The organism is Arthrobacter sp. Cza30 (assembly GCF_059090765.1).
Genome location: NZ_JBNHGA010000003.1, coordinates 57,281 through 168,776, shown reverse-complemented (window position 1 = coordinate 168,776; position 111,496 = coordinate 57,281). Strand labels below are relative to the sequence as shown.

At 70.3% G+C, this 111,496-nt stretch carries 107 protein-coding genes, 1 tRNA gene and 1 pseudogene (2 of these 109 cut by a window edge); 65 read left to right on the top strand and 44 right to left on the bottom strand.

Features of this window, described 5'->3' with window-relative positions; genetic code table 11:
• On the top strand, positions 1–2,573 hold the 3' portion of the coding sequence (locus tag AC5RVZ_RS10410; RefSeq protein WP_494065679.1) for a LamG-like jellyroll fold domain-containing protein. It extends 937 nt beyond the left edge of the window; 2,573 of the gene's 3,510 nt are visible here — the last part of the coding sequence; its start codon lies off the left edge, out of view; the stop codon is at positions 2,571–2,573.
• Between the two features lie 92 nt (positions 2,574–2,665).
• Here AC5RVZ_RS10410 and AC5RVZ_RS10405 read toward each other — a convergent pair whose 3' ends face one another.
• On the bottom strand, positions 2,666–3,061 hold the full coding sequence (locus AC5RVZ_RS10405) for a ChaB family protein (protein WP_494065678.1): 396 nt from the start codon (positions 3,059–3,061) through the stop codon (positions 2,666–2,668).
• A 140-nt stretch (positions 3,062–3,201) separates the two neighbouring features.
• Here AC5RVZ_RS10405 and AC5RVZ_RS10400 point away from each other — a divergent pair, with 140 nt between their 5' ends.
• The 3 genes from AC5RVZ_RS10400 (at position 3,202) to AC5RVZ_RS10390 (ending at position 5,073) form a co-directional block, all read left to right on the top strand.
• Entirely contained in the window at positions 3,202–3,699 is a 498-nt protein-coding gene (locus AC5RVZ_RS10400; RefSeq protein WP_494065677.1) for a GNAT family N-acetyltransferase, read from the top strand.
• 160 nt (positions 3,700–3,859) lie between these two features.
• Positions 3,860–4,651 (top strand): alpha/beta fold hydrolase, encoded by a 792-nt coding sequence (locus AC5RVZ_RS10395; protein WP_494065676.1) that lies wholly within the window; start codon positions 3,860–3,862, stop codon positions 4,649–4,651.
• A gap of 128 nt (positions 4,652–4,779) precedes the next feature.
• Positions 4,780–5,073, top strand: a complete 294-nt coding sequence (locus AC5RVZ_RS10390; RefSeq protein WP_494065675.1) for a hypothetical protein — start codon at positions 4,780–4,782, stop codon at positions 5,071–5,073.
• Between the two features lie 77 nt (positions 5,074–5,150).
• Here AC5RVZ_RS10390 and AC5RVZ_RS10385 read toward each other — a convergent pair whose 3' ends face one another.
• From AC5RVZ_RS10385 to AC5RVZ_RS10375, 3 genes are all read right to left on the bottom strand, one after another.
• Positions 5,151–6,356: a serine hydrolase domain-containing protein gene (locus AC5RVZ_RS10385; RefSeq protein WP_494065674.1), complete on the bottom strand. Its 1,206-nt coding sequence runs from the start codon at positions 6,354–6,356 to the stop codon at positions 5,151–5,153.
• A gap of 95 nt (positions 6,357–6,451) precedes the next feature.
• Positions 6,452–6,976 (bottom strand): hypothetical protein, encoded by a 525-nt coding sequence (locus AC5RVZ_RS10380; protein WP_494065673.1) that lies wholly within the window; start codon positions 6,974–6,976, stop codon positions 6,452–6,454.
• Positions 6,977–7,048: 72 nt separating this feature from the next.
• On the bottom strand, positions 7,049–7,516 hold the full coding sequence (locus AC5RVZ_RS10375; protein WP_494065672.1) for a P-loop nucleotide/nucleoside kinase family protein: 468 nt from the start codon (positions 7,514–7,516) through the stop codon (positions 7,049–7,051).
• A 441-nt stretch (positions 7,517–7,957) separates the two neighbouring features.
• Between AC5RVZ_RS10375 and AC5RVZ_RS10370 the strand changes: the two genes are divergently transcribed.
• The 13 genes from AC5RVZ_RS10370 to AC5RVZ_RS10310 all read left to right on the top strand — a co-directional run bounded on the left by AC5RVZ_RS10370 (position 7,958) and on the right by AC5RVZ_RS10310 (position 24,326).
• A complete protein-coding gene (locus tag AC5RVZ_RS10370) occupies positions 7,958–8,587 on the top strand; it encodes a hypothetical protein (RefSeq protein WP_494065671.1) in 630 nt (209 codons plus the stop codon).
• Positions 8,588–8,657: 70 nt separating this feature from the next.
• Positions 8,658–9,719: a hypothetical protein gene (locus tag AC5RVZ_RS10365; RefSeq protein WP_494065670.1), complete on the top strand. Its 1,062-nt coding sequence runs from the start codon at positions 8,658–8,660 to the stop codon at positions 9,717–9,719.
• On the top strand, positions 9,716–10,258 hold the full coding sequence (locus tag AC5RVZ_RS10360; RefSeq protein WP_494065669.1) for a hypothetical protein: 543 nt from the start codon (positions 9,716–9,718) through the stop codon (positions 10,256–10,258). The genes AC5RVZ_RS10365 and AC5RVZ_RS10360 overlap by 4 nt, the downstream gene beginning before the upstream one ends.
• A gap of 6 nt (positions 10,259–10,264) precedes the next feature.
• Entirely contained in the window at positions 10,265–11,287 is a 1,023-nt protein-coding gene (locus AC5RVZ_RS10355; protein WP_494065668.1) for a LacI family DNA-binding transcriptional regulator, read from the top strand.
• 203 nt (positions 11,288–11,490) lie between these two features.
• Entirely contained in the window at positions 11,491–12,492 is a 1,002-nt protein-coding gene (locus tag AC5RVZ_RS10350; RefSeq protein WP_494065667.1) for an ABC transporter substrate-binding protein, read from the top strand.
• Positions 12,493–12,623: 131 nt separating this feature from the next.
• A complete protein-coding gene (locus AC5RVZ_RS10345; RefSeq protein WP_494065666.1) occupies positions 12,624–14,243 on the top strand; it encodes a sugar ABC transporter ATP-binding protein in 1,620 nt (539 codons plus the stop codon).
• Positions 14,240–15,352, top strand: a complete 1,113-nt coding sequence (locus AC5RVZ_RS10340; protein WP_494065665.1) for an ABC transporter permease — start codon at positions 14,240–14,242, stop codon at positions 15,350–15,352. The genes AC5RVZ_RS10345 and AC5RVZ_RS10340 overlap by 4 nt, the downstream gene beginning before the upstream one ends.
• A complete protein-coding gene (locus tag AC5RVZ_RS10335; protein WP_494065664.1) occupies positions 15,349–16,401 on the top strand; it encodes an ABC transporter permease in 1,053 nt (350 codons plus the stop codon). Before AC5RVZ_RS10340 ends, AC5RVZ_RS10335 begins: the two co-directional genes overlap by 4 nt.
• A gap of 2 nt (positions 16,402–16,403) precedes the next feature.
• On the top strand, positions 16,404–17,117 hold the full coding sequence (locus AC5RVZ_RS10330) for an L-ribulose-5-phosphate 4-epimerase (RefSeq protein ID WP_494065663.1): 714 nt from the start codon (positions 16,404–16,406) through the stop codon (positions 17,115–17,117).
• Positions 17,114–18,727 (top strand): xylulokinase, encoded by a 1,614-nt coding sequence (locus AC5RVZ_RS10325; protein ID WP_494065662.1) that lies wholly within the window; start codon positions 17,114–17,116, stop codon positions 18,725–18,727. Before AC5RVZ_RS10330 ends, AC5RVZ_RS10325 begins: the two co-directional genes overlap by 4 nt.
• Before the next feature lie 38 nt (positions 18,728–18,765).
• Complete coding sequence (gene araA, locus AC5RVZ_RS10320; protein WP_494065661.1) at positions 18,766–20,277, top strand: L-arabinose isomerase; 1,512 nt, start codon at positions 18,766–18,768, stop codon at positions 20,275–20,277.
• A gap of 34 nt (positions 20,278–20,311) precedes the next feature.
• Complete coding sequence (locus tag AC5RVZ_RS10315; RefSeq protein ID WP_494065660.1) at positions 20,312–23,284, top strand: immunoglobulin-like domain-containing protein; 2,973 nt, start codon at positions 20,312–20,314, stop codon at positions 23,282–23,284.
• 97 nt (positions 23,285–23,381) lie between these two features.
• Complete coding sequence (locus AC5RVZ_RS10310) at positions 23,382–24,326, top strand: aldose 1-epimerase family protein (RefSeq protein ID WP_494065659.1); 945 nt, start codon at positions 23,382–23,384, stop codon at positions 24,324–24,326.
• 36 nt (positions 24,327–24,362) lie between these two features.
• On the opposite strand, the gene AC5RVZ_RS10305 is transcribed toward AC5RVZ_RS10310, so the two are convergent.
• The 3 genes from AC5RVZ_RS10305 to AC5RVZ_RS10295 form a co-directional block, all read right to left on the bottom strand.
• Positions 24,363–24,902 carry a hypothetical protein gene (locus AC5RVZ_RS10305; RefSeq protein WP_494065658.1) on the bottom strand — a complete coding sequence of 180 codons (540 nt, stop codon included), beginning with the start codon at positions 24,900–24,902 and terminating at the stop codon, positions 24,363–24,365.
• Between the two features lie 8 nt (positions 24,903–24,910).
• Positions 24,911–25,336, bottom strand: a complete 426-nt coding sequence (locus tag AC5RVZ_RS10300) for a DUF4383 domain-containing protein (RefSeq protein ID WP_494065657.1) — start codon at positions 25,334–25,336, stop codon at positions 24,911–24,913.
• 78 nt (positions 25,337–25,414) lie between these two features.
• Entirely contained in the window at positions 25,415–25,615 is a 201-nt protein-coding gene (locus AC5RVZ_RS10295) for a hypothetical protein (protein ID WP_494065656.1), read from the bottom strand.
• Positions 25,616–25,928: 313 nt separating this feature from the next.
• Between AC5RVZ_RS10295 and AC5RVZ_RS10290 the strand changes: the two genes are divergently transcribed.
• From AC5RVZ_RS10290 to AC5RVZ_RS10270, 5 genes are all read left to right on the top strand, one after another.
• Positions 25,929–26,555, top strand: a complete 627-nt coding sequence (locus AC5RVZ_RS10290; RefSeq protein WP_494065655.1) for an asparagine synthase — start codon at positions 25,929–25,931, stop codon at positions 26,553–26,555.
• Positions 26,556–26,651: 96 nt separating this feature from the next.
• Positions 26,652–26,724 (top strand) — tRNA-Arg (locus AC5RVZ_RS10285).
• Positions 26,725–26,860: 136 nt separating this feature from the next.
• Positions 26,861–27,718, top strand: coding sequence for an ABC transporter ATP-binding protein (locus AC5RVZ_RS10280; protein WP_494065654.1), 858 nt, complete (start codon positions 26,861–26,863; stop codon positions 27,716–27,718).
• 49 nt (positions 27,719–27,767) lie between these two features.
• The gene (locus tag AC5RVZ_RS10275; RefSeq protein ID WP_494065653.1) at positions 27,768–28,796 is read left to right on the top strand and encodes an ABC transporter substrate-binding protein; all 1,029 of its coding nucleotides are present in this window, start codon (positions 27,768–27,770) and stop codon (positions 28,794–28,796) included.
• Positions 28,793–30,901 (top strand): iron ABC transporter permease, encoded by a 2,109-nt coding sequence (locus AC5RVZ_RS10270; protein ID WP_494065652.1) that lies wholly within the window; start codon positions 28,793–28,795, stop codon positions 30,899–30,901. Before AC5RVZ_RS10275 ends, AC5RVZ_RS10270 begins: the two co-directional genes overlap by 4 nt.
• Positions 30,902–30,974: 73 nt before the next feature.
• On the opposite strand, the gene AC5RVZ_RS10265 is transcribed toward AC5RVZ_RS10270, so the two are convergent.
• Positions 30,975–31,259 carry a helix-turn-helix domain-containing protein gene (locus tag AC5RVZ_RS10265; protein ID WP_494066270.1) on the bottom strand — a complete coding sequence of 95 codons (285 nt, stop codon included), beginning with the start codon at positions 31,257–31,259 and terminating at the stop codon, positions 30,975–30,977.
• A gap of 66 nt (positions 31,260–31,325) precedes the next feature.
• Between AC5RVZ_RS10265 and map the strand changes: the two genes are divergently transcribed.
• The gene (gene map / locus AC5RVZ_RS10260; protein ID WP_494065651.1) at positions 31,326–32,120 is read left to right on the top strand and encodes a type I methionyl aminopeptidase; all 795 of its coding nucleotides are present in this window, start codon (positions 31,326–31,328) and stop codon (positions 32,118–32,120) included.
• Positions 32,121–32,201: 81 nt separating this feature from the next.
• Positions 32,202–32,687, top strand: coding sequence for a VOC family protein (locus AC5RVZ_RS10255; protein WP_494065650.1), 486 nt, complete (start codon positions 32,202–32,204; stop codon positions 32,685–32,687).
• A 39-nt stretch (positions 32,688–32,726) separates the two neighbouring features.
• Here AC5RVZ_RS10255 and AC5RVZ_RS10250 read toward each other — a convergent pair whose 3' ends face one another.
• Positions 32,727–33,143: a hypothetical protein gene (locus AC5RVZ_RS10250; protein WP_494065649.1), complete on the bottom strand. Its 417-nt coding sequence runs from the start codon at positions 33,141–33,143 to the stop codon at positions 32,727–32,729.
• A 134-nt stretch (positions 33,144–33,277) separates the two neighbouring features.
• On the opposite strand from AC5RVZ_RS10250, the gene AC5RVZ_RS10245 reads away from it, so the two are divergent.
• Together AC5RVZ_RS10245 and AC5RVZ_RS10240 are read left to right on the top strand one after the other, a co-directional pair.
• Positions 33,278–34,618, top strand: coding sequence for a serine/threonine-protein kinase (locus AC5RVZ_RS10245; RefSeq protein WP_494065648.1), 1,341 nt, complete (start codon positions 33,278–33,280; stop codon positions 34,616–34,618).
• Positions 34,619–34,628: 10 nt separating this feature from the next.
• A pseudogene (locus AC5RVZ_RS10240) lies at positions 34,629–34,748 on the top strand (flavin reductase); the annotation flags it as partial.
• Between the two features lie 7 nt (positions 34,749–34,755).
• Here AC5RVZ_RS10240 and AC5RVZ_RS10235 read toward each other — a convergent pair.
• Positions 34,756–35,166: a GreA/GreB family elongation factor gene (locus tag AC5RVZ_RS10235; RefSeq protein WP_494065647.1), complete on the bottom strand. Its 411-nt coding sequence runs from the start codon at positions 35,164–35,166 to the stop codon at positions 34,756–34,758.
• Positions 35,167–35,248: 82 nt separating this feature from the next.
• Positions 35,249–35,434, bottom strand: coding sequence for a hypothetical protein (locus tag AC5RVZ_RS10230; protein WP_494065646.1), 186 nt, complete (start codon positions 35,432–35,434; stop codon positions 35,249–35,251).
• A gap of 127 nt (positions 35,435–35,561) precedes the next feature.
• Here AC5RVZ_RS10230 and AC5RVZ_RS10225 point away from each other — a divergent pair, with 127 nt between their 5' ends.
• The 3 genes from AC5RVZ_RS10225 (at position 35,562) to AC5RVZ_RS10215 (ending at position 38,152) form a co-directional block, all read left to right on the top strand.
• On the top strand, positions 35,562–35,927 hold the full coding sequence (locus AC5RVZ_RS10225; RefSeq protein WP_494065645.1) for a VOC family protein: 366 nt from the start codon (positions 35,562–35,564) through the stop codon (positions 35,925–35,927).
• Between the two features lie 41 nt (positions 35,928–35,968).
• Complete coding sequence (locus AC5RVZ_RS10220; protein ID WP_494065644.1) at positions 35,969–37,558, top strand: L-serine ammonia-lyase, iron-sulfur-dependent, subunit alpha; 1,590 nt, start codon at positions 35,969–35,971, stop codon at positions 37,556–37,558.
• Positions 37,559–37,696: 138 nt separating this feature from the next.
• Positions 37,697–38,152 (top strand): Hsp20/alpha crystallin family protein, encoded by a 456-nt coding sequence (locus tag AC5RVZ_RS10215; protein WP_494065643.1) that lies wholly within the window; start codon positions 37,697–37,699, stop codon positions 38,150–38,152.
• A 93-nt stretch (positions 38,153–38,245) separates the two neighbouring features.
• Here AC5RVZ_RS10215 and AC5RVZ_RS10210 read toward each other — a convergent pair whose 3' ends face one another.
• Positions 38,246–38,686 carry a MarR family winged helix-turn-helix transcriptional regulator gene (locus tag AC5RVZ_RS10210; RefSeq protein ID WP_494065642.1) on the bottom strand — a complete coding sequence of 147 codons (441 nt, stop codon included), beginning with the start codon at positions 38,684–38,686 and terminating at the stop codon, positions 38,246–38,248.
• A gap of 42 nt (positions 38,687–38,728) precedes the next feature.
• Between AC5RVZ_RS10210 and AC5RVZ_RS10205 the strand changes: the two genes are divergently transcribed.
• The 4 genes from AC5RVZ_RS10205 (at position 38,729) to AC5RVZ_RS10190 (ending at position 44,872) form a co-directional block, all read left to right on the top strand.
• Complete coding sequence (locus AC5RVZ_RS10205) at positions 38,729–40,606, top strand: DUF2207 domain-containing protein (protein WP_494065641.1); 1,878 nt, start codon at positions 38,729–38,731, stop codon at positions 40,604–40,606.
• A gap of 36 nt (positions 40,607–40,642) precedes the next feature.
• On the top strand, positions 40,643–41,635 hold the full coding sequence (locus AC5RVZ_RS10200; protein WP_494065640.1) for a TIGR03885 family FMN-dependent LLM class oxidoreductase: 993 nt from the start codon (positions 40,643–40,645) through the stop codon (positions 41,633–41,635).
• Entirely contained in the window at positions 41,632–43,299 is a 1,668-nt protein-coding gene (locus AC5RVZ_RS10195; protein ID WP_494065639.1) for an alpha-amylase family protein, read from the top strand. Before AC5RVZ_RS10200 ends, AC5RVZ_RS10195 begins: the two co-directional genes overlap by 4 nt.
• Positions 43,300–43,657: 358 nt before the next feature.
• Positions 43,658–44,872 carry a hypothetical protein gene (locus AC5RVZ_RS10190; protein WP_494066269.1) on the top strand — a complete coding sequence of 405 codons (1,215 nt, stop codon included), beginning with the start codon at positions 43,658–43,660 and terminating at the stop codon, positions 44,870–44,872.
• Between the two features lie 58 nt (positions 44,873–44,930).
• On the opposite strand, the gene AC5RVZ_RS10185 is transcribed toward AC5RVZ_RS10190, so the two are convergent.
• Both AC5RVZ_RS10185 and pgi read right to left on the bottom strand, forming a co-directional pair.
• Positions 44,931–45,863, bottom strand: a complete 933-nt coding sequence (locus AC5RVZ_RS10185; RefSeq protein WP_494065638.1) for an aggregation-promoting factor C-terminal-like domain-containing protein — start codon at positions 45,861–45,863, stop codon at positions 44,931–44,933.
• Between the two features lie 261 nt (positions 45,864–46,124).
• Positions 46,125–47,807 carry a glucose-6-phosphate isomerase gene (gene pgi, locus AC5RVZ_RS10180; protein ID WP_494065637.1) on the bottom strand — a complete coding sequence of 561 codons (1,683 nt, stop codon included), beginning with the start codon at positions 47,805–47,807 and terminating at the stop codon, positions 46,125–46,127.
• A 158-nt stretch (positions 47,808–47,965) separates the two neighbouring features.
• Here pgi and AC5RVZ_RS10175 point away from each other — a divergent pair, with 158 nt between their 5' ends.
• Positions 47,966–48,358, top strand: a complete 393-nt coding sequence (locus AC5RVZ_RS10175; protein WP_494065636.1) for an HNH endonuclease — start codon at positions 47,966–47,968, stop codon at positions 48,356–48,358.
• 1 nt (position 48,359) lies between these two features.
• On the opposite strand, the gene AC5RVZ_RS10170 is transcribed toward AC5RVZ_RS10175, so the two are convergent.
• Together AC5RVZ_RS10170 and AC5RVZ_RS10165 are read right to left on the bottom strand one after the other, a co-directional pair.
• The gene (locus AC5RVZ_RS10170) at positions 48,360–49,175 is read right to left on the bottom strand and encodes an esterase/lipase family protein (RefSeq protein ID WP_494065635.1); all 816 of its coding nucleotides are present in this window, start codon (positions 49,173–49,175) and stop codon (positions 48,360–48,362) included.
• Positions 49,176–49,269: 94 nt separating this feature from the next.
• Entirely contained in the window at positions 49,270–49,962 is a 693-nt protein-coding gene (locus AC5RVZ_RS10165; RefSeq protein WP_494065634.1) for a TetR/AcrR family transcriptional regulator, read from the bottom strand.
• A gap of 112 nt (positions 49,963–50,074) precedes the next feature.
• Between AC5RVZ_RS10165 and AC5RVZ_RS10160 the strand changes: the two genes are divergently transcribed.
• From AC5RVZ_RS10160 to AC5RVZ_RS10150, 3 genes are all read left to right on the top strand, one after another.
• On the top strand, positions 50,075–51,547 hold the full coding sequence (locus AC5RVZ_RS10160; protein ID WP_494065633.1) for an MFS transporter: 1,473 nt from the start codon (positions 50,075–50,077) through the stop codon (positions 51,545–51,547).
• A gap of 131 nt (positions 51,548–51,678) precedes the next feature.
• Positions 51,679–51,882: a hypothetical protein gene (locus AC5RVZ_RS10155; RefSeq protein WP_494065632.1), complete on the top strand. Its 204-nt coding sequence runs from the start codon at positions 51,679–51,681 to the stop codon at positions 51,880–51,882.
• Between the two features lie 37 nt (positions 51,883–51,919).
• The gene (locus tag AC5RVZ_RS10150) at positions 51,920–52,753 is read left to right on the top strand and encodes an aldo/keto reductase (protein ID WP_494065631.1); all 834 of its coding nucleotides are present in this window, start codon (positions 51,920–51,922) and stop codon (positions 52,751–52,753) included.
• 82 nt (positions 52,754–52,835) lie between these two features.
• Here the strand turns inward: AC5RVZ_RS10150 and AC5RVZ_RS10145 are convergent, their stop codons facing one another.
• The gene (locus tag AC5RVZ_RS10145; RefSeq protein ID WP_494065630.1) at positions 52,836–53,582 is read right to left on the bottom strand and encodes an SDR family oxidoreductase; all 747 of its coding nucleotides are present in this window, start codon (positions 53,580–53,582) and stop codon (positions 52,836–52,838) included.
• A 133-nt stretch (positions 53,583–53,715) separates the two neighbouring features.
• The gene (locus tag AC5RVZ_RS10140; protein ID WP_494065629.1) at positions 53,716–54,471 is read right to left on the bottom strand and encodes an SDR family oxidoreductase; all 756 of its coding nucleotides are present in this window, start codon (positions 54,469–54,471) and stop codon (positions 53,716–53,718) included.
• Positions 54,472–54,629: 158 nt separating this feature from the next.
• Between AC5RVZ_RS10140 and sigJ the strand changes: the two genes are divergently transcribed.
• Entirely contained in the window at positions 54,630–55,505 is an 876-nt protein-coding gene (gene sigJ, locus AC5RVZ_RS10135) for an RNA polymerase sigma factor SigJ (protein WP_494065628.1), read from the top strand.
• Positions 55,506–55,579: 74 nt separating this feature from the next.
• The gene (locus tag AC5RVZ_RS10130; RefSeq protein WP_494065627.1) at positions 55,580–57,709 is read left to right on the top strand and encodes a S9 family peptidase; all 2,130 of its coding nucleotides are present in this window, start codon (positions 55,580–55,582) and stop codon (positions 57,707–57,709) included.
• Positions 57,710–57,733: 24 nt separating this feature from the next.
• Here AC5RVZ_RS10130 and AC5RVZ_RS10125 read toward each other — a convergent pair whose 3' ends face one another.
• Positions 57,734–58,549, bottom strand: a complete 816-nt coding sequence (locus AC5RVZ_RS10125) for a siderophore-interacting protein (RefSeq protein WP_494065626.1) — start codon at positions 58,547–58,549, stop codon at positions 57,734–57,736.
• A gap of 134 nt (positions 58,550–58,683) precedes the next feature.
• Here AC5RVZ_RS10125 and AC5RVZ_RS10120 point away from each other — a divergent pair, with 134 nt between their 5' ends.
• The 4 genes from AC5RVZ_RS10120 to AC5RVZ_RS10105 are packed head-to-tail and all read left to right on the top strand — an operon-like array spanning position 58,684 to position 62,432.
• A complete protein-coding gene (locus tag AC5RVZ_RS10120; protein WP_494065625.1) occupies positions 58,684–59,658 on the top strand; it encodes a siderophore ABC transporter substrate-binding protein in 975 nt (324 codons plus the stop codon).
• A gap of 47 nt (positions 59,659–59,705) precedes the next feature.
• Positions 59,706–60,668: an ABC transporter permease gene (locus tag AC5RVZ_RS10115; RefSeq protein ID WP_494065624.1), complete on the top strand. Its 963-nt coding sequence runs from the start codon at positions 59,706–59,708 to the stop codon at positions 60,666–60,668.
• Positions 60,661–61,677 (top strand): iron chelate uptake ABC transporter family permease subunit, encoded by a 1,017-nt coding sequence (locus tag AC5RVZ_RS10110; RefSeq protein WP_494065623.1) that lies wholly within the window; start codon positions 60,661–60,663, stop codon positions 61,675–61,677. The genes AC5RVZ_RS10115 and AC5RVZ_RS10110 overlap by 8 nt, the downstream gene beginning before the upstream one ends.
• A complete protein-coding gene (locus AC5RVZ_RS10105; RefSeq protein ID WP_494065622.1) occupies positions 61,674–62,432 on the top strand; it encodes an iron ABC transporter ATP-binding protein in 759 nt (252 codons plus the stop codon). Before AC5RVZ_RS10110 ends, AC5RVZ_RS10105 begins: the two co-directional genes overlap by 4 nt.
• A 24-nt stretch (positions 62,433–62,456) precedes the next feature.
• Here the strand turns inward: AC5RVZ_RS10105 and AC5RVZ_RS10100 are convergent, their stop codons facing one another.
• Together AC5RVZ_RS10100 and AC5RVZ_RS10095 are read right to left on the bottom strand one after the other, a co-directional pair.
• Entirely contained in the window at positions 62,457–62,642 is a 186-nt protein-coding gene (locus AC5RVZ_RS10100) for a DUF1918 domain-containing protein (RefSeq protein WP_494065621.1), read from the bottom strand.
• Positions 62,643–62,715: 73 nt separating this feature from the next.
• Positions 62,716–62,937 (bottom strand): hypothetical protein, encoded by a 222-nt coding sequence (locus tag AC5RVZ_RS10095; RefSeq protein ID WP_494065620.1) that lies wholly within the window; start codon positions 62,935–62,937, stop codon positions 62,716–62,718.
• A gap of 69 nt (positions 62,938–63,006) precedes the next feature.
• Here AC5RVZ_RS10095 and AC5RVZ_RS10090 point away from each other — a divergent pair, with 69 nt between their 5' ends.
• Complete coding sequence (locus AC5RVZ_RS10090; protein WP_494065619.1) at positions 63,007–63,924, top strand: aldo/keto reductase; 918 nt, start codon at positions 63,007–63,009, stop codon at positions 63,922–63,924.
• 9 nt (positions 63,925–63,933) lie between these two features.
• Here AC5RVZ_RS10090 and AC5RVZ_RS10085 read toward each other — a convergent pair whose 3' ends face one another.
• The 4 genes from AC5RVZ_RS10085 to AC5RVZ_RS10070 all read right to left on the bottom strand — a co-directional run bounded on the left by AC5RVZ_RS10085 (position 63,934) and on the right by AC5RVZ_RS10070 (position 67,729).
• Entirely contained in the window at positions 63,934–64,350 is a 417-nt protein-coding gene (locus AC5RVZ_RS10085) for a VOC family protein (protein ID WP_494065618.1), read from the bottom strand.
• A gap of 100 nt (positions 64,351–64,450) precedes the next feature.
• The gene (locus tag AC5RVZ_RS10080) at positions 64,451–65,431 is read right to left on the bottom strand and encodes a DNA-3-methyladenine glycosylase family protein (RefSeq protein ID WP_494065617.1); all 981 of its coding nucleotides are present in this window, start codon (positions 65,429–65,431) and stop codon (positions 64,451–64,453) included.
• 121 nt (positions 65,432–65,552) lie between these two features.
• Positions 65,553–66,299 (bottom strand): winged helix-turn-helix domain-containing protein, encoded by a 747-nt coding sequence (locus tag AC5RVZ_RS10075; RefSeq protein WP_494065616.1) that lies wholly within the window; start codon positions 66,297–66,299, stop codon positions 65,553–65,555.
• 458 nt (positions 66,300–66,757) lie between these two features.
• The gene (locus AC5RVZ_RS10070) at positions 66,758–67,729 is read right to left on the bottom strand and encodes an acetylxylan esterase (protein ID WP_494065615.1); all 972 of its coding nucleotides are present in this window, start codon (positions 67,727–67,729) and stop codon (positions 66,758–66,760) included.
• Positions 67,730–67,903: 174 nt separating this feature from the next.
• Here AC5RVZ_RS10070 and AC5RVZ_RS10065 point away from each other — a divergent pair, with 174 nt between their 5' ends.
• From AC5RVZ_RS10065 to AC5RVZ_RS10015, 11 genes are all read left to right on the top strand, one after another.
• Positions 67,904–69,220, top strand: coding sequence for an ABC transporter substrate-binding protein (locus AC5RVZ_RS10065; RefSeq protein ID WP_494065614.1), 1,317 nt, complete (start codon positions 67,904–67,906; stop codon positions 69,218–69,220).
• A complete protein-coding gene (locus AC5RVZ_RS10060; RefSeq protein WP_494065613.1) occupies positions 69,217–70,158 on the top strand; it encodes a carbohydrate ABC transporter permease in 942 nt (313 codons plus the stop codon). The genes AC5RVZ_RS10065 and AC5RVZ_RS10060 overlap by 4 nt, the downstream gene beginning before the upstream one ends.
• Positions 70,148–71,083, top strand: a complete 936-nt coding sequence (locus tag AC5RVZ_RS10055; protein ID WP_494065612.1) for a carbohydrate ABC transporter permease — start codon at positions 70,148–70,150, stop codon at positions 71,081–71,083. Before AC5RVZ_RS10060 ends, AC5RVZ_RS10055 begins: the two co-directional genes overlap by 11 nt.
• 3 nt (positions 71,084–71,086) lie before the next feature.
• On the top strand, positions 71,087–73,423 hold the full coding sequence (locus tag AC5RVZ_RS10050) for a glycosyl hydrolase family 95 catalytic domain-containing protein (RefSeq protein WP_494065611.1): 2,337 nt from the start codon (positions 71,087–71,089) through the stop codon (positions 73,421–73,423).
• Between the two features lie 9 nt (positions 73,424–73,432).
• Positions 73,433–74,575: an ROK family protein gene (locus AC5RVZ_RS10045; protein ID WP_494065610.1), complete on the top strand. Its 1,143-nt coding sequence runs from the start codon at positions 73,433–73,435 to the stop codon at positions 74,573–74,575.
• Positions 74,576–74,663: 88 nt separating this feature from the next.
• Positions 74,664–76,727: a beta-galactosidase gene (locus AC5RVZ_RS10040; protein ID WP_494065609.1), complete on the top strand. Its 2,064-nt coding sequence runs from the start codon at positions 74,664–74,666 to the stop codon at positions 76,725–76,727.
• Positions 76,724–78,958, top strand: coding sequence for an alpha-xylosidase (gene yicI / locus AC5RVZ_RS10035; RefSeq protein ID WP_494065608.1), 2,235 nt, complete (start codon positions 76,724–76,726; stop codon positions 78,956–78,958). The genes AC5RVZ_RS10040 and yicI overlap by 4 nt, the downstream gene beginning before the upstream one ends.
• On the top strand, positions 78,955–80,406 hold the full coding sequence (locus AC5RVZ_RS10030; protein WP_494065607.1) for a GH1 family beta-glucosidase: 1,452 nt from the start codon (positions 78,955–78,957) through the stop codon (positions 80,404–80,406). Before yicI ends, AC5RVZ_RS10030 begins: the two co-directional genes overlap by 4 nt.
• A 91-nt stretch (positions 80,407–80,497) precedes the next feature.
• Positions 80,498–80,800 (top strand): GNAT family N-acetyltransferase, encoded by a 303-nt coding sequence (locus tag AC5RVZ_RS10025; RefSeq protein WP_494065606.1) that lies wholly within the window; start codon positions 80,498–80,500, stop codon positions 80,798–80,800.
• A 96-nt stretch (positions 80,801–80,896) separates the two neighbouring features.
• Positions 80,897–81,121 carry a hypothetical protein gene (locus tag AC5RVZ_RS10020; protein WP_494065605.1) on the top strand — a complete coding sequence of 75 codons (225 nt, stop codon included), beginning with the start codon at positions 80,897–80,899 and terminating at the stop codon, positions 81,119–81,121.
• Entirely contained in the window at positions 81,121–81,681 is a 561-nt protein-coding gene (locus AC5RVZ_RS10015) for a hypothetical protein (protein WP_494065604.1), read from the top strand. The genes AC5RVZ_RS10020 and AC5RVZ_RS10015 overlap by 1 nt, the downstream gene beginning before the upstream one ends.
• Positions 81,682–81,744: 63 nt before the next feature.
• On the opposite strand, the gene AC5RVZ_RS10010 is transcribed toward AC5RVZ_RS10015, so the two are convergent.
• The 5 genes from AC5RVZ_RS10010 to AC5RVZ_RS09990 form a co-directional block, all read right to left on the bottom strand.
• Entirely contained in the window at positions 81,745–82,002 is a 258-nt protein-coding gene (locus AC5RVZ_RS10010) for a hypothetical protein (RefSeq protein WP_494065603.1), read from the bottom strand.
• 153 nt (positions 82,003–82,155) lie between these two features.
• Positions 82,156–83,241, bottom strand: coding sequence for a fatty acid desaturase family protein (locus AC5RVZ_RS10005; protein WP_494065602.1), 1,086 nt, complete (start codon positions 83,239–83,241; stop codon positions 82,156–82,158).
• Positions 83,242–83,351: 110 nt separating this feature from the next.
• Positions 83,352–84,131 carry an alpha/beta fold hydrolase gene (locus tag AC5RVZ_RS10000; protein WP_494065601.1) on the bottom strand — a complete coding sequence of 260 codons (780 nt, stop codon included), beginning with the start codon at positions 84,129–84,131 and terminating at the stop codon, positions 83,352–83,354.
• A gap of 1 nt (position 84,132) precedes the next feature.
• Complete coding sequence (locus tag AC5RVZ_RS09995; RefSeq protein WP_494065600.1) at positions 84,133–84,711, bottom strand: hypothetical protein; 579 nt, start codon at positions 84,709–84,711, stop codon at positions 84,133–84,135.
• A 62-nt stretch (positions 84,712–84,773) separates the two neighbouring features.
• On the bottom strand, positions 84,774–85,247 hold the full coding sequence (locus tag AC5RVZ_RS09990) for an 8-oxo-dGTP diphosphatase (protein ID WP_494065599.1): 474 nt from the start codon (positions 85,245–85,247) through the stop codon (positions 84,774–84,776).
• Between the two features lie 150 nt (positions 85,248–85,397).
• Here AC5RVZ_RS09990 and AC5RVZ_RS09985 point away from each other — a divergent pair, with 150 nt between their 5' ends.
• The 3 genes from AC5RVZ_RS09985 to AC5RVZ_RS09975 all read left to right on the top strand — a co-directional run bounded on the left by AC5RVZ_RS09985 (position 85,398) and on the right by AC5RVZ_RS09975 (position 89,792).
• Positions 85,398–86,546 carry an exonuclease SbcCD subunit D gene (locus AC5RVZ_RS09985; RefSeq protein WP_494065598.1) on the top strand — a complete coding sequence of 383 codons (1,149 nt, stop codon included), beginning with the start codon at positions 85,398–85,400 and terminating at the stop codon, positions 86,544–86,546.
• Entirely contained in the window at positions 86,543–89,545 is a 3,003-nt protein-coding gene (locus AC5RVZ_RS09980) for an AAA family ATPase (RefSeq protein ID WP_494065597.1), read from the top strand. The genes AC5RVZ_RS09985 and AC5RVZ_RS09980 overlap by 4 nt, the downstream gene beginning before the upstream one ends.
• 70 nt (positions 89,546–89,615) lie before the next feature.
• Positions 89,616–89,792, top strand: coding sequence for a hypothetical protein (locus tag AC5RVZ_RS09975; RefSeq protein ID WP_494065596.1), 177 nt, complete (start codon positions 89,616–89,618; stop codon positions 89,790–89,792).
• A 12-nt stretch (positions 89,793–89,804) separates the two neighbouring features.
• On the opposite strand, the gene AC5RVZ_RS09970 is transcribed toward AC5RVZ_RS09975, so the two are convergent.
• Entirely contained in the window at positions 89,805–90,362 is a 558-nt protein-coding gene (locus AC5RVZ_RS09970) for a phosphorylase family protein (protein WP_494065595.1), read from the bottom strand.
• 65 nt (positions 90,363–90,427) lie between these two features.
• Here AC5RVZ_RS09970 and AC5RVZ_RS09965 point away from each other — a divergent pair, with 65 nt between their 5' ends.
• Positions 90,428–91,945, top strand: a complete 1,518-nt coding sequence (locus AC5RVZ_RS09965) for an MFS transporter (protein ID WP_494065594.1) — start codon at positions 90,428–90,430, stop codon at positions 91,943–91,945.
• Here the strand turns inward: AC5RVZ_RS09965 and AC5RVZ_RS09960 are convergent.
• Together AC5RVZ_RS09960 and AC5RVZ_RS09955 are read right to left on the bottom strand one after the other, a co-directional pair.
• A complete protein-coding gene (locus AC5RVZ_RS09960) occupies positions 91,917–93,401 on the bottom strand; it encodes a lipase maturation factor family protein (RefSeq protein WP_494065593.1) in 1,485 nt (494 codons plus the stop codon). The two genes, AC5RVZ_RS09965 and AC5RVZ_RS09960, sit on opposite strands and share 29 nt — an antisense overlap.
• A 100-nt stretch (positions 93,402–93,501) precedes the next feature.
• Positions 93,502–95,586, bottom strand: coding sequence for an NAD(+) synthase (locus AC5RVZ_RS09955; RefSeq protein WP_494065592.1), 2,085 nt, complete (start codon positions 95,584–95,586; stop codon positions 93,502–93,504).
• A gap of 128 nt (positions 95,587–95,714) precedes the next feature.
• On the opposite strand from AC5RVZ_RS09955, the gene AC5RVZ_RS09950 reads away from it, so the two are divergent.
• Both AC5RVZ_RS09950 and AC5RVZ_RS09945 read left to right on the top strand, forming a co-directional pair.
• Positions 95,715–99,287 carry a TM0106 family RecB-like putative nuclease gene (locus tag AC5RVZ_RS09950; protein WP_494065591.1) on the top strand — a complete coding sequence of 1,191 codons (3,573 nt, stop codon included), beginning with the start codon at positions 95,715–95,717 and terminating at the stop codon, positions 99,285–99,287.
• A gap of 41 nt (positions 99,288–99,328) precedes the next feature.
• A complete protein-coding gene (locus AC5RVZ_RS09945) occupies positions 99,329–99,649 on the top strand; it encodes a DUF3467 domain-containing protein (protein WP_494065590.1) in 321 nt (106 codons plus the stop codon).
• A 166-nt stretch (positions 99,650–99,815) separates the two neighbouring features.
• On the opposite strand, the gene upp is transcribed toward AC5RVZ_RS09945, so the two are convergent.
• Positions 99,816–100,448, bottom strand: coding sequence for a uracil phosphoribosyltransferase (gene upp, locus AC5RVZ_RS09940; protein WP_494065589.1), 633 nt, complete (start codon positions 100,446–100,448; stop codon positions 99,816–99,818).
• Positions 100,449–100,540: 92 nt separating this feature from the next.
• On the opposite strand from upp, the gene AC5RVZ_RS09935 reads away from it, so the two are divergent.
• Entirely contained in the window at positions 100,541–100,972 is a 432-nt protein-coding gene (locus AC5RVZ_RS09935) for a nucleoside deaminase (protein ID WP_494066268.1), read from the top strand.
• Positions 100,973–101,132: 160 nt separating this feature from the next.
• On the opposite strand, the gene AC5RVZ_RS09930 is transcribed toward AC5RVZ_RS09935, so the two are convergent.
• The 5 genes from AC5RVZ_RS09930 to AC5RVZ_RS09910 all read right to left on the bottom strand — a co-directional run bounded on the left by AC5RVZ_RS09930 (position 101,133) and on the right by AC5RVZ_RS09910 (position 105,448).
• A complete protein-coding gene (locus tag AC5RVZ_RS09930) occupies positions 101,133–102,062 on the bottom strand; it encodes an LLM class F420-dependent oxidoreductase (RefSeq protein WP_494065588.1) in 930 nt (309 codons plus the stop codon).
• A gap of 53 nt (positions 102,063–102,115) precedes the next feature.
• Entirely contained in the window at positions 102,116–103,081 is a 966-nt protein-coding gene (locus AC5RVZ_RS09925) for a cation diffusion facilitator family transporter (RefSeq protein WP_494065587.1), read from the bottom strand.
• A 32-nt stretch (positions 103,082–103,113) separates the two neighbouring features.
• Positions 103,114–104,226: an alpha/beta fold hydrolase gene (locus AC5RVZ_RS09920; protein ID WP_494065586.1), complete on the bottom strand. Its 1,113-nt coding sequence runs from the start codon at positions 104,224–104,226 to the stop codon at positions 103,114–103,116.
• A 132-nt stretch (positions 104,227–104,358) separates the two neighbouring features.
• Positions 104,359–105,027, bottom strand: coding sequence for an SRPBCC domain-containing protein (locus AC5RVZ_RS09915; protein ID WP_494065585.1), 669 nt, complete (start codon positions 105,025–105,027; stop codon positions 104,359–104,361).
• A 1-nt stretch (position 105,028) separates the two neighbouring features.
• Positions 105,029–105,448 (bottom strand): ArsR/SmtB family transcription factor, encoded by a 420-nt coding sequence (locus tag AC5RVZ_RS09910; RefSeq protein ID WP_494065584.1) that lies wholly within the window; start codon positions 105,446–105,448, stop codon positions 105,029–105,031.
• Positions 105,449–105,517: 69 nt separating this feature from the next.
• On the opposite strand from AC5RVZ_RS09910, the gene proC reads away from it, so the two are divergent.
• Complete coding sequence (proC, locus tag AC5RVZ_RS09905) at positions 105,518–106,363, top strand: pyrroline-5-carboxylate reductase (RefSeq protein ID WP_494065583.1); 846 nt, start codon at positions 105,518–105,520, stop codon at positions 106,361–106,363.
• A 20-nt stretch (positions 106,364–106,383) separates the two neighbouring features.
• Here proC and AC5RVZ_RS09900 read toward each other — a convergent pair whose 3' ends face one another.
• The 3 genes from AC5RVZ_RS09900 to AC5RVZ_RS09890 are packed head-to-tail and all read right to left on the bottom strand — an operon-like array spanning position 106,384 to position 108,724.
• A complete protein-coding gene (locus tag AC5RVZ_RS09900; protein ID WP_494065582.1) occupies positions 106,384–106,587 on the bottom strand; it encodes a hypothetical protein in 204 nt (67 codons plus the stop codon).
• 24 nt (positions 106,588–106,611) lie between these two features.
• On the bottom strand, positions 106,612–107,283 hold the full coding sequence (locus AC5RVZ_RS09895) for a potassium channel family protein (RefSeq protein WP_494065581.1): 672 nt from the start codon (positions 107,281–107,283) through the stop codon (positions 106,612–106,614).
• A complete protein-coding gene (locus AC5RVZ_RS09890; protein ID WP_494065580.1) occupies positions 107,276–108,724 on the bottom strand; it encodes a TrkH family potassium uptake protein in 1,449 nt (482 codons plus the stop codon). The genes AC5RVZ_RS09895 and AC5RVZ_RS09890 overlap by 8 nt, the downstream gene beginning before the upstream one ends.
• 75 nt (positions 108,725–108,799) lie before the next feature.
• Between AC5RVZ_RS09890 and AC5RVZ_RS09885 the strand changes: the two genes are divergently transcribed.
• Positions 108,800–109,213, top strand: coding sequence for an ArsR/SmtB family transcription factor (locus tag AC5RVZ_RS09885; RefSeq protein WP_494065579.1), 414 nt, complete (start codon positions 108,800–108,802; stop codon positions 109,211–109,213).
• Positions 109,214–109,226: 13 nt separating this feature from the next.
• Here AC5RVZ_RS09885 and AC5RVZ_RS09880 read toward each other — a convergent pair whose 3' ends face one another.
• Both AC5RVZ_RS09880 and AC5RVZ_RS09875 read right to left on the bottom strand, forming a co-directional pair.
• Positions 109,227–110,033 carry an ABC transporter permease gene (locus AC5RVZ_RS09880; RefSeq protein WP_494065578.1) on the bottom strand — a complete coding sequence of 269 codons (807 nt, stop codon included), beginning with the start codon at positions 110,031–110,033 and terminating at the stop codon, positions 109,227–109,229.
• Complete coding sequence (locus tag AC5RVZ_RS09875) at positions 110,030–110,953, bottom strand: ATP-binding cassette domain-containing protein (RefSeq protein ID WP_494065577.1); 924 nt, start codon at positions 110,951–110,953, stop codon at positions 110,030–110,032. Before AC5RVZ_RS09875 ends, AC5RVZ_RS09880 begins: the two co-directional genes overlap by 4 nt.
• A 99-nt stretch (positions 110,954–111,052) precedes the next feature.
• Here AC5RVZ_RS09875 and AC5RVZ_RS09870 point away from each other — a divergent pair, with 99 nt between their 5' ends.
• Positions 111,053–111,496, top strand: the start of a protein-coding gene (locus tag AC5RVZ_RS09870; protein WP_494065576.1) for a TetR/AcrR family transcriptional regulator. It continues 471 nt past the right edge of the window; 444 of the gene's 915 nt are visible here — the first part of the coding sequence; its start codon is at positions 111,053–111,055; its stop codon lies off the right edge, out of view.

Sequence of the window (111,496 nt, the reverse complement as noted above, 5' to 3'; positions counted from 1 at the left end):
TGGCCGGGCAGCCGGCCGTCGAGGTCGAGCTGACCGCGACCGCCGCCATCCGCGGGCAGAGCGCGAGCACCACGATCACTGTCACCGTCCTGCCTTCCTCCGACACCGCCGAGGACCGCGCGGCCAAGCTCGCGCAGCGCTTCGTGATCCCCTCGGTCGTGCGCTCCGGCGCCGCCCTGCCGGCAGCGCCGGAGGGCGCCACCATCGAGGTGACCTCGGTCACCGGTGGCGTCGAGGTGGGCGAGGCGATCGTGTCCGACTCGGAGAACGAGGTCGAGGCCGAGATCGCCGTGCGAGTGACGGATGTCGCCACAGGCGTCTCGTCCACGCGCACCTTCGCCGTGCGGGTGCTCCCCGCGACCGCGCCCCGGCTGCTGGCGTACCACCGCAACCCCACCTCGGTGTCGGAGGCGAACAACGCCGACGTCGCGCTGAGCATGCACCTCGCCCTCGAGGCCGCCGGCGGGTGGTCGCCCCTGAACGAGAACTACGGCATCTTCTTCCCGAAGACGTCGACGACTCCGCCCGCGAACGGCACCAGCGACAGCATCCTGCGCAGCCTCCGCAACCCGCACGTGTTCTACCTCGCCGATGGCTCCTTCGGCATCGTGGCGACCCGGACCGCGCGCGGGGGTGCCTCCGACGGCACGCAGTCGAACCGCATGCTGTTCGCCCGCAGTGCCGACCTGCTGTCGTACGAGGAGGTCGGGCTCGTGGACGTCGGCGTGACCAGTGGCGTCAACGACCCCGCGGTCGTGTACGACACCGCGTCCAGCCGCTACGTGGTGACCTGGACCTCGGATGCCGGCGCCCCGATGTACACCACCTTCGGCGACCTCTCCGATGTGTCGACGCGCGGGCCGGTGCAGCGCGGCGTCGTCGCCGCAACCTCGGGCGACCCCGGCGACGGTGTGCCGAACTATGCCGGGGGCAACGCGCTCGCCGTGTCTGCCGAGATCGCGGAGGCGCTCGAGGTGCGGTTCGGCCGGGTGGTGAACACCGGCGTCGCCGACCTGGACGAGGTGCAGATCGAGGCGGGCGGGGAACTCGACGCCTCGGCGCTGCCGCAGCGGATCGAGCTGTCGTACAGCGACGGGTCCTCGGCCTCCCGGGCGATCGCCTGGGACGCCGAGTCGCTCGCCGCGGTCGACACGCAGACGCCGGGAACGTACCAGGTGACGGGGTCCGTCAAGCAGCCGGAGTACGCCACGCCGTTCGCCGACGAGCGCGCGGACCCGTCGATCTTCCGTTTCGACTGGAACGGTCAGACGAAGTTCCTGATGATCGCGACGGAGGACCTCAACCTGAACCCGATCGATCCCGCCAACGGGCCGCACATGCCGATCCGCATCGCGGACCGTATCGAGGACCTTTCGGATGAGGCCATCCGGTCGGGCCGCAACGTCGAGATCGACCTGCTGCGCGCGGGCGACACCGACGCCGAGGGCGGAGTGATGACCGGATGCTTCTGGGCGCCGGAGTTCCACGTGATCGACGGCCGGCTGTCCATCCTGTTCATGCCCTGCTACAACGGCTCGAACGGGCGACCGGACATGTGGACGGGACGCGCCAGCATCATCCAGCTGAAGCAGGACAGCGCGGGCAACGACCTCGACCCCGCCGTTCCGGCGAACTGGACGAAGGCGCAGAAGGTGCTCCGCGCGGATGGATCCATCCTCAATCCCGTGCAGAACATCTCCCTCGACATGACCTACTTCCAGGACTCGGGTCAGTCGTACTACGCGTGGCAGATGCTCGGCTCGCTGTTCATCGCGAAGATGGACCCCGCGAACCCGACGCGGCTGACGTCCGCGCCGGTGCGCATTCTGGCTCCGGAGTACGCGTGGGACAACACCATCGCAGAAGGCCCCAACGTCCACGTGCGGGACGGCAAGCTGTACATGATCTACTCCGGTTCCACGGTGGGCGACACCTATACGACGGGCCTTGCGACGGCGAAGGCCGGTGAGGGGGTGGACCTGACGAACCCCGAGGCGTGGTCGAAGCTGAACTACCCGATCCAGAAGTCTGGTCTGTTCAACGGCGCGTGGCAGCTGGGCACCGGCCATGGCATGTGGTCGTTCGACGAGGACGACAACCTGCTGTACGTCTTCCACGCTCGTACGAGCAACAACGGGCTCACCGGACGGGACACCTTCGTGCGTCGTGTCCACTTCGCTTCGGACGGCATGCCGATCTTCGACATGGAAGCCGACGAAGAGGTGGCGCCCGAGAACCGCGACGTCTCGGTCAGCGTGACAGTCAAGCCCGCCGCCGCTCCGCAGCTCGACGTGACCGCGACGGTGACGTCGCGGTGCGTCGCCGGCAAGGTCGTGCAGGTCCTCACGGTCAAGAACGCCGAGGACTTCCCGGTGTCGGTCTCGACGGCGACGGCGTACGGCTCCAAGAACATCGGTGCCATCGCCGCGGGCAAGTCCGTGTCGACCTCGTTCACCACGCGGCAGGTGTCGATCCCGGCCGGGACGGCGTCGCTGACGGCGACCGCGACGGTCGACGGGTCGCCGGTGACGGTGAACCACGAGATCGCCTACACCGCGGCATCCTGCGGCTGAGCTGAGCTGAGCAGGCCGGGCGTGGACGCAGTCCCCGCCCGGCCTGAGCGCGTCGCGGGAGCGGGTGCTTCATCGCCCTGCACCGGCGGCGGTCACCGCTCCGCGTCGAGACTCTTCCGGCTCTCGCGGGCGTTGGCCTTCTGGATCGCCTCGACGAGCTCGTCCTTGGTCATCCGCGTCCGGCCTCGCACGTCGAGGCGCTTCGCGACGTCGAGCAGATGCTTCTTCGTCGCGTTCGCATCCACGCCTCCGGCCGTCTCGCCGTCGCGGCTCATCGCGCCCTCGTCGGAAGGCCCACGCTCGTCCTTCTTCTCCCAGTGGTCCCCGACCTTCTCGTACTGGTGCTTGAGCGCCGAGAACGCCGTCCGATGCGCGCGCTCGCCCTCACCGTATGTCTCGACGGCGGAGTCGTGGGTCTCAGCCCAGATGTCCTGAGCGTGCTGCGGCGACCGCTTGACCGTCGCGGGCAGTTCTTCACGACCCGGCATGGCACTCCTTCCGAACGGCTGCTGCGCCCGAGGCTACGCCTGCAGTCGGTCGAGGTCGACGTGGGCGTCAGCGAGCCGGTGCATCGGGGTTTCGGCACGGAACTGCTCCCGCCGGCGCCCGCGTGTGCAAGCATGACGCCATGTCTTTCTCGGTGAGGCGAGCTGAGCGTGCGGATGCCGAGCGCATCGCGAAGCTGCACGTCGCGACATGGCAGGAGGCGTACTCGCACTTGCTGCCGGAGGGCTTCTTCGACGAGGAGCACGCCCGCAAGCGGCATGCGATGTGGCAGCGCATCCTCACCGATCGGCGCGCCGAATGGTCGATCGCGATCGCTGAGGTCGGCGACGATGCGGTGGGGTTCGCCATGACGGGCCCGAGCTTCGGACAGGACGGTCAAGACCTGCCTGGCGGTCGACAGCTGTACAGCCTCTACGTCGTCGAAGCGATGCATGGCAGCGGAGTCGCCCAGGCGCTCCTCGATGAAGTACTCGGAGCGGATGAGCCCGCCATGCTGTGGGTCGCGAAGCAGAACCCGCGAGCGATCGCGTTCTACCGTCGGAACGGTTTCGAGCTCGATGGTGTCGAGCAGACCGACCCCGGTGCGCCGACGATCACCGATATGCGCATGGTGCGGTGATTCGGGGGCTGGAGCGAGAAACCGGGATCGTCGACGGGTCGATCAGGGAGCCACGGTCTGCGCCGCTCGGGTGTTTCCCATCCGTGCACCACATGGATGCGCTCAGGCGAGGTCTTGTCGACACGCCGCGGATGGAAACGGCCTGGCGTAGCCTCGCAGCATGGATGAGGTTGTCGTGGGCAGCCTGCGGATCGCGTACCGCCGACGAGGCCGCGGCGCCCCGCTCGTGCTCTTCCACGGCGCCTTCGAGGACTCGCGGGTCTGGAGTGAGGAGTTCGACCGTCTTTCGTCGCGCGTGGATGTCATCGCCTGGGATGCCCCCGGCTGCGGGGCGTCCGCAGACGTGCCGGCTGGCTGGGACGCGCGCGACTGGGCTGATGCGGCATCCGACTTCATCGAGGCCCTCGAGCTCACCCGCCCGACAGTGGCCGGCTTCTCGCTCGGGTCCACGATCGCCCTGCTCCTGGCCCGCCATCATCCCGAGTCGGTCGGACGGATGGTTCTCGTCGGTCCGTACGCAGGCTGGGCCGGATCGTTGGATGCCGACGCGCTCGCCCAGCGGATCGCGGCGGCCAGGTTCACGATGGAGCATCCCGTGGAGGAGTGGGCGGACGGCTTCCTCGACTCCGTCTTCGCGCCGGACGCGCCGCCCGAGCGTCGCGCGCAGGCGCGCATCCTGTTGGGCGACTGGCGGCCGGCGACGACCGCAGCACTGCTGGACGTGATGGTGCAGGATCTCCGGCCCATCCTGCCGGCGATCCGGACGCCGACCGTCGTCGTGCGAGGCGCCGAAGATGCGCGCAGCCCGCGCGCGGCATCCGTGGAGCTGTGCGATCTCCTTCCTCACGCGAGGCTGGTGGAGATCCCGGGCGCCGGCCATGACTGCAGCGGCCCGGAGTTGGACGCGCTGCTCGTCTCGGCGGCGGAGAACCGGATGCCGCCCCGGCTGTAGATCTGTCCTCACCTGGTGAGCCCGCCGCGTCGCTGAGCTGGCGCGGCGAGCATGACTGCCCTTGTCGGCGAAGGCTCGCGGGAGTACCGTTCGCAACGGCGGGTGCGGTCAACGGAAAGGTGCCGGCCATGAGTGATATGGGTTACACGCCCCGGCTGAAGCGGGTCGGAACGGAGACGCTGGAGTTCGGGGTCTACGACATAGAGATGGACGACGAGACCCGGGATCGGTTTCGAGCGGATCCTGTTGCTTTCCTCCGGGAGGTGATCACTGCCGATACGGACTTCGGCATCAATTCGATCATCGTCGACAGCGAGCTGCTCAAGCCTGATGGCGGTTCCGGGACGACGCCGGTGCCCCAGGTCTACCACTGCGAGGCCCCACCCCAGTACGTCTCGAAGTGGATCACGATCGTCCTCTGAACGGCCATCGACGAGCCCGACGGGCGCCCCTGCGGCGCACCGGCGGTGGCCTGTCGGCAAGCCGTGACGACAGCGAGCTACTCGGTGAGGGAATGCTCGGGCGTCACGATGGCGGTGAACTGCCGGAAGATCTCCGTAGCGGTCGGCGCTGACTGATCACCCTCACGGCTCGCGGTGGTGTAGACGACGATCGTCCAGCCTTCCTCCGGGATGGTTCCGCCGGCGCCGTAGTATCCGGACAGGCCCGGGTTGAGAAACACCCATCCGTCGAGCTGGAGGAAGCCCATGGCCCAGTACTGCTCATCGGTCCACGGCCCGAGGCCCGCGGTGGTCGGTGCGAACTGCAGCTCATGGAGCTCCGAGGCCAGCAGCGACCCGTCGCCGAGCGCGTCCAGGAAGACGCGCGCATCCTCTTGATTGGACCCGACGCCGCCTGCCGTGTAGGTCCATGTGGGGCTCCAGTGGGTGACGTCCTCCCAGACCCCGCGCTCGTCGCTGTAGCCGTGAAGCACCGGGGACGGCCAGTTCGCGTCGAAGGCGGCGGTCGAGTCCTCCATGCCGAGCGGGTCGAAGATGTCTTCCTGCAGCAGCTCGCCGACAGGACGCCCGGTCGCCTTCTCCACCACCTGCTGCAGGATCAGGGTGTTGGTGTCCGAGAACAGCCAGTCGGTGCCTGGCGTGAAGGCGGGCCCACCGGCGACGCCGATATCCACCAGGTCCTGGATGTCCCACCGCTGGAACGGGTCCGCCCACAGCCGATCAAGGAACGACTGGATCTCGGTGTAGTGCGGGTAGCCGCTGGTGTGGAGCAGCAGCATCTCGATGGTGACCTGGTCGGCGGCGGGCAGTTCGGGGAACCAGGTGGACAGCGGATCGTCCAGTGACAGCACCCCCGCCTCGACCTGCTGCAGCACGACGGTCGTGAACATCGGCGTGGAGAGGTTGCCCAGCAGGTGATGCATGTCGGCCGTAGCCGGCACACCGGTCATCGACTCGCCCAGCGCGCCGACAAGCACCGGCTCGCCGTCATGCCAGACGCCGGCGATCACCGCGTTCAATCGGGCCTCATCGAACTGCGAGCGCAGGATCGCGCCGAGGTCGTCCGCCAGTGCGACGTCGGCCAGGCACAGCTCCTCGCGCAGGCTTGTGCCCGACGGGCATCTCGCCGACTCGGACGTGGTGGTCGAACTCGCCGTCGCACTGGCGGTAGGAGAAGTCGGCGGTTCGGCGGTGCATCCGACGATCAGCATCGCCACGGCGATCAGCACCCCGAGGAGTCTCATGGGGGGACTGTAGTGGCAGGGATCTCCGCCGTATAGGACTCCGATGAATCGGGCACTCCACACGCGTCGGGCGGGTCCGCCATAGCGGATCGGGTTCAGAGGGAATCCTCGTAGGCCTCATCCGGAGATGCGGCTCGTCGGCGAGCCGGGACACCGCGATCCGCCGCGAGGGCCCGCCGCGCGGTGAACCACCACCCCAGCGCCACCGCTGGGCTCGCGGATGCCGCCACGAGCACCGCGGGAAGAGTCATCTCCCGGAACCCAGCGTCGGGAAGACCCCACGCGGGCAGCCAGAGCGCGAGCGTCGTCGCTGCAGCGCCGATCACCAGCCCCAGCGCCGCGAAGGCCGACAGATGCCACGACACCCTGGTCTGGCGCCGCATCGCCCACCCGAGCGCGAAGGCGACCGGTGAACCGAGAAGCAGAGCTCCGAGCGACCACGGGACGGTCGCGTAGAGGCCCCAGACCCCGTACCCGACGAGCGCAAAAAGCAGGAGCAATTGGTGCAGGACGAGGAACCACCCCCATGCCGCGATTGCTCCGCGCGCGAACTCCCACCGCGTGAATCGCATCGGCTCCGCGTCCGTGCGTGGCGACGGAGTGACCGTGTCCGCAGTCATGCTGCCAACGTAGCGGTGAGCCACCCGCGCAAGGCTCTGACGCTTCGCAGCAGTGGTCGTCGGTGGGTCGAGTCACTCGGTGTCGATGCGCGTGTGCGGCTCATCGGCGTCGGGGAACTCGAAGGATGCGTAGTACTCGCGCAGGGCGACCGGGTCCAACGGCAGTGAGTTCGCATCGCGCGGTACGCCGCGGCGTGCGACCCGTGCGGCGAGCAGCTCGAACGGCGCATCCACAACAACCAGCCGAGGAACGCCTCCTGCCCTGCGTACGAACTCGCGCAGGTCGTCGCGGATCGCTCGGGTCGACAGCGAGGCATCCAGCACGACCGGCGTCCCCGACGCAATCGCTTCACGGATCTTCTCGCGGACGCGCCGATCCGCCTCCGAGAGCACGTCGGACGTCGCATCGCTGCTGTCACACCCGAGAGCCCACGTCTCCTCGTCGTACGACACGCGCAGATATCCCTGCGCTTCCAGCCGGCGCGCGTATGTCGTCTTTCCGGCGCCCGTGGCACCGCACAGCAGAACGACAGGAGTCATCGCGATCAGACAACCGTTCCCGAAAGGGTGATGAGCGTCAAGCCATTATTGGTCCACGGAACGTCTCTAGACGGATTCGTCCGGCGCGAGAACGTTGAGCTTGTTCTCGGTAACTGTTCTCGGTAACATCAGTCTCGAGCCAGCCGACCCACCGACGGGTCCGAAGCAAAGGTGCAACATGCTCGACATTCCGACCAGCCGCAGCGCGCAGGATGCATCGACCGCGCGCGTCGCCGCCGGTGGACACCATCGTTGCGCCAGAGGCGAAGCTCGCCGCGCGTCAGGCGCTCGAGGCGGACACGTCGGTGCCGCCGACAACGTCACACATCAGGGAGGCCCCGGCTGCGGCTGAGGCCTTCCGCGAGACCCGACGGCCGGACGGTCCGGTCGCTCGCACAGTTCGGTGCGGCAGGGGTGCCGACCGGGATTGGAGAAGAGGGAATGAACAAGCGAGGACTGATCGCCCGCACCGCCGCCGGCGCGTTCGGCGGGATGCTGCTCATCGGTGTCGCCGGCGCCGCGGTCGCCGAAGAGGTCGGCAACGACCAGGTCGATGTGAATGTGAACATCGAGGCCGTGGAGCCCATCGGTGCGCTCACCATGAGCGTGGCCTCCGACTCGACCGCTCTCGCGGAGGTCGAGTCAGGCGACGCCACGATCCGCCAGTTCAACGGCAGGCTGCCGACGGTCACGGTCACGGACGACCGCGCCGAGGTCCCGGCCGACACGTTCTGGTACGTGACCGGTCAGGCGTCGTCGTTCACCGCCGAGGGTGTGCCCGCACTGGGCGCCGAGCACCTCGGCTGGACGCCGGCTCTCACAAGCGGCGACAGCAACGGGGACGTCGTCGCCGGTGAGCAGGTCGACACGGTGCTGGACGAGGGCCCTGACGCGGTCGGCCTCGTCGGCGAGGAGCTGCTCGCCATCGCACCCAACTTCGGCGAGCTGCCCACCGGCTCGTGGTCGGCCAACGCCGACCTGTTCCTGAAGACGCCGGTCGACGTGGCGCCGGGAAGCTACTCGTCGACGATCACGCTCACGCTGTGGGAGGACGCGATCACTGCGCAGTGATCCGCCGCTCGTGTTGAATCGGGTCGGGGCCGTGGAAGCACGGCCCCGACCCTGACGTCTGGACCCGCCATTGACCCGTGAATCGCCTCGCGCTTCGTCACTCATCCGGCTGCTGCTGGCCGGAGCCCTTTCGCTGTCCTTTGCCACGGCGGTGCCGCCGGCTCACGCCGAGGCGGCCGACGAGGACACCATCCGCTGGTCGGTGACCCCCGCCGACGAGAACGGACCCGACGGGCGACGCGCCGTCGAGGTCGAGCTGGATCCGGGCGAGCGGTACGACGACCTCTTCGCCGTGCGCAATGTCAGCGACGTCGAGGTCACGTTTCGCCTGACGGCCGCCGACGGCTTCTATACGCGCAACGGGCGGTTCGACATCCTCCCGGCAGACAGGGAATCCGTGGACGCGGGCACCTGGATCACGCTCCCCGAGGACGTCACGGTCGCTCCCGGCGAGACGGCCATCGTGCCGTTCGCGGTCACGGTGCCCGAGAACGCCGAACCGGGCGATCACGCCGCGGGCATCACCGCGTCGGTACTGTCCACTCAGAGCGCCGACGGCGGTGCGAGCGTCGGCGTCGAAAGCCGCGTCGGCTTCCGTGTCACCACCCGCGTCAGCGGGGAGCTCGCGCCCGAAGCGGTCGTCGGTGGAGTGGTCGGCGACTACACCACATCGTGGAATCCGCTGCGTCCCGGCGAGGTGACGGTGTCGTTCGACGTCGAGAACGTCGGCAACACCATTCTTCTCGTCGAGGGTGGAGTCGAAGCCGGAGGAGGCAGCGCCGCGTTCCCCGCGCCGGACGAGAATGCGCAGGAGCTGCTGCCGGGTGACAGCCGCCGCTTCTCCGTCGTCGTCGACGGCGCGTGGCCCCTCTTCCTTCTCCCGACGACGATCACGGTGACTCCGACGATGCTCACGATGACGGGCGACACGTCGGAGATCGCCCCGGTCACAGCGGGCACGACGGTCTGGGCGGTGCCGTGGCCGCAACTCATCGTGCTCGCGGGGATCGCCCTGATCGTGTGGGCGATCGTGTGGGGTCGTATCCGCTCTCGCCGTCGCCTCGACGCCCTGCTCGCCGATGCGAAGGAAGCCGGCCGCCGCGAGGCGGTCGCCGTAGGGGAGCCGTCATGAACCGCCGCATCAGCGCTGTGGTCGCCGGCCTCGCCCTCGTGCTTCCGGCGCTCCTCGCGCCGGCTTCCGCCGCGGCGGCGCAGGACCCGGACTCCGATTCCGAGGGCGTGTCCGTCACCGTCGAGATCGAGCCCCTCGAGTGTCCCTGGCCGCCCAAGCCGGGCAAGCCGCCGCACGCCGGCGTGCCCGGTCCACCGACGCATCCTTGCCATCCCGGCAATCAGAACCCCGGGAAGCCGGAGAAGCCCGGGAAGCCGGAGAAGCCCGGGAAGCCGGAAAAGCCCGGGAAGCCGGAAAAGCCCGGGAAGCCGGAGAAGCCCGGAATGCCGAGCAGGTCCGCAACCGATGCCGATGAGACGGCCGGGCATGCGGCCACCGGCTGGCTGGTCGCCGGAGGCGTTCCCGCCGTCGGCGTGACGGCGGCCATTGCGGCCTGGCTCCTCCCCATCATCGGCGAAGGCACGGCGGCCGACGGTGCGTCCGGGGCCGCGAAAGCGAAGGCGCCCTACGATGTGCCTAGCGACAAGAAAGCGAGGTGATTCGCTGTGTCCGAGCAGGCGACACGAGGCTGGCAGCGCCCGAGCATCTACGACGTGGCCAAGCAGGCGGGTGTCTCGCACATGACGGTGTCGCGGGTGCTGAACGGCCACCCCAACATCCGGGAGTCCACGCGCGAACGCGTGCTGCAGGCGATCGACGAGATGAACTACACGCGCAGCTCGATCGCGCGTGCCCTGGCGACCCGCCGCGCCATGCGCATCGGGGTGCTCGTGGACAGCCCCGTCCAGTGGGGCCCCAACAGCACGCTGCGCGCCATCGAGAGCGCCGCGCGGGACGCCGGCTACGCGATCAGCGCCTTCTCGATCTCGGACGACGAGGAGTCGCAGATCGACGCGGGCGTCGTGGAGCTGGTCACACAGGGCGTCGACGCCCTCTGCGTCATCGCGCCACGCGCGTCCTCGCTCGCGCTGCTGCGCAAGCAGAGCACCGGACTTCCGACCCTCGTCATCAAGACCGAGCCCGAGGCCGAGATGCACACCGCGGCCGTAGATCAGCGCGCGGGGGCGATGGCGGCCGTCATGCACCTGATCGAACTCGGGCACCGCTCCATCGCGCACCTGTCGGGACCCCTCGACTGGTACGACGCCCGCGCCCGTGCGCAGGGGTGGCGGGATGCCCTCGCCGACGCGGGACTGCCCATCCCGCAGCCCGTCGTGGGCGACTGGACCTCGGACTACGGCTACGAGTTCGGCAGGACGTATGACTTCTCGGAAGCGACCGCCGTCTTCGCCGCCAACGACCAGATGGCGCTCGGCCTCGTGCACGGACTCGCCGAGAGGGGCCTGCGCGTGCCGGACGACATCAGCGTCGTGGGATTCGACGATCTGCCTGACGCGCGGCATTTCCTGCCGCCGCTGACGACGGTGCGCCAGGACTTCGCCGCCCTCGGGGCGCTGGCACTCCAGCTCATCATCCGCGCGATCGAGGGCGACGAAGATGCGGAGAACCACGACATCATCGAGCCTCGACTCATCGTGCGCTCGTCCACTGCCGCCCCGCGCTCGTGACATCACTGTCGCGAGGGAACGAGGTCCCTCTGGCATGGCGCGATGTTCGCGGTAACGGAGAAGTAACGAATCCCGCATCCTGAGTTGCGCGCGGTCATGTTAGCGCGCACAATAGTCAGGCACACACCCGAGAGTGTCCCGCCGGGACACACGGACTTTCTCTCCCAGACCACGGCGTCGGGGAGTCTCAAGGAGGAGAAGAGATGACAGACAAGAAGCGGATGCTCGGTCTGATCGGCTTCGTCGGCGCCGGCGCTCTCGCGCTCGGGCTCGCCGGCTGCGCGAACGCCGGCAACAGCGGCGGCGGATCCGCGGGCGGAGACGGCGACCTGATCTCGGTCGGGTTCGTCGCAGTCGGCCCGGAGGGCGCGTGGCGTGAGGCCAACGAGAAGAACATCCAGGAGACGTTCACCGAGGACGCCGGCTACGAGCTGAAGTACGCTCCGGCCACGAACCTCGACCAGAAGTCCCAGATCGACGCCTTCACCTCGTTCGTCGACGAGGGCGTGGACGTGATCCTCCTCTCGGCCACCGAGGCATCCGGCTGGGAGGACTCGCTCAAGCGCGCGCAGGAGGCGGAGATCCCCGTGATCCTCCTCGACCGCGGCATCGAGCCCGACGACCCGGACCTGTACGTGACCCGCATCGCTCCCGACAACGTCGTCGTCGCTGAGGCCGTCGGCGAGTGGGCGGTCTCGGCGTTCCCGGATGGCGGGAACTACATCGTGCTCGAGGGGCCGGCCGGCGTGGGCGTCGTCAACGAGCGCAACGAAGGCTGGGATGCCGCCGTCGAGGGCTCCAACCTCGTGAAGGTTGCCGCGCAGACCGCGAACTGGTCGGCCGAGGAGGGCAAGAGCGTCACCGAGACCCTGCTCAAGGCCAACAACAACGACATCCAGCTCATCTTCGCTCAGAACGACGAGATGGGCCTGGGTGCCGCGCAGGCTGTCGAGGAGGCAGGTCTGACCCCCGGCGAGGACGTCAAGATCGCCACGATCGACGGCACGCTGTCGGCCATGGAGGCGCTCGCCGCCGGCCAGCTCAGCTTCGTGCACGAGTACAACCCGCTGTTCGGTGAGACCGCCCTCGACGTCGTCGAGAAGACGCTCGCCGGCGAGTCGGTGGAGTCCTACATCATCGTCCCGAGCACCGCGTTCGACTCGCCCGAGGCGGCTGAGGCGGCTCTTCCGGACCGCAAGTACTGATCCGCACGGACGAGAAGTCCTGCGGCGGTAACGAGCAGTAGTCACGGTGCGGGGTCAGCCACCACAGGCGGCCCCGCACCGTTCCATGAAAGCCGGTTGCTCGCGCAGCCGCGGCACAGGATGCGAATGCCATGAGTGAAGCACTGCCCATCGTGGAGATGCGCGACATCTCCATCGAGTTCCCGGGCGTCAAAGCGCTGGACGGTGTGGACTTCCGTCTTTTCCAAGGCGAGGTCCACGCGCTGATGGGCGAGAACGGCGCTGGGAAGTCGACCCTCATCAAGGCGCTGACCGGGGTGTACAAGATCGACGCCGGATCGATCCTCGTCGCAGGCCAGGAGCGTCAGTTCCACGGCACCGCCGACGCCCAGAACGCCGGCATCTCGACGGTGTACCAGGAGGTGAACCTGGTCACGAACCTCTCCATCGGAGAGAACGTCATGCTCGGTCACGAGGTGCGGGGGCCCTTCGGCGTCAACTGGCGCGCGACGCACAAGGCCGCCACCGAGGCGCTCGCCCGGCTCGGGCTCGAGCACCTCGACACCCACCGGCCGCTGTCGACGCTGTCGATCGCGATGCAGCAGCTGGTCGCGATCAGCCGCGCCATGGCGATCAAGGCCAAGGTGCTGATCCTCGACGAGCCGACCTCGAGCCTGGACGCCGCCGAGGTGGAGGGCCTGTTCCGCGTCATGCGCGCCCTGCGCGACCAGGGCGTCGCGATCCTCTTCGTGTCGCACTTCCTCGACCAGATCTACGCGATCAGCGACCGCCTGACGATCCTCCGCAACGGCAAGTACGAGGGCGAGTACCTCACGCGCGAGCTCGACCGTCACGCCCTCATCTCGAAGATGATCGGCAAGGATCTCGACGCGCTGAAGTCGCTCGGCGGCAACCGACGTGTGGAAGAGCGCGATCGCGCGGCGGAGGAGCCGCTGCTGTCGGCGACGGGTCTCGCACGCCGCGGCTCGATCGAGTCCACCGACCTCGACATCCATCGCGGTGAGGTGGTCGGCTTCGCGGGGCTGCTCGGCTCGGGACGCACGGAGCTGGCTCGGCTCCTGTACGGCGCGGACCGCCCCGACGAGGGGGAGGTGACGCTGCGCGGCAAGCGCGTCGACATCAAGAGCCCGGCGGACGGTCTCGGCAAGCGGATCGCCTTCTCGACCGAGAACCGCCGTGACGAAGGCATCATCGGCGACCTCACGGTCCGGGAGAACATGATCCTGGCCGTCCAGGCAGAGCGCGGATGGGCCCGACCCATCTCGCGCAAGGAGCAGGACGAGATCGTCGACAAGTACATCAAGGCGCTCAACGTGCGCCCGGCCGATCCCAACCGCCTCATCAGGAACCTCTCCGGCGGCAACCAGCAGAAGGTGCTCCTGGGCCGGTGGCTGGCGACGAAGCCCGACCTGCTGATCCTCGACGAGCCGACCCGCGGCATCGACGTGGGCGCCAAGGCCGAGATCCAGGAGGCGGTCGCCGAGCTCGCCGAGGACGGTGTGTCCGTCGTCTTCATCTCGTCCGAGCTCGAAGAGGTCGTGCGCCTGAGCGAGCGCATCGTGGTGCTCAAGGATCACCAGAAGATCGGCGAGATCGTCAACGGCCCCGACGTCACGGCGCAGAAGGTCGTTGACGTGATCGCGGCGCATGGCGTCGAAGCGGCCGCCGACAGCGAACTGGTGGAGCCAGAATCCGACCTGCACGGGACGCCGCAGGACCATCTGCCCACCACGACGGAGGAGCAATCGTGAGCACCGTCTCCCGCGCCTCGTGGCTGCGCGATCTGATCCGCAAGCCCCTGTTCTGGGGCGTCATCGCGATCGCCGCGCTGCTTCTGCTGAACGTTCTGAAGGACCCCAACTACCTCGCCCTGTCGATCAGCGCGTCCAGCGGCAACCTCGTCGGCAACCTGGTCGACATCCTGCGCGCCGCCGCGCCGATCCTGATGATCGCCCTCGGGATGACGCTCGTCATCGCCACGGGCGGCATCGACCTGTCGGTGGGTTCGGTCATGGCTGTCGCCGGTGCCGTGTCGATGGAGTTCATGAAGGGCGCGGCCGACTCCGGTTCGGTCGGGGTCGCCCTTGCCGCCGGCGGCCTCGCCCTCATCGTCAGCGCCGTGCTCGGCGCGGTCAACGGTGTGCTGGTCGCCTACATCGGGCTCCAGCCGTTCATCAGCACCCTGATCATGATGCTCGCCGGTCGCGGCATCGCCAAGGTGATCACCGCCGGCCAGAACACGTCGGCGTCGAACGATCCGTTCCGGTGGATCGCCAACGGCTACCTGGTCGGGCTCCCTGTCGTGTTCCTCCTCGCGATCCTCATCGTGATCGTCGTCGGCTTCGTCGTCCGCCGCAGCGCGCTGGGCCTGATGATCGAGGCGATCGGCATCAACCCGAAGGCGAGCCGCATGGCCGGCATCAAGCCGAAGGGCCTGCTGCTGACGGTCTACATCGTCAGCGGCGTCCTCGCCGGCGTGGCGGGCGTCATGTCCGTCGGCACGGTCATGACCGTCGATGTCTCGCGCACCGGGTACCAGATGGAGCTCGACGCGATCCTGGCGGTCGTGATCGGCGGCACGTCGCTCGCCGGAGGGAAGTTCTCGCTCGGCGGCGCCGTCGTCGGCGCCCTGCTCATCGCGACGCTCGACAAGACTGTGCTCTTCCTCGGCATCTCGTCCTCCGCGACGCCGGCCTTCAAGGCGATCGTCATCGTCGTGCTCTGCCTGCTGCAGTCGCAGCGCGTCCGAAGCTGGTTCGTCCAGCGACGCACCGGAGCGCCGAAGCACAAGGAGAAGGACCGGGACAAGGGCGTGACCGCCACGAAAGCCCCGCAGCCGAAAGAGGAGGTGACGGCATGACCACCGTGCAGACCCGCCGTGTCGAAGGCGCCGGCGCGCCCTCAAGGCTCACCAAGGTGACCGACGCCGTCCGCCGGATCGCCACGTCGAACCCGTCGGTCCTTCCGACCGTCGCCGCCATCCTGATCTTCGTCGGGATGGTCATCTACGGCGAGGTGTCCTACGGCCGGATCGTGCAGTACAACACGCTGTCGAACCTGCTGATCAACAACGCCCACCTCATCATCATCGCCGTCGGGATGACGTTCGTGATCCTCACGGGCGGCATCGACCTCTCCGTGGGATCGGTGATCGCGCTCTCGAGTGTCGCCGGTGTGATGCTGTCCAACGCGGGCTGGAATCCGTATGCCGTCATCGTGCTGATGATCCTCATCGGCACGGTGTCGGGGCTGGCCAGCGGCATCCTGATCCAGTACTTCAACGTGCAGCCGTTCATCGCCACGCTCGCGATGATGTTCCTCGGCCGCGGCCTCGCGTCGCTGCTGAGCACCGTCCCCGAGCGGCTCGCAGACGACTCGCCGATCCGCTGGCTCGGCTCGCAGTTCAAGGTGATCGACGGCGAGAAGGTGAACGACCTGGTCATCACGCCGGGCGTGCTGATCGCTCTCGTGGTCGTGCTCGTCGCGTTCTTCGTGCTGCACCGCACCCGCACCGGCCGCACCGTGTACGCGATCGGCGGCTCCGAGAACTCGTCGTCGCTGATGGGTCTGCCGGTGCCGCGCACCAAGATCCTCGTCTACGTCGTCAGCGGCACCCTCTCGGGCATCGCGGCCGTCGTGTACACGTCGCGCCTGGGCATCGCCCAGAACATCACCGGGATCGGATGGGAGCTCGACGCGATCGCCGCGACCGTCATCGGCGGAACGCTCCTGACCGGCGGGTACGGCTACGTGCTCGGCTCGGTGGTGGGCGCCCTCGTGCTCGGACTCATGAACGTGCTCATCACACGCGACGGCGGCATCCGGCCCGAGATGACCACCATCATCACCGGCGGCATCCTTCTCGTATTCGTGCTGCTGCAGCGCGTCGTCACCAGGAAGCGGGAGTGACCATGACCGAATCCCAATGGGGCCCCGACGTCGAGGCGGCCATCCAGACCGTGCGCGCCGATGTCGCGAAGCTGCACGGCGAACTCGTCCGGTACGGCCTCGTCGTGTGGACGGGCGGGAACGTCTCGGGTCGAGTGCCCGGAGCCGATCTGTTCGTCATCAAGCCATCGGGCGTCTCCTACGACGACCTGGCGCCCGAGAACATGATCCTGTGCGATCTCGACGGCAACGTCGTGCCGGGAACCCCCGGCAGCGACCGCAGCCCCTCGAGCGACACGGCTGCACACGCATACGTCTACCGCCACATGCCGGAGGTTGGGGGAGTGGTGCACACCCACTCCACGTTCGCGGTGGCGTGGGCGGCGCGCGGCGAGGAGATCCCGTGCGTCATCACCGCGATGGCCGACGAGTTCGGGGGGCCGATCCCGGTCGGACCGTTCGCGATCATCGGCGACGACTCCATCGGCCGCGGCGTCGTCGAGACCCTGCGCGGCCACCGCAGCCGCGCGGTGCTGATGCAGAACCATGGCCCGTTCACCATCGGCGTGTCGGCGAAGGACGCGGTCAAGGCGGCGGTCATGGTCGAGGACGTCGCCCGCACGGTGCACTACGCGCGTGAGGCAGGACCGGTCATCCCGATCCCGCAGGAGGCGATCGACCGCCTGTACGACCGGTACCAGAACGTGTACGGCCAGAGCGGAGACGAGCGCCGATGAGCGAGGAGGCGACGACGACGGATGCCGCGCGCGAGGCGATCCTCGCCGGACGGACGTCGCTGGGCATCGAGCTGGGCTCCACGCGCATCAAGGCGTGCCTGGTGGCATCCGACGACCCCGCCACGGTGCTCGCTGTCGGCAGTCACGAGTGGGAGAACCGCTTCCAGGACCGGGTCTGGACCTACGCCCTCGAGGACGTGTGGTCGGGATTGCAGGCGGCGTACGCCGACCTCGTCGCCGACATCCGCCGCCGATACGACGTGACCCCTCGCACCTTCAAGGCGATGGGCGTGTCGGCGATGATGCACGGCTACCTGGCGTTCGACGAGGCCGGCGAGCTGCTGGTGCCGTTCCGCACCTGGCGCAACACCACGACCGAGCGGGCGGCGGCGGTGCTCTCGGAGCTGTTCGGCGTCAACATCCCGCTGCGCTGGTCGGTCGCGCACCTTTATCAGGCCGTCCTCAATGAGGAGCCTCACGTGGCGCACGTCCGGCACCTCACCACGCTCGCCGGGTACGTGCACTGGAAGCTCACCGGGCGCACCGTGCTGGGCGTCGGCGACGCGTCGGGGATGTTCCCCATCGACCCGGTCACCGGGGGCTACGACGCCGGCATGCTGGAGAAGTTCGACCGGCTCGTCGGCGAGCGTGCGTACGGGCTTCAGCTGGCGGACCTCCTGCCGGAGGTGCTGGTCGCCGGCGATCCTGCAGGAGAGCTCACCGCCGAGGGCGCCCGGCTGCTCGATCCGTCCGGAACACTCGAGGCCGGCGTGCCGCTGTGTCCGCCCGAGGGGGATGCCGGCACCGGGATGGTCGCGACCAACTCCGTCGCGCCGCGCACGGGGAACGTCAGCGCGGGCACGAGCATCTTCGCGATGGTCGTCCTCGAGCGTCCGCTGCGCGCGGTGCATCACGAGCTCGACATCGTCACGACGCCGTCGGGCGACCAGGTCGCGATGGTGCACTGCAACAACGGCGCCAGCGAGCTCGCCGCCTGGGTCGGGCTCTTCAGCCGGTTCGCCACCGTCGCAGGCGGCGCCCTCGAGCCGGACGAGGTGTTCGAGGCGCTGTTCCGGGAAGCCCTCGACGGCGACCCCGACGCCGGCGGCCTGCTGGCCTACAACCATCTGTCGGGTGAGCCCATCGCCGGTCTCACCGAGGGGCGTCCGCTGTTCGTGCGTGTTCCCGAGAGCCGCTTCACGCTCGCCAACTTCATGCGGTCGCAGCTCTACGGCGTGTTCGGCACGCTGGCCCTCGGCATGCGCGTGCTCGAGAGCGAGGGCGTCACCATCGACCGCATGTACGCCCACGGCGGCGTGTTCCGCACCGCCGGGGTCGCTCAGCGCTTCCTCGCCGGTGCCCTCGGCGCGCCCGTCGCCGTCGCGCAGACCGCGTCGGAAGGCGGAGCGTGGGGCATCGCCGTGCTCGCCTCGTACCTGTCGGCCGCGCGGTCCACGAGCCTCACCGAGTACCTCGCCGACGACGTCTTCGGCGCCGGAGTCTTCCACACCGTCGATCCCGACCCCGAGGACGTTCCGGGCTTCGCGGCATACCTCTCCCGCTACCGCGCGGGGCTCGAGGTCGAGAAGGCCGCCGCCTCGGCACTCTGACTCTGCAATCCGTCCGTAAGAACCACAGAAGGAATCTCATGACCCGCCAGCCGCTCGCCACCTCGCTCGCCGTGTACGAAGTGTGGTTCGTCACAGGCAGCCAGAACCTCTACGGCGAGGAGACGCTGCTGCAGGTCGCGGAGCAGTCGCAGCAGGTCGTCGACCAGCTGTCCGGCCTGCCCGTCCGGGTCGTGTGGAAGCCGGTGCTGAAAGACTCCGACTCGATCCGCCGGCTCGCCCTGGAGGCGAACGCCCGCGACGAGGTGATCGGCCTCATCGCGTGGATGCACACGTTCAGCCCCGCGAAGATGTGGATCTCCGGCCTCGACGCGCTGCAGAAGCCGCTGCTGCACCTGCACACGCAGGCCAATGTCGAGCTGCCGTGGGCCGATATCGACTTCGACTTCATGAACCTCAACCAGGCCGCGCACGGCGACCGCGAGTTCGGCTACATCCAGACCCGGCTGGGCGTGGCCCGCAAGACCGTCGTGGGTCACGTGTCGAATCCGGCCGTCGTGCAGCAGATCGAGGACTGGCAGCGCGCCGCCGCCGGATGGGCCGCCGCGCGGACCCTCAAGCTGGCTCGCTTCGGCGACAACATGCGCTACGTCGCCGTCACCGAGGGTGACAAGACCGAGGCGGAGCTGCGCTTCGGCGTGCAGGTCAACACCTGGGGCGTGAACGAGCTCGTCGAGGCGGTCGAAGCGGCATCGCCGGCGGATGTGGACGCGCTCGTCGCCGAGTACGTCGAGCTGTACGACGTCGCCGAGGAGCTCCTCCCCGGTGGCAGGTGCCACCAGTCGCTGCGCGACGGCGCCGCGATCGAGCTGGGGCTGCGCTCGTTCCTCGAAGAGGGCGGGTTCGGCGCGTTCACCACGTCGTTCGAGGACCTCGGCGCGCTCAAGCAGCTGCCCGGCCTAGCGGTGCAACGGCTCATGGCCGAGGGCTACGGGTTCGGCGCCGAGGGCGACTGGAAGACGTCGGTCCTCGTCCGGGTCGCGAACGTCATGGGGGCGGGCCTTCCCGGCGGTGCGAGCCTCATGGAGGACTACACGTACGACCTCGTCCCCGGCTCCGAACGGATCCTCGGCGCCCACATGCTCGAGGTCTCCCCGTCGCTGACGACCGCGAAGCCCCGCCTCGAGGTGCACGCGCTGGGGATCGGCGGCAAGGACGACCCGGTGCGGCTCGTCTTCACCGCCGACCCGGGTCCGGCCGTGGTGGTCGCCATGACCGATATGCGCGACCGCTTCCGCCTCATCGCGAACGTCGTCGAGAACGTCGACGCGCCCGACCTGCCGAAGCTTCCCGTCGGCCGTGCCGTATGGAAGCCGGCGCCGGACTTCGCCACGTCGGCCGCGTGCTGGCTCGCCGCCGGTGCCGCACACCACACCGTGATGACCACCGCCGTGGGCATCGAGGTGTTCCGCGACTTCGCCGAGATCGCCAGGACCGAGCTCGTCGTCATCGACGAGGACACCACCGTCCGCGGCTTCCAGCGCGAGCTGCGCTGGAACCAGGCGTACTACAAGCTCGCTCAGGGCATCTGAGCGAGCGATCCCGATCCGAGGGGAGCTCTCACCGATGAGAACGCATCCGTCCACCCACCCGCCACGACGGCGTTCCGCGCGCCGTGCAGTCTCGGCGGCGGTCGTCGCGGCGCTGGCCGCCTCGGCGTTCGGCGTCTCGTCGCCGCTCGCAGCGAGCGCCGCCGAGCCGCCGGCGCCCAGCGCTCACTACGACATGTCACACGCGGGTGCGACGCTGCTGGACGTGTCGGGCAACGGGCGCAATGCCGCGCTGACCGGCTTCACCGACGGGTCGTTCGCCGACGCGAACGGCGATGACGTGCTGCGCTTCCGCGCCGACGGCTACGCGGCTCTGCCCAAGGGCCTCGTCACCGGAACCGACAACGACTTCACAGTCGAGTACACCGTGTCGACGCAGACCGCGGCGAACCACTTCGGCTGGGTCATCGGCGACGGCGTCGGCCCTTGGAACACGACCCAGCTCGGCAACCACATCTTCCTCAGCCCGCGGTCTTCGCAGGGCGGCTACGTCAACCAGGTGCTCGCGGCGATCCGCGTGAAGTCGGGCACCGACAACGGCGAGACCCGGATGCCGGCGGGAGGCGGGCTGAACCCTGGTTTCACCACGCTGACCATGGTGGGCTCGGGCAACACGCTGACGCTCTACCGCGACGGCGCCGTCATCTCGACGCTGACACACACCCGGTCGCTGAGCTCGATCATCCCGAGCGGCAACGTGCTCGGCTACCTCGGCCGGTCGCTGTACCAGGGCGACAGCCTTCTGCGCGCGGATGTCGCCGACGTGAAATTCTGGGACGTGGCACTCACCGCCGAGGAGGTCACCGCAAGCATGCCCACCGCCGAGGAGAAGACCGCGGCGACGGCCGCACTGCTGCGCGGTGACGTCCTTGCCACCATGCTTGGCTCGAACCCGTCGCTGGACCGCGTGTCGAGCAATCTCACGCTCCCGGCCACGGTCAACGGCGTGACGCTGACCTGGGCGTCGTCTGCTCCCGAGATCATCTCCACCACGGGGGCCGTCTCGCGCGGGATCACCGAGGACGCCGCGGTCACCCTGACGGCGAGCACGTCGCTCGGATCGACCCTGACCTTCGACGTCACGGTGCTGGCCCCGAACGTCTCGGCCGACCTCGACGCGATCTCGCTCGCGAGCCGCACCACCGAGCACCTGCCCCTTGCCACCAAGGGTGCGGTGAACGGCGCCGCGATCACGTGGACGTCGTCGGATCCTGCCCTGGTGACCCCCACGGATGCCTCGTACACGGTCCCCGCCGTCGGCGCGGCCGACCCGTTCCGCGGCGGCGGCCTCGTCACACGACCGGCGTACGGCGAAGGCGACCGCGAGGTCACCCTGACCGCTCGCGCGACGCTGAACGGCTCCACCGCGGAGCGGCAGTTCACCGTGACGGTGGCGGAGAAGGGCCGTTGGGCTCCCGACGCCGGCTACGCCGCTGCCTACTTCAAGTCCGACGGAGACGAGAAGATCTACCAGGCGGCGACGTCGGGCAACGACTTCTTCACCTTCTCGCCGGTCAACGGCGGCAACCCGGTCATCACATCCACGGCTGACACCAAGGGCCTGCGCGACCCCTACATCCTCCGCTCGAAGGACGGCGACAAGTACTACATGGTCGCCACCGACCTGTGCATCAGCTGCGGCACCGGCTGGGGCCCCGCCCAGTCCAACGGCAGCCTGAAGATCGAGGTGTGGGAGTCCACCGACCTCGTGCACTGGGAGCGCACCAACGGCGAGAACACCGGCATCACGATCAACCAGCCCGAGGCCGGCATGACGTGGGCGCCGGAGGCCTACTGGGACGACGAGCTGCAGTCCTACGTCGTGTTCTTCGCCTCGCGCCTGTACTCGGACGCGAGCCACACGAACACCGACAAGCTCTACGCCCGGATGTTCTACGTGCTGACCCGTGACTTCGTGACGTTCACGTACCCGCCTGCCACGTGGCAGGACACCGGGTACGCCCGCATCGACTCGACGGTCATCAAGATCGACGACTACTACTACCGCTTCACCAAGAACGAGGAGAGCGGCGCGGCGGGCGTCCTGGAGGCGGGGAAGGACATCTTCCTCGAGCGCTCGAAGGTGCTGACGGCCCCGACGACGCAGTCCAGCTGGACGGCCGACCCGTCGACGACGTGGCAGCTGACCGACACCCGGATGACCAGCCTCGAGACCGGCCAGGCCGGCGAGGGGCCTGAGATCGTCAAGCTCAACGAGGGCGACCCGAACAACGCGGGGAACGGCTACGTGTTCCTCGTCGACAACTACGGAGCGGGCGGGTACCGCGCGTTCGTGACGACCGGCGACGCGATCGCCTCGAGCAGGCAAGGCGACAGGCTGTCCCAGCGCGCGGACTGGAACGTCCGTCCGGGTGGCGGCCTGCCTGCGAGCCCCCGTCACGGCGCCTTCGTGAGCGTCACGCAGACCGTGCTCGATGCGATGCACGACTGGACCGCCGTCGAAGCGGTCGCGTCGACGACCGAGTTGTCGGTCGACGGCCGCACGGCGACCGCGTCGGTCACCGCCGCGGACGGCGGTGAGGTCGTCGGCACCGTGACCTTCACGGGTGACGACTGGACGCAGACCGTGAGCCTGGCAGATCGCGCGGCGCAGGTCGAAGTCCCCGCCGGCGTGGGTGCGGTCACCGCCCGGTACGACGGCTACCGTGACGGGCTGGTGAGCCCGTCGGCGTCGGAGGCCGTGAGCCTCGACCTGAGCCTGACGGCGACCGGCGTGACGCGCTGCGTGGCCGGCAAGGTGACCGAGGTCGTGAGCGTCACCAACCACGACGACGTTTCGGCGTCGGTGACGATCGCGGGCACGTACGGCAGCAAGACGATCGTGGTCGCCGCAGGCAAGACCGCGTCGGCGTCGTTCAGCACCCGTGCCACGGCGATCCCCGCCGACGAGATCCGCGTCACGGGAACGGCCGCGGACGGCCGCAGCCACACCGGCAGCGTCACGGTGCCGGCGGCCACCTGCCGGTAGCGGCGCACGACGCGGGGCCGGCGACCGGCGTCGCCGGCCCCGCACTCGTCGCGCCATACTGGGACAGCCTTTCCAACCGACACCGAAGGACCTCTTCATGGCACGAACCCCCGCATCCGGAACTCAGCACGCGCTCCGCGCCGGCGACTACGAAGCCGTCATCGCGAGCGTCGGCGCCTCGCTGCGCACGCTGACGCACCGCGGTCGTGACCTCGTCGTGCCGTTCGACGCGGACGAGGTGCGGCCCGCGCACCGCGGCGCGACGCTCGCGCCGTGGCCGAATCGTGTCGTGGACGGTCGCTACTCGTTCGGGGGTCGCGACTTCCAGCTCTCGCTCACAGAGCCGGCGCGTCGCCACGCGCTCCACGGCCTCGCCACGTGGCTCGATTTCGAGACCATCGACAAGGGCGGCGACCACGTCACGCTCGCCGCGGTCATCCAGCCGCAGACCGCGTACCCCTGGCGCCTCATCGTCACCTCGACCTTCACGCTGGGACAGGACGGCCTGACGCAGACCGTGACGGCGCGCAACGACAGCGCCGAACCGGCGCCGTGGGGGACCGGCCCGCACCCGTACCTCGTCGCCGGCGACGGCCGCGTCGACGAGTGGACCCTCGAGCTGCCCGCCGAGCAGGTGCTCGCCGTGACGGACGACCGCCTGATCCCGACTGAGCTGGTCGCGGTGGACGCCGCGGATCCCCAGCGCTTCGACTTCCGCACGGCCCGGACCATCGGTGCGGCCGAGATCGACCACGCCTACACGGGTCTCGTTCGCGACGGCGACGGCATCGCGACCGTCCGGCTGACGGATGCCGCGGGCTCGGGTGTGCAGATGTCGTGGGACACCGCCTGCCCCTGGGTGCAGATCCACACCGCCGACAAGCCGGATGCCGCGCAGAGCCGCCTGGGCCTCGCGGTCGAGCCGATGACGTGCGCCCCGGACGCGTTCAACGCCGAGTCCTACCCGTACGACGCCGGGCTGATCGTGATCGACCCCGAGGCATCCGTCAGCGCGTCCTGGCGTCTCGCGGCGATCGACTGATCCGCGGCGGATCGCCCGGTCGACGCTCTGCTGCTCTCAGTGGTGGCCGGGGTCGACGATCTCGTGCGAGCCGTGGTCGGGGGCGACCCGCGCCGCCTCCGTGGTCCCGAGCGCCGGTGTGACGATCGCTCCGACGACCACCGCGGCGGCGATCAGCGCGGCGACCGACACGCGTTCGCCCGACAGTTCCGATCGTGAACTCCGCTGCTGCCGCAGGCGGTGTCCGCAGAGGAATCCGACGGCGACGAGCAGCAGGACGGCCGCAGCCACGGCGATGACGCTCGTCTGCACCGGCGCGGCCCACAGCACCGCGACGGCGGCCAGGATGGCGCCGAGAGCGCCGGTGAGGCCGAGACGTGGGGTGATGAGTCGTCCCCGCGCGAGGACCGAAACGCCCCACGCGAGTGTGGCGGCGCCGAACGCCAGGAGGACGGCACCGGCCCCCCGGGCGGCGCTGCCCTCCTGGCCGACTGCCGTCACTGCGCCGGCGCCCAGAGCGAACTGGATGAGGCCGGCACCCCACGCGGCGAGCGCCGCCACCGCAGGTGCGGTGACGGCCCTCGTCGCTGGGTCCATCTAGGTGCTCAGACCGTGCGGGTGCGGGTCGTGCGGGTGTCGCGCGTGCCGCGCTCCGCGCCGAGGCCGACACCCAGCAGCACCAGAGCGGTGACCAGGTGCAGGAAGTGGTCGGGCGTGTTGAGGGCCAGGATGTTGGCCTGCGTGTCGGCGATGAAGAAGCCGATGATGCCGAGCAGCAGGTACACCGCCCCGACGACGACGTTGACGGTCTTGGCGGCCCGCACGGACGAGAGGCCGCCGATCAGCAGCGCGGCACCGATCAGCAGGTGCGCGATGTTGTGAAGCGGGTTGACCTCGAAGATGCCCAGCAGCAGACCGCCTTCGGTCCCGGCGAAGTCGACGCCTCCGGTGGCGGCGAAGCCGAGGAGGCCGACGAGCAGGTAGACGGCTCCGAAGATGACGGCGACCAGACGGTTGGGTGACGAGCGCATGTGCAGTACTCCTTGACTTGCTGGCGGCGGATGCCGCGTGTACAGGTTGGTGTTCGGGATCGGACAGGTGCGGAGCGGTCAGGTGTGGTCGCGCAGATCTTCCTTGACGTCGTTCCGTGTCTTCACGGAGTCGCGCTCGGCTTCCGCCTTCCGAACCTCGGCGTCGGCCTTCATCTCGTCGACCTTGTCGCCGATCCGGTCGGTGGTGTCCTCCCACGCGTCCTTGACCTTCTCGCCCATGGCCTTCGCGGTTTCCTTGGCGTCGTCCATGAAACCCATGACGTGCTCCTTTCGTGAAGGATCCTGGGTTAGACGCTAGGGGTGGTCACAACGCACCGCAGGGGGCTTGCGCGCCGTCACGCGCGTTGCTATCGAGGGGAAGCGCATGCCTGACGGCGTCGCGAATCCGTGGCACGCGTTCCGAGCGGGTGGCCGGCGGCTTCGGGGCGGCGCAACGTTCCCTGGCAGCCGGTCGGGGCAAGCCGCCGACGGCCCATCGGGCGCCCCGGCCTATCGTCGTCCGTGACGGCGGGTTCGAATCCGGCCCACTCGTCCGACTTCGCTGACGCTAGCCTTTTGGGGGGAGGTGGCGATGGGCAAGACCGCTGAAGCGATCGCCGAGGGCGTGTCCATCGCGTCCGCAGCCGCGCGCCTGGCCATCCGCAACCGGATCCTCGTCGGCACGATCGCCGACGACAAGCCGTTCGATGTCGCCGCGTTCACCCCATTCGCGCGGGAGACGCTGATCTCGCTCGCCGAGGAGCAGGAGCAGGCGGCTGCGCTGGCGAAAAGCCAGCGGAAGAAGGCCTGGGGGAAGTTCTCCGATCCCAGCGGCACGCACGATTATCGCGACCGCGACACACGCAACCTGCGCAAGCGTCACCGCCAGTACGTCGGCGTCGCGAAGGAACTGCGCCGCATGGCCGACGACCCGCACGTCGTGCGGACCCTGGTCGAACAGTCGCGGGATGCGGCGTGGGGTGACGTCGAAGCGAACCTGCAGCGCCGGCTCCGCGTCGAAGGGATGAGGCCCGACCTGGACCCGGACTACGACAAGCTGCGCCTGGCGCGCATGCAGTCCATCCGGCTGGTCGACCTGCCTCGTCTGGCCGCCCACCGGCGTCGCGCCGCCGATCCGGATGCGTCCTCGCCGGCGACCACCGAGTCGTCGCCGGCGCCGCGCGCCTCGGGGATCGACCTCAGCGAGCTGGACTCCTGACGCCGGCGCCCCGGACCCTCCACCCTGTTCGCCGATTCGCGTGGACGAGGGACGTGGGGTATTCTGGACGACGTTGTGCGCGAGAGCGGGCAACATGCGCCCGTAGCTCAATGGATAGAGCATCTGACTACGGATCAGAAGGTTAGGGGTTCGAGTCCCTTCGGGCGCGCACTGTGTTGAGACAGTAACCAGCAAAGGCCCCGTTCGGGGCCTTCGCTGTTTCTGGGCCTGCCTCCTCCCGCGCGCGCGTCATCTTGCGATCGGTTCTTTGGGGTCCGACGCGAGGTAGGTTAGGCTCCCCTAACGTGACCAGCGATCGCGGCCCCGCGCGGCCCACCGAAGAGCTTCGCGGCGACGCGCTCGCTCTCAGCTACGGCCGTACGCGCGTCGTGCACGACGTGTCGCTCCACCTCCGGTCCGGCATGGTCACCGCCCTGATCGGCCCCAATGGCAGCGGCAAGTCCACGGCCCTTCGTGCTCTTGCACGCCTTCACCGGATCGACTCCGGCTCGGTGCTCGTCCAGGGCGCTGAGGGTGCTCGTGACGTGGCATCCTTCTCGGCCAAGGAGTTCGCCCGCACCGTCGCGATGCTCTCGCAGTCGCGTCCGCATCCGTCGGGTCTCGAGGTGCGCGATGTCGTGGCCTACGGGCGTCACCCGCACCGGGGCCGCTTCTCGGGGCTCAGCGATGCCGATCGCGATGCCATCGACGATGCCCTCGTCCTCACCGGCCTCATCGCGATGGCGCACCGCCCCGTCGACGAGCTCTCGGGCGGAGAGCTGCAGCGCGTGTGGCTGGCCACGGCCCTCGCTCAGAGCACCGACATCCTGCTGCTCGACGAGCCCACCAACCACCTCGACCTCCGCTATCAGATCGAGACGCTGGACCTCGTGCGCGACCTCGCCGACCGCGGCACCGCGGTCGGCGTGGTGCTGCACGATCTCGACCACGCGGCGTCGGTCGCCGACGAAGTGGTGCTCATGTGCCGGGGGCGCGTGCACGCCGTCGGCGCACCGCATGAGGTGCTCACCGCGGAGAACCTGACCGACGTGTACGGCTTCCACATCGACACCGCGACGGATGACGCGACCGGCCGTGTCCGGATCATCCCGCGCGGGCGACACCACGGCCGCGTCCGGCACCTCGAAGCCGTCCCCGTCTGACCCGACCCACCCGACCCTGCAACTTCCACAGAGCCCTGGAGCCGACCCGATGCCCAAGCCCTTCGCCGCCCTCGCCGTCCTCGGTGCCCTCGCCCTGGCGCTGACCGCATGCGGGACCACCGAGGTCGCCGCCTCCGCCGACACTGACACGGCCGTCTCGACCAGCGCCGGCTGCGCGGACGACACGACGACGACTTCCACCGACCCCGTGGAGCTCACCGACGCCTTCGGTCGGACGATTTCGCTGGACCAGCCGGCCCAGAAGGTCGCGGTGCTCGAGTGGCAGCAGGTCGAGGACGTCCTGTCGCTGTGCCTGACGCCGGTGGCGGTGGCGGATGCCGACGGCTACCGCACCTGGGACACGGCGGAGGAGCTGCCCGACAGCGTCGAGAGCGTCGGCACGCGCCAGGAGCCCAACCTCGACGCGCTGTTCGCTGCTGAGCCTGACCTTGTCATCGTCGAGGCGTACACCCGCGATGACGAGATCATCGCGCAGCTGGAGGAGTACGGAGTCCCGGTGCTGGCGACGCTCGGCGCCGACGCGGAGGACCCGATCGGGCAGATGCTCGACACCTTCGACCTGATCGCGGAGGCGACCGGTCGCACGGAGCGCGCGGATGCCGTCAAGGCGGAGTTCGAGCAGCATCTGGCCGACGCCAAGGCAGAGGTGGACGCCGCCGGCCTCGAGATCACCGACTTCGTCTACTTCGACGGCTGGGTGGACGGCGGCAACGTGTCGCTGCGTCCGTTCGGTCAGGGCTCGCTCGTCGGAGAGATCGGCGAGGAGCTCGGGCTCACCAACGCATGGACCGGCGAGGTCGACCCCGCCTATGGCCTCGGTCAGACCGACATCGAAGGCATGACCACGATCGGCGACGCGCACCTGTTCTACACCGGCACCGTCGACCCGGACTCGGAGAGCTTCGTGGACGCCGCGGCCGAGAACCCCGCGTGGGCGTCGATCCCCGCCGTCGAGGAGGGCCGCCTCACCGCCTTCCCGGGTGGGATCTGGACGTTCGGCGGCCCGCGCTCGGCCCAGCAGATCATCGACGCCTACGTCGCCGCGATCAGCGAGTGAGCTCCCCGTCGTTGAGCGAGCGGGACACCCGTCCGACGAGTGAGGGAGCCCGTGACGGTCAAGGCGAGACCGCTCCGGCGGGGGAGCGGGGACGCCCCGCTCCCACTGCCCGCTCGACGATCGGCGCGGCGCTCGCCGTCCTGCTCGGCCTGCTCGTCCTGCTGGTGTGCACCGCCGGCTGGCACCTGACCCAGGGGACGAGCGGTGCCGTCTTCGCCGACGCCGAGGTGCTGTGGGGCTCTCGCGCGCCACGTCTGGCGGCGGGTGTCGCCGTCGGCATCGCGCTGGGTGCGGCGGGGCTGCTCATGCAGTCGCTGTCGCGGAACGCGCTCGCATCGCCCGACACCCTCGGGGTCACCGCGGGCTCGTACATCGCGGTCACTGCCGTCGCGGCCTTCGGCATCGCGGTGCCGATCTGGGCGTCCGGCGCCGTGGCGTTCGTCGGGGGGCTCGCCGCGGCGGCGCTCGTTCTGGGCCTCGCCGGGGGAGCGGGCACGTCCACGACGCGTCTGGTCCTCGCCGGATCGGCGCTGGCGCTTGCGTTCCAGGCCGGCACGTCGGCTCTGCTCGTCCTCTTCTCGGAGGAGACGAAGGGCCTGCTCGCGTGGGGGAGCGGCAGCCTCTCGCAACTCGGGCTGGAGACGTCAGCGCGCGCCGCGCCCGTGGTCGTCGTCGGGGTCGCGCTGGCCTTGGTCCTCGCGCGTCGCCTCGACGTGCTGGCACTCGGCGACGACACGGCCTCGTCGCTCGGCGTGCCGATCCGCTCCACACGGATGCTCGGCATCCTTCTCGCCGTCCTGCTGACCGCCACAGCCGTGACCCTCGCGGGTCCTATCGGGTTCGTCGGGCTCTGCGCTCCCGTGCTCGCACGGCTGCTCGCCCGCGTCGTCCCGGCACTCGGCCGGCACCTGCTGCTCATCCCGCTGGCGGGGATCATCGGCGCCATCGTGGTGATCCTCGCCGACGCGCTGCTGCGGGCGATCATCGGCCCCGAGGGCGCCATCGCCGTGCCGACCGGCGTCGCAACCACGGTGTTCGGGGCGATCGTGCTCGTCGTGATGGCGCGACGCCTTCGAGACGCCGGCCCGACCCGGCGCCCGCCGACCATCCGGATCGGCGTGCGCAGCAGCCGACGCTTCGCCGTCGTGGTCGTCGCCGGTGCGCTCGCTCTGAGTGCGGTCGTGCTCGTCGGCATGCTGCTGGGCAGCACGCGGCTGCTCACCGGAGACATCCTGCTGTGGCTTCAGAGCTCCGCGCCGCCGCGGATCGCCTTCGCCCTCGATGAGCGGGCCCCGCGCGTCATCGCCGCCGTGGTGGCCGGCGCGGCGCTCGCGCTCGCCGGCAGTCTCACCCAGGCGGTGAGCCGCAACCCGCTGGCGGACCCGAGTCTCCTCGGCATCACCGGCGGTGCAGGGCTGGGCGCCGTGCTCGTCGTCACCGGTGCGACGGCGACGACGTTCGGGATGCTGGTGGCCGCGGTCGTCGGCGGCCTCCTGGCGTTCGCGCTGGTGTACGGACTGGCCTGGCGGCGGGGACTGAGTGCCGACCGGTTCATCCTCATCGGCATCGGCGTCTCGTACGGCGCCGTCGCGCTCACGACCTTCGCACTGCTCCGCGCGAACCCGTGGGACACGCCCAAGATCTACACCTGGCTCTCGGGCACGACGTACGGGCGCATCTGGGAGCAGGTGATCCCGCTCGCGATCGTGCTCGCCATCTCGCTGCCCTTCGTGTTCGCGCGGCGGCACGATCTCGACATCCTCGCGATGGACGAGGACACGCCCAGGCTCCTCGGCATCCGCCTCGAGCGCACGCGGATGCTGCTTCTGATCACGGCGGCGCTGCTGGCCGCGCTGAGCGTCGTGGCCGTCGGGGTCGTCGGGTTCGTCGGGCTCGTCGCGCCCCACGCGGCGCGGGCCCTGGTCGGCGCGCGGCACAGCAGGGTCATCCCGGTCGCGACGCTGCTGGGTGCGGTTCTGGTGGGAGCGGCCGACACGCTCGGCCGGACGGTGATCGCGCCCGCGCAGCTTCCCGCCGGTCTCGTCGTCGCCCTCATCGGCGCTCCGTACTTCGTCTGGCTGCTGTGGCGCTCGCGCGACGCATGAGGCGCAGCGTGCTCGCTCGTTCGGGATCTGCCCGCGCGTGAGGCGTCATCTCCGCGGCTCGCGCCTCGGGCGGCTAGGAAGCCAGACGGTCGGCGCCGGGCCCGTCCTCGGCGCTCGCGTCCGTGATCTCCGCCCAGACAGCGTCGAGGGAGAGTCCGAGCACGGCGGCGATCGCCGCAATGGTGGGGAACGAGGGGGTTGCGACGCGGCCGGATTCGATCTTCCGCAGCGTCTCGGGAGAAACGCCGGCATCGAGGGCGACCTCGAGCATCGAGCGTGGGCCGCGTGCTCGGCGCAGCACTTCGCCCAGTCGCTGACCCCGCCCGACCTCCTCGGGAGTGTGCGGCATCCGAACCATCATGGGCCCATAGTAGTACCGGTATAGTATGGCCGGTATTGTTATTGGGAGACGAATGGACGAGGCATGATTGAGATCCTCAACGCGGACCAGTTGGAGCGGGCTCGCGTTTCGGGGGCGATCGTCGGCGACCTCCTCCAGACCCTGCGACAGCGCGTTCGCGTGGGTACGAACCTCCTCGAGATCGACGCCTGGACGAAGGAGATGATCGCCGACGCAGGCGCCCAGTCGTGCTACGTGCACTACGCGCCGTCGTTCGGGCGCGGTCCGTTCGGCCACCACATCTGCACCTCGGTCAACGACGCCGTGCTCCACGGCCGTCCTCATGACTATCGGCTTGCAGACGGTGACCTGCTCACACTCGATCTCGCCGTCTCGAAGGATGGCATCGCGGCCGACGCGGCCATCAGCTTCATCGTCGGGAGCGCGCGCCCTGCCGAGAGCGTCGCGCTCATCGATGCGACGGAGCGCGCATTGCACGACGCGATCGCCGCCGCGCGACCAGGCGCGCGCATGGGCGACATCTCCGCCGCGATCGGCGCGGCTCTGTCTGCGTCCGGCTACACGATCAATCTCGAGTTCGGGGGCCACGGCATCGGCTCGACGATGCACCAGGACCCTCACGTCCCGAACAGCGGACGCCCGGATCGCGGCTATCGACTGCGTCCGGGACTGCTCCTGGCACTCGAGCCATGGGTGATGGCCGACACCGACCAGCTCGTGGTCGATGCCGACGGATGGACGCTGCGGAGCGCGACAGGCTGCAGGACCGCGCACAGCGAGCACACCATCGCCATCACCGAGGACGGAGCTGACGTGCTCACCCTGCCCACGCCCTCTCCCGTCGGCCGGTTCCGTTGAGGGAAGGGACGCCGCAGGCCGCCCTCGCGGTTCGCCTTCGGGGTTGACTCTGCCGCTACGTCAAGCGCCACGCTCGAACGCATGACGGATTCACCAGAGCTCCAGGCAGGCATCACCCGCGACATCTACGGGATGCCGGCATTCGTTTCCCTCGACGTGTCGGATGTGCGCACGGCGGCATCCTGGTTCACCGGCGCCCTCGACTTCATCGAGCTGTTCGCCATGCCGCCCGGCGATCAGCCCGTGCTCATCCACCTGCGCCGCTGGAGGTACCAGGACATCCTCGTCAGACAGAGTGCCGGTGCCGCGGGAGTGGGTGATGGCGTGCAGCTGTCGATCGCCGCGTCCTTTGAAGACCTGGACGCCTTGGCGGAGCGTGCCCGCTCCTTCGGTGCCGACCGTGTCGACGGCCCATATGACACGGGCTGGAACACGCGTGACCTGGCGGTCACCAGCCCTGAGGGCCTGCGGATCGTCTTCACGGCCCGCCGGCCCGAGCCGCTCCGCGACGCCGCGTTCACGGCCGACATGAACCGGTGGTCAGCGGAGCAGCCGCCGTCGCCCTGAGCGCGTTGAGCTGTCTGGCGCCACCCCAAGGGGCAGCCGTCAGCTTCCGCCGAACGTGATCCCTCCCGCGATGAGGAGCGGGACCACGAGCAGGGTCGCGCCGATCACAAGCTGCGGGAACCGCATGAACATCGACTTGTAGGCCGCGATCGCGTCGCGTGCGGTGTCCTGCGCTTTCGCGGCTTTCTCCTCGTGGGTCTTCTTCTCGGCATCCGACATCCTGTCGAATTCGGGAGTGAGAGGGAAGTCGAGCGACTTTTCGACGATCACCGCGAGTTCCTTCGCACCCGACGCCGCACGCAGACGCACCCAGCCATCGAACACGAGAAGAATGAGTCCGCCGAGAGCGCAGAGGATGCTGACGACGAACACTGGGTCCGACCAGCCGCCGCCGGCTGATTCGGCCGCTGTATGAGCGAGACGCGCCGTTGCGCTCGCCGCCTCGAGAGTGGTCATGGCGCATTATCCCGAGGATGATGCGCCCCGTCCATACCCGCTGGCAGCAACCGTCAAGGGGACGCATGACGGCGCGGAAGCGACTAGTTTCGTAGGTTGCCGCGTGTCCCGCACCGCGCGGCGGGGAGGAACCGATGACGGCTGCGGAGGCCGGCGAGACGGCCGCGCTGCTCGACGGTCGGTATCGACTGGGAGAATGCGTCGGCGAGGGCGGTATGGCCCGCGTCTACCGCGCCGAGGATGTCGTGCTCGGGCGGACGGTCGCGATCAAGATGATCCGGCCCGGGGTGGACGGCGCCTCATCCGAGCGAGCCCGCAGCGAGATGACCGTGCTGGCCTCTCTCAACCATCCGTCGCTGGTCACGCTCTTCGACGCCAGCCTCGCGCCCGGCCGGCCGGAGTACCTGGCGATGGAGTTCGTCGATGGACCGACCCTCGCGGAGCGGCTGGCCTCGGGCGGCCCGCTTCCGTCCGAAGTGGTGGCGCACTTGGCGGCCGAGCTCGCCGAGGCGCTGCACGTCGTGCACAAGGCAGGCGTCGTGCACCGCGACATCAAGCCGTCCAACGTCCTCCTGAGCCCCGCCCAGCTGCCGGGCGCCCGTCCCCGTGCGAAGCTCGCCGATTTCGGCATCGCGTATCTGCTGGATGCCTCGCGCATCACTTCTCCGGGGCTCGTCATCGGCACCGTCGCGTATCTCGCGCCCGAGCAGATCCGCGGCGACGACCCCGCTCCCGCGTCCGACATCTACGCGCTGGGACTCGTGCTCCTCGAGGCGCTCACGGGACAGCGGGCTCATCCCCCCGGGGGCGGCATGTCCGCCGCGCTGTCCCGCCTGGAGAGCCCGCCGACGATCCCCGATTCGGTGGGTCGACCGTGGGCGGACCTTCTCACCCGCATGCTCGACCCTGATCCGTCAGGGCGACCGACCGCGGCGCAGGTCGCCACCGCGGCGAACCGGCTCGCCGCGCCCGCACCGTCGACCGAGATGCCTACGGCGCGGACGGCGGCGACGGTTCCGATCACCGCGACCACCGCCGTGGCACCGGTGGCCGGAGCACCGGCGGCCGCCGGTGCTCCGCTGCCCGCTGCGCTTGCGGCGGCCGCCGCCGGCTCCTCTCTCGGAGATCGACGCAGACGCCTGCTGTCCGTGGGAGGGGGTGCGCTCGCGGCCGTCGCCCTGGCGGTCGCCGCCGCGATCGGGATCTCAGCCCTCAACGCCCCTCGACCAGAGCCCGAGCCCGTCCTCACCGTCCCGGCTGAACCGGCGCCGACCGAGGCTCCGCCCGATGAGGGAACGGGCGGCGAGGTCGTCGTCGAAGACCCCGGCATGACCGAGAAGGAGCGCAAAGCGGCCGAAGAGGCGCAGAAGAAGGCGGAGGAAGCGCAGAAGAAGCTGGAGGAGGAGCAGAAGAAGCGCGAGGAGGAGCAGAAGAAGCGCGAGGAGGAGCAGCAGATAGACGAAGAAGACGACTGAGCGGCTAGTCGCCGCGCACGCGCTGCATGCGAGCGTCGGCAGGGATGTCGGGCCCGGCGCTCCCGGCGACGCGCTGGTCTACCACAACCGCAGCTGGCACCGCCTCGGCGAGCACTCGCTGATCGGGTGACGCGAGGTCAGCGGTGCGGCACCGCGTCGATGACCGTCACGGTGATCCGCGCGCCGTTGGGAGCCTCGTACGTCGCACGGTCGCCGGGAAGGCAGCCGGCGATCGCCTGGCCCAGGGGCGATTCCGGCGAGTACACCGCCACGTCGCCGACCGGCCCGAGGAGCGTGCGGGAACCGAGCAGGAACGTCTCCCGCGATCCATCGCCCTCGAACTCGACCGTCACGCGCATCCCCGGCTCGACGATGCCGTCGTCGGGCTTCTCGCCGACCTGTGCGCGGCGGATCACCGAGCGCAGCTCCACGGCGCGTGCCTGGGCGGCATCGTCGTCCGTGCCGGCGCTCGCCAGGGCCTCCAGTTCCTCCTGCAGCTGACGCAGAGCGTCCTGCGTGAGCCAGATCGGCTCCTCGACAACAGACACGGCAACCTCCACAGCCGAGAACGGATGAAGTTCCCGAGCCTACCGTCGGGTGGCGCGCCGGGCCACTCGACCCAGCGCGACGTCAGCTTCGGCCGCGTCCGGCGGGCCCGCTCCCCAGTCGCTGCGCGGCGATGGGCACCGCGACGGCGGCCGAGATGGCCAGCACGCCGGCGATGAAGACCAGTCCCTGAAGGATCGGTGCCGAGAACGACAGGCCGACAAGCAGCATGCCGCCGACGAGCAGGATGGCGTACAGAGCGATGAGCATCGGTGTCCTCCGGGTGTCAGTTCCGCCGCGGTTCCCTCCTGTCTAGTCGCCGGCGACGGATCGTACGCAGGGCTTGACTTCCCGGCGGCTCTGTCGTTCGCGCGCCGGTGCGAGCCAGAATGGCCGCATGAGACTCGTGCAGATCGCGCAGCACGCCCACGACCTCGACCGCGCCGCCGAGTTCTACACCGCGCTGCTGGAGACGGAGCCCACCGCGAGGTTCGATCCGCCGGGTCTGCTGTTCTTCGATCTGGAAGGGGTCCGCCTGCTGCTGGACGGCAACGCCCCGTCCTCGCTGGTCTACCTTCATGTCGACAACGTGCAGGAGACGCTCGAGCGCCTGGAGGGGGCGGTGACCGTGGTGTCGCATCCGCATGTGATCTTCACGCATGAGGACGACAGTCTGGGGCCGGCCGGGCATGAGGAGTGGCACGCCTTCATCGAGGACAGCGAAGGCAACACCGTGGGGCTCGTCTCGTTCCAGCGACGCTGAATGACGCGGCCGGAAGCGGCGGTTCCGCGTAGCCTGGAGGAGTGAGCGCCTACGTCTCGGCGTTCGAGCTGTTCTCCATCGGTGTAGGACCCTCGAGCTCCCACACGGTCGGCCCCATGCGGGCCGCCCTGGACTTCATCGTGCGTCTGCGCGCGAGCGGACGCCTGCCGGACGTCGGCCGTGTCACCTGCACGCTGTACGGATCTCTCGGAGCGACCGGGATCGGTCATGGCACCCCCGACGCCGTCGTCGCCGGACTGCAGGGGCTCGCGTCCGAGACCGTCGACCCCGATGCGGTTCGCTCGGCCTGGACCGCGTGGCGTGACGGCGACATGCTCCCTCTCGCGGGCGAGCATCCGGTTCGCTTCCATCGCCCCGACATCGTGTTCGCTCCGCGGACCCGGCTCCCGGGGCATCCGAACGCCATGACGATCGAGGCGTGGGCGTCGCCTCTCGACGGCCCGCCGCGGGTCGAAGCCGCGCCGGCGATCCGCGAGACCGGTGCGGCCTATCGCTCCTCCGGCGTCGAGGCGGCGGCCTCGGATGCCGGGCTCGTGGCCCGCGAGACGTACTACTCCGTCGGCGGCGGCTTCATCCGGCGCGAGGGAGAGCCGGCTGCGGTGCGCACTGGAGCACTGCCGCTGGAGTTCGACAGCGCCGAGGAGCTTCTCGCCCTCTGCGACGAGCAGGGGCTCACGATCGCCGAAGCGGCACGCCTGAACGAACAGGCGCTGCGGACGCAGAAGCAGGTCGCCGACGGTCTCGATGCGATCTGGGACGCGATGGCCGGCTGCGTCGAAGCCGGACTGCGCGCGGACGGCGTGCTCCCCGGGATGCTGCACGTGAAGCGCCGCGCGGCATCCATCCGCGCTCAGCTCGAGGCGGCCGAGGCGGAAGGGCGTCGTGAGCTGCCCGGGGAATGGCTCGGCGCGTTCGCGCTCGCGGTGAACGAGGAGAACGCCGCGGGCGGTCGGGTGGTCACCGCGCCGACGAACGGCGCCGCCGGCATCGTCCCTGCTGTCGCGATGTACTGGTGGCGCTTCCTCGCGGACTCCGGGCTCGGCGCGGGCAACGCGGTCACGCCGTACGGCGAACTGGTCGGCAGCGCGCTGCTGGGCTACCACGGTCAGGCCGCCCCCGCCACGGAGGGCGGACCGTGGGAGGAGGCCCGCGTCGCCGATGCGAACCGCCGGCGCGGCATCCGTCGGTTCCTCCTGACGGCGACGGCGCTCGGCTCGCTGTTCAAGGCCAACGCGTCCATCTCGGGCGCCGAGGGAGGATGCCAGGCCGAGGTCGGCTCGGCGTGCGCGATGGCGGCGGGCGGTCTGACCGCCGTGATGGGCGGCACCAACCGCCAGATCGAGAACGCCGCCGAGATCGCCATGGAGCATCACCTCGGACTGACATGCGACCCGGTGGGCGGGCTCGTGCAGATCCCGTGCATCGAGCGCAACGCGATCGCGGCGTCGACGGCCGTCACCGCGGCCCGCCTGGCCCTGCGCGGCGACGGGTCCCATTACGTCTCGCTCGACACGGTCGTCGAGACGATGCGACAGACCGGGATCGACATGTCGCAGAAGTACAAGGAGACCAGCGAGGGCGGCCTCGCCGTGAACGTCATCGAATGCTGACGAGCGTGGAATTTCGTTCACAGCGAACGCCCGAACCATTAGCACTCTCGACCACAGAGTGCTAATCTGTACGTAGTTGAGTCAAGGCGGCTCAACTCCGCGAACCACGCAGACACAAGACACAGAGAGGAGATTCACATGGCCACGTACGACCCGTTCCGTGACCTCGACCGTCTCGCGTCGAGTCTCTTCGACACGCGCCGCGGCCCGCGCCGCATGCCGATGGACCTGTACCGTGACGGCGACCACTATGTGCTGTCCGCCGACCTTCCCGGCATCGACCCGGGTTCTGTCGACATCGACGTCGACGGCCAGCTGCTGACGATCCGCGCCGAGCGGACCCTTCCGACCGGCGAAGGCGTCAAGTGGATCACGCGCGAGCGTGAGGCCGCGAGCTTCCTGCGTCAGCTCAACCTCGGTCAGGGGATCGACACCGACCGCATCTCGGCGACCTACAACAACGGCGTGCTCAGTGTGACGATCCCGGTGAGCGAGAAGGCCAAGCCGCGCAAGATCGAGGTGACTGCCGACACCGGCTCGCCCGTGCTGCGCGCGCACGAGGGCTCGGAGCAGCCGCAGCCGATCGAGCAGTGAGCCCAGCGCATCGCGCGCATTCAGCAGAGCCGCCCGGGATCTGGGGTCCCGGGCGGCTCGCGCTTCATCCGCGGTGCGCGGAGCCGTCCAGGGCTAGCAGCCGGGCTGCTTCTTGCGCAGCTTCGCGGTGAGGTCGCGCAGCTGCGCGAGCTCCTCGTCGCTGAGCAGCGACATCCGCTCGGCGATCGCCTTGCCGTGTGCGCTGGCGATCCGCCGGAACAGCGCAGACCCGGTCTCGGTGGCGGTCACCAGCGCACCGCGTCCGTCATCGGGGTCGGCGCACTTGGTGAGCAGGCCGCGAGCGACCATGCGGTCCACCAGCCGGGAGACACTGGGCTGACTGATGAGCATGTTGGCGGTGACGTCCCGGAGCCGCGCCGTCATGTCCTTGCCGCGGGTGACGGTCAGCAGCACGTCGTACTCGGCCTGACTGAGCGTGTCGTCGTGGAAGTCCTCATTGATGTCGCCGAACACCTCGTGCTGCGCGCGGAAGAGGCTCTCCCAGGCGTCGATGGCGAGGCGACGGTCGGTCATAACGCCAGGATACGGCGAAGCGACGCCCGTAGGCTGGGGCGCATGGGGATTCGGGCGGCGAGCGGGCTCCGCGCGCCCTGGCGTCGTCTCGCCCGCGCCGCACTGGCCACTGCGCTGGCAGCGCTCGCCGCAGCGGCGCCGGCCGTCGGCGGAAGCGGCCCGCGCGCTGCAGCGGCCGCACCTGTCGTGGTGGGCGACGCGGCCGCCACGGTCGCCGTGACCGACGTGGTCGCCGCGGGCGACCTCGACGACTTCGAGTTCGAGAGTCTGGACGTCGAGTACCGGCTCGCACGTGCGGAGGACGGCACGAGCACGGCCACCGTGGTCGAGACGTTCGTGGCGCTCTTCCCTGAGCATGACCAGAACCGAGGGATGCAGCGGCGCATCCCCGACGCGAACCTCGGGGCACCCCTGCGGCCGGAACTGCAGTCGATCACCGACGAGAACGGCACCCCGCGTCCGGCGGAGGTCGACAGCGACGACGGCTACTACGTCATGACCTCGCGAGCGGACGACTACGTGCACGGGCGGCAGACCTACGTCTTCACCTACACGCTCCAGAACGTCACCCGCTTCTTCGCGAACACCCGCTCCGACGAGTTCTACTGGGACGTCAACGGCACCGAGTGGCCTCAGCGCTTCGGTCGCGTGAGCGCGCGCGTCACGATGCCCGAGGAGCTCGCCGCTGCGCGGACGGGCGAGCAGGCCTGTTACATCGGCTACCAGGGCAGCGAGCAGACGTGCCCGATCACCGGCGGCTCCATCGTCGAGGCATCCGCGGGTCCCGTCGAGCCGTACCAGACCGTCACCGTCGCGGTCGGCTTCGAAGCGGGCACGTTCGCCGCCTTCGACGACTCGTATCTCGCCTCGCCGTGGAGCTGGCTGCAGGCGGTCTCCGCGCTCGCCGTGGTGGCGGCGCTCGTCATGGCCGTCCGCGTCAACCGTCGCCACCTCCGGGATGCGCCCGGCCGTCCCACCGTCATCGCCGAATACACGCCGCCGCGCGGGATCGACGCGCTCGAGAGCGCGGTGCTGCTGGGGCTGACGACCAAGGCGATCCCCGCCGAGGTGCTCGAGCAGGCCGTCGTCGGCAGCATCCGCATCGAGGAGGGGGCGGCGCGATGGTTCGGCGGCACCAAGCTCAAGGCGGTGCTCGTCGACCCTTCCCGGGCCGACGGAGACGGCCGGATGCTGCTGCAGGGGCTCTTCCCGTCCGGCGTGCCCGGTGACGAGTTCGAGTTCGGCCGCAGCGATAAACGGTTCTCCTCCGCCGCGCAGGCGATCCTCAAGGCCGCCCGACACGAGCTCGTCTCACGCGGGCTGCGCCGCCAGGTGCCGGCCCGCCTGCGGGCGTGGCCCGGCATCATCGCCGTGGCCGCCGCGGCACTGGTCGTGCTCTTCGGCGTCGCGGCCCTCGAGAGCTTCGTGCGCCCGCTCGTTCCGATTCTCGTCATCGTCTTCTCGGCGCTCGCCGCGCTCGTCGCCGTCGCGCTGGTCTCCCGTCGGCCTCTCACCGCGGCCGGCGCCGAGGCGCGCGATCACCTGCGGGGCCTGAAACAGTTCATCGAGTGGGCCGAGGCCGACCGGATCCGCATGCTCCAGTCGCCGCAGGGCGCCGAGCGGGTCCCGGTCGACACACGCGACCCGCGTGTGATGCTGCGGCTGTACGAGACGCTGCTGCCGTACGCCGTGGTGTTCGGCCAGGAGAAGCAGTGGGCGAAGGAGCTGGCCGTCCTCTACGGCGAGGGGAGCTCCCCAAGCTGGTACTCCGGCAGCCACGGCTTCGATGCGGGGGCCTTCTCGGCCGGGATCTCGAACCTCTCCACCAGCACCGCGTCGTCGTCATCGACCTCGGGTGGGTCCAGCGGTGGCGGATCCGCCGGCGGCGGGGGAGGCGGTGGCGGCGGAGGCGGCGTCTAGCCGATTCGGCGCGGTCACGGAAGGGGCTTCCGACGGATGTCCGACCCGACCACACTCTGGACGATGGTCTTCATAGGATTCCATTCCTCGCATGAGCAGATCCCGCCCAGCGCCCTGCTGCAGGCGGTCCAGCGCGCCGAGGCCGCCGGCTTCGACGGGGCCATGTGCTCGGACCACCTCACGCCATGGGGTGTGCGGCAGGGGCACTCCGGCTTCGCCTGGAGCTGGCTGGCCGCCGCCCTCGAGCGCACGCAGTTCTCACTGGGCGTCGTCACCGCTCCCGGACAGCGCTATCACCCCGTGATCCTCGCCCAGGCGATGGCGACCCTCACCGAGATGTACCCCGGACGGTTCTGGGCAGCGCTCGGCAGCGGCGAGGCCATGAACGAGCACGTCACGGGAGACCCGTGGCCGCCGAAGGAGGACCGCAACGCGCGTCTGCGGGAGTCCGCCGACGTGATGCGGCGCCTCCTCGCCGGCGAGGAAGTCAGCCACGACGGGCACATCACGGTGCACCGCGCGCGGGTGTGGTCGCTTCCCGAGACGCCGCCCCCGTTCTTCGTCGCAGCTGTCAGCCCGCAGACCGCCGGATGGGCGGCATCCTGGGCCGACGGTCTCGCCACCGTCATCCAGCAGCCCGACGCGGTGCGCGAGGTGGCGGATGCGTACCGGTCGGCAGGCGGGGCCGGTCCGCTCATCCTCCAGGTGCACGTCAGCCTCGCCGAGACGGATGCCGAGGCTCTCGCGATCGCGCGCGACCAGTGGCGCAACGGGCTGGTCTCGCCGCCGCGGGCATGGGACCTCGAGCAGCCCGAGGACTTCGACGCCGCGGTGGGAGAACCGGATGAGGAAGCGCTGCGCCAGGCGCTGCTGATCGACCACGATGCGGGGCGGCTCGCCGAGCGCATCGCCGAGCTCGCGCGCATCGGCTTCGACCGGGTGTACCTGCACCACGTCGGGCAGGACCAGTCCGGGTTCCTCGCGACGGCGGAGTCCGCCCTGCTGCCCCGTCTCCGGGAGCTGCTGTGAGGATCACCGACACCAGCGACCTGTGGTGGAAGTCCGCGGTCATCTACTGCCTCGACGTCGAGACGTTCCTCGACTCCGACGGCGACGGCGTCGGGGACCTCCAGGGGCTCGCGGCCCGCATCGACTACCTCGCCCAGCTCGGCGTGACGTGCCTGTGGCTCATGCCGTTCTACCCGACTCCTGATCGCGACGACGGCTACGACGTGACCGACTTCTACGGGATCGATCCGCGGCTGGGCAGCTTCGGCGACTTCGTCGAGGTGGTGCGCACGGCGAAGGACCGCGGCATGCGGGTGATCGTCGACCTGGTCGTGAATCACACCTCGGACCGGCATCCGTGGTTCGTCTCCGCGAAGCGGAGCGTGAACTCGCCGTACCGGGACTACTACGTCTGGCGCGACGATCCTCCCCCGAAGGGGCAGAAGAACACCGTGTTCCCCGGTCAGGCGGACGGGATCTGGACCAAGGAGGAGAAGTCGGGCCAGTGGTATCTCCACAGCTTCTACGAGCACCAGCCCGACCTCAACATCGCCAATCCCGCCGTGCGGGACGAGATCGCCCGGACCGTCGGGTTCTGGCTGCAGCTCGGGGTCTCGGGATTCCGCGTCGACGCCGTGCCGTTCCTGCTCGAGGTGCAGGAGGGCGCCGAGATGGCCAACCCGCACGACTTCCTGCGCGACGTGCGGCTGTTCCTCCAGCGGCGCTCGAGCGAGGCCGTTCTCCTCGGTGAAGTGAACCTCCCCTATGAGCAGCAGTTCGACTACTTCGGCGCGAAGAGCGACGGGCAAGAGCTGACGATGCAGTTCGACTTCGTGGCGATGCAGCGCCTGTACCTGTCGCTCGTGCGCAGCGATCCCGCGCCGCTCGTCCAAGCGCTGACGAGCCGCCCGCAGACGCCCGTCGAGACGCAGTGGGCGAACTTCCTGCGCAACCACGACGAGCTGACCCTCGATCAGCTCAGCGACGAGGAGCGACAGGAGGTCTTCGACGCCCTCGCGCCCGACGAGCGGCAGCGCGTGTTCGGCCGGGGCATCGTGCGGCGCCTGCCGCCGATGCTGCAGGGCGATCCCCGGCGCATCCGGATGGCCTACAGCCTGCTGTTCACGCTGCCGGGGACGCCGGTGCTGTTCTACGGCGAAGAGATCGGCATGGGCGAGAACGCCGAGATCTTCGACCGGCAGGCCGTGCGCACGCCGATGCAGTGGTCGCGCGACGACAACGGCGGATTCTCGCGTGCCGCGCCGTCACGCCTCGTCTCGAAGCCGCCCGCGGACGGGTACGCGCCGCAGCACGTCAACGTCGCCGACCAGCTCGAGGACCGCGGCTCGCTGCTGCACTTCTTCCGCGACCTCATCGCGCGGTACCGGATCTCGCCGGAGCTCGGGTGGGGAGCATTCGAGGTGCTCGAGCAGGACGTCCCGTCCGTGCTCGTGCATTCGCTGCGGGCGGATGTCGGACGCATGGTGGCCGTGCACAACTTCGCCGACGTCCCGGCGATGATCCGCTTCGCGCTGCCCGACGAGCCGGAAGGGGCGGCGCTGGTGGACCTGCTCGGCGCGGACCGGATCGACCTCGGCGAGGAGGGCGCCGTCGAGCTCGAGATCGCCCCGTACGGGTACCGCTGGCTGCGCGTGTCGCGTCCCGGCGACGGCCGCGTCACCTGACGCGCCGGTGCTGCCCCACGCTGGCGCTGCAGTTTCCTGCGAACGCTGCGTCTCGCGCGGGCGCGCTCGCAGGAAACTGCAGCGCTCGGGCGGCGAGCCCGAGGCACGGCCCGCTGCTGTCGACGGCAAGAGTAAGGGCCGGTCGGAGAGGCTACCGACCGGCCCTTGTCCCTTGCACCAAGAGTGTCCTGCAATCACATGCCGGCAGCTGCCACAGCAAAACAACTACCGTGCCTGCACTCTATAACGGCGAGGTAACGGTGGCAAGGGTTCGCGTTATCTTTTCGTGATTTCCGCTCGGAGCGCCGACGGGTCTCCGATGTTCACGGACGAGTGCCATACTGCGCCGGTGCAGCCGATGGTCGCTTCCCGTCCCGCCCGCGTGGGCACGCCGCTGCTGCACAGAGCGTGGTTCCGCATCGCGCTCATCTATCTCGCCGCACGCGTCGTCACGACGGCGTTCTTCCTGGTGGCGAGCGCGATGGCGCCGGAGGACTCCCGCTTCGGGACGGGCGCCTCGCTGCTCACCTATGTCGAGGCCTGGGATGCGCAGTACTACCGTCGCATCGCGACAGAGGGCTATCCCGTCGTGCTTCCGCTCACCGACGACGGCGGGGTCGCGCAGAATGCGTGGGCTTTCATGCCGCTCTTCCCCTGGGCATCCGCCGGCGTGGGCGCGCTGCTCGGCTCGTGGGCCGTGGGTGCGGTGGTGATCGCGCTCGTGTCCGGCTACGTCGCGTGCCTCGTTCTGCGTGGCATCCTCGTGGACCGCATCGGGGAGCGGGCGTCGCTGTGGGCGGTGGTCTTCTTCGCGGCCGCGCCGCTGGCCGCGATGTTCCAGGTCGCCTACGCCGAGGCGCCGTTCCTGCTGCTCATCCTGCTCGGGATCCGGTGTCTGCAGCGCCGCCGATACGGCTGGCTGTACGCGATCATCGTGCCGATGGCGTTCCTGCGGCCGGGGGTGCTCGCCTTCGCGCTGCTGCTGGCGCTGGTCGGCGGCTGGCGCTGGCTCGCACGCGCGCGCGAACCGCTGCGTCGCGGCGAGCTGGCGCACCTGGCGGCCTCGTGTGCGCTCGCTGCCGGGCTCGGGCTCTCATGGCAGGTCATCGCCGCGCTCGTCACGGGGCATCCGAATGCCTACCTCGAGACCGAGCTGTCGTGGCGCCGACTGTGGATGGATGATGCCGGCGGGTTCGTCCCGTTCGAGGGGTGGTTCATCGCGACCGATTACTGGTTCCGCATGTGGGGTCTCAACCCGGTGTGGGGTCTTCTCGCGCTCGCCGCCGGCCTCTTCGCGCTGGGGGTGCTGCTGGCCTTCGATCGGCGCGTGCGTCGCCTCGGCATGGAGGTCCGACTGTGGATGCTCAGCTATCTCGCCTACCTGCTCGCGGTCTTCCTGCCGCAGTCGAGCCTGTTCCGCCTGCTGTTCCCGCTCTCGCCGCTGTGGGGCGCCGTCGCCCAGCCGGCGAGCCTCGGCTGGCGGCTCGCGGTGCTCGCGATGTGCCTCACCGGGCAGTGGTGGTGGATCTGGAACATGTACGGGCTCGGCACCGAGTTCTGGCAGATCCCGTGAACGACGGATGCCTCGCCCCGGCGCAGATCGCCGGGACGAGGCATCCGTTCAGCGGGGATCAGTACCAGTCGGTCGCCTGCGAGTGGCCCCACGCGCTGCACGGTGTGCCGTACGCGCGGGAGATGTAGTCCAGCCCCCAGGCGATCTGTGTGGTGGCATTGGTCTGCCAGTCGGCGCCGGCGCTGGCCATCTTGCTGCCCGGGAGCGCCTGCGGAATGCCCGTGGCGCCGCTGGAGTCGTTGTACGCCTGGTAGTGCCAGCTGGACTCCTTGGTCCACAGCGACTTCAGGCACGAGAACTGGGCGTCGCCCCAGCCGTACTTCTCCGCGGCCATACGACGCGCGGTCTGCTGCGCGCCGGCGGGCGTGTTCGCCAAGGCGGCCGCTTCCGCGGCCGCCTTGGCTGCGGCTGCCGCTTCGGCCTCGCGCTGCGCCTGGGCTGCGGCTGCGGCGGCCTCGGCGGCGGCGACCGTCTCGGCCGCGCGCTCTGCGAGCCCGGCGTTGAGCTCCTCGCGCACTTCGGCGGCCTTGACGGCGACGATCTTCGCCTCGGTCGCGACGTCCTCGGTGGCGCTCGGGTCCTGCAGGAGAGGGAGCACGTCGAGGTCCGCGAGGCGGGCGGTCGCCGCGCGCAGGTCGGCGGTGTCGATCGTGGTGGGGGCGTCGCCGAGGTCCAGGCCCGAGGCCGAGACGGCGTCGGTCACGGCGTCCGCTTCGGCCAGTGCGGCATCGGCTTCGGCCAGGGTGGTACGCGCCTGCGAGGTGGCCTGCTCGATCGGCTCGGCGGCGATGGTCTGCGCGGCCAGCGACGCGACACCGACCGGTGACAGGGCGGGCTGGGCAGCAGCGACGCTCGGTGATGCGACGACGAAGCCGGTGGTGGTCAGGATGCCGACGACCGCTCCGGTGCCGACGAACGCCGTCAGACGACGGCGTCCGCGGCGGGCGCGGAGCTCTCGGCGGGCATGGGTGCTCTGGATCTCGTGCTGCATGGGGGGATGCGTTCCTTCGGGTTGCGCGCGCGTTCGAGCGCGGATGCGCGCGTGCCGGCGTCAGGAGCGCACTCGGGTCGGTGCGCACGCGACCGCGCGCGGTGCGCCCGTCGGGTCGGGCGCGACAAAGCAATTCCAGTCTGCGCGGTCGATCTGGACGGATCCTCGGTCCCGCCTGGCAGATACGTGTATGCAGGCGAATGCGCCGCGCCGCGTCATGCGGTACTCCCGGGATCCGCGTCCGGCGGCCGGAGCCGTGCCTCAGGCGTCGCGGTGCTCCCGGTAGTAGGCCAGCAGCGCCCGGGTGGAGGCATCCTGCGACTCCAGCGCCTCGTGGTCGCCCTCGATGGCCGGTGCGATCTGCAGTGCGAGCTGCTTGCCGAGCTCCACGCCCCACTGGTCGAACGAGTTGACGCCCCACACCACGCCCTGCGTGAAGGTGATGTGCTCGTAGAGGGCGATGAGCTGGCCGACCACCGAGGGAGTCAGGGCGGGTCCGAAGATCGACGTCGTGGGCCGGTTGCCGGGGAACGTCCGAGCCGCGACCAGCGGTCCGGCGGTGCCTTCCGCCTCGACCTCCTCGGCGGTCTTGCCGAACGCGAGCGCCTTCGTCTGCGCCAGGAAGTTCGCCAGGAACAGGCCGTGGACGTCGCGATCGCCGTCGCGAAGCGGGTAGGCGGGGTTGGCGAAGGCGATGAAGTCCGCGGGGATCAGGCGCGTTCCCTGGTGGATCAGCTGGTAGAAGGCGTGCTGGCCGTTCGTGCCCGGCTCGCCCCAGAACACCTCGCCGGTGTCGGTGGTGACGGGCGTTCCGTCCCAGCGGACGGACTTGCCGTTGGATTCCATCGTCAGCTGCTGCAGGTACGCGGGGAACCGGTGCAGCTGCTGCGCGTAGGGCAGCACGGCGTGCGACTGAGCGCCGAGGAAGTTCGAGTACCAGACGTTGAGAAGCCCCATGAGGACGGGGACGTTGCGCTCGAGAGGCGTGGTGCGCACGTGCTCGTCGACGGCGTGGAATCCCGCGAGCAGCTCGCGGAACACGTCCGGCCCGAGTTCGATCATCAGCGACAGGCCGATCGCGGAGTCCACCGAGTAGCGGCCGCCGACCCAGTCCCAGAACCCGAAGGCGTTCTGCGGGTCGATGCCGAACTCGGCCACCTTGTCGAGCGCCGTCGAGACGGCCACGAAGTGGTGCGCCACGGCATCCTTCCGCGCCTCGTCGGTGCCCTCGATCGCGCCGGATGCCTCGAGCCCGGCCCACAGCCAGTCCCGGGCGAGCCGCGCGTTCGTCAGGGTCTCGAGGGTCGTGAACGTCTTCGAGGCGACGATGAAGAGCGTGGTCTCGGGATCGAGTCCGGCGGTCTTCTGCGCGATGTCGGTCGGGTCGATGTTCGAGGCGAACCGCGCCTGGATGCCGGCCGTCGCGTACGGCTCGAGCGCCGCCGACACCATCACGGGCCCGAGGTCCGAGCCGCCGATGCCGATGTTGACGATGTGGGTGACCTTCTTGCCGGTGGCACCCGTCCACTCGCCGGAGCGGACGCGGTCGGCGAACGCCGTCATGCTCTCGAGCACGGCCTGCACGTCGGCGTCGACCTCCTGCCCGTCCACGACGAGCGCCGGGGATGCTCCTGCGGGGCGGCGCAGGGCGGTGTGCAGGACGGCGCGGTCCTCCGTGGTGTTGATGTGCTCGCCGGCCAGCATCGCGGCGAAGCGCTCGGCGACGCCGGTCTGCTCGCCGAGCCGGACGAGGGCGGCCAGGATGTCGTCCGTCACGAGGTTCTTCGAGAGATCGACGTGCAGGTCGGCCAGCTCGAAGCTGAGCTTGTCGACGCGGTCCGGTTCGGCGGCGAACCATGCGCGCAGGTCGGGAGAGAACGAGTCGCGGAGGGCGGTGAGATCGGCCCAGGCGGAGGTGGCGGTGGCATCGACGGGAGCAGTCACGGTTCCACGCTAGCGCTGTCGATGCATCCGGAGGTTTCCGTCTCCTCACCGGCGAGGCTCGCAGCTCGTGAGCCGACGGCGCACGAGGAGCGCGCGCCTGGCGCTGATGCGCCGCGTCGCGGGCCGTCGGCGGGCGGCCGCCGTCGTAGGCTCCTCGTGTGCCCGTCAGCCAGTCCCGTCGCGCCCGCGCGGCACGCCGGCGCGCACAGCGGGTCGCCGCCGCCGACAACGATCTCACGCGGGACGAGTGGCTCGCCCTTCTCGAGGCCTGGGGCGGATGCGCGTACTGCGGCGTGAGCACGACAGCGCTTCAGAAGGACTGCGTCCTGCCGATCTCGCGCGGGGGACGGTACACGGTCGAGAACGTGGTGCCGGCATGCCGTTCGTGCAACGCCAGCAAGAGCAACGACGAAGTGACCGGGTGGCTCAGGCGCAAGCGCCTCGATGAGCGGGCGTTCCTCCTGCGGCACGTCGAGATCCTCACCGCGTGGCGCGCGGCGGCGGTTCCGGCATCCGATCCCGTCGTCGATGCGGTGGACGCCACGACCTGAATCAGGAGCGCGCGAGCAGCGCGATGCCGTCGAGCACGGCGCGGTGCGTGAGCGGCGAAGACAGCACGCGGAAATGCCCGGGCGTGGGCACGGTCACGTTGGTCGCGCCGGCGAGGGCGCTTCCCTCGGGGATGTGCGGGTCGAACGGTCCGAATACCGACACGATGCGGCCGTTGACGGAGGTGGCGCGGCCGAGCGTGACGAGGGTCTCATCGCCGGGCATGAAGGCTCGGATGCTGGGGTCGAGGAAGAGCCGCGCGAGCCGGGAGCCGCCGAAAGGGGTCGCGATGGCGACGAGGCCCAGTACGCCCATGGACGCTCCCGGGCCGGCGCTCGCCGCGGCATGGGCCGGGTCGCCTCCGGCCGCGGCGGCGGTCGCCGCGTCCCGAGCGGCGCCGGATGAGACGAGGACCTGCTTGCCGATCAGGCCGCCCTTGCTGTGCGCCACGAGGACGCGGCCGGCGGGAGGGGTCGGCAGCCGGCTCAGCAGGCGCGACAATCGGTCGGCGGTCTCGGCGATCGCGCGGCGGTTGACCCCCATCCCGTGCACGGGCCGGACGCGGTGACCGGCGGCCGACAGCGCATCGCCGAGCGGGCGGAGGAATGTCCAGTGCTCGTACACGCCCGGCAGCAGGATGACCTCGGGAAGCGCCGGATCGCCGCGTCGCCACGCGGCCGGCTCTTCGCGACCGCGCCCGCGCAGGCGCGGGGCGGCGAGGATGCTGAGCTGGCGGCATCCCGCATACAGGTAGTCCGCCGCCCACCAGCGCGCGCGCCGCAGCGCCGTGGGGTGCGCGCTCGCGTCGGCGGGAGCCATGCGGGGCAGTCTAGGCGAGTCCCACTCGCCCTGAGCCGTTCACAACTCAGGCCGGAGTGCCGATCCGCGACCTGCCGCGGCCGAGAGCGGCCGTTCAGCCCGAGCTGTGCGCGCCGGAGCCTGCCGCGGCGGCCGCAGCGGGCGCGGCGGTCGCGGGCTCGCCCCGGACTCCGGTGATCGCGGCCTCCACGACGGATGCCGCCAGCGCGTCGATCACGGGCGCCGGCTGCCAGCGCACCGGTCCGTGCACGGCGATGTCGGCGAAGCCGTGCACGGCCGACCAGCAGGCCCACTCGGCGCAGGGCCGCCGGCCGGCGTCGAGGGCTCCGGCCTCGACCATCTCGTCGAGGGTGTCCAGCAGCAGCTGGAACGGCGCCACGACCTCGTCGCCGAGCGTCACGATGCCCTCGCTGGGCTGATGGTCCTGGGTCGAGTAGGCGACCTCGAACCAGCCCGGCTCGGCGCGGGCGAAGTCGATGTAGGCGAGTCCCACGCGGCGGAGCCGTTCGATGGAGGCTTCGTCGGCGCGAAGGCCCGTGGGCATCGCCGCCACGCGCTCGTTGATCGCTCGTGCGAGGGCGAGCTGCGCCTCCGTCGCGACGGCTCGCACCAGGTCGTCGAGGTCGGTGAAGTGCCGATACGCGGCGTTGGGCGAGACTCCGACGGCACGCGTCGCCTCGCGCAGGGTGACGGCGGACGGGCCGCCTCTTCGCGCGAGCTGCAGGCCCTCCTCGATGAGAGCGCGTCGGAGGTCCCCGTGATGATAGGTGCGCGCAGCCGGACTCATTGCGCCCCCTCGCTCGAGTGTGTACGGTGTGAACATCGAAATGTGAACGCTGTCCACATCCACCATACCTTCGCCGCCGTCGGCACCGCCCCCACCCCCGCAGGAAGAAGACATGAGCCATTCGTCGTCGCCGTCGCAGACGCACAGCGAGCCGCTCCAGCATCGTCCCGGACCCCACACGGTCCGCGCCTTCTATCAGGTCCTCGTCAACACCGCCGTGGCGAACGTCACCTCGAGCTATCTGTGGTGGGCGCTGACGTTCTGGGCCTACCTCGAGACCCGATCGGTGCTGGCGACGGCGATCATCGGCGGCTCGTACATGCTGCTGGTGGCGGTGCTCGGCGTGGTGTTCGGCGTGATCGTCGACCGCATGAAGAAGAAGGCCGTCATGGTCCTCTCGAGCGTCGTCACGCTCACGACCTACGCCCTCGCCGGCGCGCTGTACCTGGCCTTCCCCGAGAGCGTGCTCGTGAACTGGGGCGGGCCGTGGTTCTGGGTCTTCGCCGGGGTGATCCTCGTGGGCGGGGTGGTCGAGAACCTCCGCAACATCGCTCTGGCGACCACCGTCACCCTGCTGGTCCCAGCCGACCGCCGTGACAAGGCGAACGGGCTTGTGGGGGCGGTGCAGGGCATCGCCTTCATGGTCACGAGCGTCTTCTCGGGGCTGTCCATCGGGCTGCTCGGCATGGGCTGGACGGTTGTGATCGCGATCGCGGCCACGGCCGTCGCCCTCATCCACCTGCTGTTCGTGCCGATCCCCGAGCGCGGTATCGCGCACGTGGAGGGTGCGCCGAAGAGCTACGGGTTCCGTGGGGTGATCCCCGCCGTCATGGTGGTGCCGGGCCTGCTGGCGCTGATCCTCTTCACGACGTTCAACAACCTCGTCGGCGGGGTCTTCATGGCGCTCATGGACCCCTACGGCCTGACCCTGTTCTCCGTCGAGGTGTGGGGCATCGTCCTCGGCATCACGAGCTTCGGCTTCATCATCGGCGGCGGCCTCGTCGCCAAGTTCGGTCTGGGGAAGAACCCCGTCCGCACGATGCTGCTGGTCAACATCGGCATCGCGCTGCTGGGCATGACCTTCGCGATCCGCGAATGGTGGTGGCTGTACGCCCTGGGCATCCTCGTGTTCATGTGCCTCATGCCCATGGCCGAGGCGACCGAGCAGACGATCATCCAGCGCGTCGTGCCGTACGAGAAGCAGGGGCGGGTGTTCGGCTTCGCCGCGAGCGTCGAATCGGCCGCCGCGCCGATCTCGTCGTTCCTGGTCGGGCCGCTCGCGCAGTTCTGGCTCATCCCGTACATGAACTCGCAGTCCGGACAGGACTCCCTCGGCTGGCTCATCGGCGAAGGCGAAGCCCGCGGCATCGCGCTGGCGTTCGTCGGGGCGAGCCTGGTGCTGCTGCTGGTCGTGCTGCTGGCGTTCGTGTCGAAGCCCTACCGTGAGCTCTCCCGGGCGTACGCCACCGCTCCGCCCTCGCTGCCCACCGACGACGCACAGCCGGATGCCGCCGCGACGGCCGCGGACGACCCGGTCGCCACCGTGGGCGAAGCCGGCAACGATCTGCGCTCGAGCGTGCGCTGACGACGGGCCTGCGGCACCTCGCCGACGGTTCGACGCGGGTGCGGCGGGCTAACGCGTGGACGCAGCGCGCGCAAGCCCCGTGCCCGGGCGGCATCCTCCGGCCTATCGTCGCGGCAGAGAAGGAGGACGCCATGACGAACCAGCCGATTCCGCCCTTCGTGCCGCCCACCGGAGACGACGACGACCTCGCCCGCGACGACACCATCGCCGCGGAGGACTTCACCGAAGGCGAGCAGCCCCTCGACCCCGACGTCGACGAGGACCAGGTCGACAGCGCCGCGGCCGACGAGCAGGCGGCCAGCGAAGGCACCCTCGACGACGGCGAGAGCCGATGACCGCAGTTCGCCGCCTGGCGGATGAGGGGTCGAAGCCATGAGACCGATCCCCACGGTGACGTTGAACGACGGCACCGCGTTTCCCGAGCTCGGCTTCGGCACGTACGAGCTGCGAGGGCCTGAGGGCGTCGGTTCGATCGTCGCGGCCATCGAGAACGGCTACCGCCTGCTCGACACCGCAGTGAACTACGACAACGAGCGCGAGGTCGGCGAGGCGATCCGCAGAAGCGGTGTGCCGCGAGACGAGCTCGTCATCACGTCCAAGGTCCCCGGGCGCCACCACGGCCGCGAGCAGGCGGTCGACAGCGTGAAGGGGTCGCTCGACCTGCTCGGTCTCGATCGCCTCGATCTCGAGCTGATCCACTGGCCGAACCCGAGCGTCGGCCGGTACGTCGAGACGTGGGAGGGCCTCATCCGGGCGCGTGAGCTCGGCATGGTCCGCTCGATCGGCGTCTCCAACTTCACCGAGCCGATGCTGACCGAGCTCATCGACCGCACGGGGGTGACGCCCGCGGTGAACCAGGTCGAGATGCACCCGTACTTCCCCCAGCAGGCGCTGCGGGCCTTCCACGCCGAGCACGGCATCCGCACCGAGAGCTGGAGCCCCCTCGGCAAGCGCAGTGAGCTGCTGACCGAGCAGATCCTCCGGGAACTGGCGGTCGTCCACGACGCGACGCCCACGCAGATCGTGCTGCGCTGGCACACGCAGCTCGACACGACGCCGATCCCGAAGTCGGCCGACCCCGACCGCCAGCGCGAGAACGCCGACGTCTTCGGGTTCACCCTCACCGACGATCAGCTCGCCGCCGTGAGCGCGCTGGAACGCGGTCGGCTGTGGGGCGCGCACCCCGACACGCACGAGGAGATGTGACGACCGGATGCCTCGCCACGAGGCATCCGCGGCACGCACGCCGCCCTGAGGAGCGCACCCGCGGTGGCGGGAGCCGGCGGGCTCAAGCGTCAGGGAGGGCGTGGAGCCACTCGGCGAAGGTCTGTCGGCCGCGGAGCGCGTCGGGACCGGGGAGCAGCGCGCCGCTGCGCAGCGCGCGACCCCACGCGCTCGGCACCGATACGGCCGGGACGGGGCCCGGGTAGCCGATCGCGCGGGCATAGGCGCGCACCATGTCGGCGAGCTCCTCCTCACGCGGTCCGGCCAGATCGCGCGCGCGGTTCACGGCTCCCTTCTCGGCGAGGTCGACGAGATGCTCGGCCACTTCACGGGCCGCGACCGGCTGAACGCGCCCGCGCGGGGCCGCGTGCGCCCCGGCACGCCCGCGGTGGAACACCATGGCCGCGTACTCGTGGAACTGCGTCGTGCGCAGGATCGTCCAGGGGATCGGTCCGGCCGAGACCAGACGCTCCTGCACGAGCTTTCCCGCGTAGTAGCCGTCGGGCGCAGCATCCGCCCCCACGATCGTCAGAGCGAGGTGGTGACCGACCCCCGCCGCGCGCTCGGCCGCGAGCAGGCTCTTGGTGCCGCCGGCGAAGAACAGCACCGACACGTCCGGCTTGGTCGTGACGACGTTCGACACGTCGATGACCGCATCGACACCGACGAGATGGCGGGCGAGACCGGCGCCGCTCAGCAGCTCGACCCCGGTGTCGCGGGACATCACGACCACCTCGTGGCTCCGGGCGCGTGCGACGTCGACGACGTGGCGGCCGGCCACCCCCGTGCCGCCGGCGATGGCGAGCCTCACGCCGCCCCCTCCCGTCAGGCGCTGGTGTCGATGCTCCATCGTGGTGCACGCCGCGGCGGTGGGGAACCCCGGCGGATGTCCGCGCGCGGCTCGCCGCGCGAGCGCGCGGGGGCCTGTTCCGGGCCCCGCGCGCTCAGCTGCGCGCCAGGGCGTCGTCTCTCAACCACTCCGCGAAGGTCTGACGGCCACGTCGGGCGTCGGGGGAGGGAAGGGCGAGGCCTGCCCGCATCGCCTTCATCTGTCCTCCCGGCAGGGCGAGCGACGGGATCCAGCCTCGGTGTCCGACCCGTCGCGCGTAGGCCTTCACCATGTCGTCCAGGCGCTCCTCGCGCGGACCGGCGAGGTCGGCGGCGCGCCCGCGAGGTGCGCCGGCCGCGAGCTCGGCGAGGTGGTGCCCGACCTCGCGTGCCGCGATCGGCTGCACGCGCGCCCGTGGCGCCACGTGCAGCGGACCGAGCTTGGCGCGATCGAAGAGCTGAGCTGCGAACTCGTGGAACTGCGTCGCCCGCAGGATCGACCACGGCACGGCGGATGCCTCGACGACGCGCTCCTGCGCCACCTTGCCGGCGTAGTAGTCGTACGGCATCCGGTCGACGCCCACGATCGAGAGCAGCACGACATGGCGCACGCCGGCACGCGCGGCCGCGGCGAGGAGATTCCCCGTCGCGGTCTGGAAGAACTCCGTGGCCTCGCGCGCCGAGAGGGACGCGACATTGGCGGTGTCGACGACCGCGTCCGCACGCGCGAGGGCCGCGTCGAGCCCCCGGCCGCTCACGAGGTCCACGCCGGTGCGGCGGCTGAGCACGACCGGCTCGTGCCCGAGCGCTCGCACGGCTTCCGCCGTGTGCCGCCCGACGACCCCGGTTCCTCCTGCGACGGCGATTCTCATTGTTCCTCCTGCTCCTTCGTACCCGACCCGGCGGGCGTGCGGCCTGCGGGTCCGGCTCGAGCAGGACCCGCGGGATGTCCTTCACATCACCGACGACGCAGCCCGACAGAATGTGAGGCGACGCGTCATTCTCGCGCGATCACGACGGGAAGGAAGCCGTGGGCGAGCAGGCGCTGGATGGCGAACGCAGGAGACTGCTGGGACTGGCGTACCGGATGCTCGGAACGGTCGCGGACGCGGAGGACGCCGTCCAGGAGACCTACGTGCGCTGGTACCGGCTGGATGACGCCGAGCGCGCCGCCATCGACAATCCCGCCGCGTGGCTCACGCGAGTGGCGAGCCGCGTGTGCCTGGACGCGCTCGGTTCGGCACGGGCGCGCCGGGAGCAGTACGTGGGGGAGTGGCTGCCCGAACCGGTGCCCAGCGAGTGGGCGATGGCCACGTCCGCCCCCGATCCCCTCGACCGCGTGACACTCGATGACTCGGTCTCGAGCGCGCTGCTGGTCGTGCTCGAATCGCTCACGCCCGCAGAGAGGGTGGCGTTCGTGCTGCACGACGTGTTCGCCGTGCCGTTCGCGGAGGTCGCGGCCACGACGGGACGGACGCCGGATGCCGCGAGGCAGCTGGCCTCGCAGGCCAGGCGTCGGGTGCGCGAACGGCGCGCGGGCGTCGCGACGCGCGCGCAGCACGATGCGGTCGCCCGCGCCTTCGCGGCCGCGACGACCACCGGCGACCTCGACGGCCTGGTCGCCCTCCTCGATCCCGACGTGGTGCTGCGCTCCGACGGCGGCGGCCGGGTGTCGGCGGCGCGGCGTCCCGTGGTCGGCGCCGATCGGGTGGCGCGCTTCCTGCTCGGGCTGCCGCGGCTCGCGCCCACCGGTGTGGTCTCACCGGTCGAGACCGCGGATGGGCTGAGCTTCCTCGCGACCGTGGACGGGCGCGTCGACACCGTCCTCTCCGTGGTCGTGGCCGGCGACCGGATCACCGACCTCTACCTCGTGCGCAACCCCGACAAGCTGACGCTGTGGAGCTGAGCCTGACCCCGCGGCCGCAGGCGCAGCGGGCGCCGTGCCGGTCGGCCATCGACCGGGCGCGTTAGCGTGGAGGCATGCCGACTCCCTTCGACTCCCTCGACGACTACATCGCCCTTCCCCGCGTCGAAGCCCTCGCCCTCTCGCCGGACGGACGTACGGCGGTGCTCACGGTGGCGGTGCTCAAGAAGGACGGCACAGGATACGAGCGGTCGCTGTGGGCGGTCCCTGCGGACGGCGGCGGTGCACCGCGCCGGCTCACGCGGTCGGCCAAGGGCGAGGCCGGAGCCGCGTTCACCGCGAGCGGCGATCTGCTGTTCGTGTCGGCCCGCCCGGACGCGGAGGCCGAGGGCGACGACGAGTCGGGTCAGCTCTGGCTGCTACCCGCGGCGGGCGGGGAAGCTCGGCCGGTCACCCGGCTCGCCGGAGGCGTCGACGGGATCGCCGCGACCGCCGAGGCCGGCGCGCGCGTCGTGGTGTCGGCATCCCTCCTTCCCGCCGCGGACACGATCGAGGCCGACGCGAAGCTGCGCGCTCGCCGCAAGGACAAGAAGGTCTCGGCGATCCTGCACGAGACCTACCCCGTCCGGTTCTGGGACCACGACCTCGGCCCGGCGGAGCCGCACCTGCTCTCGATCGACGTGGACACGCTCGAAGACTCGATCGCCGCCGTGGTGGCCGACGCTGCGGCCGCCGAGAGTGCGGCTGCCGTCGCCGAAGAAGGTGCCGCGGAATGCCACAGCGAGAACGGCGGCGAGGACAAGCCCTATCCCGTAGCCCTGCCCCGTCCCCGCGACCTGACACCGAGGCCCGGGCGCTCCGCCGACCACGCCGAGGCCGCGCTCACCCCCGACGGCGCGACGCTCCTGGTGTCGCTCGAGCGTCACGAGCAGCGCGCCGGGCGGCGCATCATCGCCGCGATCGACGCCGCGACCGGCGAGCGGACGACGCTCTTCGACGAGGAAGGCGTCGACTTCGAAGCGCCCGTCGTCAGCCACGACGGCACCAGGCTGGCGTACCTGCGAACGCCCAAGAGCACTCCCGCCGGTCCCACGGACTACGAGGTGTGGATCGCCGGCATCGACGGCTCGGACCCGCGCCGCATCGCTTCCACATGGGACCGTTGGGCGTCGTCGTTCCAGTTCGCCGCCGACGACGCCGCGCTCATCGCCACCGCCGACTCCGAGGGCCGCGGTCCCATCTTCCGGCTGCCGCTGGACGGTTCCGAGCCGGAGCAGCTGACGCACGACGACTTCACCTACTCCCACGTCGCGGTCGACCGCGCGACCGGCGCTCTCGTGGCCCTGCGCTCCTCGTGGACCATGCCGTCGCACCCTGTGCGGATCGGCCCCGACGGCGCTGTCACCGAACTCGCCACTCCCGCTCCCGCTCCCGCAGCCCCCGGCACGATCACGGAGATCGAGGCGACCGCCGGCGACGGTGCCCGCGTGCGCGGCTGGTTGCTTCTTCCGGACGGCGCATCGGCGGATGCGCCCGCCCCGCTGCTGCTGTGGATCCACGGCGGCCCGCTCAACAGCTGGAACGCGTGGAGCTGGCGGTGGGCGCCTTTTCTCGCCGTCGCGAAGGGCTATGCCGTGCTGCTGCCGGACCCGGCGCTGTCCACCGGGTACGGGCTGGAGTACATCGCACGCGGCTGGAACGACTGGGGCGGCAAGCCGTACACCGACCTGCTCACGATCACCGACGCCGCCGTGGCACGCGACGACATCGACGAGAGTCGGACGGCCGCGATGGGCGGATCCTTCGGCGGCTACATGGCCAACTGGATCGCCGGTCACACCGACCGGTTCCGGGCGATCGTTACGCACGCGAGCCTGTGGGCCCTGGACCAGTTCTCAGGGACGACCGACAACTCCGAGTACTGGCAGCGGATCTTCACCCCGGAGGCGATGCTCGAGAACTCCCCGCACCGGTTCGTCCGCGACATCCGCACGCCGCTGCTCGTGATCCACGGCGACAAGGACTACCGCGTGCCGATCGGCGAGGGGCTGCGGCTGTGGTCCGAGCTCGCCGAGCACCACGCCGACGAGGACGGCCGGATGCCGCACCGCTTCCTGTACTTCCCGGATGAGAACCACTGGGTGCTGCGGCCCCAGCACGCGGTCATCTGGTACCAGACCGTGTTCGCGTTCCTCGCCGAGCACGTGCTGGGGGAGCCGTTCGAGCGGCCCGAGCTGCTCGGCTGACCCGGGATCGGCGGACGCCACCGCTCAGTGCGGTGCGTGGTACTCCGACTCGCCGCGCTTCCAGTAGCCCTTGACCACCACGTGTTCGGGGCTCAGACCCCACCGGCCCAGCAGCAGACCGCGACCGGGCTTGACGATGGACTGCTCGGCGGCGACGAAGCCGAACACACTGCCGGACGGACGATCCGCCGCCGTGATGGCATCCAGCCGTGCCGCGAGCGCAGTACCAGCCGGCGCGGTGCCGCGGTGCACGAACTCCACCCGCATGCCGGCCGGAGCGGCGATCGCCAGCTCCTCAGCGGACCCGGGCACCTCGATGAGGATGCTGCCGAGCGAGGCCTGATCCATCGCGCGGCAGAAGCGCCGGATCGCGGGCACGGCCGTCTCGTCCCCGGCGAGGAGCCACCCGTCGGGCCGACCGACGAGGACTTTCGATCCGCGGGGACCGCCGACGCCGGCGACCGTGCCCAGCGGCGCACGGGCAGCCCACGCGGCCGCCACACCGGCCGTCCCCGCGTCCGGGTCGCCGTGGAGGGCGAACTCGAGCTCGAGCCAGTCCTCGCCCCAGGCCAGGGGCGTGTACTCGCGGCTCGGGGCGGCGCGGAGCTCCTCGACCGTCTGGGGGCTCCCGTCGGGGAAGAACACACGGATGTGATCGTCGGCTCCGAGCGACGTGAATCCGGCGAGCTCGGTTCCCTCCAGCCGGACGCGCACGTAGGACCGCGTGAGCCATTCGCGAGCGGCGAGGCGGGCCCGCCGGAAGCGGAGCTCGAGCCCGTGCGTCTCGAGACGGAAGGGCGAAGCGACCGGGGACGGGGTGGTCGAAGTCGACAGCGGCATAACCCTTAGGTTAGCCTAACCTCATCGTATCGCGGCCAGCCGCTGATTCGATCCTCCCATGACGACGCCGTCGGAGCGGACGCCCCGGCGCGTCGGCTCCGCGCGTCGCCTTCGTCCGTCTCAGGAGAAACCGCATGCGCACATCTCGACCGCTGGTCGCAGCATCCCTCGTCCTCGCCTCCTCGCTCGCTCTCGCCGGCTGCGCCGCGCAGGCGGCCGAAGCCGGCTCGCAGGAGCCGACGGAAGCGGGAACCGTCACGGTGACCGACAACCACGGCGAGATCGAGGTGCCGGTCGCTCCCGAGCGCGTCGTCGCCCTCGACAACACGACATTCCAGACGCTCAGCGACTGGGAGATCCCGGTCGTCGCTGCGCCCAAGCCGCTCATGTACGACCTGTGGCCCGACCTCTCCGGCGACGAGGTGCTCGATGTCGGCACGCACCGCGAGCCCGATCTCGAGGCGGTCATCGAAGCCGACCCGGATCTCATCGTCGGCGGCTATCGGTTCCGCGAGATCTACGACGATCTGACCGCGATCCAGCCGGCCACCATCGAGACGAGCCCGCGCGAGGGTGAGGATCATCTGTCGGAGCTCAAGCGCCAGGTGTCGATCCTCGGCCAGGTCTTCGACCGCGAGGAGGAGGCGCAGCAGCTGGCCGACGACCTCGACGCCGCGGTCGCGGACGCCAAGGAGGCCTACAACGGCGAGGACACGGTCGTCGGCCTCATCACCTCGGCGGGCGAGATCGCCTTCGCTGCTCCCGGAGAGGGCCGCGGTGTGGGCACGCTGTTCCCCGCGCTGGGTCTCGTGCCGGGTATCGAGCAGGCGGCCGAGGACGCCTCGCACGGCGACGACATCAGCGTCGAGGCCATCGCCGCCGCGAACCCGGAGTGGCTCATCGTGCTCGATCGCGACGCGATGTTCGGCGAAGAGGGCTACGTGTCGGCGAAGGAGCTGATCGAGGGCTCCGAGGCGCTCGCCGAGGTGCCGGCGGTTCAGAAGGGGCGGGTCGTCTACCTCGCGCCGAGCTTCTACCTCGACGAGAGCATCCAGGCGTACACGACCCTGTACAACGACGTCGCCGCGGCGTTCTCCGCCGCCCAGTGACACGAGTGCGGCGGCCCGGCTTCGGCCGGGCCGCCGCGAGGCCCCGCATGAACACCGCTGTCAGAGCCGCGCCCCGGGTGGCGCTGCCGGTCGCCGTCATATCGGTGGCCGGATTGATCGTCCTGTCGCTCGTCGTCGGCGTCTACGACCTGACGGACGGGACGCTCGGCGCTGAGATGTTCTGGATCACGCGCGTGCCGCGGACGCTCGCCCTCGTGCTGGCCGGGTGCGCCATGGCCGTGTCCGGTCTGGTCATGCAGCTGCTCACTCAGAATCGCTTCGTCGAGCCGAGCACGACCGGCACGTCCGAGTGGGCCGCGCTCGGTCTCCTGGCAACCGTCCTGCTGGTCCCGGCGTCGACGCTGCCCGTACGCATGATCGTGGCCAGCGTCGCCGCGTTCGTCGGCACCCTCGTCTTCCTGGCGATCCTCCGCCGCGTGGCCCTGCGGTCATCTCTCGTGGTCCCACTCATCGGCATCATGCTCGGGGCCGTCGTGTCGGCGTTCACCACCTACCTCGCCGTCAGCACGAACACGCTGCAGATGCTCAGCACATGGTTCATGGGCAGCTTCACCTCGGTCGTCCGCGGCCGCTACGAGGTGCTCTGGGTGGTCGCCATCGTCGTCGTTCTGGTCGCCGTCTTCGCCGACCGGCTCACCGCCGCCGGCCTCGGCAGGGACGTGGCCACATCGCTCGGGGTGCACTACGACCGCACGCTGCTGCTCGGCACGGCGCTCGTGGCGGTCGCGACCGGCGTGACCACGGTCGTCGTGGGCTTCCTGCCGTTCCTGGGCCTGGTCGTGCCGAATCTCGTGTCGATGTGGCGCGGCGACAACCTGCGGGCGAACCTGCCCTGGGTGTGCCTGGGTGGAAGCGCGATCCTCCTGGTGTGCGACATCATCGGGCGCGTGATCCGGATGCCTTTCGAGGTGCCGGTCTCCATGGTGCTGGGCGTGCTCGGCTCGGCCGTCTTCATCGTTCTTCTCCTGAGGCAGCGCGATCGTGGTTGATGTGATCCCCCGGGTCGCCGAGGCATCCGCTCCCGCGACCCGGAAGCCGCGGAGCGGACTCCGTCTGGCGGTTCTCGGCGTCGTCGTCGTGGCGGCGACCGTGCTGCTGCTCGTGTACGACATCCCCATGGATCCGTCTCGGCGCGGCTTCTGGCTCGCCGTGGACCTGCGCATCGTCACGGTCGCGACCATCGCCGTGGTGGCGCTGTGTCAGGCGGTCGCCACCGTTCTCTTCCACACCGCGACCGGCAACCGCATCCTGACCCCGTCGATCATGGGCTTCGACGCCCTGTATGTCGTGATGCAGACCGCGATGGTGTTCTTCTTCGGCGGGGCGGCGCTGGCCGCCACGGACGGGCTGGCGAAAGTCGCCGTGCAGAGCCTCCTCATGGTCGGCTTCGCCACCCTGCTGTACGGCTGGCTGTTCGCCGGCCGCAAGGGGAACCTCCACGTGATGCTGCTCATCGGCATCGTGCTCGGAATCGGCTTCGGGTCGCTGTCGACCGTCATGCAGCGGCTGCTCACTCCCAGCGACTTCGACCTGCTCTCGGCGAAGCTGTTCGGCAACATCGGCAACTCCAACCCGGAGTACCTGCCGTGGGCGGCCGGCGTGATCGTGCTCGTGCTCGCTGTCGCGTGGCATCGCCGCCACCGCCTGGATGTGCTGGCTCTCGGCCGCGACACCGCGACGAACCTCGGACTGTCGTACAAGCGCGAGGTGACCCTGATGCTGGTGGTGGTGGCGATTCTGATCTCGATCTCCACCACGATGGTGGGGCCGATGACGTTCTTCGGATTCATCGTCGCCACGCTGGCGTACCAGTTGGCCGGCTCGGACCGTCATCGCATCGTCCTGCCGTTCGCGGCGCTGCTCGGCATGGCGACCCTGCTGCTCGGGTACTTCGTGCTGCGTCACGTCTTCTACGCGGCGGGGATGCTGACGGTCATCATCGAGTTCGCCGGCGGACTCTTCTTCATCGTGTACCTGCTGCGGAAGGGCGCCTTGTGATCAGACTCACCGAGGTCACGAAGAGCTATGGCGGGGAGCAGGTGCTCGGCCCGGTGACCCTCGACATCCCCGCCGGCGGCATCACGGCCCTGGTGGGCCCCAACGGTGCGGGGAAGTCGACTCTCCTGACCATCGTCGGAAGGCTCCTCGCGCCCTCGACCGGAACGGTGACCGTCGGCGGCCACGACGTCGCCCGGACGCCCAGCCGCGATCTCGCACGCGTGGTGTCGATCCTCCGGCAGGAGAACCACTTCGTTACCCGGCTGACGGTGGAGGACCTGGTCGGCTTCGGCCGGTTCCCGCACTCGGGCGGTCGCATGACGCACGAGGATCGCCGCCACGTCGATGAGGCGATCGCGTTCCTCGGACTCGAGCCCCTTCGCCGCCGACACCTCGACCAGTTGTCGGGCGGTCAGCGGCAGCGGGCCTACGTCGCGATGGTGCTCGCTCAGGACACCCAGTACGTGCTGCTGGACGAGCCGCTGAACAACCTCGACATGCGGCACGCGGTCGGCATGATGAAGCAGCTCCGCCGTGCCGCCGACGAGCTGGGCAAGACGATCGTCGTGGTGGTCCACGACATCAATTTCGCTGCCGCCTACGCCGACCACATCGTGGCGCTCACGGCCGGACGGGTCGCGCATACGGGCTCTCCGGCGACGTTCATGCGCGGCGACGTCCTCGAGGACGTCTTCGGCACGCCGGTCGACGTGCGCACCGACGGCGACTATCCGCTGGCGGTGTACTTCCGCTGAGGACGCGGGCCGCCGGCACGCCCGTCAGGAAGCGGGACGCAGCTCGCAGTCGCTGCCCGGCGACAAGATGGCCTCGTGGCCGTCGTCGTAGCGCACGACGAGCAGAGGATTGTCGCCGCCGCCTCGTACCTCGATCACCTCGCCCGCACGTTCGGCCGCGCCGACGGTGCGCCCGTGGATGATCACCCGGTCTCCGACGTTCGCTCGCATACCCACCACCTCCTCGCGCACACGATACGACGCGGTCGGCGGAACGGCTAGAGCGCGCGGAACCGCCGGCAGGCTAGAGCTGCGCGCCGTCGTCGTCCCGGTTCTCCAGGCCCACGCTGCGTCCACGCCAGGACTCGTACGCCATGAGCCAGCCGATCGACACGGCCGCGGCGAGGACCACCCCGAGCAGCACGTTCTGCCACACCAGCCCGAACAGGATGCCGAGCGCGAACACCAGCGCCGTGCCGAACGCCCAGCCGGAGTGTCCGCGGGTCCACCGCCTGTCCGAAGTCATGCCGCCAGCCTACGGGGACGCCGCGCGGCGCGGCGAAGGCATCCCGGGCGATGTCGCTACGTTGGAGCAATGGCACTCAACGTCAGCCCCCTGACCCTCGGGACCTCCGGACTGGGCAAGGACACCGAACCCGGCTCGGAGGAGGAGGAGGCCGCCGTCGCGGTCGCCATCGACCTGCTGCGCAGCACGCACGCGTTCGTCGACACGTCGAACAACTACTCGGCCGGCAGGTCCGAGGCGGTGCTGGGCATGGCCATCGCCCGCATCGGCGCGGATGCTCAGACACGCGTGATCTCGAAGGTGGACGCCGAGCCGCAGACCGGCGTGTTCGACCGCGACCGGGTGATGCGCTCCTTCGACGAGACCACCGCGCGGCTCGGCGTCGACCGGCTGCCGATGCTGCACCTGCACGACCCGTACAGTGTGACCTTCGAAGAGGCGATGGGGCCACGAGGCGCCGTCGAGGGTCTGATCGAGCTGCGCGAGTCCGGCCGGGTCGACGGCATCGGCGTCGCCGCGGGGCCGGTGCCGTTGATGCGCCGCTACGTCGAGACCGACGTCTTCGACGCCGTCCTCGTCCACAACCGGTTCACCGTCGTGGACCAGTCGGCGGCATCCGTGTTCGCGGCCGCCCAGGAGCGGGACATGACGGTCTTCAACGCCGCGCCGTTCGGCGCCGGGATCCTTGCCACCGGCGCGCGTGAGGGCGCCGTGTACGGGTACCGCCCGGCGACGCCCGAGCTGCAGGAGTGGGTGTCGCGGCTCGAGGCGGTATGTGCGGCGCACGGCGTGCCGCTGGGCGCCGTCGCCCTGCACTTCTCGCTGCGTTCGCCGCTGGTCGACTCCACCGTCGTGGGCGTCGCCTCGCCCGGGCGGCGCGCGCAGCTCGACGAGCTCGCGGCCACGCCGATCCCCGACGAGGTGTGGGCCGAGCTCGACGCGCTCGGTCCTGCCCCATCGCCGGTGGACGACAGCGCGTTCGCCTGACCGACCGGCTTACGACTGCGGCGCGTTGACCGCGACCATCCAGTCGATCCCGAATCGGTCCGTCAGCATGCCGAACTTCCCGCCCCACGGGGGCGTGTCGAACGGCATCACCACGGTTCCGCCTTCGACAAGCTTGTCCCAGTAGCCCTGCAAGGCGGCTTCGTCGTCGCCGCTGACGGAGACCGAGATGCCCGCCGGCTTCTCGTACGGCATCCCGGTGGGCGTGTCGGCGCCCATCAGCACGAAACCGTCCGGCGTGGTCAGCTGCGAGTGCATCACGAGGTCGTTCTCGGACGGGTCCTGCACCATCCCCTCGTACTCGCCGAACGTCGAGACCTCCAGGTCGCCGCCGAACACGCTCTGGTAGAACGTCATCGCGTCGCGTGCTTCAGTCCTGAAGGACAGATAGGGGTTGAGGCTGGGCATGTCGAACTCCTCCGAATGGTGATGGATGCCGCGCCCGGCCGCGTGGCGCGTCCAGTGTTGTCGGGGCCTCCGACATCCACAAGAGGTGGGTCCGGAGCACTCAGCGGGCGCGGTGGTCCTCGGGGTGCAGCCGCGGCCCGCGGCGCGGCTCGCGCACACCGCTGGCGCCGATGAGCCGGATGACGCGCTGACGCTGCCCCGCCCACGGCGCCAGGAGGCGCAGCATGCCGTCGTCGTCGACGCGCCGGCCGGTCAGCGCGTACCCGACTTCGTGTGCGAGGTGGAAGTCGCCGACGCTCACGGCATCCGCGTCGCCGAGGGCGCGGATGCGCGTCTCGGCCGAGGTCCACGGACCGATTCCGTGCTGGCTCACCAGCACACGGTCCACCCCTTCGCCGTCGTCGGCCGCCTGGACAGCGCGGACGATCGCCTCGCCCCGCCGAGCGGCGCGCACCACCGTCTTGGACTGCGGCGGCTCGAGGCCGGCGCGGTGCCAGAGCCATGACGGGATGCGCTGCCAGCCGTCGATCGTCGGGGGAGCGAACATCGGACGCGGTGTGGGTCCGGGCGCGCGCTCGCCGCACCATGTCAGGATCCGCCGCCATGCACCGAACGCCTGCATGGCGGTGACTTTCTGCTCGAAGATCGCGCACGCGAGCGCATCGAAGACGAGCTCTGTCCGGGCCAGGCGCAGGCCCGGGTTGCGGCGGTGCGCTTCGGCGATGAGCGGATGCCTCGACGCGTCGAAGCCGTCTGGTTCGTCGTGCGCCCCGCACAGTGCGGGCAGCTGCGCGATCGCCCACTCCCGCCCGGGTCCCCAGGCTGCCGCGCGGACGACGCCCGGGGCGGTCTCGCGGACGGCGATGGTCGCGACCCCGGCGGGGGTGCGACTCGCGCGCCAGATGACCGACCCCGCCTCCGTCATCGTGGGGTCGCCGGATCCGCGGCGCAGGAACAGAAGCGTGCGTCGCAGATCGAGGGCCCGACGCGGACGGTACTCCGTCTCGAGCGGCCGCCCGTGGTCGGTTCGCGGGTCGCGCACGGCCCCACTCGGCTGGTGGGTCGGCGCGACGAAGGTCATGCCTCGACGATACGCCCCGACTCCCGACATCCTTCCTCAGCTGTCACGTGCCGCCGTTTCGACCCGGCGGCGCAACAGGTGGACCGCGGCGAGCGCGGGGCGCTCGGCGGGATGAGAGGGGTCAGAAGCGGTCGGGCGAGGGAGTGCCGTGACCGTAGCGGATCACCACATCGGCGTGCCGGTCGAAGCGGTAGCCGACGCCGCGGACCGTGCGGACGATGTCCTCGTACCGACCCAGCTTCGCCCGCAGCCGCCGGACGTGGACGTCGATCGTGCGCTCGCCGGGCGCCTCCTCGTCGGACGTGCCCTGCCAGAGCGACGAGACGAGCTCGGTGCGCTCGATCGTGCGCCCCTCACGCAGCACGAGATACTGCAGCAGCTCGAACTCCTTGAACGTGAAGGCCGCCGACTCGCCATCGATGAGGACACGCTTGCGCGAGATGTCGACGACCACACCGCCGGGGGAGCGGTCCTCGTCCTCCGGCTCCTCCTGCTTGGTGCGCGCGACGGCCGACGGCTCGTGAAGGGCGAGGCGCACCACGTCGACGTCGCGTCCGCCGGAGCCGACGGGCGCCAGCGCGACGGTCGCGTACGTCTCGGCCGCCGGGGCGAGGTCGGACAGGGTGCGGCGGAGCGCGTCCACGAGGACGCCGAGGCTGACCCCGGCGGCGGCGGCCTTGGCCTCGTCGATGCCGACGTAGAGGGCGAAGCCGCGGGGTGCGGTCCCGGCGGGCAGCGCGCGCTGGGCGGCGGACGTCTCAGCGGGAGGAGTGGTCGCGGCCGGGGCGGAGACCGGAGTGGCCGGGCGCTCGACGGCGCGGAGGTGACGGGCGGGAGCGGGACGGTCGAGAAGGGCGGTGGTCGACATGATGATGGTCCTTGCGGAAGGAACCCGGATGGATGCGACGGGTTCGGCGTGCTGCGGCTCGGATGGCCGGGGCCCTGAGAGGGCCGGTGCCCGACGGTGGGCGATATGCGAAGCAGTCCGGGTGCGCGTGATCGACGCAACGAACCGGTGCTTCGGGGGACTGGCTCAGCTGTTTCCTCCGACTCAGATGTCGGGGCGGGCGGCCAGTCCGGCGGGGGTCACCGTGCTAGTGGCACATTCGACAACACATGGCAACGCGGCCGGCCATCATCATGCCGGCAGTCCCGTTCGCCTCCCAGGCGGACAGAGAGCGCGCGTTGTCAGTCATGCGCCCGATTATGACCGAATGCGTCGCCATGCGTCAAATCGCTCGGCTAACCCAGTCGCCGCATGACGCAATGCTTCAAAGTGCTCACCCGCGGCCGGACAGCGGCCGGGACGCGTCTCAGGAAGCCCGATCACAGGCGTTCCCGCAGCCATCGCACCTGCCGGTGCCAGTGGCGGAACGCCCCTCCTTCATGGCCGTTGAACGCGTAGACCTCGATGTGCTTGTCGTCGGCAGGCACGCTGTTGTACGCCGCGAAGACCGTTGAGGGCAGCACGACCTCGTCCATGAGAGCGACAGAGAAGAGCGCGGGCACCGTGATCCGGTGGGCGAGCAATGCGCAGTCGAAGTACGACAGCGTGTGAAGAACCCTCTGGACCTCGTCGCGGTGGACCGAGAGGTACCTGGTGATCTCGGTGAACGGCGGCTCCGGTGTCTTCCTGATCGACCTGGGGAAGTCGCAGAGGAACGGCACATCGGGCATGACGGCGCGAACGCGTCCGGACAGCGCGGTCGCCGCTATCGCCAGGGCGCCGCCCTGACTGCCGCCGGCAGCGGCGATGCGTCCGGCGTCGACGAAGGGCATGCCGGCCACGGTGTCGATGAGCCGGGCGGCGTCGGTGAAGAGACGCCGGTAGTAATACGTGGAAGGAGAGGAGATGCCGCGGGTCATGAATCCCGCGGTGGCGGGGCCGGACCCGTGCGGGTCGGGGGTATCCCCGCCGTTGCCCCAGCCGCTTCCCTGACCGCGCGAGTCCATGAAGACGTGGACGAACCCCGCCGCTGCCCACGCGAGCTTCTCGCCGGGCAGGCCTCGTCCGCCGTTGTATCCCTGAAACTCGACGACTGCGGGCCGCGGCTGATCGCCGCGCGGGCGGGTCACCCATGCGCGGATCGACTCACCCGCGAACCCCGGGAAGGTCAGATCTTCGACGATGAGCTCGTGGAACGGCTCATCGAGCGGCTCGAGACTCGCTCGGCCGGCTCTTGTACGCGACTCCTCAAGGGTCGTGCGCCAGAAGTCATCGAAGTCCGCAGGGACGGGAAGAGCCGGGGCGTAGTCCCGCAGCAGCTCCAGGTCCATGTCCGTCTGACTGAGCGCCATGCCGCTTTCCTTCGAATCATCCGATGTCTTCACCATAATGGCTTGACTTTTTGTTTCACGTTGGCACAAAATGCCTTGGGCCGAGCGTAGCGGGACGCATCCACGACCACCTCGGCTGACTCCCGCAGCGAACGCGATGGGATTTCGACAGTGTCGTCTGGGAAAGGACAACTGATGACTGCAAGGACGCGCATCTCGCGCCGCAATCTCCGCGCGGCATCCGCGCTGGCGGTGAGCGCGATCGCGATCGCGGGACTGGCCGCCTGCTCGAGCGGCGATTCCGGATCGGATTCGGCATCGGGCACGGCCGAGGTGGATTTCTGGGGCTGGGTGCCTGGGCTTGAGGACCTCGTCGAGCAGTGGAACGAGGAGAACCCCGACATCCAGGTGTCGTTCCACCGAATGACCGGCGACGACGGACAGAAGGTCGAGGCGGCGGTCGACGCCGGCGCCGGTCCCGATCTCGTGCAGCTGAGCACGCATAACCTGCCGGACTACATCATCGCCGAGCGCGTGCAGGACATCACCGACTACGTCGCCGATGAGGAGGGCAACTACACTCCCGCGTCGTGGGCCTCGGTGAGCTTCGACGGCCGCGTGTACGGCATCCCTCAGGGAATCGGTCCCGCGGGCATGATGTACCGCAGCGACATCTTCCAGCAGTACGGCCTGCAGGTTCCCACCACCTGGGACGAGTATCTGGAGGCGGCGCGCACGCTCAAGGCCGCCAACCCCGACGTGTACATCGCCAACATGTCGCCGAGCGAGATCGGGCAATGGGCGCAGGAGATCCAGCAGGCCGAGAGCAGCTGGTACGGCATCGAGGGTGACGCGTGGACCGTCGGCGTCAACGACGAGGGCAGCCGGCTGGTCGCCGAGCGGTGGCAGACGCTGCTGGATGAAGGACTGGTGACGACGACGCCGATGTGGACGCCCGAGTACTGGGCGCTCGTGAACGAGGGCAAGATCGCCACGATCTCGTACGCCGCGTGGTTCCCGAGCCAGCTCGCCGAGAACGCGCCCGACCTCGCGGGCAGGTGGGCCATCGCCGCGATGCCGAAGAACCCCGGCTCCGAGAATGCCGGCGACTCCGGCGGCGCCGCCGTCGTCGTGCTGAAGAACGCCGACAACGCAGAGGCGGCGGCCGAGTTCGCGGCCTGGCTCAACGGATCCGATGACACCCAGGAGGCCCTCATCACGGTCGGCGGCCTGTTCCCGTCAACCCTCAACGGGCTCGAGTCACCCGCGCTGCTCCAGGAGAACGAGTACTACGGCGGCCAGGTCATCAACGAGGTCTTCATCGAGGCGGCCGAGGACACGCCGGCCACTTGGGTCGAAGGACCGAACTACGGCTTCGTCCAGACCACGCTTCTCGACGAGTTCGCCAAGGTGGTCAACGGGCAGCAGACGTTCCTCGAGGCTCTCGACCTGACCCAGGAGGCGGCCATCGCCGACCTGGAATCGCGCGGGCTCACCGTCGCCGACCGATGACGATCACCCCCATTGCACGGTCCTCCCGGCGCCGGTTCACCGGCGCCGGGAGGCCCTGGGTGCCCTATGCGTTCGTGGCCCCGTTCGTCATCCTGTTCCTGCTGTTCCTGGTGGCGCCGATCGTCGTGGCGATCATCAACAGTCTGTATTCCAGGCAGTCCAGCGGGCTGGGCTTCGGCGGATCGAGCATCGACTTCGTCGGCCTGGCCAACTACATCCGGGCGCTCTCGGACGGAGACTTCCTCGCAGGCTTCCCACGCGTCCTTCTGTACGGGATCGTGCAGGTGCCGGTCATGATGGTCATCGCCGCCGCCCTGGCGCTGCTCTTCGACACCGCGCTGGTGAAGGGCCGGCGATTCTTCCAGTTCGCGGTGTTCCTCCCTTATGCGGTCCCGGGCGTCATCGCCGCACTGCTGTGGGGATTCCTCTACCAGCCCTCCGTCAGTCCGTTGCTCCAGTTCCTTGCATCCTGGGGCATCGAGATGGACCTGCTCGCGCCGGGAACCGTCCTGTGGTCGGTGGCCAACATCAACCTCTGGTCGCTCATCGGGATCAACATGATCATCCTGTTCGCGGCGTTGCAGGCGGTGCCTCGCGAGATGTACGAGGCGGCGCGGCTGGACGGGGCCGGTGAGCTTCGCACGGCCCTCCAGATCAAGCTGCCGATGATCGCCCCGGCGATCCTGCTGACCACGCTGTCGTCCATCATCGGGACGCTTCAGCTGTTCAATGAACCTCAGGTGCTGCAGACGATCACGTCCAACATCCCGAGCGATTACACGCCGAACATGGCGATCTACGCCGCCTCGACGCTCGGGAAGGACCCGAACCTCGCCTCGGCGATGGCCGTGATCCTCGGGCTGGCGACCCTGGTGGTGTCGCTCCTGGTCCTCGCCGCGAACCGGCGCACGACGAAACGAGCCGCAGATGGCCTTTGACACCCTCCCCATCGATGCCCCCGTGACGGTGCCGGCCGGCCCGTCGCCCACAGGCCCGCGCCGCACCGTGTTCGTCAACGGCGACCGCGTCAGCCGCACCTGGATGGTGATCGTGACGATCGTCATGGTCGTCGCGGCCGTCTACTTCCTGGTGCCCGTGGTCTGGCTCGTGATCGCTTCGACCAAGTCGACCGGCGACCTGTTCTCGACCCCGGGATTCGCCTTCGCCGACTTCCACTTCTTCGACAACCTCGCCGCGCTCAGCAGCTACGACGGCGGCATTTTCTGGCGATGGGGGCTGAACTCGATCATCTACTCGGTCATCGGATCGGCCTTGACCACGCTGGTGTGCGCCGTGACCGGCTACGCGCTGGCGGTGTACCGCTTCCGAGGCCGCGGCATCCTGATCTCGGTGATCCTCGCGAGCCTGCTCGTGCCCGGCACCGTGATCGCGCAGCCCACCTACGTCCTGCTCGTCGGCATGGGCCTGGACAACACCTACGCCGGACTGCTCCTTCCCGCGCTGGTGTACCCGTTCGGCGTGCTGCTGTGCTACATCTTCGCCCAGTCCTCCGTTCCCATCGAGCTGGTCGAGGCGGCGCGACTGGACGGCGCAGGCGAGTTCCGGATCTTCGCCTCGATCGGGCTGCGGCTGATGAGCACCGGCATGGTGACGGTGCTGCTGTTCGCGTTCCTCGGCAGCTGGAACAGCTACATCCTGCCGCTGCTGGTGCTGACCGACCAGGAGCTCATGCCGCTCACCGTGGGTCTGACCGGGTGGAGCCAGGCATCGATCACGATTCCCGGCCTGCAGATCCTCACGGTCATCGGATCCCTCATCTCCATCATCCCGATCGCCGTCGTGTTCGTGTCGCTTCAGCGCTTCTGGCGCGCCGGGCTCACCACCGGCAGCGTGCGAGGCTGAAGCGTGACCGAAGCGATCCTGCGCTACGACCGGCCGGCGTCGCGGTGGCTGGAATCGCTGCCGCTGGGCAACGGCGCGCTCGGCGCGATGCTCGACGGGGGCTTCCCGGTCACGCGCATCGAGCTGAATGACGAGACGGCGTGGTCGGGCTCACCGGCGAGCGAGGCTCGCGACGGGCTTCTACCGGCTGCGGATGCCGCACGCCGGCTCGCGGCCGCCCGAGCAGCCGTCGAGCGGGGCGACCCCGCCGCAGCGGCATCCGAGCTGGCAGCTTTCCAGGTGCCCTACTCGCAGGCGTTCCTTCCCCTCGGCACGCTGGTCCTCGAGCGGACGGAGGGCGAGGGCGCGTCGTACCGACGGGAGCTCGACCTCGCTGCCGGGATCCACATCGTGCGCTCCGGCTCCGTCGTGGAGAGCTCCTTCGTGTCGGCACCGCACGGCGTGCTCGTGCACCGCATCGAGGGCGCCGAACTCGTCGGGGTGAGCGCGGCGACGCCGCACCGCGTGCTGCACGAGCACGTCGGCGTGGACGGCGGGGAGCTGCTGCTGCGGCTGCCGTCGGACGTCGCACCCACTCACGAGCCGGGCGCGGTGCCGGTCTCCTGGTCGGACGAGCCGGGCGCAGCGCTCGAGGGCGCCATCGTCGTCGGTGTCCGCCGCGACCAGGATGCGGTGCTCGTGGTCGTCGCGACCGAGACGACGTTCGCGGGGCTGGGTGCACCTCCGGCCGGTTCTGCCTCCGAAGCGGCCACCCGTGCGCGCATCCGCGTGGATGCGGCCCTGAACGCCGGGTGGGAGGAGCTGCGCGCAGCACACGAGGCGGACTATGCGCCGCGCTTCTCCAGGACGCAGCTCGACCTCGGCCGCGAGCCGACGAACGAGAACGGTGCCCCGTTGACGACGGACGCACGTCTGGCGCGGGCCGAGGCCGACCCGGACGGGCCGCTGGCTGCTGACCCCGCGCTGGTGCAGCTGCTGTTCGATTACGGCCGATACCTGCTGCTGGCGTCGTCGCGTCCGGGCGGCCTTCCTCCGACCTTGCAGGGCATCTGGAACGACCTCATGCAGCCGCCGTGGAGCTCGAACTACACACTCAACATCAATGCCGAGATGAACATGTGGGCGGCGCATCCCACGGGGCTGGATGAATGCGCCGAGCCGTTGTGGGATTTCATCTCCGCGCTCGCGCAGGCGGGTGCGGCGACCGCGGAACGTCTCTACGCTGCGGGCGGGTGGGTCGCGCATCACAATTCCGACGCGTGGCTGCTCACCGCGCCGGTGGGCGGCGGGCACGGCGACGCCCGCTGGACCGCCTGGCCCTTCGCCGGGCCTTGGCTGGTCGCGCACATCGGCGACGCGGCGTCATTCGGCGCCATCCACCCCGAGCGCCTGCGGAGGCTGTGGCCGGCCGTGCGTGGCACCGCGGAGTTCCTGCTCGACTGGGTCCGCCGCGGCGGCGACGGGTCGTGGACGACATCGCCGGCGACCTCGCCTGAGAACGCCTACCTGACGGATGCCGGCACCCCCGTCGCCATCGACGCGACGACCACGATGGATCTGTCGCTGGCCAGCGCCGCCTTCGCCACGACCGTGCAGATCGCCGGGCTCCTCGGCGTCTCGTCTGACCCTGTGGTCGAGGCATCCCGCGAGCGGCTCGAGGAGCTTCCCGCTGAGCCGGTCGTGGGAGCCGACGGTGCGGTCATCGAATGGGCCCGGGAGCGGACCGCCGAAGACGAACATCATCGCCACGTCAGCCATCTCGTCGGTCTCTATCCGGGGACGCGGCCGTGGTCGGATGAGGTCCGCCGCGCTGCCGAGGTGTCGCTCACCCGGCGCGGCGACGACTCGTCGGGCTGGTCGCTGGTGTGGAAGAGTCTGCTGTGGGCGCGCCTGGGTCGCGGGGACCGCGTCGAGGCGCTCCTGGGGCTGCTGTTCCGGGATGCCGATGCCCTCACCGGCCCGTTCGCGGGAGGTCTGTATCCCAACCTGTTCGCCGCTCATCCGCCGTTCCAGATCGACGCCAACCTCGGCTTCCCGGCGCTCGTCGCCGAAGCGATCTTGCAGAGCCATGACGGCATCCATCTGCTCCCAGCGCTTCCGCCAGGCCTCGCCTCCGGACGAGCCCGGGGACTGCGCGCCCGGCCCGGCGTGGTGGTCGACCTGCGTTGGCGTGACGGCCGGCTGCTGAGCGCGCAGCTGTGCCTGCGCGACGGCATGACCGAACGCCAGGTCCGGATCGCATGCGCGGGGACCACCGTGTGGCGCGTCCTCCGCCCCGGCGAGGTCGTCGCGCTCACGGGCGCAGACTTCGCGCGGGGTGCGGGAGAGGGCGAGCTCTAGGCTGTGGTCGTGTCCGTCTCGTCACCGCTCGCAGAGCCGTGGCCGCGCCTGCCCGAGACCGAGCGGCGGGTGCTGCTGGAGCTGCTCCTGCGCGGCGCGCAGTCCCGCGTGCGCATTGCCGAGCGTCTGGGTCTCTCACGGACGAGTCTCACCCGCACGACACGCGGCCTCATCGAGGCCGGACTGGTGAACGAGGGGGAGTCGGTCGCGCTGGGCACCCGCGGCCGGCCGGCCGAGACGCTGCACCTGCGCCCCGACGCCGCCCACTTCGCGGGCGTCAAGCTGACCGCCGACACGATGTACCTCGTCGTCACAGACCTGCAGGCCCGAGTCGTCGCACGGGCGAGCGCGCCGCTGCCTTCTCGCGAGGTCGCGGACGTGGTCGGGCTGATCGCCACCGCCCTGCCCACCGTGGGCGACGACAGGCTCGCGGGCATCGGGATCGCCGTCGCCGGCGATGTCACCGAGACGCCCGATGGCGCGATCCTCCGGCACTCCAACTTCCTCGGCTGGGACGCCGTGGCACTCGCTCGACTAGTTACGGAGGCGACGGGTCTCCCGGCCACGATCGTCAACGACGTGCACGCGCTCGCCGGTGCGCACCATTGGTTCGGCAGCGGAGCGCGCCACCAGTCCATGGTGGTCTTCGGCGTCGGCGCGGGCATCGGATCCGGGGTCGTCATAGCCGAGGAGCTGCACCGCGGCGCGCACGGACGCGCGGGTCGGGTCGGGCACACCCGCATCGGCGGTCGGGGGCGGCGGTGCGAGAACGGGCACGTCGACTGCGTGCACAGCTTCGTCACCATGCCGGCGATCGAGCACAACGCCGGGGTCGACGTCGGGGGCTACGACGAGGTCCTCGCGCGTGCGCGCGACGGGGATGAAAAGGCTCAGGATGCCATCAAGCAGGCGGCGCGGGCCCTCGGCGCCGTGATCGCCGACGCGGTGAACGCCTTCGATCCCGAGATCGTCGCAGTGATGGGTGAGGGCGTCGACATGCTCGACCTGGCGCCGGAGGCGCTGCGCGACGCGCTCGCCGAGCACCTCGAACAGGGTGACCCCGGTGCCGTCGTCATCGAGCGTCCGCCGTTCGACTTCGGGCTGTACGCCCGCGGCGCGGCGGTGGCCGCCATGCGCGAGCTGCTGTCCTGAGATATTGTTTCTCTGATTGACAAAATGCTCGGGCGCGCGTGCCGTGTCCCTGCCCGATGCGCATGCGCTCGAGAGAACGGTCCTCACCATGTCCAACTCGTCCGAAGGCCGACCGACGTTCGTCTCTACCGCGGCCGACCTCGCCGCGCCGCGAGCGTTCCGCTGGATCGCGGAAGGCCTCGCCTTCGGCGCGGACTACAACCCCGAGCAGTGGCCGCGCGAGCTGTGGGCCGACGACATGGCTCTCATGCAGCGCGCAGGCGTGACGACTGTGAGTCTCGGGATCTTCTCGTGGGGACTGCTCGAGGTCGAGAACGGCCGGTTCGAGTGGGGATGGCTCGATGACGTCCTCGACCTCCTCGCCGCGCACGGGATCGGCGTGAACCTCGCCACGCCGACCGCGGCGCCGCCCATGTGGCTCTTCGACGAGCACCCCGAGGTCGCCACCGTCGACGCGCGCGGCGTCCGCACCGCGCGCGGCGGTCGCCTGGCCTGGTCGCCCAGCTCGCCCACGTTCCGCTCCTTCGCGCTGCGCATCGTCGGTGAGCTCGCCCGCCGGTATGGGAACCATCCGGCTCTGCGGATGTGGCACGTCGGCAACGAGTTCGGCAACGAGAACGCGTGGGACTTCAGCGACGATGCGGCAGCCGCGTGGCAGCGGTGGCTCGAACGGCGATACGGGGACGTCAGCGCGCTGAACGCCGCGTGGGGCACTGCGTTCTGGGGCCACCACTACACCGCGTTCGCGCAGGTGCACCCGCCGCGCGAGGCGCGGACGGGCCATAACCCCGGCCTGCTGCTGGACTTCGAGCGCTTCACCTCCGACGCCCTGCTCGAGCACTACCGGGCCGAGCGCGACACGCTGCGCGCCATCACGCCCGACGTGCCGATCACGACGAACTTCATGATCCAGCGCGCGCCGGGCGCCGCGGACTACGGGTCCTGGGCGCGCGAGGTCGACCTCGTCGCGAACGACCACTACACGACCGCGGCCTCGCCGGAGCGTCACGTCGAGCTGTCGTTCAGCGCCGACCGTACCCGCGGCGTCGCGGGTGGCGAGCCGTGGCTGCTCATGGAGCACTCCGCTGCGGCGGTGAACTGGCAGCCCGTGAACAAAGCCAAGGCGCCTGGCGAGATGCGGCGGAACTCGCTCGCGCACATCGCCAGGGGTGCGGACGGCGTCATGTTCTTCCAGTGGCGGCAGTCCGCGGCTGGCTCCGAGCAGCTGCACTCGGCGATGGTGCCGCATGCCGGAGAGGACTCGCGCGTGTTCCGCGACGTCGAGCAGCTGGGCGCCGACCTCCAGAAGCTGGCGCCGGTGCGCGGCTCGCGCGTCGCACCGGCCGGTGTCGCGCTGATCTTCGACCACGCGTCGGCGGCGGCGTGGCGCAGCGGCAGAACCCCGAGCGAACTTCTCCACGTCCTCGACCTGCCGCTCGCGCTGTACCGGGAGTTCCTCTGCCTCGGCATCGCCGTCGACGTCCTGCCGTGGTCCGCCGACCTCTCGCCTTACCGGGCAGTGGTGGTCCCGACCCAGTACATGGCGGATGCCTCCGCGAGCCTTTCCGTCGCCGAGCTGGTCCAGCGCGGCGGCCACGCTCTGGTGTCCTACTTCTCCGGCATCGTCGACGAGCGCAACACCGTCTATCTGGGCGGGTATCCCGGTGCGTTCCGCGAGCTGCTCGGTGTGCGCGTCGACGAGTTCTTCCCGCTCCTGCGGGACGAACGCGTCGAGCTCGACAACGGATGGACCGGGTCGCTGTGGACTGAACGGGTCGAGGCGCACGAAGCCGATGTCCTGGCCTCGCTGCGGACCGGCGACCTCGCCGGCACGCCGGCGCTCACGAGGCGCACGGCGGGCCGGGGGAGCGCGACCTACCTCGCCGTGCGCCCGGACGACTCCGGCCTCACGGCGCTCATCGCCGAGTTCGTCGCGCACGCGGGTCTGGAGCCGGTCGCGCAGGGAGACCCGGGGCTGGAGATGACGCGTCGAGTGGGCGAGGCTGGCCGCTTCCTGTTCGCCATCAATCACACCGACCGCCCGCTGAAGGTCGTCGTGGACGGCGTCGATCTGCTGACCGGCGAACGCTGCGCCGGCGCCACGGCCGTGCCCGCCGGCGGCGTGCGCGTCATCCGAGAGGAGAACCGATGAAGCTCACCGACGGGTTCTGGATGCTGCGCCCCGGCGTAGATGTGGTCTACGCCCAGGAGGCGTACGACATCTGGGAGTGCGGCGACACCGTCGACGGGCCCGGTCTCGTGGTCACCGCGCCCACGAAGCGGATCGACCGGCGCGGCGACACGCTGAACCGGCCCACTCTGACGGTGACCCTGTCGTCGCCGCTCGAGGGGGTCGTGCGCGTCCGGATCGCCCACCACGAGGGCGGTCCGTGGCACGGGGGATTCGCTCTCCCCGGGGCGGTGGCCGACGGCGCCGGGAGGACGCGCGCCGACCAGGACGGCGGCGAGCTCACCACCGGAGCCCTCACCGCACGCGTAAGACGGGGTGCGCCGTGGTCGCTGTCGTTCCACAGCGCGGGCCGCGTGCTGACCGCGAGCGGGTCCAAGGCGCAGGGGTACGCCCGCATCGACGCCGACGCGACGGTGGGTGCGGGTCCGGTTGAGCAGGCGGGCACCAGACCGGCGCCGCGGGAACGCACCGTCATGCACGAGCAGCTCGATCTGGCCGTCGGCGAGCTCATCTACGGTCTGGGGGAGCGCTTCGGGCCGCTCGTGAAGAACGGCCAGAGCGTCGACGTCTGGAACGCCGACGGCGGCACCTCGAGCGAGCAGGCGTACAAGAACGTGCCGTTCTATCTGTCCAGCCGCGGCTACGGCGTCTTCGTCAACGACCCGGGACTGGTCTCGTTCGAGGTGGGGACGGAAGCTGTCGAACGCGTCCAGTTCTCCGTCGACGGCGAGGCCCTGGAGTACTTCCTGATCGACGGGCCGACACCGAAGGACGTGCTGGCGCGGTACACCGCTCTGACGGGACGGCCGCCGGTCGTGCCCGCATGGTCGTACGGACTGTGGCTGTCGACATCCTTCACCACCGACTACGACGAGAAGACCGTCACGTCCTTCGTCGACGAGATGGCACGGCGAGACCTGCCGATCTCGGTCTTCCACTTCGACTGCTTCTGGATGCGCGAGTTCAACTGGTGCGATTTCGAGTGGGACCCGCGCGTGTTCCCCGACCCCGACGGCATGCTGGCCCGGCTGCACGAGAGGGATCTGCGGATCAGCGTGTGGGTCAACCCCTATATCGCGCAGCGGTCTCCGCTCTTCCGCGAGGCGGCCGAGCGCGGCTACCTCCTTCGACGGCCCGACGGGTCGGTGTGGCAGTGGGACATGTGGCAGGCCGGGATGGGTCTCGTGGATTTCACCAACCCGGATGCCACCGCGTGGTACCAGTCGCATCTCCGCCGCCTGGTCGAGCAGGGGGTCGACTGCTTCAAGACCGACTTCGGCGAGCGTGTGCCCGTCGACGTGGTGTGGGCGGACGGTTCCGATCCGCACCGCATGCACAACCTGTACGCGCAGCTGTACAACCGAGCCGTGCACGACGTGCTCGTGGAGGCGCGCGGCGAGGGCGACGCCGTGCTGTTCGCCCGTGCCGCGACCGCCGGTGGCCAGAGCACCCCGGTGCACTGGGGCGGCGACTCCACTTCGACCTATGCGTCGATGGCGGAGTCGCTGCGCGGCGGGCTCTCGCTCGCCTTCAGCGGCTTCGCCCACTGGAGCCATGACATCGGCGGCTTCGAGGGCACGCCGGACGCCGGCGTGTACAAGCGATGGACCGCGTTCGGGCTGCTCTCGAGCCACAGCCGGTTCCACGGATCGCAGTCGTATCGCGTGCCGTGGATGTTCGACGAGGAAGCGGTCGAGGTCACGCGCCGTTTCACCCGGCTCAAGATGCGGCTCATGCCCTACCTGTTCCAGGCCGGGATCGAAGCGGCGCGCACCGGCGCGCCGGTCATGCGGCCGATGCAGCTGGAGTTCCCGGGCGACCCGGCCGTCGCCTATCTCGACCGCCAGTACATGCTCGGATCAGACATCCTGGTGGCCCCCGTTTTCTCGCCGGACGGCGACGTGGAGGTGTACCTGCCGGACGGTCAGTGGACCCACCTCCTCACCGGCGAGACGGTCACCGGCGGCCGGTGGCGTCGTGAGACGCACGGGTTCGACAGCCTTCCCCTGTACGTCCGGCCGGGCGCGGTCATCCCGTGGGGCGCGCGTGAGGACCGACCGGATTACGACTACCTCGAGGGGCTGCGCCTCCGGGTCTTCCCCGGCGGTGCAGGTGTCGCCGAGGTCACCGTCACCGCGCCGGACGGCCGCGCGGAGACCTTCGCGATCGATCGAACGGAGATCACCGAATGAGCATCACGACGACGACGGCGACGCAGGGGAGCCCCGACTACCGCGATGCCGGTCTGGTGTTCCCCCCGGGGTTCACGTTCGGCTCCGCGACCGCGGCCTACCAGGTGGAGGGTGCCGTGCACGAGGACGGCCGTGGACCGTCGATCTGGGACACTTTCAGTCGGACACCGGGCAAGGTGTGGAACGGCGACACCGGAGACATCGCCTGCGACCACTACCACCGTTGGGAGAACGACCTCGAGCTCATGAGCGAGCTCGGGTTGGGCGCCTATCGCTTCTCCATCGCGTGGCCGCGGATCATGCCGACGGGCAACGGACAGGTGAATCAGAAGGGGATCGACTTCTACGCGCGCCTGGTCGACGGGCTGCTCGAGCGCGGCATCCGACCCGTCGCGACGCTCTACCACTGGGATCTGCCGCAGACGCTCGAGGATTCCGGCGGCTGGGCGGTACGCTCGACGGCCGACGCCTTCGAGCGGTACGCCGAGGTGATGGGTGCCGCCCTCGGTGACCGCGTGCACACCTGGACGACGCTCAACGAGCCCTGGTGCTCGGCGTATCTGGGGTACGGTCAGGGCGGCCACGCGCCGGGACGCCACGAGCCGGTGTCCGCGCTCGCCGCCGTGCATCACCTGAACCTCGCACACGGGCGCGCGGTGCAGGCGCTGCGGTCGACGTCAGCCGGCGATCCTCAGTACTCCGTGACCCTCAATTTCCATGTGGCCCGCGGCCGCGGCAATCGCGCAGCCGAAGCAGCGCGGCGCGTCGACGCGCTGGCGAACCGCGCGTTCACGGGACCGATGCTGCGCGGCGAGTACCCCGCGGACCTGCTGGCGGACACCGCACCCGTCACCGACTGGTCGTTCGTGAAGGACGGCGACCTGGCCGCCATCCACCAGCCGCTGGACGTGCTGGGCGTCAACTACTACTCCACGGTCACGGTGCAGATGTGGGACGGCGTCTCGCCGAAGCAGCAGAACGACGGCCACAAGGCAGCCGGCGGAGGTACGGCCTGGCCGGGCAGTCACGATGTCGTCGAGTTCCTCGAGCAGCCCGGTCCCTACACCGCGATGGGATGGAACATCGCGCCCGAGGGGCTCGAGGAGCTCCTGGTGTCGCTGCACGAGCAGTTCCCGGCTCAGCCGCTCATGGTCACCGAGAACGGTGCCGCTTTCGACGATGTCGTGGCCGCCGACGGGTCGGTGCCCGACCCGGAGCGGCTGGACTACCTGCGGCGGCACTTCACGGCGGCGCACCGGGCGATCCAGCAGGGTGTGGACCTGCGCGGCTACTTCGTGTGGTCGCTGCTCGACAACTTCGAGTGGGGATACGGCTACGCCAAGCGGTTCGGCATCGTCCGGGTCGACTTCGACACGCTCGAGCGGACCGTGAAGGACAGCGGCCGATGGTATGCGCGGCTCGCGCGGACCGGCGTCCTTCCCGCCTGACCCTGAGCAACGCCTTGGACGTCGCCGAGCGAACGCCGCGACATCCCGCCGAGGACCGCGGGGTGTCGGCGACGCGGCGTAGCCTGACGACGTGAATGAGCTTCGTTTCGCCCATGAACCGGATGCCTCGCGCTACACGCTCCGCCGCGGGGACGATCTGGTGAGCGTCCTGGACTACCGCGACGACGGTCGCACCATGGTCATGACGCGCGCGTACACGATCCCGACGTTCCGCGGGCACGGCTACGCCGGAGAGTTGGTGGACCGCGCAGTGGCTTCGCTGGAGTCCGCCGGCGACCGCCGAGTGATTCCGGTGTGCTGGTACGTCGCCGACTGGTTCGCGGCGAACCCGGCGCGACGTGGCATCCTGAGCGACGCCGCGCGGGTCGCGTAGCGACGCCAGGCGATCACACGGGGCCGTCGTCGTTGTCAAGCCCATGACATCGGCCGGCCGGCTCGGCGAGGCTTTCGGTGACGAGAGGAGCACGTCATGGATCGTGATCGCCCTGATGACATGATCGACGCGGACCCGCCCGGCGGGTGGGACGAAGTCGGCGACGGAGAGGCGCGCGAGCGCAACGCCGAGGCGGCGGACGCCGATCTGCTGCTGACCGACGCCGCGCTCCAGCCCGACGACCCCGATGAGGGAGAGGCGGCGCGCCGCGGTGCCGACCCGGATCTCGCCGCCGACGCCGACCGAGGAGAGGAGCCGTGATGAGCGCGATCGGTAATGAGAACGAGCGACCGGGCGTCAACTACCCGGACCGCAAGGACGCCGAGGGGGCTGCCGATACGCCCGGTGAGAACCCCACCCGGGATGAGGAGGTCGTCAACGACGCCACATCCGACGGCGGTAAGGAGGCGCGCGCGCAGGACTCCGGCATCGGCGGCGCCCCCGCCGCGTTCGCAAGCGAAGGGCCGAGCCACACCGCCATCGGCATCGGCGTCGTCGACGACGGCCGCGACCACCGAGGGCAGGACGGCACCCGCGACACGCTCACCGTGAGCGAGGCGCAGCAGACGCCGGGTGCCCTGGGCACCGAGCAAGAGCAGCGTCTGCCGGCGATGGATCAGAACAACGCGTCCGACCTCGACAAGGTGGCCGGCATCGTGGCGCAGACGCGTCAGGACATCGGCACGGAGCCGCTCGAGCGTATCCAGGAGGTGCTGCAGCAGCGCTTCGACCAGTCCGGCATCGAGCTGTCGGAGAATGACGTGCGCGAGCTCGCACAGCAGGTCTCGACCGGAGACGCGCAGAGCCCGACCGAGTCTTGAAGGACCGGATGACAGTGCCCCGCCCGAGAATGGGCGGGGCACTGTTCCGTGTTCGACCTGACCTCAGGCGATGGCGCACGCGGACTGGGGGCAGTCCGCAGCGCGAGCGCCGATCGGACGTGCCCAGGCGGCGCGGCGCGGCGACTCCCGCGGAGCGCTGGGGATCATCCGCGCGGCGACTTCCGCAGCGGTGAGGGCGGCGGCTTCCGAGCGGGCGTCGTTGCGACGGTCGCGGATCGCGGCGAGGACGGCCATGTCGCGATCACGCGACCAGACGTCGTGGCGGTACTGGTGTTCGGCGGCGGTGACGAGCGAGAGCATGATTCCTCCGGTGGTTCCGACAGTGTGAACCTACGCGGGGGTTCCGACATTGCAGCGGTTCGGAGCAATGGCAGGAATCCGCCGCCCGACGGCAGTCCTGCGCCGGATCGGAGGTCGATGTCGCGGCCGCGTTCCCGACGGCGGCCGTGGTGCTCATGAGGCGCGCCGTTGAGCGACGAGGGGGCAGTCGAACGGATCCCTTTCTCCGAGGCCGACACGATTGATGTACCGCACCACGATCGCATAGGACTCGAAGAGGCCGGTCTCGGTGTAAGGGATGTTCCGCTCCTGACAGTAGGCCTTCACGATGCGGGCGGCCTTGCGGAGGTGAGGGCGAGGCATCGATGGAAAGAGGTGGTGCTCGATCTGGTAATTGAGTCCACCCATCGCTGTGTCGATGAATCGACCGCCCCGGATGTTGCGGCTCGTGAGCACCTGCCGTTGGAGGAAGCTGAGCTTGGCGTCTTTCGGGACGAGGGGCATGCCTTTGTGGTTCGGCGCGAAGGATGCGCCCATGTAGAAGCCGAAGACCCCCAGCTGCACGGCGAGGAACGCGATGGCGATCGCTGGGGAGAGGACGAGGAAGACGAGAACGCCGAAGCCGATGAGCCGGGCGCTGAGCAGGATGATCTCGACCCAACGTCGGTCGACGTGCTCGCGGGCGAGGACGCGCCGGACGCTGGAGGCGTGAAGCGAGATCCCTTCGAGGGGAAGGATCGGAAAGAAGAATGCGCCCTGATGCGCGGCGAGCCAGCGGAGGAGCGGGCCCCGCGACTTGGTCTGCTCAGGAGTGATCGCGATGACCGGGAGCTCGATGTCGGGGTCTGAGCCCTTCTTGTTGGGGTTCGCGTGGTGGCGGGTGTGCTTGTGTCGCCACCATCCGTAGCTCATGCCGATGAAGAGGTCGCCGATGATGAGGCTCGTCCAGTCGTTCCACTTGCCGGAGGCGAAGATCTGTCGGTGGGCGGCGTCGTGGCCGAGGAACGCGACCTGGGTGAAGAGCACGCCGAGGACGACGGCGGTGATGAGTTGCCACCACGTGTCGCCGATCAGCACGAACGCGACGAGCACCCCGAGTACCAGCAATGGCAGCCCGATCAACTTCGCCCAGTAGTAGCCGTAGCGGCGGCGCATCAGTCCGCTGGCCTGGATCATCTTCGCCAAGTCGGTGAAGTCGCTGTTGGTGCGCGCGCGGACGTCAGCGGGAGCGTCCCCTGTGCGCTGCTGTGTTCTCGTCACGATTCCTCCTCTGCGCACCATTCAGGCGGCGCCCCGAGGTCGGAATCAAAGGGTGGACTTGCCGCCACGGTTGCGCTACAGCGTGCACGCTGCACGGAGGAGCGGGACGTTCACGGTGCCGCAGTAGTCGGCCGCGCCGCTCCCGCGCCCGCCGACGCGCGGGAGTCGCTGACGAACCCGCGGATCCGGGCGGCGGCGGCCGCGGCATCCCGGATCATGGTCTCGTGTCCGTGGCCGGGGACCTCCTCGAGCCGTCCGTCCGGTACGGCATCGGCCACCGCACGGCACCAGTCCTGTGGCGCGACCAGGTCCTTCTCGCCGCGCAGTACGAGCGTCGGCGCGGAGACGTCGGGCAGGACGTCCTCCGGCCGATGAACGAGCATCGCGCGGAGCTTCGCGCGCAGGCGCGGGCCGGCGCGCAGGTACTCGCGCGCACCGAGCGCGATGACACGCGGATGCTCCACCGCGATGTCCCTGAGCAGGCGCCAGAGCTGTCGGAGCGCCGACCGCGCCGTCGGGTCGACGGTGGGCCCGATCAGGATCAGCCGGTCGGCGGTGTCCGGATGCCGCACCGCGACCTCGAGCGCGACCTGCGCGCCCATGGAATGCCCGACGAGGACCGCAGGCCGCGACACGCGCGATCGGAGGAACGCCGCGACGAGGTCGGCGTTGCGCTCGACCGTCGGTACGCGAGGCGGCTCGGGCGCCTCCCCGTATCCGGGCAGATCGAGGAGGATCACCTCGCCGTCGGCGAGCTCCTCCGCGAGCTCCGCGAAGACGGTGCGTCCCATGCCGATGCCGTGCACGAGCACGTACACCGGATCGCCGGTGCCCTGACGCTCGGTGACGAGGGTCGCGCCGGCCCGTGTGAAGCGCTCGACCGTCGGCACCTCAGGCGGCGCCGGGCTGGTCGCGCAGTCCCACGCGGTCGGGGATGTCGAACTGCACGCGGGGGAGCCATGTGGCCGGATCCGGCCACGGCCTCGAGGTGGGCAGCCTCCTGAGGCGAGCGCGCAGCGCGGCCCCGGATGCCTCGACCGGCAGCACGCGCGATGGGGCGCGATGCGCGAGCGCTCCCAGCCACCAGTGCCGCCAGGTGCCCTCGATGGCCTCCGGTCCCGCGACGACGTAGTAGTCGGGCATGACCGCCTCGCCGAGCGCGAAGTGGTCCAGCAGCGTCTCGACCTCCAGTTCCAGCGTGCCGAGCGTCGCGCGCTCCTCGTACAGCTCGACCCAGGCGGATGCCACATGCGTGAGCGGATCGGCGTCGTGGACGACGTACGGCATCGACACGGATGCCACCACGTGGGCGGCGACGGCCGGATCGGCCTCGCGCAGCGACAGGGCTACGAGCGCCGGCACATCGGCGAGCTCCGTCAGCAGGTCGTCGCTGTCGGCGCCGACCAGAGCCACCACGGTCGATCTCGGGGCGGGATCAGCATTGAGAGCGGGATCTTCGTTGTGCGCCATATTCCACGATATGCCTGACGGCGCCGCTGTGGGGCGACACACCGGCCGCGTGGGGCATCCTCTCACTCCGCCCGCAGCACCACCGTCGCCAGATCCGCGCCGAACGTGTAGCGCGCGTCGACCGTTCCGCCGCGCAGCACCCCGGGCAGCCACCGCGAGGCGTCGTCCCACATCCGCGCGTACGGGACGGACTCGAGGGTGTACCAGCGCGGGGTGATCTCCTCGGTCTCGACCGGGTCGCCCTGCCAGGTCCGGCAGACGAAGACCGTCGAGTGCTGCGACCACTCCGGCTTCGTGGGGAAGTGATACTCGATCGCGCCCGCCCGGTGCAGATCGGATGCCTCTACGCGCAGGCCCACCTCTTCGCGGACCTCTCGCACGGCGGCGTCGTGGGCGGACTCGCCGGCATCGAGCTTGCCCCCGATGCCCACGACCTTCCCCGCCCCGAGACCTGTGCGCTTGTCGCCCAGAAGCACCTCGAGCCCATGCGGACCGCGGCGCAGGAGGTAGACGACGCAGACCTCGGGCAGGGGCATGGCATGAAGACTACGCGCTGCGATCGCCGCCTCGCGGGGCTCGAGAACGGTGCGCCGTGCCCCCGCCGCGCGGCGGATGCAGCGCTTCATTCCCCGCCGGTCACGGCCTGCCTCATCGGATATGTCGGCGGGCGAACGTACCGTGTTCGCATGCGCATCCTGCACACCTCCGATTGGCATATCGGGCGGTCGTTCCACGGCCATTCCACGCTCGATGCGCTGCGCGGCGTGCTGGACGCGCTGGTGGCGCAGGTGCGCGAGAACCGCGTCGACGTCGTGGTCGTCGCGGGCGACGTCTTCGACTCGGCGACCCCCGCGGCGGCGGCCTACACGCTGCTCTCCGACGTACTGGGCGCCCTGTCCGACGCCGGAGCGACGGTGATCGTCACGAGCGGCAACCACGACTCCGCCGCACGTCTGGGTTTCCAGGCCGGACTGCTTCGGCACGGAGTCCACGTGCTGACCGACCCCACCGCGCTCGCGACGCCGATCACGGTCGTCGACGACCACGGGCCGGTGCACTTCTACGGCATCCCGTTCCTCGAGCCGGTGCTGCTGCGCAGCGCGTGGCCCGGGGTGCGCACCCAGGCAGACGTGCTGTCACGGGCCATGGAGCTCGTGCGAGCCGACCTGGCCGCACGCGGCGGGCGCTCGGTCGCGGTGGCGCACTGCTTCGCCGCCGGCGTCGAGCCGACGCCGCACCTCGAGCGCGACATCCAGCAGGGCGGTCTGGACATCGTGCCACTGTCGACGTTCGAGGGCGTCGACTACATGGCACTCGGCCACATCCACGGACGTCAGCAGCTCGCGCCGCATGCACGCTATTCCGGGGCGCCGCTGCACTACAGCTTCGGCGAGGCGGCCAAGCCCCGCGGCTCGTGGCTCATCGACCTGCACGCCGACGGGCTCGGTGACGTGGAGTGGCTGGATCTCCCGGTGCCCCGCCCTCTCACGACGCTGTCGGGGCCGCTCGAGGAGCTGCTGGGCCACGATCGGTACGCCGCCCACGTCGGCGACTGGGTCAACGTGGAGTACACCGACCCGCTCCCGCAGCGCGACCCGATGCGCCGGCTGCTGGCGCGCTTCCCCTACTGTGCGGCGGTGGCCCACACACCCGCCGCCGTGGGCGCCCCGGAGGCGCGCACCTACGCGCAGCGCGTGCGCGCCGCGCGCACGGACGCCGAGCTCTTCGACGCCTTCCTTTCGCACGTGCGCGAGGGCGAGGGCGCCACCGAGCGGGAGGCGGCCCTCATCGCCGACCTGCTCGAGCAGCGGGTGCGCGTGGAGGCCACGGCGTGAGGCTGCACCGACTGGAGCTGACCGGTTTCGGCCCGTTCCGCGATCGGCAGGTCGTCGACTTCGACGCGTTCGCGCGCGACGGCATCTTCCTCATCTCCGGCCGCACCGGCGCCGGCAAGTCGAGCATCCTCGACGGCGTGAGCTTCGCGCTGTACGGCGCCGTGCCGCGCTACGAGAGCGGCGACAAGCGGCTGCGCAGCGACCACTGCGAGCCGGAGGAGCCGACCGAGGTGCGCCTGGAGTTCACCGTCGGAGACCGACGCTGGCGGGTGACGCGTGCGCCGGAGTACCAGCGGCCCTCCCGCCGCGGAGGGGGCCTGACGAGCGAGCCGACGCGTGCCGAGCTCGAGGAGCTCGTGGACGGCGCATGGCTCGGGCGTGCCGCCAAGCCTCGTGATGTCGGCCTGCTGCTGGATGAAGTGCTCGCGCTCAACGCGCAGCAGTTCCAGCAGGTCATCCTGCTCGCACAGAACAAGTTCTCCCGCTTCCTGCTGGCATCCGGCGCAGAGCGCCAGGCGCTGCTGCGGGCGCTGTTCGGGACCCGCCGCTACGAGGAGTACGCCCGCGAACTGGCCGAGCGGGGAAAGGCCGCGCAGCGCGAGCTCGACGCGATCGAAGCGCGGGCGCGGACGCTGCTGGACCAGGCGGAGCGGATCGTCGACGCGAACGCCCTGCTCGAGCGGCCGGGGGCGGACGCGACACTGGATCTGGCGTCGCGCCGTGCGCGCGTAGAGCTGGCCGAGCAGCGGGCGGCGTACCGCCTCGAGACGCTGCAGCGCGAGCGCACGCTCGCCGAGGCGGCACGGGCCGACGCCGAGACGGTGCACGCGGAGCGGGTCGCGCTCGCGAGGGCGCAGTCCGAGCTCGCCGACGCCCGGCGACGCCTTGATGCGCTCGAAGAGGCCTCCGAGAGGGCGGCGGCCGACCGGGCCGCACTCGAGCAGGGCCGAGCGGCCGAAGCGCTGCGCCCGGTGCTGGATGCCGTCCGCCGGGCCGAGGTCTTCGCCGAGGGGGCCGCGCGCAGCGCGGCGGAGGCGGAGTCGGCGTGGGACGCGGAGGCTCACGCCGCCGGCATCGCCGATGAGGCCGACCTCGAAGCGATCGTCGAGCGGCTCACGGGCGACCTCGCGGTGTGGACGAACGCCGCAGCGGCGGAGGCGCAGCTGCCCGGGCGCGAGCGGGAGCTCCAGGCGGCGCTCGAGCAGGTCACCGAGCTCGAGGCAGACATGGCGACGCTGGACGCGCAGCGCGCCGCGGTCCCCGGCGAGCTCGCTCGGCTCGACGCCGCGATCGACGAGGCCCGTGAAGCGGCAGCACTTCTCGAGCCGGCACGCACGCGCCTGGCCGAGTGCCGGACTCGCCTCGAGGCAGCTCGCGAAGCCGCGTCGCTGGCGCCGACGATGCAGGCGGCCGAAGCGGCGCACCGCGACGCCGCCGCGGCGGCCGCCGCTGCGGGAACCGCCGTCGCCGCGCTGCTGCAGCGCCGCCTGGAAGGGTACGCGGGGGAGCTCGCCACGACGCTCGTCGACGGAGAGCCGTGTGCTGTGTGCGGCTCGCACGATCACCCGCACCCCGCACCTGCGGCGACCGAGCCGGTGACCGACGACATGCTCACCGACGCCGAGGTCGAGCGCGATACCGCGGTCACCCGCGAGCGCGCCGCCGCGGACGCCGCCAGAACGCTCCGGGAGCGTCATGCGGATGCCGTGGCCCGTGCCGGCGGCGACGACGTCGAGACGCTCCGGCAGCGGGTCGCCGAAGCCGCCGCCGATCTGGCGGCCGCGCAGGGGGCCGCGGACCGGCGCGATGCGCACGTGGCCGCTCGCGCCGAGCTGGCCGCGCTCGATGCGGATGCCGCGAACGCGCGCGCGGCGCTGGATGCCTCCCTGGCGGAGCATCGGGCACGCACCGCCGCACTTCGCGCCGGCGTCGAGACGCTGCGCGAGACGGTCGCCGCGGCGCGCGGCGAGTTCTCGAGCGTGACGGACCGCGTCGCCGCGACGACACGGCTGCGCGACGCCGCCCGCGCCTGTGCGACCGCCCGCTCCGAGGTCCGTCGTGCGGAGGCGACGCTCGTCACCGCGCGGGCGGACCTCGACCGGGCGATCGCGGCGTCCGTATTCGACGACGCCGCGTCGGTCTCGGCCGCGCTCGCGGGGCCCGCCGCCCTCGAGGCGCTCGCCGACCGCATCGCGACGCACGAGGCGCAGCTCGCCGCCACACGCGGTCGTGTGCTCGAGCTCGAACTGGAGCTGGCCGGCACCGGCGACGAGCCCGTCGACGTCGCGGCATCCCGCGCCGCCCTCGACGCAGCCGACGCCGCCCGCACCGCGGCGATCGGCGCCGAGCGCGATGCGCAGGCGATCGCCGCCGGACTGCGCGACCTGGTGCAGCAGATCGACGAGGCGAGCACGGGCGTCGCCGAGCGCGCCGCCGAAGCGGCGGCCGTCGCGCGCCTCGCCGACACGGTCGCCGGGCGCGCACCCAACACGATGAAGATGGACCTGGAGACCTTCGTCCTGGCCGCCGAGCTCGAGGAGATCGTCGAGGCGGCCAACGTGCGACTGGGGGACATGTCGGCCGGACGCTATCGGCTGCAGCACACCGACGCCCGCGCCGCCCGCGGCGCGGCCTCCGGCCTCGGGCTGGAGGTCGTCGACGGCTACACAGGGCAGGCGCGACCGGCGCAGTCCCTCTCGGGCGGCGAGACGTTCCTCGCATCGCTGGCCCTGGCGCTCGGCCTCGCGGAGGTCGTCACCGCGCGGGCGGGCGGCGTGCGGCTCGACACCCTGTTCATCGACGAGGGATTCGGCTCGCTCGACGAGGAGACCCTCGAGCTCGCGATGCGGACGCTCGATGAGCTGCGGCAGGGCGGTCGCACGGTCGGCATCATCAGCCATGTCGCGGCCATGAAGGAGCAGCTCCCGGCGCAGCTCACGGTCGAGTCCACCCCGCACGGGCCGAGCGTCATCGTGCAGCCGGCATCCGTCGGAGTCTGATCACGGGCTGGCGTCACCGACCTGTCGACGCCAGCGTGGCGCGAGCGGGCCGCGTGCGTAGGCTGGGGGCGTGAACAGAAGCACCGTATGGACCGTCGTCGGCGTCGTCGTGGCGATCGCCATCGCCTGGATGCTCGTGAACGTGCTGTTCTCGGTGCTGTGGTTCATCTTCAAGCTGGTGATCGTGGCGGTCGTCGCGCTCATCGTGTTCCTCGTGCTCCGCAGCGTCTTCGCGCGGAATCGCTGAGGAGCGCGCGACTCAGACGCCGTAGTCGGCGCGGATGCGTTCGCGGAGCAGCCCGCTGCATGCCGCGACGGTGGCGTTCCAGTCGGTGATCGCGCCGTCCTGGGCGCGGTCGGAGACCGCCTTGAGCACCCGGATGGGCACGCCGAACTGCTGCGCCACCCATGCGTACGCGTAGGTCTCCATGTCGACCAGTCCGGCCCCGAGCGGTCGGATCACGGCGACCGCCTCGGCGTCGTCGACGAAGTGATCCCCCGTGGCGATGGTCACGCCGTCGCTGTCGAGCTCGACGCGGTGGGGCAGCGACACGTGATGACCGACGATGCCGTCGATGTCGGTGACGTCGTGCTGGATCGCCGCATCGATCTCGTACACCGCCACGTCCAGCAGCGGATCGATCGCGCCCGCGGTGCCGACGACCACGACCTCCTCGTACTCGCGGGCGTCGAGCGCGCGGGTCAGCGCGTAGGTCGCCTGGAGCTTGCCCGGTCCGGTGACCAGCCGGTCGAATCCTTCCAGCTGTGGCGGGAACGCGACCAGTTCGCTCTCGAGGGCGGCGACGAGAAGTCTCACCCGATCATTGTCGCAGTCGTCCTGCCGCGCCTGGCGGGTCTGCGGCGGCGATAGCCTGAAACGCGATGGCGAAGACTTCGGCTGCGAACCCGGTACCGGATCACACCGCGGCGATCCCGCTCACGCAGGGGGCACGCTGGCGCGCGTTCTGGGTGTGTGTCGCGGTCGCGGCGATCACGATCCTCGACATGACGAAGGTGAATGTGGCGCTGCCGTCGATCGGCGAGGTGCTCGACGCCGGCTCCACCGAGCTACAACTGATCGTGTCCGGGTTCGTGCTCACCTTCGGACTCGTGCTGGTGCCGATGGGCCGGCTCGGGGACCAGCGGTCGCGCCGCATGCTCTTCGTCGTCGGGTTGTCCCTGTACACCCTCACCAGCATCCTGTGCGCCCTCGCGCCGACCGCGACGGTGCTGCTCGCGGCACGACTGCTGCAGGGCGCGGCGGCGGGCATCCAGATGCCCCAGGTGATCGGCATGGCGCAGGAGCTGTTCCAGGGCAAAGAGCGCGGGCGGGCGTTCGGGCTCTTCGGCGCCACGATCGGCCTCGCCACCGCGTTCGGTCCCACACTCGGCGGACTGCTGATCGCGCTCGGCGGCCCGGACGAGGGATGGCGGCTCATCTTCTGGATGAACGTCCCCCTGTGCCTGGCCGCGATCGTCTTCGCGCTGTGGCTCCTGCCTGACACCCGCACGCGGTCGCGGCGACGGGTGCAGCTCGACCCGGTCGGCGTGCTGCTGTTCGGAGCGAGCGTCGTCGCCCTCATGTGGCCGTTCCTGTTCACCACCGGAGCGCCCACGGACAACCCCGCCCGGTGGTGGCTGCTGGTGGCGTTCGTGCTGTTCACATCGGCGTTCGTCGCGTGGGAGCGGCGATACGCCGCGCGAGGCGGCAGCCCGCTGATCCCGCTCAAGCTCTTCGGCATCGATTCGTTCCGCAACGGCACGCTGCTGCAGACGGCCTACTTCACGGCCGCTCCGGCGATGTTCCTGGTGACGACCCTCTTCCTCCAGATCGGTCTGGGCCTCGAGCCGGTGTATGCCGGCATGGTGTCCATCGGCTTCGCGCTGGCGAGCGCGCTCACCTCGTGGATCGGCGGGAACGTCGTGTCCAGCCACGGCCGAGTCGTGGTGGTATGGGGTCTGCTCGCCGTCCTGGTGTCCATCGGCGGGCTGGTGCTCGCGGCGATCTATGTCGACCCGGTGTGGACCCCGTATGTGATGGCGGCGATCATGACCGTCGGCGGCGCCGGCGGCGGACTGGTCATCGCGCCGAACCAGACCCTGACCCTCGTGGACGTCCCCGTCAAGCAGGGCGGTCTCGCCGGTTCCGTCGGACAGCTCGGACAGCGCGTCGGCACCGCGATCGGCACGGCGGTCGCCCTGTCGCTGTTCTACGCGACGATCTACCGCGAGTCCGGCGAGCACGACGACCACGTCGTGTACCACGACGCCTACGCGTTCGGGATGCTGTCGGTCGCGGTGTTCCTGGCGCTCGCGTTCATCGTGGCGGTGATCGACCTGACGGCACGGCGCAAGAAGATGCAGCGGAACGTCAGCGACGCAGAGACAGCGGTCCCATGACCGAGCGGCGCCGGTCGCGCACCCAGCGCGCGTGCGACGCGCGGAACTCCTCCCGCGTGGTGAAGCGGTAGCGGTACGACACCGCCCGCACCCAGCGAGGCCGCTCGCCGCCGAACGGGTCATGGGCGAGCAGGCGCAGCGTCGGGGCGTCGGCTTCGAGCAGCCGCACCAGGAACATGGTGAACCAGTCCTCGAGCGACCGGCCGAGCGGCAGGAACCACATGAGCCAGTCCAGACGCAGATGGTACGGGGCGAACTGTCCGGGGATGCGGTGCACGTCGCCGGGCTTGCCCTTGAACTCGTACTCCCGCCAGTGGGCGGTCAGCGGGTCCTCGTCGAGCGTCCCCTCGACGACGATCTCGATGCGCTGCTTCGTCACGGTGCCGAAGGCTCCGTAGGCGTTGGCCAGCTGCCACCGATTGAAGCTGGCGTTCATGAGCTGGCGCCGGGCGAACAGGTTCCGCAGCGGCCACCAGCTGACCACGACGTAGAGCAGACCGACCGCCGACGTGACGATCACCCAGGGCAGCGGCATCCCGTCGATGACCCATGGCGCATTCGTCTCCGCGCCTCGCGGCGCGGCGCCGATCCCGGGAATGCCGACGGCCGAGAAGCCGAGGACCACGGTGATCCAGTTCAGCCACGCGAAGTTGCCGGTCACCACGAGCCACAGCTGCGTGCCGATCACGATGACTGCGGCGACCGCGCCGACGACAGCCGGCACGGGTCCGGGGACCCACAGGCCCAGGATGGGGGCGAAGAGGAACCAGGGCGCCACCAGCTGCGCGAAGTGGTTGCCGAGCACTTCACCTTTGTGGAACCACCGCGGCAGCAGATGCGCCTGCCGGCTGAGGGGACCGGGCATCGGCTGGGTCTCGTGGTGGTACGTCAGCGCGGTGAGGTCGCGCCACTCGCTGCCGCCGCGGATCTTGATCATGCCGGCGCCGAACTCCAGCCGGAACACCAGCCACCAGAACAGGACGATCACCACGGTCGGAGGTGGCTGATCGTTCGAGCCGAGGAACGCCGCGAGGAATCCCGCCTCGAGCAGCAGCATCTCCCACCCGAAACCGTAGAAGGTCTGCCCGATGCTCGTGATCGACATGTAGCCCAGCCACAGCGCGAGGAAGCACAGCATCGGCACCCACGGCGGACCGAGCTGCGGGATGCCGGCGACCAGCGCGCCGGCCACGACGATGCCGGCCACGCACAGGGCGACCAGGCGCCGGTCGGTGTAGCGCACGTACAGGAAGAGCGTGGGGCGCAGCATCCGGCGCGCTCTCGGCGACGAGCGCGCCCAATCCAGCAGCTCGGGCGCCGGGAGGAGGCCGTGCTCGCCCAGCAGCGGGCGGAACTGGTTCAGTGTCGAGACGAACGCGACGACGAAGAGCGCCGCGATGCCGCGCTGCAGCACCTCGCGTGCGAACTCGAAGTCGACCGCCGCGAAACCGTCCATGGGCTCACCTCCCGTGGAATCCTGCCACCGCCGCTTCTGCGCCAGGGGAGGGGTGGACAGCTCCGGCGGTGCGCGCTAACCGCGACCGCGGTGGCAGCGGTCACTCCTCCACGAGTTCGGGCAGCGCCGCCTTCAGCTCGGCGATCCACGCGTTCGCATTGCCGTCGGAGGGCGCACGCCAGTCGCCGCGGGGCGACAGCGATCCGGCGGGCGAGACCTTCGGTCCGTTGGGGATCGCGGAGCGCTTGAACTGCGCGAAGGCGAAGTAGCGCTTCAGGAACACCTGCAGCCACTTCACGATCGTGGGCAGGTCGTAGGCGTACCGGTCCTCGTCGGGGAATCCCGGGGGCCATGCGCCGGCGTCGGCATCCCGCCACGCGTGCCACGCGACGAAGGCGATCTTCGACGGACGGAACCCGAAGCGGAGGATGTTGTAGAGCGCGAAGTCGTGCAGCGCGTAGGGACCGATGCGCTCCTCCGTGGACTGCATCTTCCCGTCCTGGCCTGCCGGCACCAGCTCGGGGGAGATCTCGGTGTCGAGCACCGACTGCAGCACGGCCGCCTCGGTGTCGTCGACGCCCTCCCGATGGGCGATCACCCAGCGGATGACGTGCTGGATCAGCGTCTTGGGGACGCCGGCGTTGACGGCGTAGTGGCTCATCTGGTCGCCGACGCCGTACGTGGCCCAGCCGAGTGCCAGTTCCGACAGGTCGGAGGTCCCGATGACGAGGCCCCCGTTCTGGTTGGCCAGGCGGAACAGGAAGTCGGTGCGGATGCCGGCCTGCACGTTCTCGAAGGTCACGTCGTGCACCGGCTCCCCCTGGGCGAACGGATGCCCGATGCCTTGCAGGATCTCCGTGGCCGCCGGCCGGATGTCGATGGTCTCGATCCTCGCTCCGACGGCCTCGGCGAGGGCGATGGCGTTGGACTTGGTGTGCTCGCTCGTGGCGAAGCCGGGCATCGTGTACGCCAGGATGTCGCTGCGCGGTCGACCCATGCGGTCCATCGCCCGCGCGACCACCAGCAGTGCATGCGTGGAGTCCAGACCGCCGCTGACTCCGATGACCGGCTTCGGGTCGCCGATCGCGCGCATGCGCTGCACCAGGCCGGAGACCTGGATGTTGAACGCCTCGTAGCAGTCCTGTGCGAGCCGGCCGGGGTCGTCGGGGACGAAGGGGAACCGGTCCAGCGGCCGGCGCAGGTCGATCTCGTCCGCCGGCGGGTCCAGCTCGAAGTGCACCGTCCGGAAGATCCCGTTCGTGGCGGCCAGGGGCGAGGCATCCGTCCCCAGGGTGCGTCGGTTGTCGTCGAACGTGCCCTGCCGCAGACGCTCCTGGCGCAGACGGTCCAGGTCGATGTCGGCGATGGACGCCCGGGGGCCGTCGGGGAAGCGCTCGGTGTCGGCCAGCAGGAGGCCGCCCTCGTAGATCATCGTCTGCCCGTCCCACGAGACCTCGTTCGTGGACTCGCCCATGCCGGCTGCCGCATACGCGTATGCCGCGAGGCAGCGCAGCGACTGCGATTGGCACAGGGTGTTGCGGTCCTCGGCGCGCGCGATCGTGATGGGACTGCCGCTGAGGTTGAGCAGCACCGTCGCTCCTGCCAGTGCCGCCCGCGACGACGGCGGGATCGGGACCCAGTAGTCCTCGCACACCTCCGCGTGCACGACGAGCCCGGGAACGTCCAGTGCCTCGAAGAGCAGGTCGGGTCCGAACGGCGCCTCGAGCTCTCCCACCCGGATGTCCTGGCCGCACTGGTCGTCGCCCGGGGCGTACCAGCGCCGCTCGTAGAACTCGCGGTAGTTCGGCAGGTACGACTTCGGCGCCACACCGAGCAGCTCGCCCCGGTGGATCACGACCGCGCAGTTGTAGAGGCGGTTCCGGTGGCGCAGCGGCGCGCCCACCACCAGCATCGGCAGCAGGTCGAGGGATGCCTCGACCAGCCGCTCGATCGCCTGCTCGACCGCGTCCAGGACGGCGTCCTGCATCACGAGGTCCTCCAGCGAATAACCCGTGAGGCACAGCTCCGGGAACACCGCCACGGCGACCGACTCCGCGTCGCACGCGTGCGCCGACGCCAGCACCGCGTCGGCGTTCGTGGCGGGGTCGGCGATCGAGACGGGGATGGTGCAGGCGGCGACGCGGGCGAACCCGTGACGGTACACGTTCTCGAACGGCAGGGTCATGCGCCCAGTCTGTCAGTCCCGTGTCGCCGCCGGGCAGGGGTTGCGCTCGGCGCTGCAGCCCCGGCGCGGGACCGGGTGCCCGGAGGTGTCGGACGCCGCGATTAGGGTCGATGAGGAGAAGGGCGGGTATGCGATACATCGAGGACGAGGGCCGGATCGTCTGGAGCGCCAGCGATCTCAAAGCGGCGGCGGAGTGCGAGTTCGCGTGGCTCCGTGCGATCGACGCGAAGCTGGGCCGGATCGCGCCGGTCGAGGAGCCCGAGGACCTCACGCTCGAGCGCGCCGGCCGCCTCGGCACCGTCCACGAGCAGCGCGTCCTCGCCGACTACGTCACGCGCTTCGGGGACGGGGTCGTGGAGATCCCCGAGACCCGCTCCTCGGATGCCGCCGGCCTCGCGGACGCGGTCGCCCGGACCAATGCGGCCCTCGCGTCCGACGCGGACGTCATCTACCAGGCGGCGTTCTCGACGGACGACTTCGTCGGCTTCGCGGACTTCCTCGTGCGGGACCGAACCGAGCCATCCGCGCCGTGGATCGTGCAGGACACCAAGCTGGCCCGCCACGCGCGCGTCACCGCGCTGATGCAGTTGGCTGCATACGTCGCCCAGCTCGACAGGCTCGGCATCCCGCGGTCCGGCCGCGTGCAGCTGCTCCTGGGCGACGGCAGCGTGAGCGAGCATGAGGTCGATGACCTCATGCCGGTGTTCGGTCTGCGGCGAGAGCGGCTGGCCGCGCTCATGGCCGATCGGCGGGTCGACCTCGGCGTGGGCGGCGAGCCGATCGCGTGGGGTGATCCGCGCGGCGAGCTGGGCGTCGTGGCGTGCGGCCGGTGCGCGACATGCGACGCCGAGGTCGTGGCATCCCGCGACCTGCTCCTCGTGGCCGGCATGCGGCCCGTTCAGCGCGAGCGCCTCCGCACCGCGGGGATCACGACGATCGACGAGCTCGCGGAGGCGACGTCGTCGCCGGCCGGCATGAACCCCGATGCCTTCCGCATGCTCACCACCCAGGCGCGCCTGCAGCTGGCGAGCCCCGCGGGAACGCCGCCGCTCGTGGTGCGGCGTGCCCATGGCGCCGACGAGGACGGCACGGAGCCGGATGCCGCTCCCGCGGTCCCGATCTTCGAGGTGGTCGCCGCCCACGCCCTCGCCGCCCTGCCGCGGCCCGACCACGGCGACCTCTTCTTCGACTTCGAAGGGGACCCGCTGCACACCGAAGCGAACCCGCCGGGTCGCGAGGGCGAGCCGACGCGGTGGGGCATCGACTACCTCTTCGGCTGGGTCGACACCCGTGAGCAGTACACGGCGCTGTGGGCGCACTCCTTCGACGACGAGAAGCGTGCTCTCGAGACCTTCCTCGACATCGTCCACCTGCGGCGCCAGCAGTACCCCGGCATGCACATCTACCACTACGCGCCGTACGAGCCGACGCACCTGCTCGCGATGGCGGCGCGCCACGGGGTCCGGGAGGCGGACGTCGACCGGCTGCTGCGCGACGGCGTCTTCGTCGATCTGTACCCGGTCGTGCGGCGCGCGCTGCGGGTGGGATCCCGGTCGTACTCGATCAAGAAGCTCGAGCCGCTGTACATGGGCGCCGAGGTGCGGACCAGCGACGTGCAGAAGGGCGACGAGTCGATCGTCCGGTACGTCCAGGCCCGCGCGCTGCTCGCCGACGGCGACCGGGCCGGAGGGGAGGAGATCCTCGCCGACCTCGCCGACTACAACCGCTACGACTGCGTGTCGACCCTTCGCCTGCGCGACTGGCTGGTGGACCGCGCCCGCGAGGCGGGTCTGCGCCCGTCGCCGAACCCGGAGCCCGGGGAAGCCGTCTACGAGCCCTCCTCGCGCGCGCAAGCGCTGGAGAGGCTCGCCGCTGAACATCCCGAGGACTCTGTCCAAACCCAGACCCTCCGGCTCGGTGCGGCGGCGATCGACTACTACCCGCGCGAGGCGAAGTCGTTCTGGGCGACCCACTTCCTGCGCCTGCGGGAGCCGGTGTCGCTGTGGGAGGAGACCCGCGACGTCGTGGTCCTCGACCCGGCCCGCAGCCGCGTGCTCGAGGATTGGCATCGCGAGGAGGGGCACCGCACCGACAGCCGTGTGCTGGAACTGCGCGGCGAGCCGGCGCCGGGAACGCGCCTGAGTGAGGGTGCGAGCCCGTTCGCGCTGTACGAGCTGCCGGCGCCGTTCCCGTTCGAGGGGTCGCCGCGATGGATCCATGCCGACCATCGCGTCACCGTGCGTGAGGTCCTCGAGGATGGCGCGATCGTGGAGGAGCACGCCGTCGAGGGGTTCACCTGGTCCGAGCTCCCGATCGCCCTGACACCCGCCTCTCCGCCGCGCGCGCTCAACCAGCAGGTGGCGATCGACGCCTGGGCCGACAGCGTGATCGCCGCCGCTCCGGATCTCCCCGCCGACCCGGCGACCGACATCCTGTGCCGTCGCCCTCCGCGCACCGTGTCGGGAGCGCTCGCGGAGTCCTCCGGCGATGACGTGGACGCCATCGTGCAGGCGGTGGCCGATCTCGACCGGAGCTACCTCGCTGTCCAGGGCCCGCCCGGCACGGGCAAGACGTACGTGGGTTCGCACGTCATCGCGCGGCTCGTGCGGGAGAAGCGGTACCGGATCGGTGTGGTGGCGCAGTCGCACGCGGTCATCGAGAACATGCTCGACCGGGTCGTCGCAGCCGGTGTGCCCGCCGAGCTCGTCGGCAAGGCGCCGAAGGACGAGGCGGCCACCGTCGCCTTCACACCGCTGCGGAAGAACGCCGTCGCCGAGTTCGCCGCCGCGCACGCCGACACCGGCTTCGTCCTCGGCGGCACCGCGTGGGACTTCAGCCACGAGGGACGCATTCCACGAGGAAGCCTCGATCTGCTCGTGATCGACGAGGCGGGTCAGTTCTCGCTCGCCTCCACCATCGCCGTCTCGCTCGCCGCCTCCCGCCTGCTGCTGCTCGGCGACCCGCAGCAGCTGCCGCAGGTCAGTCAGGGCACGCATCCCGAGCCGGTGGACACATCGGCTCTCGGGTGGGTCATGGACGGCTCCGACGTGATCCCGCCCGAGTACGGGTATTTCCTGGCTCGCTCGTGGCGCATGCATCCCGCCGTCGCCGCCCCCGTCTCGACGTTGTCGTACCGGGGCGAACTCGCGGCGCAGCCGCTGACAGCGCTGCGGTCCATCGACGGCATCCGGCCGGGCCTGCGCCCGATCGCCGTCCGTCACCATGGCAACGCCACGCAGTCGCCGGAAGAGGCGGCGGTCGTCGTCGAGCTCGTGCGCGACCTCATCGGCCGCGCCTGGACCGACATCCGCATCGGCGAACGAGGCGAGGCGGAGCGGTGTCCTGCCCGCCCGCTGGAGCCGAGCGACATCATCGTCGTCACGCCGTACAACGCCCAGCAGCTCCTGGTCGAGCAGGCGCTCGCCCGGGCCGGCTATCCGACGGTGCCGGTCGGCACGGTGGACCGCTTCCAGGGCCAGGAGGCCGCCGTCGCCATCGTGTCGCTTGCGGCGTCCTCGGGTCGCGACGCGCCGCGCGGCCTGGAGTTCCTGCTGCTGCGCAACCGTCTGAACGTCGCGATCTCCCGCGCCATGCACACCGCGTACCTCGTGCACGCGCCGGCCCTCCTCGACGACCTCCCGCACACCCCCGAAGGTGTCGCCCGGCTCAGCGGCTTCGCACGTCTTGTGGGGCGCGGGTGACCGGCGCGTAGACTCGCGACAAGCCGGCGACAGGGGGAGTTATGGCCGACGAGGCACCGCGGCAGTTCGAGATCGACCTTCCGCCCGAGCACATCGGCGGCGCGTACGCCGACTTCGCGAACGTGTGGCACACGCCCACGGTGTTCGTGATGGACTTCCTCACCCTGGCCCAGCCGCCGCGCGAGCACGTCGACGTCGACACCGGGCAGCGGCAGACCATCGTCCCCGCTCGCGTGGTGAGCCGCATCCGCATCCCTCCCGAGCAGGTGTTCGAGCTCGCGAAGGCCCTGACCCAGCAGCTGGAGTTCTGGGAGCAGGAGACCGGCCGTCGCAGCGACCAGGGTCCGCCGCTCGGGGACTGACGGGCGCGCGGTTGCAGCTAGGCATCCATCACGCATCTGTCAACCCCGTAGGGGGGTGGATTCGGCGATCGTAGCCTGACAGGGCGTCCGAGGGGCGCTGGCGCGGCATCCGTTCGGCGAGGGGCGGGTGTCGCGCCCTTCCCCGGGGTCTGATGCTGAGCTTCGCTCAGACGGTGCCGTAGAGCCGGTCGCCGGCGTCGCCGAGGCCCGGGACGATGTAGCCCTTCTCGTTCAGGCGCTCGTCGAGGGCGCCGAGGACGAGAGTGACGTCGCGGCCGTCGACCTGCTTCTCGATCGCGGCCACCCCCTCGGGAGCGCCGAGCAGGCAGATGGCCGTGACGTCCTGCGCACCTCGTCGGAAGAGGAACTCGATCGCCGCGCCGAGCGACCCGCCGGTGGCGAGCATCGGGTCCAGCACGAAGCACTGGCGGTCGCTGAGGTCCTCCGGCAGACGCTCCGCGTAGGTCGACGGCTCGAGCGTCTCCTCGTTGCGGACCATCCCGAGGAACCCCACCTCGGCGGTCGGGATCAGTTTGACCATGCCTTCGAGCATGCCCAGGCCCGCGCGCAGGATCGGCACGACGATCGGCCGCGGCTCCCCGATCTTGACGCCCATCGTCTTGGTCACCGGCGTCTGGATCTCGATCGGCGCCACCCGCACATTGCGCGTCGCCTCGTACGCCAGCAGGGTCACGAGCTCCTCGGTCAGCTGGCGGAACACCGGCGACGAGGTGCGCGCGTCGCGCAGCACCGTGAGCTTGTGGGTGATGAGAGGGTGGTCGGCGACGTGCAGGCGCATATGCCCAGGGTAGTCCGTGAGCGGCGGCGGGCCCGGTGCCCGTCGAGGTCTACGCTCGTGCTGTGCACGTCCTCCCTGCCGACACCGCCGCAATGGAAAGGGCCCTCGCCCTGGCGGCCGACGCCGGACGGGCGGGCGACGTCCCGGTCGGGGCCGTGGTGACGGATGCCGCCGGCACGGTGATCGGCGAGGGGCGCAACCTTCGCGAGCTCACGCATGACCCGACCGCGCACGCCGAGGTCGTCGCGCTGCGGGAAGCGGCCGTCGCCCGGAAGTCCTGGAACCTCGAGGGCTGCTCGCTGGTGGTGACCCTCGAGCCCTGCGTCATGTGCGCGGGCGCGGTGCTGCAGTCACGCGTGTCCCGCTTGGTGTTCGGCGCCTGGGACGACAAGGCGGGGGCCGCAGGCTCGGCGTACGACGTCGTCCGCGACCGGCGGCTGCCGTATCGCGCCGAGGTGGTCGCGGGCGTGCGCGAGCAGGAGGCATCCGCTCTGCTGCGGTCGTTCTTCGAAGCCCGTCGCTGACCCGCCCACGCGCATCCTCTCGTCGAGACCGTACGGTCTCGACGAGAACGTATGTCCTCCGCGTCGGTTGCCTGCGTCCTCGACGAGACCGTGCGGTCTCGACGAGGAGGGACGGGGACGGGACGGCGACGTGGGGGGGAGCGGGGGAGGGAGAGCGGGGTCAGCGGGGGAGGTGCGGGAGCACGTCGGATCCGAGGAACTCGACGTGCTCGACGTCCTGCAGATCCATCAGCTGGAAGTACACCCGCTGCGCGCCCAGCGCCGCGAGCCGCTCCACCTTCGCGACGATCTCGTCCCGCCCGCCCACGATGTTGGTGGCGCCGCGCAGCTGGTCGACCGTGCGGCCGATGTTCGCGGCTCGTCGGTCCAGATCGGCGGCGGATGCCCCGGCCAGGGTCGGCAGGGCGACGCTGAGCTCGAGCGAGCCCGGGTCGCGGCCGACCCGCTCGCAGGCGGCGCGGACGCCGGCGAACTTCTCGGCGATGACGTCCTCGGGCTGGAAGCCGATGTTGAACTCCGTCGCGAAGCGCGCCGCGAGCTCAGGCGTGCGCCGGGGACCGGCTCCTCCGACGATGACGGGCACCCGATCCTGCACGGGCTTCGGCAGCGCGGGCGCGTCGTTCAGGCGGTGGTGCTTTCCCTCGAAGCTGTACGACCCGCCGACCGGTGTCGACCACAGCCCCGTCACGATCTCGAGCTGCTCCTCGAGGATGTCGAACCGCTTCGGCGGGAACGGGATGCCGTAGGCCTGGTGCTCCCGCTCGAACCAGCCGGTGCCGAGGCCCAGCTCGGCGCGGCCGCCCGACATCGCGTCGACCTGCGCCACCTGGATGGCCAGCACGGCGGGCACCCGATACGTCACCGATGAGACGAGGGTGCCCAGGCGGATGCGCGAGGTCTCGCGCGCGAGGCCGGCCAGAGTCGTCCACGCGTCGGTGGGACCAGGCAGCGGGTCGCCCTCGCCCATCCGCAGGTAGTGGTCCGAACGGAAGTACCCGTCGAAGCCCAGGCGTTCCCCGGTCTGGGCGAAGGCCAGCTGGTCGTCGTAGCTGGCACCCTGCTGCGGTTCGGTGAAAAGGCAGTACTCCACGTCTCTCCTGGCTCGTCGGCGTGCGGGGTGGGGCGTCGGCGGCCCGGAGCGGCTCAGTCCGCGGACTTGATGAAGAACTCCTCGGTTGAGGGTGCCGGGTCGCTGCCGGGGCGGTAGATGTCCGGCTCGAAGTAGATGACGCGTGCGGTGGCCACCGCCTGCCGCACCCGGGTCTCGATGCGGTCGATGTCGGAGGCGACGTGGGCCAGCGGCGAGTCGCCCGAGAAGGCCAGCTTGGCGGCCACCATGAGCTCGTCGGGCCCGAGGTACAGCGTCTTGATGTGGATGATCTTGTGGACCTCGGGACCATCGAGGATCGCGTCGACGATGCGATCGTGGTCGGCATCGGTCGCGCCCTCGCCCACCAGCAGGCTCTTCGTCTCGATGCCGAGCGTGATCGCCACGAGGATCAGCAGCGACCCGATCATGAGGGTGCCGATCGCGTCGAAGACCGGATTGTGCGTGATCGCCGTCATGCCGACGCCGAACAGCGCGAAGACGAGCCCGATCAGCGCCGCGATGTCCTCCAGCAGCACGACGGGAAGCTCGGGAGCCTTGGCGCGCCGCACGAACGCGACCCACGATTGACCCTTCGGGCGGACCAGGTTGCTCTCCCTGATCGCGGTGCGCAGCGAGAAGGATTCGAGCACGATGGCGACGACGAGCACCACGATGGGGATCCACACGTTCTCGACCTCGTGCGGATGGGCCAGCTTGTCGACGCCCTCGTAAATCGAGAACAGACCACCGACCGAGAACAGGATGATGGCGACGACGAACGCGTAGACATAGCGCTCCCGGCCGTACCCGAACGGGTGCTCGCGGTCCGCGCGACGCTTGGCCCGCCGGCCGCCGAGCAGCAGCAGGAGCTGGTTCCCCGAGTCGGCGACGGAGTGGATGGCCTCGGCGAGCATCGACGCGGAGCCCGAGATGATCCAGGCGATGAACTTCGCCAGCGCGATGCCCATGTTGGCCAGGAAGGCCGCGATGATCGCCTTGCCGCCGCCCGAAGCACTCATGCGTCGAGTCTAGGATGCCGCGCCACGGCCGGTCAGTCCGACGAGCGCAGGATGATCGCCTCCGTCGCCGGCGCGGGCTCGGCGGGTGAGCCGACGTAGCCGATCACTCCGAGGAGCGCCCGCCGGAACTCCGCCGGCCGTTCCAGGTGCGGCGAGTGGCCGACGCCGTCCATCGAGATCTCGGTCACGTCGCCGCCGGCATCGGCGTAGCGCCCCAGCACGTCCCGGGTCTGCGCGATCATCTCCTGTGCGGGGGCGACCTCGGCTCCGGGCCAGCCCGGGATGATGCCGAGCTGACCGAGGTGGTTGAGGTCGTAGAAGGAGGCATCCGACACGATCGCGTCGGCGGTGCCGTGGATCCACAGGATCGGGGGCTTCTGGGCGAGGTCGACGATCCCCGACACGTCGAAGTACTTCGGGGCCATGGTGTTGAGCACGCCGATCCTGCCGGCGGCGAAGCCGGGCCAGTTCTCGCTCGGTGCGGCGTCGCCGGGGTAGTTGCCGGTCGCGGTGGACGTCGTGAGCATGGATGCGACCCACACGTCTTCGTGATCGGTGTGGAAGCCCGATGCCACGTAGCCCGAACGGAAGACGCTGCGTGGTGACGTGGGGGCCTCGTCGGAGGTGTCCTTCTCGCTCAGCCGTCGCACGAAGTCGGGGTTGGCGCCGCCGCCGCCGCATCCCGCGTCGTCGTCGGTCAGGCGCGTGCCGTCGCGGCGCGTGCCGCCGAAGCCGTACGGCGACACCGGAGCCTGGAGCGTGAGGCTCAGCACGGGGTGGTCGAGCGCGTACTGCAGGATCACGCCGCCACCCATCGACCATCCCACCAGGTGCGCGGTCGGAATGCCGAGCGCCTCGAGCGTGGCGTGTACATCGTCGCTGAAGTCGCGCACGCCGCGGGTGGCGTCGACCGGAGCGTGCTCGGTGCCGCCGAAGCCGCGGAGATCGATCGCGAGCACCCTCAGGTCGCCGGGGAGATCCTGCATGATCTCCTGCCAGAACAGCGCCGACGAGACGTTGCCGTGAATGAAGACCACTGTCCGTTCCGGCGGCGTGGCCGGATCGTCTCCGGCGCGCTCGAGCACGTTCACCGTCAGGCGCGCCGTCTCGATCAGACGTGCGGTGATGCCGTCGAAGAGGGTCATGTCGGGTGCCTCCCCAGGTCCTGCGGAGGCACCGGCGCCGCCGCTGCCTCGACTATAGCCCGGCGGAGCGCGGTGTGGTGAACCGCCTTTCAGGTTCGGGATGCCACCGGCTGCGGCATCCCGAACCGCCGGTCATTCCGCGGCCGCGCTCTCCTGGCCGGTGAAGAACGCGTACGTGTTGTCGGCAGCGCGAGCGGCCTCCTGCGGGTCCGCGCCGCTGGCGGCGTGCGCGTGACCCCAGGCCGTCGCCGCCGCGCGGTGGAAGGCGCGGCCTTCCTCGGATGCCGCCCATGCCTCGGCATCCTCGGGCGTCACGCTGGCGTCGCTGGAGAGGTGAAGGGCCAGGCCCAGCAGACCGCCGTCCCAGCCGACGCCGGTCGCGCCGGGGCCGTAGAGCTCCCAGAAGCCCTCCGGCACGTCGTCGGCGCGGGCGCTGTGGGTCAGTTCGAGCCGCGTGGACCGCTCATCCACCTCCTGCAGAACGACCTCGACCCACGAGATCCCGCCGCCGTACTCCCATGTGATGCGGTAGCCGGCTCGTCCCTGCGCCGGCGGAGTGCACGCGAGCACCTCGCCGCCGGCGTTGCCCACGAGCTGATACCGACCGCCGAGCCGGGCCTCGCCCTCGACCGGCAGGAACCAGCGGGCGATCCGGTCGGGATCGGTGACGGCGTGCCACACGTCGTCGATGGGCGACGGGTACGTCTGCCCGAGCTGCTGCACCCGGATCGGCGTGCCATCCTGCTCCTCCGTGCGCACGGAGCGGTCGACCGCCTGGATCTGCGCGTTCACGTCCACCATGTCAGTTCTCCTTGTCGTCGGTGGTGTCGTCGTTGTCGTCTGTGTCGTTCGCCGCCGCGGATGCCTCGTTCGCCGGCGCGGCGCGGTCCTCCGCGAGCCGCCGCTGCCGGCGGCCGCGGGCGAGCTCTGTGCCCAGCGCGTCGAGCCGCGGCTGCCAGAATCGCCGGAACGGATCGAACCACGACGCCGCGGCCTCCAGCTGGTCAGGCTCGAGTGCGTAGATGCGACGCGTCCCGTCCGCGCGCACCAGCGCGAAGCCGGATTCTCGAAGGACCCGGAGGTGCTGCGACACCGCCGGCTGCGAGATGCCGAACTCGCGCTGCACGATCTCGCCGATGTCGCCGGCGCTGCGCTCGCCGTCGGAGAGGAGCTCGAGGATCCGCCGCCGGACCGGATCGCCCAGAATGTCGAGAGCGTGCACGGATCCATTGTTGCGCCGAAGCTTATATAAGTCAACGCTCAACTAGTCGCACGATCGTAGGATGACGCCATGGTGTTCGACGCGTTCCCACTGCCTCCGCTCGCGATCCTCGGCGCCGGCGCGATGGGCGGTGCCATCGTGCGCGGGCTCGTGGCATCCGGCCTCGCCACCGGCGGCGTCAGGGCCACCAACCGCTCGCGGGCGAAGGCGGCGGAGCTCGCGGGACTCGACGGCGTCGAGAGCATCGCCCTGGAGGAGCGGCCGTCGGGGAACACGGATGCCGCAGCTTCGGCCGACATCGTCCTCATCGGTGTGAAACCGGCGATGGTGCCGGACCTCCTCCGCGAGATCGCCCCGGTCCTGCGACCGGGAACGATCGTCGTGAGCCTCGCCGCAGGTGTCACGATCGCGACCTTCGAGGAGATCCTCGGCCCCGACGTCGCCGTGCTGCGCTCGATGCCCAACACTCCGGCGCTCGTGGGGAAGGGAGTGACGGGCCTCGCCGCCGGAACCGGAGCCGATTCCGACGCGGTGCACGTGGTGCGGCGGCTCTTCGAGACGGTCGGCACCGTCGTCGAGGTGCCCGAGGCGCAGATCGACGCGCTCTCGACGATCTCGGGATCCGGTCCGGCGTACGTCTTCCTGCTCGTGGAGGAGTTCACGGCAGCGGCGGTCGCGAAGGGCTTCCCGCTCGAGCAGGCGCGGATCCTGGCCGAGCAGACGTTCATCGGCGCCGCGGTGCTGCTCGAGGCCTCGGGGGAGGAGCCCGCCGAGCTGCGCCGGCAGGTGACCAGTCCCAAGGGCACGACCGAGCGCGCGATCGCGGTGCTGCAGGATGCCGCTCTCGACGAGGTGTTCGGCCGCGCCACCGACGCGGCGCTCGCCCGTGCCCGCGAGCTCGCGGCCGGCGCGTAGCGCCCGAGCGGCGCCTCTCGTCAGCTGGAGTCGGCCTGGTCCATCCACCACTCGGTGAACGACGACGCCCGACCGTCGTCGGCGAGGCGCACCACCCAGAGGTTGCTGTACGTGGTCCCCGACGAGTACGCCGGGCCGCGTCGTCGGATGCTCAGGCGCGGCGGTAGCCGTCGAGCCAGCGCTCGGCGTCGGCGATGGTCTGCTCCCGCTCGGTCATGGCGCAAGTCTGCCCCGCGCCGCCGACATGGTCAGCGGTCGAGGGCGGCGAAGCGCTCGATGTCGGAGTTGGTGCCCGAGACGATGATGAGGTCGTGGTTGGTGATGACCGTGTTGGCCTCGGCGTAGCGGAAGGGCTTGCCGGGGCTCTTCACCCCGACCACGGTGACGTTGTACTTGGTGCGCACCCCGGATTCGTTCAGTCCGACCCCGCGGACGAACTTCGGCGGATACATCTTGGCCAGAACGAAGTCGTCGTCGAAGCGGATGAAGTCGAGCATGCGGCCACTGACCAGGTGGGCGACGCGCTCCCCGGCTTCGCGTTCCGGGTAGATGACGTGATTCGCCCCCACGCGAGCCAGGATCTTGCCGTGCGACTGCGACACCGCTTTCGCCCAGATCTGCGGGACCTTCAGGTCGACGAGATTGGCGGTGATGAGGACGGATGCCTCGATCAGCGACCCCACGGCGACGACGGCCACCTGGAAGTCCTGGGCGCCGATCTGCCGCAGCGCGTCGATGTTCCGGGCGTCGGCCTGCACGGCGTGCGTGACGCGCTCGGACCACTTCTGCACGAGCTCGAGACTCTCGTCGATCGCGAGCACCTCGCGGTCGAGCCGGTCCAGCTCGCCGGCGCAGGCGGCGCCGAAGCGTCCGAGTCCGATCACGAGAACGGGCGCGTCGCCTCTGATCCGCTCAACCAACGATGGGCCTTTCCACGGGCAGCGAATACAGCTGCGTACGGGATGTCGCGGCCACCGCGGCGGCCAAGGTCACTGTACCAACGCGACCCATGACGATCGTGATCGCGAGCACGATGGCGGCGGAATCCGGCAGGTCCGCGGTCAGTCCCGTGGAGAGCCCGACCGTCGCGAAGCCCGAGATCACGTCGAACAGGACGTCCCCGAGGTCGGCTTTGGTGATCTGCGTGATGATGATCGTCGCGACCGCGACGATGGTCGCCCCCCACGCGACGACGGAGAGCGCCACGCGCAGGACGTCGCTGGGGATGCGTCGTCCGAACACCTGGTTGGACGCCCGGCCCTTCGCCTCGGACCACACGGCGAGGGCGATGACCGCGAGCGTGGTCACCTTGATGCCGCCGGCCGTCGACGCCGACCCGCCGCCCACGAACATCAGCATGCAGGCCACCAGCAGACTCGACTGATTGAGCTCGCCGATGTCGAGGATCGCGAAGCCGCCCGAACGCGTCATCGCCGAGAGGAAGAACGCCTGGAAGGTGGTGTCCCACGCGTCCTGGGTGCCGAGGGTCAGCAGGTTGTCGTACTCGAGCACGAGGAACGCGACGCCGCCGAGGAGGAACAGCGTCGCGGTCGTGATGAGCGTCAGCTTGGTGTGCAGCGACCATCGCCGCACGTGCCACAGGTGCTTGCGCAGGGTGTAGATGACCGGGAAGCCGATCGACCCGAGGAAGACTCCGGCCATGAGGACCGACAGGAAGAAGTAGTCGTGCGCGAAAGGCGCCAGGCCCTCGGCGTTCGGGGTGAACCCCGTATTGGTGAAGGCCATCGCCGCGTAGTACGGCGCCTCCCAGAGCGCGGTATGCCACGGCACGCCCGCCACGATCAGTCCCGGGTACAGGAGCACCGCGACCACCGCCTCGATGACGAGCGTCGACAGTGCGACCGTCGCCAGGAGGCTGCCGATCTGTCCCAGCTGCACGGTCTGACTCTCATTGACCGGACCGCCGTGCGAACGCAGCGGATTGGTGTCGCTGGCGGCGATGAGCTTGGCCCGCAGCCCCAGACGCCGCGAGATGACCAGACCCAGGATGGACGCCATCGTGAGCACGCCCAGCGCGCCGATCTGCACCCCGATGAAGACGAGGACGTGCCCGAACGGCGACCAATGCGTCGCCATGTCGAGGGTGGCCAGGCCCGTCACGCAGATCGTCGACACCGCTGTGAAGAAGGCATCGGTGAAGGGGGTGACCTCGCCGTCCTCGGCGGCGATCGGCAAGGAGAACAGGGCGGTGAAGACGAGGATCAGCCCGACGTAGATCAGGATCGCGAATCGGGCAGGCGACCGCTGCGTCAGCTCCCGGAAGTACTCCAGGACGGCATGTCCGACTCGACGCAGGCGGTCCGCGGCCGTCGCCGGGGTGACGCGCCTGCCATTCGACATGCGGGTCCTCCTGTAGCGAACGGTCCGGCGGTCGTCATCATGGTACTCCGCAGGGCTCCCGACTAATCTGAGCACATGGCGGACATCTTCGACGTGATTGCGGACGGCACGCGTCGCGACATCCTGCGACTTCTGCTCGATCGGTCCTCCGCCGGAGAGCGCGGCACGAGCGTGTCGCACATCGTCCTGGAACTCGGAGCCAGCCAGCCGACGGTGTCCAAGCACCTCAAGGTGCTGCGGGACGCGCGCCTGGTCTCGGTGCGCGAGGAGGGCCAGCACCGCTACTACAGCCTGTCGGCCGCTCCCCTGGACGAGGTCGACGACTGGCTGGTGCCCTTCCTCGGCAACGGCACGCAGGAGCAGGTGAGCACGCCGTCCGCCGGCCTGCCGGATTCAGCCGCGCATGCGGCCGAGGTTGTGGGCCGGGCCGCGGCATCCGCCAAGCATGCCTTCGAGACGGCCCTCAAGCGTCTCCCCGGCCGCCCCTGACACCGCCACCCTCTCAGCGCCTCCCGGCCTTGCGCCGGAACAGCCACGCGCCCCAAACGAACGAGACCGCGAGGATCGCGAGGCACCAGCCCACCGCCCACCACGGCGACTGTCCCATGGCGGTGCCCATGAGAAGACCGCGGATCGTCTCGATGATGGGCGTCACCGGCTGGTTCTCGGCGACCCACCGCAGCCACTCGGGCATCGTCTGGACCGGCACGAAGGCGCTCGAGAGGTACGGCAGGAACAGGATGACGAAGCCGTAGCCGTTGGCCGCCTCCGGGCTCCCGGCCGCAAGGCCGATCGCGGCGAACAGGTAGGTGATGGTCAGGATGTACAGGGCGATGACGCCGACCGCGCCGATCCAGCCCCAGACGTCGGCCGTGGGCCGGAATCCGAGCAGCAGCGCCACGGCGATGACGATCCCGGTGGCGAGCAGATTGCGCAGCAGGCTGGCGACCACATGCCCGGTGAGCACGGCACTCGCGCGCAGCGGCATGGTGCGGAACCGGTCGATGATGCCGGCTTTCATATCGTTCGCGACGTACACCGCGGTGGAGGCCGCACCGAAGCCGGCGCACAGCAGCACGATGCCGGGGACCACGTAGTCGACATAGCCGCCGGACGGATCCAGCGCGCCTCCGAAGACGAACGTGAACAGCAGCATCAGCAGCACCGGCAGCATGATCGCCATGAGGGCGGACTCGCCGTCGCGCAGCGAGTGACGGAGGCTCCGGGTGACGAAGACGGCTTCGGCGGTCAGGCCCGAGATGCGCGGGCGCAGCGCGGGCGCAGAGGGCGCCGGAACGGACGTGGTCATGCGATCTCCTTGAGGTCGGCGTCGGCGCGGGGGCCGCGCGGGCGGTCGGATGAGGTCAGTGCGAGGAAGACGTCGTCGAGCGTGGGACGACGCAGCGACACGACGCCCTCCGCGCCCGACTCGTCGAGCTGGTCGAGCGCCCGTCGCAGGCCCGAGACGGTGCCGTCGGTGGGCACTTCGCGCACGAGGGCGCCGTGCGCGTCGCGAAGCTCGACGGTGTCGCCCCCGATGCGCGCCTTGAGCGAGGACGCGGTCCCGATCGCGACCACCCGCCCGCCGTCGAGGACGGCGATGCGGTCGGCCAGCTGGTCTGCCTCCTCGAGGTACTGCGTGGTCAGGAACACGGTCGTGCCGGCGTCGGCGAGGGAGCGGATGACGTTCCACAGCTCGCGTCGGCTGCGGGTGTCCAGACCTGTCGTCGGCTCGTCGAGGAACAGGATCTCGGGGGTGACGACGAAGCTCAGCGCGAGGTCGAGCCGGCGGCGCATGCCGCCGGAGTAGGCGCCCACGCGTCTGCCGGCGGCATGGGTGAGGTCGAACCGTGCCAGCAGCTCCGCAGCCCGGCCGCGTGCGGCGCGGGCGGAGAGGCCCGACAGCCGCGCCAGCATCGCGACGTTCTCGGTGCCGGTGAGCCCGTCGTCGACCGCTGCGGCCTGGCCGGTGAGGCTGATGCGCTGCTTCACCGCGTCGGGATGCCGGGCGACGTCGACGCCCGCCACGGTCGCCGTGCCGGCGTCAGGGCGCACCAGGGTGGTGAGGATGTTGATCGTCGTGGTCTTGCCTGCGCCGTTCGGACCGAGGAGGGCGAGGATCTCGCCGCGCCGCACGGTGAGGTCGAGGCCGTCCAGGACAGTGTGGCGACCGAAGGCCTTGCGCAGGCCCCGGACGTCGATGGCGGGCTCCGGCAGTGTCTCGGGCATCGCGGCATCCTTTCGGTGTACGTCTAAAACTGTTTACGACAGTAACTGTTTATGACCGTAACACACTGTTTACGTCTTATACAGTCTTAGACTGGCGCGATGAACGACGCTCCGGAGCCCGAACTCCCACGCGGCATCGCCTTGGCCTGGGGTGTGGCGGCCGCCCCGCAGCGCGGGCCCAAGCGCGAGATGAGCGTCGAGCGGATCGTGGAGGCGGCGGTCGAGATCGCCGATGCCGAAGGATTGGGCGCCGTCTCGATGGCGGCCGTCGCGGCGCGACTGGGCTTCACGCCGATGTCGCTCTACCGCTACGTCAGCGCGAAGGACGATCTGATTCTGCTCATGCAGGAGGAGGCGACCGGTCTGCCCTCGGAGGAGAGCCGCACCGCGGGGGACTGGCGGGCCCGGCTGACCGCCCTGTATCGCGAGCAGGTGCATCGGTACCTCGAGCATCCTTGGGTGCTCGACGTGCCCATCAGCGGGTCGCCCGCGACACCGAACAGCGCAGCGTGGATGGATGCGGGACTCGCGGCGCTGGCCGAC

What these genes read in the sequence shown, in the direction of transcription:
- AC5RVZ_RS10405 (WP_494065678.1), bottom strand. Translation starts at nt 3,061, where the DNA reads ATGCCGGGTCGTGAAGAACTGCCCGCGACGGTCAAGCGGTCGCCGCAG.
- AC5RVZ_RS10400 (WP_494065677.1), top strand. Translation starts at nt 3,202, where the DNA reads ATGTCTTTCTCGGTGAGGCGAGCTGAGCGTGCGGATGCCGAGCGCATC.
- AC5RVZ_RS10395 (WP_494065676.1), top strand. Translation starts at nt 3,860, where the DNA reads ATGGATGAGGTTGTCGTGGGCAGCCTGCGGATCGCGTACCGCCGACGA.
- AC5RVZ_RS10390 (WP_494065675.1), top strand. Translation starts at nt 4,780, where the DNA reads ATGAGTGATATGGGTTACACGCCCCGGCTGAAGCGGGTCGGAACGGAG.
- AC5RVZ_RS10385 (WP_494065674.1), bottom strand. Translation starts at nt 6,356, where the DNA reads ATGAGACTCCTCGGGGTGCTGATCGCCGTGGCGATGCTGATCGTCGGA.
- AC5RVZ_RS10380 (WP_494065673.1), bottom strand. Translation starts at nt 6,976, where the DNA reads ATGACTGCGGACACGGTCACTCCGTCGCCACGCACGGACGCGGAGCCG.
- AC5RVZ_RS10375 (WP_494065672.1), bottom strand. Translation starts at nt 7,516, where the DNA reads ATGACTCCTGTCGTTCTGCTGTGCGGTGCCACGGGCGCCGGAAAGACG.
- AC5RVZ_RS10370 (WP_494065671.1), top strand. Translation starts at nt 7,958, where the DNA reads ATGAACAAGCGAGGACTGATCGCCCGCACCGCCGCCGGCGCGTTCGGC.
- AC5RVZ_RS10360 (WP_494065669.1), top strand. Translation starts at nt 9,716, where the DNA reads ATGAACCGCCGCATCAGCGCTGTGGTCGCCGGCCTCGCCCTCGTGCTT.
- AC5RVZ_RS10350 (WP_494065667.1), top strand. Translation starts at nt 11,491, where the DNA reads ATGACAGACAAGAAGCGGATGCTCGGTCTGATCGGCTTCGTCGGCGCC.
- AC5RVZ_RS10345 (WP_494065666.1), top strand. Translation starts at nt 12,624, where the DNA reads ATGAGTGAAGCACTGCCCATCGTGGAGATGCGCGACATCTCCATCGAG.
- AC5RVZ_RS10335 (WP_494065664.1), top strand. Translation starts at nt 15,349, where the DNA reads ATGACCACCGTGCAGACCCGCCGTGTCGAAGGCGCCGGCGCGCCCTCA.
- AC5RVZ_RS10330 (WP_494065663.1), top strand. Translation starts at nt 16,404, where the DNA reads ATGACCGAATCCCAATGGGGCCCCGACGTCGAGGCGGCCATCCAGACC.
- AC5RVZ_RS10325 (WP_494065662.1), top strand. Translation starts at nt 17,114, where the DNA reads ATGAGCGAGGAGGCGACGACGACGGATGCCGCGCGCGAGGCGATCCTC.
- araA (WP_494065661.1), top strand. Translation starts at nt 18,766, where the DNA reads ATGACCCGCCAGCCGCTCGCCACCTCGCTCGCCGTGTACGAAGTGTGG.
- AC5RVZ_RS10315 (WP_494065660.1), top strand. Translation starts at nt 20,312, where the DNA reads ATGAGAACGCATCCGTCCACCCACCCGCCACGACGGCGTTCCGCGCGC.
- AC5RVZ_RS10310 (WP_494065659.1), top strand. Translation starts at nt 23,382, where the DNA reads ATGGCACGAACCCCCGCATCCGGAACTCAGCACGCGCTCCGCGCCGGC.
- AC5RVZ_RS10305 (WP_494065658.1), bottom strand. Translation starts at nt 24,902, where the DNA reads ATGGACCCAGCGACGAGGGCCGTCACCGCACCTGCGGTGGCGGCGCTC.
- AC5RVZ_RS10300 (WP_494065657.1), bottom strand. Translation starts at nt 25,336, where the DNA reads ATGCGCTCGTCACCCAACCGTCTGGTCGCCGTCATCTTCGGAGCCGTC.
- AC5RVZ_RS10295 (WP_494065656.1), bottom strand. Translation starts at nt 25,615, where the DNA reads ATGGGTTTCATGGACGACGCCAAGGAAACCGCGAAGGCCATGGGCGAG.
- AC5RVZ_RS10290 (WP_494065655.1), top strand. Translation starts at nt 25,929, where the DNA reads ATGGGCAAGACCGCTGAAGCGATCGCCGAGGGCGTGTCCATCGCGTCC.
- AC5RVZ_RS10275 (WP_494065653.1), top strand. Translation starts at nt 27,768, where the DNA reads ATGCCCAAGCCCTTCGCCGCCCTCGCCGTCCTCGGTGCCCTCGCCCTG.
- AC5RVZ_RS10265 (WP_494066270.1), bottom strand. Translation starts at nt 31,259, where the DNA reads ATGGTTCGGATGCCGCACACTCCCGAGGAGGTCGGGCGGGGTCAGCGA.
- map (WP_494065651.1), top strand. Translation starts at nt 31,326, where the DNA reads ATGATTGAGATCCTCAACGCGGACCAGTTGGAGCGGGCTCGCGTTTCG.
- AC5RVZ_RS10255 (WP_494065650.1), top strand. Translation starts at nt 32,202, where the DNA reads ATGACGGATTCACCAGAGCTCCAGGCAGGCATCACCCGCGACATCTAC.
- AC5RVZ_RS10250 (WP_494065649.1), bottom strand. Translation starts at nt 33,143, where the DNA reads ATGACCACTCTCGAGGCGGCGAGCGCAACGGCGCGTCTCGCTCATACA.
- AC5RVZ_RS10245 (WP_494065648.1), top strand. Translation starts at nt 33,278, where the DNA reads ATGACGGCTGCGGAGGCCGGCGAGACGGCCGCGCTGCTCGACGGTCGG.
- AC5RVZ_RS10230 (WP_494065646.1), bottom strand. Translation starts at nt 35,434, where the DNA reads ATGCTCATCGCTCTGTACGCCATCCTGCTCGTCGGCGGCATGCTGCTT.
- AC5RVZ_RS10225 (WP_494065645.1), top strand. Translation starts at nt 35,562, where the DNA reads ATGAGACTCGTGCAGATCGCGCAGCACGCCCACGACCTCGACCGCGCC.
- AC5RVZ_RS10215 (WP_494065643.1), top strand. Translation starts at nt 37,697, where the DNA reads ATGGCCACGTACGACCCGTTCCGTGACCTCGACCGTCTCGCGTCGAGT.
- AC5RVZ_RS10210 (WP_494065642.1), bottom strand. Translation starts at nt 38,686, where the DNA reads ATGACCGACCGTCGCCTCGCCATCGACGCCTGGGAGAGCCTCTTCCGC.
- AC5RVZ_RS10205 (WP_494065641.1), top strand. Translation starts at nt 38,729, where the DNA reads ATGGGGATTCGGGCGGCGAGCGGGCTCCGCGCGCCCTGGCGTCGTCTC.
- AC5RVZ_RS10200 (WP_494065640.1), top strand. Translation starts at nt 40,643, where the DNA reads ATGTCCGACCCGACCACACTCTGGACGATGGTCTTCATAGGATTCCAT.
- AC5RVZ_RS10190 (WP_494066269.1), top strand. Translation starts at nt 43,658, where the DNA reads ATGGTCGCTTCCCGTCCCGCCCGCGTGGGCACGCCGCTGCTGCACAGA.
- AC5RVZ_RS10185 (WP_494065638.1), bottom strand. Translation starts at nt 45,863, where the DNA reads ATGCAGCACGAGATCCAGAGCACCCATGCCCGCCGAGAGCTCCGCGCC.
- AC5RVZ_RS10170 (WP_494065635.1), bottom strand. Translation starts at nt 49,175, where the DNA reads ATGGCTCCCGCCGACGCGAGCGCGCACCCCACGGCGCTGCGGCGCGCG.
- AC5RVZ_RS10165 (WP_494065634.1), bottom strand. Translation starts at nt 49,962, where the DNA reads ATGAGTCCGGCTGCGCGCACCTATCATCACGGGGACCTCCGACGCGCT.
- AC5RVZ_RS10160 (WP_494065633.1), top strand. Translation starts at nt 50,075, where the DNA reads ATGAGCCATTCGTCGTCGCCGTCGCAGACGCACAGCGAGCCGCTCCAG.
- AC5RVZ_RS10155 (WP_494065632.1), top strand. Translation starts at nt 51,679, where the DNA reads ATGACGAACCAGCCGATTCCGCCCTTCGTGCCGCCCACCGGAGACGAC.
- AC5RVZ_RS10150 (WP_494065631.1), top strand. Translation starts at nt 51,920, where the DNA reads ATGAGACCGATCCCCACGGTGACGTTGAACGACGGCACCGCGTTTCCC.
- AC5RVZ_RS10140 (WP_494065629.1), bottom strand. Translation starts at nt 54,471, where the DNA reads ATGAGAATCGCCGTCGCAGGAGGAACCGGGGTCGTCGGGCGGCACACG.
- AC5RVZ_RS10130 (WP_494065627.1), top strand. Translation starts at nt 55,580, where the DNA reads ATGCCGACTCCCTTCGACTCCCTCGACGACTACATCGCCCTTCCCCGC.
- AC5RVZ_RS10125 (WP_494065626.1), bottom strand. Translation starts at nt 58,549, where the DNA reads ATGCCGCTGTCGACTTCGACCACCCCGTCCCCGGTCGCTTCGCCCTTC.
- AC5RVZ_RS10120 (WP_494065625.1), top strand. Translation starts at nt 58,684, where the DNA reads ATGCGCACATCTCGACCGCTGGTCGCAGCATCCCTCGTCCTCGCCTCC.
- AC5RVZ_RS10115 (WP_494065624.1), top strand. Translation starts at nt 59,706, where the DNA reads ATGAACACCGCTGTCAGAGCCGCGCCCCGGGTGGCGCTGCCGGTCGCC.
- AC5RVZ_RS10100 (WP_494065621.1), bottom strand. Translation starts at nt 62,642, where the DNA reads ATGCGAGCGAACGTCGGAGACCGGGTGATCATCCACGGGCGCACCGTC.
- AC5RVZ_RS10095 (WP_494065620.1), bottom strand. Translation starts at nt 62,937, where the DNA reads ATGACTTCGGACAGGCGGTGGACCCGCGGACACTCCGGCTGGGCGTTC.
- AC5RVZ_RS10090 (WP_494065619.1), top strand. Translation starts at nt 63,007, where the DNA reads ATGGCACTCAACGTCAGCCCCCTGACCCTCGGGACCTCCGGACTGGGC.
- AC5RVZ_RS10085 (WP_494065618.1), bottom strand. Translation starts at nt 64,350, where the DNA reads ATGCCCAGCCTCAACCCCTATCTGTCCTTCAGGACTGAAGCACGCGAC.
- AC5RVZ_RS10080 (WP_494065617.1), bottom strand. Translation starts at nt 65,431, where the DNA reads ATGACCTTCGTCGCGCCGACCCACCAGCCGAGTGGGGCCGTGCGCGAC.
- AC5RVZ_RS10075 (WP_494065616.1), bottom strand. Translation starts at nt 66,299, where the DNA reads ATGTCGACCACCGCCCTTCTCGACCGTCCCGCTCCCGCCCGTCACCTC.
- AC5RVZ_RS10070 (WP_494065615.1), bottom strand. Translation starts at nt 67,729, where the DNA reads ATGGCGCTCAGTCAGACGGACATGGACCTGGAGCTGCTGCGGGACTAC.
- AC5RVZ_RS10065 (WP_494065614.1), top strand. Translation starts at nt 67,904, where the DNA reads ATGACTGCAAGGACGCGCATCTCGCGCCGCAATCTCCGCGCGGCATCC.
- AC5RVZ_RS10060 (WP_494065613.1), top strand. Translation starts at nt 69,217, where the DNA reads ATGACGATCACCCCCATTGCACGGTCCTCCCGGCGCCGGTTCACCGGC.
- AC5RVZ_RS10055 (WP_494065612.1), top strand. Translation starts at nt 70,148, where the DNA reads ATGGCCTTTGACACCCTCCCCATCGATGCCCCCGTGACGGTGCCGGCC.
- AC5RVZ_RS10040 (WP_494065609.1), top strand. Translation starts at nt 74,664, where the DNA reads ATGTCCAACTCGTCCGAAGGCCGACCGACGTTCGTCTCTACCGCGGCC.
- yicI (WP_494065608.1), top strand. Translation starts at nt 76,724, where the DNA reads ATGAAGCTCACCGACGGGTTCTGGATGCTGCGCCCCGGCGTAGATGTG.
- AC5RVZ_RS10030 (WP_494065607.1), top strand. Translation starts at nt 78,955, where the DNA reads ATGAGCATCACGACGACGACGGCGACGCAGGGGAGCCCCGACTACCGC.
- AC5RVZ_RS10020 (WP_494065605.1), top strand. Translation starts at nt 80,897, where the DNA reads ATGGATCGTGATCGCCCTGATGACATGATCGACGCGGACCCGCCCGGC.
- AC5RVZ_RS10015 (WP_494065604.1), top strand. Translation starts at nt 81,121, where the DNA reads ATGAGCGCGATCGGTAATGAGAACGAGCGACCGGGCGTCAACTACCCG.
- AC5RVZ_RS10010 (WP_494065603.1), bottom strand. Translation starts at nt 82,002, where the DNA reads ATGCTCTCGCTCGTCACCGCCGCCGAACACCAGTACCGCCACGACGTC.
- AC5RVZ_RS09995 (WP_494065600.1), bottom strand. Translation starts at nt 84,711, where the DNA reads ATGGCGCACAACGAAGATCCCGCTCTCAATGCTGATCCCGCCCCGAGA.
- AC5RVZ_RS09990 (WP_494065599.1), bottom strand. Translation starts at nt 85,247, where the DNA reads ATGCCCCTGCCCGAGGTCTGCGTCGTCTACCTCCTGCGCCGCGGTCCG.
- AC5RVZ_RS09985 (WP_494065598.1), top strand. Translation starts at nt 85,398, where the DNA reads ATGCGCATCCTGCACACCTCCGATTGGCATATCGGGCGGTCGTTCCAC.
- AC5RVZ_RS09965 (WP_494065594.1), top strand. Translation starts at nt 90,428, where the DNA reads ATGGCGAAGACTTCGGCTGCGAACCCGGTACCGGATCACACCGCGGCG.
- AC5RVZ_RS09960 (WP_494065593.1), bottom strand. Translation starts at nt 93,401, where the DNA reads ATGGACGGTTTCGCGGCGGTCGACTTCGAGTTCGCACGCGAGGTGCTG.
- AC5RVZ_RS09955 (WP_494065592.1), bottom strand. Translation starts at nt 95,586, where the DNA reads ATGACCCTGCCGTTCGAGAACGTGTACCGTCACGGGTTCGCCCGCGTC.
- AC5RVZ_RS09950 (WP_494065591.1), top strand. Translation starts at nt 95,715, where the DNA reads ATGCGATACATCGAGGACGAGGGCCGGATCGTCTGGAGCGCCAGCGAT.
- AC5RVZ_RS09945 (WP_494065590.1), top strand. Translation starts at nt 99,329, where the DNA reads ATGGCCGACGAGGCACCGCGGCAGTTCGAGATCGACCTTCCGCCCGAG.
- upp (WP_494065589.1), bottom strand. Translation starts at nt 100,448, where the DNA reads ATGCGCCTGCACGTCGCCGACCACCCTCTCATCACCCACAAGCTCACG.
- AC5RVZ_RS09935 (WP_494066268.1), top strand. Translation starts at nt 100,541, where the DNA reads ATGGAAAGGGCCCTCGCCCTGGCGGCCGACGCCGGACGGGCGGGCGAC.
- AC5RVZ_RS09925 (WP_494065587.1), bottom strand. Translation starts at nt 103,081, where the DNA reads ATGAGTGCTTCGGGCGGCGGCAAGGCGATCATCGCGGCCTTCCTGGCC.
- AC5RVZ_RS09920 (WP_494065586.1), bottom strand. Translation starts at nt 104,226, where the DNA reads ATGACCCTCTTCGACGGCATCACCGCACGTCTGATCGAGACGGCGCGC.
- AC5RVZ_RS09915 (WP_494065585.1), bottom strand. Translation starts at nt 105,027, where the DNA reads ATGGTGGACGTGAACGCGCAGATCCAGGCGGTCGACCGCTCCGTGCGC.
- proC (WP_494065583.1), top strand. Translation starts at nt 105,518, where the DNA reads ATGGTGTTCGACGCGTTCCCACTGCCTCCGCTCGCGATCCTCGGCGCC.
- AC5RVZ_RS09890 (WP_494065580.1), bottom strand. Translation starts at nt 108,724, where the DNA reads ATGTCGAATGGCAGGCGCGTCACCCCGGCGACGGCCGCGGACCGCCTG.
- AC5RVZ_RS09885 (WP_494065579.1), top strand. Translation starts at nt 108,800, where the DNA reads ATGGCGGACATCTTCGACGTGATTGCGGACGGCACGCGTCGCGACATC.
- AC5RVZ_RS09880 (WP_494065578.1), bottom strand. Translation starts at nt 110,033, where the DNA reads ATGACCACGTCCGTTCCGGCGCCCTCTGCGCCCGCGCTGCGCCCGCGC.
- AC5RVZ_RS09875 (WP_494065577.1), bottom strand. Translation starts at nt 110,953, where the DNA reads ATGCCCGAGACACTGCCGGAGCCCGCCATCGACGTCCGGGGCCTGCGC.